Origin of the sequence: Nonomuraea sp. NPDC049758, assembly GCF_040674635.1 — a bacterium.
GTDB lineage: Bacteria > Actinomycetota > Actinomycetes > Streptosporangiales > Streptosporangiaceae > Nonomuraea.
Window position 1 is genome coordinate 389169 of sequence record NZ_JBFAMZ010000007.1, and the last position, 100973, is coordinate 490141.

At 74.1% G+C, this 100973-nt stretch carries 101 protein-coding genes and 1 pseudogene (1 of these 102 only partly in view); 56 read left to right on the forward strand and 46 right to left on the reverse strand.

Annotated features, from left to right (window positions below; genetic code table 11):
* Positions 1 to 368 carry the start of an NAD-dependent epimerase/dehydratase family protein gene (locus tag AB0J46_RS21360; RefSeq protein WP_364334375.1) on the reverse strand. It extends 589 nt beyond the left edge of the window, so the window shows 368 of its 957 coding nt (coding positions 1-368); its start codon is at positions 366 to 368; its stop codon lies beyond the left edge, outside the window.
* A gap of 184 nt (positions 369 to 552) precedes the next feature.
* Here AB0J46_RS21360 and AB0J46_RS21365 point away from each other — a divergent pair, with 184 nt between their 5' ends.
* Positions 553 to 1101: a hypothetical protein gene (locus AB0J46_RS21365; protein ID WP_364334378.1), complete on the forward strand. Its 549-nt coding sequence runs from the start codon at positions 553 to 555 to the stop codon at positions 1099 to 1101.
* A gap of 2 nt (positions 1102 to 1103) precedes the next feature.
* Positions 1104 to 3803, forward strand: coding sequence for a M48 family metalloprotease (locus tag AB0J46_RS21370; protein ID WP_364334381.1), 2700 nt, complete (start codon positions 1104 to 1106; stop codon positions 3801 to 3803).
* Here AB0J46_RS21370 and AB0J46_RS21375 read toward each other — a convergent pair whose 3' ends face one another.
* Both AB0J46_RS21375 and AB0J46_RS21380 read right to left on the reverse strand, forming a co-directional pair.
* Positions 3804 to 5855: a SpoIIE family protein phosphatase gene (locus AB0J46_RS21375; RefSeq protein ID WP_364334384.1), complete on the reverse strand. Its 2052-nt coding sequence runs from the start codon at positions 5853 to 5855 to the stop codon at positions 3804 to 3806. It abuts the gene before it with no gap.
* A gap of 80 nt (positions 5856 to 5935) precedes the next feature.
* On the reverse strand, positions 5936 to 6493 hold the full coding sequence (locus tag AB0J46_RS21380; protein WP_364334387.1) for a TIGR00730 family Rossman fold protein: 558 nt from the start codon (positions 6491 to 6493) through the stop codon (positions 5936 to 5938).
* Positions 6494 to 6600: 107 nt separating this feature from the next.
* Between AB0J46_RS21380 and AB0J46_RS21385 the strand changes: the two genes are divergently transcribed.
* Positions 6601 to 7506 carry a polysaccharide deacetylase gene (locus tag AB0J46_RS21385; protein WP_364334390.1) on the forward strand — a complete coding sequence of 302 codons (906 nt, stop codon included), beginning with the start codon at positions 6601 to 6603 and terminating at the stop codon, positions 7504 to 7506.
* Positions 7507 to 7547: 41 nt separating this feature from the next.
* Here the strand turns inward: AB0J46_RS21385 and AB0J46_RS21390 are convergent, their stop codons facing one another.
* Positions 7548 to 9065 (reverse strand): alpha-L-arabinofuranosidase B, encoded by a 1518-nt coding sequence (locus AB0J46_RS21390; RefSeq protein ID WP_364334393.1) that lies wholly within the window; start codon positions 9063 to 9065, stop codon positions 7548 to 7550.
* A gap of 274 nt (positions 9066 to 9339) precedes the next feature.
* The gene (locus AB0J46_RS21395; RefSeq protein ID WP_364334396.1) at positions 9340 to 9648 is read right to left on the reverse strand and encodes a hypothetical protein; all 309 of its coding nucleotides are present in this window, start codon (positions 9646 to 9648) and stop codon (positions 9340 to 9342) included.
* A gap of 125 nt (positions 9649 to 9773) precedes the next feature.
* Here AB0J46_RS21395 and AB0J46_RS21400 point away from each other — a divergent pair, with 125 nt between their 5' ends.
* The 8 genes from AB0J46_RS21400 to AB0J46_RS21435 all read left to right on the forward strand — a co-directional run bounded on the left by AB0J46_RS21400 (position 9774) and on the right by AB0J46_RS21435 (position 17100).
* Positions 9774 to 10070, forward strand: coding sequence for a phosphopantetheine-binding protein (locus AB0J46_RS21400; RefSeq protein WP_352353844.1), 297 nt, complete (start codon positions 9774 to 9776; stop codon positions 10068 to 10070).
* Positions 10063 to 11244 carry a cytochrome P450 gene (locus tag AB0J46_RS21405; protein WP_364334400.1) on the forward strand — a complete coding sequence of 394 codons (1182 nt, stop codon included), beginning with the start codon at positions 10063 to 10065 and terminating at the stop codon, positions 11242 to 11244. Before AB0J46_RS21400 ends, AB0J46_RS21405 begins: the two co-directional genes overlap by 8 nt.
* Positions 11241 to 12515, forward strand: a complete 1275-nt coding sequence (locus tag AB0J46_RS21410; protein ID WP_364334403.1) for a condensation domain-containing protein — start codon at positions 11241 to 11243, stop codon at positions 12513 to 12515. Before AB0J46_RS21405 ends, AB0J46_RS21410 begins: the two co-directional genes overlap by 4 nt.
* Positions 12508 to 13884, forward strand: a complete 1377-nt coding sequence (locus AB0J46_RS21415; RefSeq protein ID WP_364334406.1) for an amino acid adenylation domain-containing protein — start codon at positions 12508 to 12510, stop codon at positions 13882 to 13884. The genes AB0J46_RS21410 and AB0J46_RS21415 overlap by 8 nt, the downstream gene beginning before the upstream one ends.
* A 106-nt stretch (positions 13885 to 13990) precedes the next feature.
* Positions 13991 to 14590, forward strand: coding sequence for an RNA polymerase sigma factor (locus tag AB0J46_RS21420; protein ID WP_364334409.1), 600 nt, complete (start codon positions 13991 to 13993; stop codon positions 14588 to 14590).
* A complete protein-coding gene (locus AB0J46_RS21425) occupies positions 14583 to 15458 on the forward strand; it encodes a hypothetical protein (protein ID WP_364334412.1) in 876 nt (291 codons plus the stop codon). Before AB0J46_RS21420 ends, AB0J46_RS21425 begins: the two co-directional genes overlap by 8 nt.
* A 119-nt stretch (positions 15459 to 15577) precedes the next feature.
* On the forward strand, positions 15578 to 16138 hold the full coding sequence (locus AB0J46_RS21430) for an RNA polymerase sigma factor (RefSeq protein ID WP_352353836.1): 561 nt from the start codon (positions 15578 to 15580) through the stop codon (positions 16136 to 16138).
* On the forward strand, positions 16135 to 17100 hold the full coding sequence (locus AB0J46_RS21435; RefSeq protein WP_364334415.1) for a hypothetical protein: 966 nt from the start codon (positions 16135 to 16137) through the stop codon (positions 17098 to 17100). The genes AB0J46_RS21430 and AB0J46_RS21435 overlap by 4 nt, the downstream gene beginning before the upstream one ends.
* 41 nt (positions 17101 to 17141) lie before the next feature.
* On the opposite strand, the gene AB0J46_RS21440 is transcribed toward AB0J46_RS21435, so the two are convergent.
* The 4 genes from AB0J46_RS21440 to AB0J46_RS21455 all read right to left on the reverse strand — a co-directional run bounded on the left by AB0J46_RS21440 (position 17142) and on the right by AB0J46_RS21455 (position 20912).
* A complete protein-coding gene (locus AB0J46_RS21440; RefSeq protein ID WP_364334418.1) occupies positions 17142 to 17852 on the reverse strand; it encodes an SDR family NAD(P)-dependent oxidoreductase in 711 nt (236 codons plus the stop codon).
* Between the two features lie 350 nt (positions 17853 to 18202).
* Positions 18203 to 18847: a response regulator transcription factor gene (locus tag AB0J46_RS21445; RefSeq protein ID WP_364334421.1), complete on the reverse strand. Its 645-nt coding sequence runs from the start codon at positions 18845 to 18847 to the stop codon at positions 18203 to 18205.
* Entirely contained in the window at positions 18811 to 20067 is a 1257-nt protein-coding gene (locus AB0J46_RS21450; RefSeq protein WP_364334424.1) for a histidine kinase, read from the reverse strand. The genes AB0J46_RS21445 and AB0J46_RS21450 overlap by 37 nt, the downstream gene beginning before the upstream one ends.
* Positions 20064 to 20912 (reverse strand): CPBP family intramembrane glutamic endopeptidase, encoded by an 849-nt coding sequence (locus AB0J46_RS21455; RefSeq protein ID WP_364334427.1) that lies wholly within the window; start codon positions 20910 to 20912, stop codon positions 20064 to 20066. Before AB0J46_RS21455 ends, AB0J46_RS21450 begins: the two co-directional genes overlap by 4 nt.
* A gap of 141 nt (positions 20913 to 21053) precedes the next feature.
* Between AB0J46_RS21455 and AB0J46_RS21460 the strand changes: the two genes are divergently transcribed.
* A complete protein-coding gene (locus tag AB0J46_RS21460; RefSeq protein WP_364334430.1) occupies positions 21054 to 22907 on the forward strand; it encodes a serine hydrolase domain-containing protein in 1854 nt (617 codons plus the stop codon).
* Positions 22908 to 22964: 57 nt separating this feature from the next.
* The gene (locus tag AB0J46_RS21465) at positions 22965 to 24242 is read left to right on the forward strand and encodes an NAD(P)/FAD-dependent oxidoreductase (RefSeq protein WP_364334433.1); all 1278 of its coding nucleotides are present in this window, start codon (positions 22965 to 22967) and stop codon (positions 24240 to 24242) included.
* A gap of 10 nt (positions 24243 to 24252) precedes the next feature.
* On the opposite strand, the gene AB0J46_RS21470 is transcribed toward AB0J46_RS21465, so the two are convergent.
* The 4 genes from AB0J46_RS21470 to AB0J46_RS21485 form a co-directional block, all read right to left on the reverse strand.
* On the reverse strand, positions 24253 to 25236 hold the full coding sequence (locus AB0J46_RS21470) for a BtrH N-terminal domain-containing protein (protein ID WP_364334436.1): 984 nt from the start codon (positions 25234 to 25236) through the stop codon (positions 24253 to 24255).
* 62 nt (positions 25237 to 25298) lie between these two features.
* On the reverse strand, positions 25299 to 26288 hold the full coding sequence (locus tag AB0J46_RS21475) for an MFS transporter (protein ID WP_364334439.1): 990 nt from the start codon (positions 26286 to 26288) through the stop codon (positions 25299 to 25301).
* Positions 26195 to 26740 (reverse strand): hypothetical protein, encoded by a 546-nt coding sequence (locus AB0J46_RS21480; RefSeq protein WP_364334441.1) that lies wholly within the window; start codon positions 26738 to 26740, stop codon positions 26195 to 26197. The genes AB0J46_RS21475 and AB0J46_RS21480 overlap by 94 nt, the downstream gene beginning before the upstream one ends.
* 188 nt (positions 26741 to 26928) lie before the next feature.
* Positions 26929 to 27747: a serine protease gene (locus AB0J46_RS21485; protein WP_364334444.1), complete on the reverse strand. Its 819-nt coding sequence runs from the start codon at positions 27745 to 27747 to the stop codon at positions 26929 to 26931.
* Between the two features lie 192 nt (positions 27748 to 27939).
* Between AB0J46_RS21485 and AB0J46_RS21490 the strand changes: the two genes are divergently transcribed.
* Both AB0J46_RS21490 and AB0J46_RS21495 read left to right on the forward strand, forming a co-directional pair.
* A complete protein-coding gene (locus AB0J46_RS21490) occupies positions 27940 to 29004 on the forward strand; it encodes a serine hydrolase domain-containing protein (RefSeq protein ID WP_364334447.1) in 1065 nt (354 codons plus the stop codon).
* 59 nt (positions 29005 to 29063) lie between these two features.
* A pseudogene (locus tag AB0J46_RS21495) lies at positions 29064 to 29255 on the forward strand (protein tyrosine phosphatase); the annotation flags it as partial.
* Here the strand turns inward: AB0J46_RS21495 and AB0J46_RS21500 are convergent.
* The gene (locus AB0J46_RS21500) at positions 29252 to 30889 is read right to left on the reverse strand and encodes a RecQ family ATP-dependent DNA helicase (RefSeq protein ID WP_364334450.1); all 1638 of its coding nucleotides are present in this window, start codon (positions 30887 to 30889) and stop codon (positions 29252 to 29254) included. The pseudogene AB0J46_RS21495 and the gene AB0J46_RS21500 sit on opposite strands and share 4 nt — an antisense overlap.
* Before the next feature lie 123 nt (positions 30890 to 31012).
* On the opposite strand from AB0J46_RS21500, the gene AB0J46_RS21505 reads away from it, so the two are divergent.
* The gene (locus AB0J46_RS21505) at positions 31013 to 31462 is read left to right on the forward strand and encodes a DUF6789 family protein (RefSeq protein WP_364334453.1); all 450 of its coding nucleotides are present in this window, start codon (positions 31013 to 31015) and stop codon (positions 31460 to 31462) included.
* Between the two features lie 13 nt (positions 31463 to 31475).
* On the opposite strand, the gene AB0J46_RS21510 is transcribed toward AB0J46_RS21505, so the two are convergent.
* Positions 31476 to 31949 (reverse strand): GNAT family N-acetyltransferase, encoded by a 474-nt coding sequence (locus AB0J46_RS21510; protein WP_364334456.1) that lies wholly within the window; start codon positions 31947 to 31949, stop codon positions 31476 to 31478.
* A gap of 310 nt (positions 31950 to 32259) precedes the next feature.
* Here AB0J46_RS21510 and AB0J46_RS21515 point away from each other — a divergent pair, with 310 nt between their 5' ends.
* The 3 genes from AB0J46_RS21515 (at position 32260) to AB0J46_RS21525 (ending at position 37042) form a co-directional block, all read left to right on the forward strand.
* Entirely contained in the window at positions 32260 to 34668 is a 2409-nt protein-coding gene (locus tag AB0J46_RS21515) for a PQQ-dependent sugar dehydrogenase (RefSeq protein WP_364334459.1), read from the forward strand.
* Positions 34669 to 34686: 18 nt separating this feature from the next.
* Entirely contained in the window at positions 34687 to 36435 is a 1749-nt protein-coding gene (locus tag AB0J46_RS21520; RefSeq protein ID WP_364334462.1) for a CBM35 domain-containing protein, read from the forward strand.
* Between the two features lie 64 nt (positions 36436 to 36499).
* Positions 36500 to 37042, forward strand: a complete 543-nt coding sequence (locus AB0J46_RS21525) for an isochorismatase family cysteine hydrolase (protein ID WP_364334465.1) — start codon at positions 36500 to 36502, stop codon at positions 37040 to 37042.
* Here AB0J46_RS21525 and AB0J46_RS21530 read toward each other — a convergent pair.
* Positions 37032 to 37868 carry an alpha/beta hydrolase gene (locus AB0J46_RS21530; protein ID WP_364334468.1) on the reverse strand — a complete coding sequence of 279 codons (837 nt, stop codon included), beginning with the start codon at positions 37866 to 37868 and terminating at the stop codon, positions 37032 to 37034. The two genes, AB0J46_RS21525 and AB0J46_RS21530, sit on opposite strands and share 11 nt — an antisense overlap.
* A 72-nt stretch (positions 37869 to 37940) precedes the next feature.
* Between AB0J46_RS21530 and AB0J46_RS21535 the strand changes: the two genes are divergently transcribed.
* Entirely contained in the window at positions 37941 to 38492 is a 552-nt protein-coding gene (locus AB0J46_RS21535) for a helix-turn-helix domain-containing protein (RefSeq protein WP_364334471.1), read from the forward strand.
* A 12-nt stretch (positions 38493 to 38504) separates the two neighbouring features.
* Here AB0J46_RS21535 and AB0J46_RS21540 read toward each other — a convergent pair whose 3' ends face one another.
* The 3 genes from AB0J46_RS21540 to AB0J46_RS21550 are packed head-to-tail and all read right to left on the reverse strand — an operon-like array spanning position 38505 to position 39767.
* The gene (locus tag AB0J46_RS21540) at positions 38505 to 38642 is read right to left on the reverse strand and encodes a hypothetical protein (RefSeq protein ID WP_364334474.1); all 138 of its coding nucleotides are present in this window, start codon (positions 38640 to 38642) and stop codon (positions 38505 to 38507) included.
* Positions 38639 to 39109: a nitroreductase family deazaflavin-dependent oxidoreductase gene (locus AB0J46_RS21545; protein WP_364334477.1), complete on the reverse strand. Its 471-nt coding sequence runs from the start codon at positions 39107 to 39109 to the stop codon at positions 38639 to 38641. Before AB0J46_RS21545 ends, AB0J46_RS21540 begins: the two co-directional genes overlap by 4 nt.
* 58 nt (positions 39110 to 39167) lie before the next feature.
* Positions 39168 to 39767: a TetR/AcrR family transcriptional regulator gene (locus AB0J46_RS21550; RefSeq protein ID WP_364334480.1), complete on the reverse strand. Its 600-nt coding sequence runs from the start codon at positions 39765 to 39767 to the stop codon at positions 39168 to 39170.
* Between the two features lie 63 nt (positions 39768 to 39830).
* Between AB0J46_RS21550 and AB0J46_RS21555 the strand changes: the two genes are divergently transcribed.
* Entirely contained in the window at positions 39831 to 40430 is a 600-nt protein-coding gene (locus tag AB0J46_RS21555; RefSeq protein ID WP_364334483.1) for a hypothetical protein, read from the forward strand.
* A gap of 64 nt (positions 40431 to 40494) precedes the next feature.
* A complete protein-coding gene (locus AB0J46_RS21560) occupies positions 40495 to 41025 on the forward strand; it encodes a GNAT family N-acetyltransferase (protein WP_358293562.1) in 531 nt (176 codons plus the stop codon).
* On the opposite strand, the gene AB0J46_RS21565 is transcribed toward AB0J46_RS21560, so the two are convergent.
* Entirely contained in the window at positions 41000 to 42421 is a 1422-nt protein-coding gene (locus AB0J46_RS21565; RefSeq protein ID WP_364334486.1) for a hypothetical protein, read from the reverse strand. The genes AB0J46_RS21560 and AB0J46_RS21565 overlap by 26 nt on opposite strands.
* A 124-nt stretch (positions 42422 to 42545) precedes the next feature.
* On the reverse strand, positions 42546 to 43067 hold the full coding sequence (locus AB0J46_RS21570; protein ID WP_364334489.1) for a snapalysin family zinc-dependent metalloprotease: 522 nt from the start codon (positions 43065 to 43067) through the stop codon (positions 42546 to 42548).
* Positions 43068 to 43256: 189 nt separating this feature from the next.
* Here AB0J46_RS21570 and AB0J46_RS21575 point away from each other — a divergent pair, with 189 nt between their 5' ends.
* Positions 43257 to 44513, forward strand: coding sequence for a cation:proton antiporter (locus tag AB0J46_RS21575; protein ID WP_364334492.1), 1257 nt, complete (start codon positions 43257 to 43259; stop codon positions 44511 to 44513).
* Positions 44514 to 44560: 47 nt separating this feature from the next.
* Here AB0J46_RS21575 and AB0J46_RS21580 read toward each other — a convergent pair whose 3' ends face one another.
* The 3 genes from AB0J46_RS21580 to AB0J46_RS21590 all read right to left on the reverse strand — a co-directional run bounded on the left by AB0J46_RS21580 (position 44561) and on the right by AB0J46_RS21590 (position 47166).
* Positions 44561 to 46096 carry an alpha/beta fold hydrolase gene (locus AB0J46_RS21580; protein ID WP_364334494.1) on the reverse strand — a complete coding sequence of 512 codons (1536 nt, stop codon included), beginning with the start codon at positions 46094 to 46096 and terminating at the stop codon, positions 44561 to 44563.
* Between the two features lie 129 nt (positions 46097 to 46225).
* Positions 46226 to 46942: a DUF2071 domain-containing protein gene (locus AB0J46_RS21585; protein ID WP_364334496.1), complete on the reverse strand. Its 717-nt coding sequence runs from the start codon at positions 46940 to 46942 to the stop codon at positions 46226 to 46228.
* Complete coding sequence (locus AB0J46_RS21590; RefSeq protein WP_364334499.1) at positions 46939 to 47166, reverse strand: hypothetical protein; 228 nt, start codon at positions 47164 to 47166, stop codon at positions 46939 to 46941. The genes AB0J46_RS21585 and AB0J46_RS21590 overlap by 4 nt, the downstream gene beginning before the upstream one ends.
* A 159-nt stretch (positions 47167 to 47325) precedes the next feature.
* Between AB0J46_RS21590 and AB0J46_RS21595 the strand changes: the two genes are divergently transcribed.
* A complete protein-coding gene (locus AB0J46_RS21595; protein WP_364334502.1) occupies positions 47326 to 48081 on the forward strand; it encodes a ZIP family zinc transporter in 756 nt (251 codons plus the stop codon).
* Positions 48082 to 48094: 13 nt separating this feature from the next.
* Here the strand turns inward: AB0J46_RS21595 and AB0J46_RS21600 are convergent, their stop codons facing one another.
* Entirely contained in the window at positions 48095 to 48685 is a 591-nt protein-coding gene (locus AB0J46_RS21600; protein WP_364334505.1) for an XRE family transcriptional regulator, read from the reverse strand.
* Between the two features lie 118 nt (positions 48686 to 48803).
* On the opposite strand from AB0J46_RS21600, the gene AB0J46_RS21605 reads away from it, so the two are divergent.
* Entirely contained in the window at positions 48804 to 49640 is an 837-nt protein-coding gene (locus AB0J46_RS21605) for an EamA family transporter (protein WP_364334508.1), read from the forward strand.
* 62 nt (positions 49641 to 49702) lie between these two features.
* Here the strand turns inward: AB0J46_RS21605 and AB0J46_RS21610 are convergent, their stop codons facing one another.
* Together AB0J46_RS21610 and AB0J46_RS21615 are read right to left on the reverse strand one after the other, a co-directional pair.
* Complete coding sequence (locus AB0J46_RS21610; RefSeq protein WP_364334511.1) at positions 49703 to 50443, reverse strand: ABC transporter permease; 741 nt, start codon at positions 50441 to 50443, stop codon at positions 49703 to 49705.
* Entirely contained in the window at positions 50440 to 51144 is a 705-nt protein-coding gene (locus AB0J46_RS21615) for an ATP-binding cassette domain-containing protein (RefSeq protein ID WP_364334514.1), read from the reverse strand. Before AB0J46_RS21615 ends, AB0J46_RS21610 begins: the two co-directional genes overlap by 4 nt.
* An 87-nt stretch (positions 51145 to 51231) precedes the next feature.
* Between AB0J46_RS21615 and AB0J46_RS21620 the strand changes: the two genes are divergently transcribed.
* From AB0J46_RS21620 to AB0J46_RS21640, 5 genes are read left to right on the forward strand one after another with little or no spacing between them, the layout of a single operon-like run.
* Positions 51232 to 52335, forward strand: coding sequence for a histidine kinase (locus tag AB0J46_RS21620; protein ID WP_364334517.1), 1104 nt, complete (start codon positions 51232 to 51234; stop codon positions 52333 to 52335).
* Positions 52332 to 52961 carry a response regulator transcription factor gene (locus AB0J46_RS21625; protein WP_364334520.1) on the forward strand — a complete coding sequence of 210 codons (630 nt, stop codon included), beginning with the start codon at positions 52332 to 52334 and terminating at the stop codon, positions 52959 to 52961. The genes AB0J46_RS21620 and AB0J46_RS21625 overlap by 4 nt, the downstream gene beginning before the upstream one ends.
* 51 nt (positions 52962 to 53012) lie before the next feature.
* Positions 53013 to 53519, forward strand: coding sequence for a PadR family transcriptional regulator (locus AB0J46_RS21630; protein ID WP_364334523.1), 507 nt, complete (start codon positions 53013 to 53015; stop codon positions 53517 to 53519).
* The gene (locus tag AB0J46_RS21635) at positions 53512 to 54177 is read left to right on the forward strand and encodes an ABC transporter ATP-binding protein (RefSeq protein WP_364334526.1); all 666 of its coding nucleotides are present in this window, start codon (positions 53512 to 53514) and stop codon (positions 54175 to 54177) included. The genes AB0J46_RS21630 and AB0J46_RS21635 overlap by 8 nt, the downstream gene beginning before the upstream one ends.
* Positions 54174 to 55400, forward strand: a complete 1227-nt coding sequence (locus AB0J46_RS21640) for a hypothetical protein (protein WP_364334529.1) — start codon at positions 54174 to 54176, stop codon at positions 55398 to 55400. The genes AB0J46_RS21635 and AB0J46_RS21640 overlap by 4 nt, the downstream gene beginning before the upstream one ends.
* Positions 55401 to 55435: 35 nt before the next feature.
* Here AB0J46_RS21640 and AB0J46_RS21645 read toward each other — a convergent pair whose 3' ends face one another.
* Positions 55436 to 55972 carry a hypothetical protein gene (locus tag AB0J46_RS21645; protein ID WP_364334532.1) on the reverse strand — a complete coding sequence of 179 codons (537 nt, stop codon included), beginning with the start codon at positions 55970 to 55972 and terminating at the stop codon, positions 55436 to 55438.
* 50 nt (positions 55973 to 56022) lie between these two features.
* Here AB0J46_RS21645 and AB0J46_RS21650 point away from each other — a divergent pair, with 50 nt between their 5' ends.
* The 11 genes from AB0J46_RS21650 (at position 56023) to AB0J46_RS21700 (ending at position 67207) form a co-directional block, all read left to right on the forward strand.
* Entirely contained in the window at positions 56023 to 56496 is a 474-nt protein-coding gene (locus AB0J46_RS21650) for a hypothetical protein (protein WP_364334535.1), read from the forward strand.
* Positions 56497 to 56571: 75 nt separating this feature from the next.
* The gene (locus tag AB0J46_RS21655; RefSeq protein ID WP_364334538.1) at positions 56572 to 57165 is read left to right on the forward strand and encodes a hypothetical protein; all 594 of its coding nucleotides are present in this window, start codon (positions 56572 to 56574) and stop codon (positions 57163 to 57165) included.
* A 10-nt stretch (positions 57166 to 57175) separates the two neighbouring features.
* The gene (locus tag AB0J46_RS21660; protein ID WP_364334541.1) at positions 57176 to 57709 is read left to right on the forward strand and encodes a GNAT family protein; all 534 of its coding nucleotides are present in this window, start codon (positions 57176 to 57178) and stop codon (positions 57707 to 57709) included.
* A gap of 125 nt (positions 57710 to 57834) precedes the next feature.
* Positions 57835 to 58107, forward strand: coding sequence for a hypothetical protein (locus tag AB0J46_RS21665; protein ID WP_364334544.1), 273 nt, complete (start codon positions 57835 to 57837; stop codon positions 58105 to 58107).
* Between the two features lie 253 nt (positions 58108 to 58360).
* Positions 58361 to 59797 (forward strand): MFS transporter, encoded by a 1437-nt coding sequence (locus tag AB0J46_RS21670; RefSeq protein ID WP_364334547.1) that lies wholly within the window; start codon positions 58361 to 58363, stop codon positions 59795 to 59797.
* Positions 59794 to 61320: an FGGY family carbohydrate kinase gene (locus AB0J46_RS21675; protein WP_364334550.1), complete on the forward strand. Its 1527-nt coding sequence runs from the start codon at positions 59794 to 59796 to the stop codon at positions 61318 to 61320. Before AB0J46_RS21670 ends, AB0J46_RS21675 begins: the two co-directional genes overlap by 4 nt.
* The gene (locus tag AB0J46_RS21680; RefSeq protein WP_364334553.1) at positions 61317 to 62990 is read left to right on the forward strand and encodes a glycerol-3-phosphate dehydrogenase/oxidase; all 1674 of its coding nucleotides are present in this window, start codon (positions 61317 to 61319) and stop codon (positions 62988 to 62990) included. Before AB0J46_RS21675 ends, AB0J46_RS21680 begins: the two co-directional genes overlap by 4 nt.
* Entirely contained in the window at positions 62987 to 64540 is a 1554-nt protein-coding gene (locus AB0J46_RS21685) for an FAD-binding oxidoreductase (protein ID WP_364334556.1), read from the forward strand. Before AB0J46_RS21680 ends, AB0J46_RS21685 begins: the two co-directional genes overlap by 4 nt.
* 10 nt (positions 64541 to 64550) lie before the next feature.
* Positions 64551 to 65162, forward strand: coding sequence for a glycerol-3-phosphate responsive antiterminator (locus AB0J46_RS21690; RefSeq protein ID WP_364334559.1), 612 nt, complete (start codon positions 64551 to 64553; stop codon positions 65160 to 65162).
* 27 nt (positions 65163 to 65189) lie between these two features.
* On the forward strand, positions 65190 to 66107 hold the full coding sequence (locus tag AB0J46_RS21695) for a DMT family transporter (RefSeq protein ID WP_364334562.1): 918 nt from the start codon (positions 65190 to 65192) through the stop codon (positions 66105 to 66107).
* On the forward strand, positions 66107 to 67207 hold the full coding sequence (locus tag AB0J46_RS21700; RefSeq protein WP_364334565.1) for an alcohol dehydrogenase catalytic domain-containing protein: 1101 nt from the start codon (positions 66107 to 66109) through the stop codon (positions 67205 to 67207). Before AB0J46_RS21695 ends, AB0J46_RS21700 begins: the two co-directional genes overlap by 1 nt.
* Before the next feature lie 15 nt (positions 67208 to 67222).
* Here AB0J46_RS21700 and AB0J46_RS21705 read toward each other — a convergent pair whose 3' ends face one another.
* Together AB0J46_RS21705 and AB0J46_RS21710 are read right to left on the reverse strand one after the other, a co-directional pair.
* Positions 67223 to 67690, reverse strand: coding sequence for a hypothetical protein (locus AB0J46_RS21705; RefSeq protein ID WP_364334568.1), 468 nt, complete (start codon positions 67688 to 67690; stop codon positions 67223 to 67225).
* On the reverse strand, positions 67687 to 70017 hold the full coding sequence (locus AB0J46_RS21710; protein ID WP_364334571.1) for a molybdopterin oxidoreductase family protein: 2331 nt from the start codon (positions 70015 to 70017) through the stop codon (positions 67687 to 67689). Before AB0J46_RS21710 ends, AB0J46_RS21705 begins: the two co-directional genes overlap by 4 nt.
* Before the next feature lie 168 nt (positions 70018 to 70185).
* Here AB0J46_RS21710 and AB0J46_RS21715 point away from each other — a divergent pair, with 168 nt between their 5' ends.
* Entirely contained in the window at positions 70186 to 71682 is a 1497-nt protein-coding gene (locus tag AB0J46_RS21715; protein ID WP_364334574.1) for a carboxylesterase family protein, read from the forward strand.
* Between the two features lie 18 nt (positions 71683 to 71700).
* Here the strand turns inward: AB0J46_RS21715 and AB0J46_RS21720 are convergent, their stop codons facing one another.
* The 3 genes from AB0J46_RS21720 to AB0J46_RS21730 form a co-directional block, all read right to left on the reverse strand.
* Positions 71701 to 72891: a MarP family serine protease gene (locus AB0J46_RS21720; protein ID WP_364334577.1), complete on the reverse strand. Its 1191-nt coding sequence runs from the start codon at positions 72889 to 72891 to the stop codon at positions 71701 to 71703.
* A 99-nt stretch (positions 72892 to 72990) separates the two neighbouring features.
* Positions 72991 to 73785, reverse strand: coding sequence for a polyphosphate kinase 2 (gene ppk2, locus AB0J46_RS21725; RefSeq protein ID WP_364334580.1), 795 nt, complete (start codon positions 73783 to 73785; stop codon positions 72991 to 72993).
* 28 nt (positions 73786 to 73813) lie between these two features.
* Positions 73814 to 74788: a nitroreductase family protein gene (locus AB0J46_RS21730; RefSeq protein WP_364334583.1), complete on the reverse strand. Its 975-nt coding sequence runs from the start codon at positions 74786 to 74788 to the stop codon at positions 73814 to 73816.
* Positions 74789 to 75037: 249 nt separating this feature from the next.
* On the opposite strand from AB0J46_RS21730, the gene AB0J46_RS21735 reads away from it, so the two are divergent.
* Together AB0J46_RS21735 and AB0J46_RS21740 are read left to right on the forward strand one after the other, a co-directional pair.
* A complete protein-coding gene (locus AB0J46_RS21735; RefSeq protein WP_364334586.1) occupies positions 75038 to 75916 on the forward strand; it encodes a hypothetical protein in 879 nt (292 codons plus the stop codon).
* Positions 75917 to 76140: 224 nt separating this feature from the next.
* On the forward strand, positions 76141 to 76746 hold the full coding sequence (locus tag AB0J46_RS21740; RefSeq protein ID WP_364334589.1) for a hypothetical protein: 606 nt from the start codon (positions 76141 to 76143) through the stop codon (positions 76744 to 76746).
* Positions 76747 to 76801: 55 nt separating this feature from the next.
* Here the strand turns inward: AB0J46_RS21740 and AB0J46_RS21745 are convergent, their stop codons facing one another.
* Positions 76802 to 77677 carry a universal stress protein gene (locus AB0J46_RS21745; protein WP_364334592.1) on the reverse strand — a complete coding sequence of 292 codons (876 nt, stop codon included), beginning with the start codon at positions 77675 to 77677 and terminating at the stop codon, positions 76802 to 76804.
* A gap of 201 nt (positions 77678 to 77878) precedes the next feature.
* Here AB0J46_RS21745 and AB0J46_RS21750 point away from each other — a divergent pair, with 201 nt between their 5' ends.
* Both AB0J46_RS21750 and AB0J46_RS21755 read left to right on the forward strand, forming a co-directional pair.
* On the forward strand, positions 77879 to 78733 hold the full coding sequence (locus tag AB0J46_RS21750; protein WP_364334595.1) for a universal stress protein: 855 nt from the start codon (positions 77879 to 77881) through the stop codon (positions 78731 to 78733).
* Between the two features lie 107 nt (positions 78734 to 78840).
* Entirely contained in the window at positions 78841 to 79560 is a 720-nt protein-coding gene (locus tag AB0J46_RS21755; protein WP_364334598.1) for a CBS domain-containing protein, read from the forward strand.
* Here AB0J46_RS21755 and AB0J46_RS21760 read toward each other — a convergent pair.
* Both AB0J46_RS21760 and AB0J46_RS21765 read right to left on the reverse strand, forming a co-directional pair.
* On the reverse strand, positions 79524 to 80186 hold the full coding sequence (locus tag AB0J46_RS21760) for a response regulator transcription factor (protein WP_352353711.1): 663 nt from the start codon (positions 80184 to 80186) through the stop codon (positions 79524 to 79526). The two genes, AB0J46_RS21755 and AB0J46_RS21760, sit on opposite strands and share 37 nt — an antisense overlap.
* The gene (locus AB0J46_RS21765) at positions 80183 to 81307 is read right to left on the reverse strand and encodes a histidine kinase (protein ID WP_364334601.1); all 1125 of its coding nucleotides are present in this window, start codon (positions 81305 to 81307) and stop codon (positions 80183 to 80185) included. Before AB0J46_RS21765 ends, AB0J46_RS21760 begins: the two co-directional genes overlap by 4 nt.
* A 215-nt stretch (positions 81308 to 81522) precedes the next feature.
* Here AB0J46_RS21765 and AB0J46_RS21770 point away from each other — a divergent pair, with 215 nt between their 5' ends.
* Positions 81523 to 81966 (forward strand): DUF6223 family protein, encoded by a 444-nt coding sequence (locus AB0J46_RS21770; RefSeq protein ID WP_364334604.1) that lies wholly within the window; start codon positions 81523 to 81525, stop codon positions 81964 to 81966.
* 55 nt (positions 81967 to 82021) lie between these two features.
* A complete protein-coding gene (locus tag AB0J46_RS21775; RefSeq protein WP_364334607.1) occupies positions 82022 to 82270 on the forward strand; it encodes a hypothetical protein in 249 nt (82 codons plus the stop codon).
* Between the two features lie 72 nt (positions 82271 to 82342).
* Here the strand turns inward: AB0J46_RS21775 and AB0J46_RS21780 are convergent, their stop codons facing one another.
* Positions 82343 to 82966: a TetR/AcrR family transcriptional regulator gene (locus AB0J46_RS21780; RefSeq protein WP_364334610.1), complete on the reverse strand. Its 624-nt coding sequence runs from the start codon at positions 82964 to 82966 to the stop codon at positions 82343 to 82345.
* Between the two features lie 104 nt (positions 82967 to 83070).
* On the opposite strand from AB0J46_RS21780, the gene AB0J46_RS21785 reads away from it, so the two are divergent.
* From AB0J46_RS21785 to AB0J46_RS21795, 3 genes are all read left to right on the forward strand, one after another.
* Positions 83071 to 83565 carry a cupin domain-containing protein gene (locus AB0J46_RS21785; protein ID WP_364334613.1) on the forward strand — a complete coding sequence of 165 codons (495 nt, stop codon included), beginning with the start codon at positions 83071 to 83073 and terminating at the stop codon, positions 83563 to 83565.
* Entirely contained in the window at positions 83562 to 83981 is a 420-nt protein-coding gene (locus AB0J46_RS21790; protein ID WP_364334616.1) for a DUF6294 family protein, read from the forward strand. Before AB0J46_RS21785 ends, AB0J46_RS21790 begins: the two co-directional genes overlap by 4 nt.
* Before the next feature lie 67 nt (positions 83982 to 84048).
* Positions 84049 to 84651 carry a hypothetical protein gene (locus AB0J46_RS21795; protein WP_364334619.1) on the forward strand — a complete coding sequence of 201 codons (603 nt, stop codon included), beginning with the start codon at positions 84049 to 84051 and terminating at the stop codon, positions 84649 to 84651.
* Positions 84652 to 84903: 252 nt separating this feature from the next.
* On the opposite strand, the gene AB0J46_RS21800 is transcribed toward AB0J46_RS21795, so the two are convergent.
* The 4 genes from AB0J46_RS21800 to AB0J46_RS21815 all read right to left on the reverse strand — a co-directional run bounded on the left by AB0J46_RS21800 (position 84904) and on the right by AB0J46_RS21815 (position 88736).
* On the reverse strand, positions 84904 to 85473 hold the full coding sequence (locus AB0J46_RS21800; RefSeq protein WP_364334622.1) for a hypothetical protein: 570 nt from the start codon (positions 85471 to 85473) through the stop codon (positions 84904 to 84906).
* Positions 85470 to 86177 (reverse strand): RNA polymerase sigma factor, encoded by a 708-nt coding sequence (locus AB0J46_RS21805; RefSeq protein WP_364334625.1) that lies wholly within the window; start codon positions 86175 to 86177, stop codon positions 85470 to 85472. Before AB0J46_RS21805 ends, AB0J46_RS21800 begins: the two co-directional genes overlap by 4 nt.
* Positions 86178 to 86287: 110 nt before the next feature.
* Positions 86288 to 86614 (reverse strand): hypothetical protein, encoded by a 327-nt coding sequence (locus AB0J46_RS21810; protein ID WP_364334628.1) that lies wholly within the window; start codon positions 86612 to 86614, stop codon positions 86288 to 86290.
* A 124-nt stretch (positions 86615 to 86738) separates the two neighbouring features.
* The gene (locus AB0J46_RS21815; RefSeq protein WP_364334631.1) at positions 86739 to 88736 is read right to left on the reverse strand and encodes an acyltransferase domain-containing protein; all 1998 of its coding nucleotides are present in this window, start codon (positions 88734 to 88736) and stop codon (positions 86739 to 86741) included.
* 343 nt (positions 88737 to 89079) lie between these two features.
* On the opposite strand from AB0J46_RS21815, the gene AB0J46_RS21820 reads away from it, so the two are divergent.
* Positions 89080 to 89916 carry a helix-turn-helix domain-containing protein gene (locus AB0J46_RS21820; RefSeq protein WP_364334634.1) on the forward strand — a complete coding sequence of 279 codons (837 nt, stop codon included), beginning with the start codon at positions 89080 to 89082 and terminating at the stop codon, positions 89914 to 89916.
* A gap of 6 nt (positions 89917 to 89922) precedes the next feature.
* Here the strand turns inward: AB0J46_RS21820 and AB0J46_RS21825 are convergent, their stop codons facing one another.
* The 4 genes from AB0J46_RS21825 to AB0J46_RS21840 are packed head-to-tail and all read right to left on the reverse strand — an operon-like array spanning position 89923 to position 95511.
* Positions 89923 to 94173 (reverse strand): hypothetical protein, encoded by a 4251-nt coding sequence (locus AB0J46_RS21825; RefSeq protein WP_364334637.1) that lies wholly within the window; start codon positions 94171 to 94173, stop codon positions 89923 to 89925.
* Positions 94170 to 94451 (reverse strand): hypothetical protein, encoded by a 282-nt coding sequence (locus AB0J46_RS21830; protein WP_364334640.1) that lies wholly within the window; start codon positions 94449 to 94451, stop codon positions 94170 to 94172. The genes AB0J46_RS21825 and AB0J46_RS21830 overlap by 4 nt, the downstream gene beginning before the upstream one ends.
* Complete coding sequence (locus tag AB0J46_RS21835) at positions 94451 to 95032, reverse strand: hypothetical protein (RefSeq protein ID WP_364334643.1); 582 nt, start codon at positions 95030 to 95032, stop codon at positions 94451 to 94453. The genes AB0J46_RS21830 and AB0J46_RS21835 overlap by 1 nt, the downstream gene beginning before the upstream one ends.
* A gap of 20 nt (positions 95033 to 95052) precedes the next feature.
* On the reverse strand, positions 95053 to 95511 hold the full coding sequence (locus tag AB0J46_RS21840; protein ID WP_364334646.1) for a hypothetical protein: 459 nt from the start codon (positions 95509 to 95511) through the stop codon (positions 95053 to 95055).
* A 177-nt stretch (positions 95512 to 95688) separates the two neighbouring features.
* On the opposite strand from AB0J46_RS21840, the gene AB0J46_RS21845 reads away from it, so the two are divergent.
* Both AB0J46_RS21845 and AB0J46_RS21850 read left to right on the forward strand, forming a co-directional pair.
* Positions 95689 to 96441: a DNA-formamidopyrimidine glycosylase family protein gene (locus AB0J46_RS21845; protein WP_364334649.1), complete on the forward strand. Its 753-nt coding sequence runs from the start codon at positions 95689 to 95691 to the stop codon at positions 96439 to 96441.
* Complete coding sequence (locus AB0J46_RS21850; protein WP_364334652.1) at positions 96438 to 97496, forward strand: spore photoproduct lyase family protein; 1059 nt, start codon at positions 96438 to 96440, stop codon at positions 97494 to 97496. Before AB0J46_RS21845 ends, AB0J46_RS21850 begins: the two co-directional genes overlap by 4 nt.
* 3 nt (positions 97497 to 97499) lie before the next feature.
* On the opposite strand, the gene AB0J46_RS21855 is transcribed toward AB0J46_RS21850, so the two are convergent.
* Positions 97500 to 98498 carry a LysR family transcriptional regulator gene (locus AB0J46_RS21855; RefSeq protein WP_364334655.1) on the reverse strand — a complete coding sequence of 333 codons (999 nt, stop codon included), beginning with the start codon at positions 98496 to 98498 and terminating at the stop codon, positions 97500 to 97502.
* A gap of 92 nt (positions 98499 to 98590) precedes the next feature.
* Here AB0J46_RS21855 and AB0J46_RS21860 point away from each other — a divergent pair, with 92 nt between their 5' ends.
* Positions 98591 to 99925, forward strand: a complete 1335-nt coding sequence (locus tag AB0J46_RS21860) for an MFS transporter (RefSeq protein ID WP_364334658.1) — start codon at positions 98591 to 98593, stop codon at positions 99923 to 99925.
* Positions 99922 to 100761, forward strand: coding sequence for an alpha/beta hydrolase (locus tag AB0J46_RS21865; RefSeq protein ID WP_364334661.1), 840 nt, complete (start codon positions 99922 to 99924; stop codon positions 100759 to 100761). The genes AB0J46_RS21860 and AB0J46_RS21865 overlap by 4 nt, the downstream gene beginning before the upstream one ends.
* The last annotated feature ends 212 nt before the right edge of the window (positions 100762 to 100973 follow it).

The following is a 100973-nucleotide window of genomic DNA, read 5'->3' on the forward strand; positions in this document are numbered from 1 at the left end:
TTCTCCGGGTCGCTCTCGTCGGCGTCGGCGGGCAACGGGGCGTGCAGGACCTGGTTGACCCGGGTCGCGTCGGAGTAGACGCTGCACGACGAGACGAACGTGTAGTGACCGGCCCGGCCCGCCAGCTCCGTGACCGCGCGCCGCACCTGGCTGGGCAGCCGGGCGACGTCGACGACCAGATCGAACGCCCCCTTCAGCGGCGCGAGCCCGCCGTCTTCGGCCCGGTCGACCCGGACGAACTCCACGCCCGAGGGCGGTTCGCCGGCCACGCCGCGCGCCGCGCACACCACCTCGTGCCCGCGGTCGCGGGCCTGCCGCGCGATCTCCCTGGACAGAAACCTCGTGCCGCCGAGAACAAGTGTCCGCATGCCTGCCATCCTGGCCCACCCGGCCCGTCCGGACCCCCGCTCTTCACTTCCAGCGCAACACTCCCCCGGCGGCGGGACGTCCGCGAAAGGGGCCGATCGCCTTCAGCGGTCATGTATCCGCAGAGCGGCGGACATGCTCTCATAGGGGTGATTCGGGGACTCAGTTCAAGTCAGGCGAGGAGACATGCCCGAACCAGGCTCCCCAGAACCCGGCATTTCCGGCGGCGACTCCCGTCGTACGGCGCCGACCATCGAAGAGGCCGCCCGGACGATCCTGCTCGACGTGGCCCCCGAGGACGTGCGCTTCCTGCCCCTGGCCTGCGCGGACTTCTTCGGCAACCCGGCCGCCCGCAGACGCGCGGTCCGCGCCACGCTACGCGGACGCGAACGCGACCAGCCCACCGGCTTCGACGCGGGCGAGGGCATGCAGCTCGTGCTCGGCGTGGTCCTGACCCTGCTCAACGGCGTGGCCTGCGAGGTGCTGACGGGCATGACCACCGAACGGGTCGACCGGCTGCGGGCCCGGTGGCGGGCGCGCCGCCGTCGCAGGGCGCTGACCACGGCCGTCGCCCCGCAGGGCGAGCGCACGCCGTTGCCCAGGGTCAGCGCGGTGGAGGCGGCGGCGATCGGCGCGCAGGCGGCCGAGATCGTGCTGGCGGCGGGGATGCCCGAGGAGCTGGCCCAGCGCGTGAACACGCTGCTCGCCGCGGCCCTCATCGACCCGCGGCCCTGACCGTGGGCCCGCCCGCCGGCCCCTTCCGGCAGGCGACGGCGCGGGCCGGCACGCCCGCGACGCCGCCTCCTCCGCGGCTGGACCCGTTCGCGCTGCCGGCTGCGACAACGGCCCGCTTCCTGCTCATGATCGTCGTCGCGGTCACCAGCGCCGTGCACCTGTACCTGGTCCTGCTCGACCGGTACGCCGCCGGCAGCCCTGACCGCGGCTATCGTGCCTGCGCCCTGGCCGCGGGATCCGGCGCGGGAGCGATCCCCGACGGCGTCCTGGTCTCGGCCTACATCGACTGTGTCCAGCGGTATTCGGCGCGCACCGGGTGGGTGGTGATCGGCATGGTGGCCGGGCTGCTGGCCGTGGCCGTCGTGATCCACCTCCTGCACCCGCGCCTGGTCATGCTCTCCGGTCCCCGACCGCTGGCCCAGTTCGCGGTGGACGAGGGCATGGCCGCCGTGGTGCGGCGCGTCGAGGACACCGTACGGGCCCTTGCCCCAGGGACGGAGGTGTACGTCGCGACCCTGCGCGCGAGCGCGAGCGGCCGGGCCTTCGGCCGTCGTCCCCGGTACCGGATCATCCTCGACCTCGGGCTGCTGCGCGCGGCCGACGCCGACCCCGGGCAACTCGACACCGTCCTCGCCCACGAGCTGGCCCATCTGCGCAACAATGACGTCGGCCTGACCACGTTCGCCTTCGCGGTCTGGTGGGCGTACCTGCTGGTCGTCGCGCTGCCCCTGCTGCTGCTCGCGGCGGTCGAGCCGGGCCTGCTCACCGTCCTGCCGTGGCGGCTGGCGGCCGTGCTGGCCCTGCTGTGGTTCGCCCGCACCTCGGTGCTCAGGACCAGGGAGTACTACGCCGACCTGCGCGGCTGCGCCACACCGGACGGCGAGCGGCTGCTCCTGGACACCCTGGGCCCGTCACGGCCGCACAACCGGCGGCGCCGACGGGACCGGGGACCGTGGTCCTTCCACCCGGGCGACGAGGAGCGGGCGGGCGTCATCCGCGGCGCGCCCCGGCTGTTCCGGATCGGCGTGGTGGAGTCCGCGGCCGCCGGCGCGCTGCTCGGACTGGGGTACTCGCCGTGCGTCCAGCTCGTGGAGATGACCTTCACGGTGCCCGTGGCCTCCCCGTTCAGCCCGGCGCGCCTGGCCGTCGGGGTGCTGTTCGGGGCGCTGGCCACCGGGGCGGTCGCCGGCACCGTGTGGCGGGCCGGGCTGCTGGCGCAGGCCACGCACACGCGTCCGCCGTCCACGCTGCCCGCCGCGCTGGCGCTTACGGCGGGGATGGTGACCGGTCAGCTCGTCGCGCCGCCGCTGGCGACCGCGGCCGGCTCGTGGGCCGACGTCCTGGCCGGCTCCCCCGTGATCGCGGTCGTGCTGGCGGCGCTGCTCGCCGTCCTGTTCCAGCTCATGCTGAGGTGGGCGGTCCTGTGCGCGTCGGTGTGGCTGCCGCTGGCCCGGCGGGTCCGGACGGCCGCGCTGGCCGGCTCGGCGCTGTCGGCGGTGATCTTCGGGGCGTGGCTGAGCCACTGGTTCGACATGATCGCGTCGATGATCGACAGCGCGGCGAGCCGGGACATTCTCTGGTACGGCCTGTTCACCGCCGCTGTCAGCCCGGCGTTGCAGCTCTGCGTCGTGCTGGCCTGCGCCACCGCGTCGATCGGCTGGGCGGTGCGGCGCGGCCTGCCGCCCCGGCCCCTCGCGGCCGTCTGGCGGGACGCCCCGCCGAGCCGTCTGGCGGCCCCCCGCATGCCGCTGCCGGCGGTCAACGTCACCGCGCTGGCGATCTGCCTCGTCTACGCCGGGGTGATGATCCCCTTCTACGGATGGCTGCGCTCGACCTTCGGCGGCGTGCCGCTCACGGGGGCCGTGCCCATGGAGAGCGCCGCCACTCTCTTCGCCCCTCTGCTCGTCGTGGCGACCGCCGTGGCCCTGACCGGGGCGTTCTGCTTCGGTGTGGCGGCCGGAGGGCGGGGCGGCACCGCGCCGGTCGTGGCGGGCGCCGGGATCCTCATGCTGCTGACCGTGTTCGGCCTGGTGCCGCTCATCATGATCCACCTGGTCATCGCGGCGTGCGGCGCCGAGAATCTGTCGTCCTGCATGGCTCCTCTGCCGCGCCTCGTCGACCTGTCGCAGAGCGGGCCGTTCTTCTCGGTCGGGTTCGCCGGGCTGGTCGTCACGGGCACCGCCGCCGCGTGGCTGGGCAGCGCCCTGCGCGGCGCCGCGCAGGCGCTGTCCGCCGTGGGGCCCCGGCCTTGGGGAGCGCGTCCGTGGAACGGCGTCACCGGGCGGCCGGTCGGCGCCGTGTTGTCGCTCGTCCCCACCGCGCTCGCCACGGTGCTCTTCGGCTACCTGGCCGTCACCATGGTGGCCACCGCGAGCGACAAGCCGGTGGCCGTGGATCGCGCGGCCATGACCCGCGAGCTCAGCGCGGCTCCCCGGGGCCCGCTGCCGCCGGCCCGCGCCTGCTCGGCCGTCGGCGCGGTCAGCTCCGGACTGCTGTTCACCGACATCTTCGGCGACTTCTCCCGCGTCATCGCGGGCATGGCCAGGAGCGCCGGGTACGCCATGGCCGCGCGCGACCCGGCCGTCCAGGCCATGGGACGCGAGACCGCGGCCGCCCTGCTGGCCGGGGACTCCGCACGGGCGATCCTCGACCATAACGCTCTGCGCAACCTGTGCGTGGTCACGGGCGTGCTGCCCTCGTGATCACTCCTCCTGCGCGGGCGGCAGCCGCAGGGCGATGACGGCGATGTCGTCGAGGCCGGTGCTGGGCAGCCCGCTGAGCACCTGGTCGCAGAAGCTCTCCAGCGGCTCGGCGGCGAGCGACTCCGCCACCCGGCGCAGCCGTTCGAGACCGAGGTCCAGGTGCTCGCCCGACCGTTCGATGAGCCCGTCGGTGTAGAGCAGCAGCGTGCTGCCCGGCGGCAGCGGCTCGGTCCGGGAGGCTCGGGTCCCGTCGTCGGGGAAACCGAGCAGCGGGCTGACGGCTTCTTCCAGGAAACGTCCGTGGCCCTGGGCGGTGACCAGCAGGGGCGGCGGATGGCCGGCCACCGCGAACCGCAGCCGGTGTCCGCCGTTGCCCTCCTCCACGCGGGCGAACACGCACGTGGCCGTGACCTCGGAGGACAACGACTCCATCACGACGTTGAGCCGGGTCAGGATCTCGCCGGGCGGCTCGCAGCGGTCCATCGCCAGCGCCCGCAGCATGTTGCGCAACTGGCTCATCAGGACGGCCGCCGACAGGTCGTGCCCCGCCACGTCGCCGATGACCAGCGCCGGGACGCCGTCGGGCAGGACGAAGGAGTCGTACCAGTCGCCGCCCACCTCGGCGGCGCTGGGGCTGGCCCGGTAGCGGGCCACGATCCGCAGGCCGGGCAGGCGCGGCGGCTCGGCGAGCAGGCTGTACTGCAGGGCCAGCGCGACCTGCTGGGTGCGCTGGAAGCGGATGGCCCGGCTCAGGGCGTCGTGGGCGTGGCCGAACATGTTGCCCAGCAGCGTGATGTCGGCCCGGTTGATCGCCGGACGGTCCCCGCACGTCACCACCCCGACCACGGCGGGCACCGCGCCGTCGACCACGACCGGCAGGACCAGCATGCTGTTGGCGCCGCTGGCGGCCAGCCACGCGCGGGTGCCGGCCGGCGCCAGGTCGGGCGGCGGGCACCCGGCGGGGAACGTCTGGAGCACGGGCCGCCGCCGCCGGACGACCGCCACGAAGGCGTTGCCGTCGTCGAGCTGCTCCTCGCTGTACGGCGACAGCGGCACCAGGCCGCGACGTACCGCGGTGACCAGCCGCTCGACGACGAACGGCGTCCCGCCGTGCCGCTCGCCGGTGAGGTCGGTGATGAGGTAGACGCCGCAGCCGTCGGCCAGCTCGGGCACGATGACGTCGGACAGCGCGCCGAGCATCTCCTCCAGGCTGGTGAGCTGGGCCGTGGCCGCCGCGGCGCTGTCGAGCAGGCGCTGCCGCCGCTGCTCCTGCCAGTGCTCCTCGATGTCGGTGCACGACCCCACCCACTCCACGACCTGGCCGCTCTCGCAGATGGGCACGGCCCGCATCTGGAAGTGCCGGTAGGAGCCGTCGGCGGTGTGCAGCCGGTAGACGTGCTCCCAGGTCTCGGTGGCTCTGCTGACCGCCCCGGCCCACGACCTGATCGTGTCCTGGCGGTCGTCGGGATGGACCATCTTCAGCCAGCCCTGCCCGCGGTGCCTCTCCCACGGCTGCCCGGTGACCCGCTCCCAGCTCGGGCTGGGCTCCTTCACGTAGCCGTCGCGCGTGGTCACCCAGACGATCTGGGCGCTGACCTTCATCAGGCTCTCGTAGCGGCGCAGGATGCGGCGGCGTTCCTCGGCCAGGGCCTCGATCCGGCGGGCCGCGGTGACCTGGTCGGTCACGTCCATCACCACTTCGAGCACGCCGTAGTCGCCCGGCCCGAAGACCACGCGCGACAGGCTGGAGGTGAAGAACCGCCGCTCCTCGCACTGCGGCCCGACGACGTACTCCGGCTCCGCCGTGGTGACGAACGGCTCGCCGGTGGCGTAGACCCGGTCGAACTGCTCGCGGAAGTGCACCTCGACGAACTCCGCGAACGCCTCCTCGACCGGCAGGCCGGTGCGGGTGTCGGCGAACAGGGAGCGGTAGGCGGCGTTGGTGTAGACCAGGCGGTGGTCGGGGCCGCGCGCGACCGCCACGCCGACCGGCGCCGGTTCCAGCACCTCGAACGCCAGCCCGCTGCCCGCGGGCTCGCCGTCAGCCCCCATCGTGACCTCCCCCGACGGCCACACCCTCCCTCCCCCCTACCCGCGCACGATCCGCTCCGAACGCGCGCCGCGGGGGCCGGTCAGCCGCCGGCGCCCGGCGGGACCAGGCCCGACTGCTCCTCCAGGTAGGCGATCGCCCCGACGCCCTCCTCGGCGAAGAACACCAGCTCGGTGAGGGGCAACGGCAGGAAGCCCTCCGCCTCCATGCGCTGGAACTGCTGCTTGAGCCCGTCGTAGAAGCCCGCGGTGTTCAGCAGCACGACCGGCTTGCTGTGCAGGCCGTGCTTGCGCAGCTCCAGGATCTCGGTGGCCTCGTCGAGCGTGCCGCTGCCGCCCACCATGATGACGAAGCCGTCGGCGCGGGACAGGAGCTGCGCCTTGCGCTCGGCCAGGTCGCGGGTGATCATCATCTCGTCGGCGCCCGGCCGGGCCTTGTGCGCCAGGAACTCGACCGAGACGCCCACCAGGCGGCCGCCGGCCTCCTGCACGCCGTCGGCCATGACCTTCATCAGGCCACTGTCGGAGCCGCCCCACACCAGGGTGTGCCCGCCCTTGCCGATGAGCTCGGCGAACTCGCGGGCGGGGCGGGTGTAACGCTCGTCGAGGTCGGCGGCGGAGCAGAAGACGCAGATGTTCACGCCGTAACTGTAGGCGAACCTGTCCAGGCCAGGGCACCTGGGAAGGATCTGCCCAAGATCCGTCGAGTCCGGTGCCCGTCCGTCATGGTGAGGGTACGTCCTGGTCCATGAAGAAAGCCATCAACGTCTGCTTCGGCGTGGACGTGGACGCCGTGGCGGGCTGGATCGGCTCGTACGGCGGCCAGGACTCGCCCAACGACATCCAGCGGGGCGTGTTCGCCGCCGAGGTCGGGACCCCGAGGCTGCTACGCCTGTTCGCCCGGGAGGGGATCAGGACGAGCTGGTTCGTCCCCGGGCATTCGGCGGAGTCGTTCCCCGACCAGATGCGGCGGATCGTCGAGGCCGGGCACGACGTCGGCGCGCACGGCTACATGCACGAGAACCCGGTCGCGATGTCCGCCCAGCAGGAGGAGGACGTCCTGGCGCGCAGCCTGGAGGTGCTGGACAAGGTGCTCGGCGTCCGGCCCCGGGGCTATGTGGCGCCGTGGTGGGAGATGTCCGCGCGGACCGTCGAGCTGCTGCTTCGTTACGGCTTCGGCTACGACCACTCGCAGTCCTACCGCGACTTCCAGCCCTTCTACGCCCGCAGGGGCGAGCAATGGACGCACATCGACTACGAGCAGGCCGCCTCGTCCTGGATGAAGCCGCTCGTGCCGGGCCAGGAGGTGGATTTGGTGGAGTTCTCGGCCAACTGGTACCTCGACGACCTGCCGCCGTTGATGTTCATCAAGAGCTCGCCGAACAGCCACGGCTTCGTCAACCCGCGCGACCTCGAACAGCAGTGGCGCGACCAGTTCGACTGGGTCTACCGCGAGCTGGACTACGCGGTCTTCCCCGTCACGCTGCATCCCGACGTCAGCGGGCGTCCCCAGGTGCTGCTGATGCTGGAGCGGCTCATCGCGTACATGCGCGGGCACAAGGGGGTCACGTTCATGTCGATGGCCGAGGCCGAGATCGACTTCCGCGCCCGTTTCCCCTTCGACGGGCGGGCGCGCCCGGCCGACATGCACTGAGCCGTCCCCGGCCGCGGGCCGGGGACGGCTCGGGGCCCCGTCTACGCCAAGGGCGGGACGACGGCCCAGCTCACGTCCGCCGCCCAGGAGGCGGCGCTGTCGAAGGCGTGCGAGCCGCCGTTGCTCGCGACGTAGACGGTGTTGTCGTAGTGCCGCAGGAACCGGTCGGGGAAGTTCGCGGCGGCGAACGACGTGCCCTGGCCGCTCTTGCCGGCCTGCGGGCAGAAGGTGGCGTCGGCGGCGAACAGCGCGCTGCCGTCGTCGTGCTGCCGGTAGAGCTGGTAGTTGCGGTGCCGCAGGTAGTCGCCCGGGTAGTTCCGCGACTCGAACGACACGCACGAGGCCCCGGCCAGGCCGCTGCGGACGATCCACGTGGCGTCGCTCCTGTCCAGCGACGAGCTGCCGGCACCGATCACCGACGTGACCACCTGGTCGTTCTGGTGGCGCAGGTAGCGGGTGGTGCAGCAGGCCGTGGTCGCGCGCAGCGAGACGGACGCGCCGGGGGTGAGCGTCCCGTCCGCGCCGCCGGTCGTGGTGCTGTAGCCGGCGGCGACGATGTTCGCCTGCACGGCGTTCTCGGTGGCGTTCGAGGGGTAGCCGGCGGTCATCACGCCCTCGTAGAAGGTGCCCGCGGAGCCGTTGCTGTTGTCGCCGCCGATCCCGAGGATGATCGCGCCCTCCTTCTTCATGGGGTTGTAGCCCGGGGCGTTGGGACGGGGACCGTCGTAGTAGGTGGACAGGCCGCCGGACTGGGCGTTCCCGGCGCGGATCGCCCAGTGGTTCGGCTCGCCCTTGACGACGGCGGTCAGGTAGCGGTGGCTGACGCTGGGGTCACCCGGGTTGTAGCCCGGGTTCACGCCGGAGAACAGGCCGTTCTCCAGGTCGGCCATGACCCAGGGGCCGTTGCCGGTGCCGTAGCCCCAGACCTTGATGTCGCCGAAGTAGATGGCCTCCATGGTGCCGTTGCCGTTGTCGCGGCTGTTGGTCTCGGCGTTGCCGTAGTCGAAGCAGCAGCCGCCGTTGTGGTGGGTGCCGTCGAAGACGGCGTACATGCCTTCGGGCTGGTCGCCCTTGGCGATGCCGTTGGTGACGTTGTCGCGGTAGCCGGTGCCGGGGGTGACGCGCACGCCGTACGCCTTGTGGCCGTTGACCATGGTCGGGGCCGCGGTCGCGATCGCGAGGTTGTCGTACCCGCCGGGCGCCGGGCCGGGGAAGCCGCCGGGGGGCGCCTGGGTGAGGTGGTTGCCCCGTCCGGACTGGTCGTAGAGGACGGTGATGAGGCAGGTCGTGCCGGCGCAGAACGTGTCCTGGGCGGCGGCGTCGGCGTAACCGCCGGCGGCGAGCAGGCCGATGTCGCGGGTGGCGTTGTCGGAGGAGCGGCGGACCTGGTAGAGCGGGCCGTTGTAGGCGGCGTACAGGGCGCGGGTCGTGCTGTGGGCCGCCACGCAGGGGGTGCCGCCGGCGCCGTAGATGTCGCACGGCTGCTGGGCGGCGGCCCGCGCCGCCGAGGGGGCGCCGGCGAGCAGCCCGGCGACGAGCAGGACGGCGGCTCCCGCCATTTCGAGAATGCTTGATCGGGACCGGAACCTCATCAATGGACCTCCGCTTTCCGAGGAAATTCCAGGCATGAGTACGCACGCTCGCGCGCACCCCAGAAATGCCCACCCACCTGCTGCATCACCGAATGATTGGCAGCGATGTTATCGCTAACATAATTACCGGCAAGAACCTCCGGACATACGTGAGAGACTTGACCGGCCCACTATGAAACGAAATCCGGCAACCCGTCAAGCGCTGCCCTGCCCGTTTTCACCGGGCCCGGCTCACGCCGTTTCACACAGCCGCACCACGACGACCGCACCGGCCTTCAACCGACCGGCGTACGCGGTCGTGCGCCAGGCGCAGGGCCTGCTCGAAGGTGGCGGTGCCGAGGTCCAGCACCACGATGTCCTCGACCTGGGTCGTGCCGTCATAGGACAGCTCCGCCTGCTCCTGTCGCACCGTCCGGCCGATCTCCCGGACCTGCGCGAGGGCCGCCGGGTCGGCCTGGAGGCGATATGGGAACCACTGGGTTCCGCAGGCGGTGAGGGCGGCCGACAGGCAGAGGGCGAGCAGCGCGTTCCTCGTGCGCGGACCGTTCACGGTCACCTCCCGGCGGGAGTCTAGCCGGGCGGCGGCGGAGGTGATCAACGCATTCTCAACGGGGGCTCAACATCGGCGGGGGCAGGGTGGCCGGGTCTGCGCGTTCACCTCACCACGGAGCTGGGATGACCACTGTCACGTCACGGGACGACCTCGAACTGGAATCGGCGTACGAGGCTCCGCGCACCGACATCGAACGGCGGCTGGCCGGCCTGTGGTCGGCCAAGCTGGGCGTCGCGCCCGTCGGCATCGAGGACGACTTCTTCGAGCTGGGCGGCGACTCCCTGCTGGCGGCCGACGTGCAGTTCGCGATCGACCGGGAGTTCGGCTTCGAGGTGCCCGCCTGGACGCTGTTCCTGTCGCCGACCATCGCCGAGCTGGCCGAGGTGATCGGCTCGCCGGCCCCGCTCGACCATGCGTGACCTCGCCGACCCCGCCCTGTTCGAGGCGGGCGGGCAGCACGAGACCTGGCGGTGGTTGCGTGAGAACGACCCGGTGCACCGGCACGACCGGGGCTTCTGGTCGGTCACCCGGTACGCCGACGTGGACCGCGTCCTGCGCGACCACACGTGCTTCACCAGCGAGCGCGGGACCCTGCTCAACCTCCTGGGCCGCGACGACCCGGCCGCCGGACGGCAGCTCGCCGCCACCGACCCGCCCGAGCACGACCGGATGCGCGGCCCGCTGCAGAAGGTCATGGGCATGCGCTCGGCCGCGGCCTACGAGCCGTCCGTCATCGCGGCGATCACCGCCCTGCTCGCCCCCGGCCTGGACGGGCCGGAGTTCGACCTGGCCGCCGCCGTACGGGGGTTGCCGCTGGCGCTGGTCGGGCCGCTGCTGGAGCTGCCCCGCGACGACCGTCCGCGCCTGCTGACGCTGGTCATGGCGGCCAGCGCCGAGGACGACCCCGACTACCGGCTCGCCGGCGACGCGTCCGGGACGCTGCGCCGGGCGCACCGCGAGCTGTTCGCCTACTTCCTGCAGCTGGTGCGGGAGCGCGCCCGCAAACCGGGCGACGACCTGATCAGCCTGATGGTGTCGCAGGACGGCGGCCGGATGGACCCCGGCACGGCCGTCTCCAATTGCTACAGCCTGCTGCTCGGAGCGAGCGTCACCCTGCCGAACGTGGCCAGTTCGACGGTGTTCGAGCTGGCCGGGGGCGGCGGCTACCGCGCCTGGGCCGGCCGTCCGGACCTGCTGCGCGACGGGGTCGAGGAGGCGTTGCGCTGGGCGTCGCCCGGCAGTCACTTCATGCGGCACACGACCCGGCCGGTGCGGCTGTCGGGCGTGGAGCTCGCGGCGGGCGAGCCCGTGGTCGCCTGGATCGGCTCGGCCAACCGCGACCCCGCCGTCTTCGCCGACCCCGACACGTTCGACCCGGCCCGCACGCCCAACCGCCACCTCGCCTTCGGCAGCGGACACCACTACTGCATCGGATCCCACCTGGCCCGTCTGACGCTGCGGCTGTTCTTCGCGACGCTCTTCGCGACCTTCGCCGACGTCGAGGTGGCCGGCGACCCGGTCCGGGTGCGATCGACCTTCCTCACCGGTTTCAAGAAGCTGATCATCTCGGGGACGCCCAGGAGAGGCCAATGACGACAGAGATCCCGTTCACCTACGCCCAGCAGCTGCTGCTCGGGCTGGAGCAGGCCGTGCCGGGGAGCGTGGTCAACTCGACGTTCATCGTGCGGGCGGCCTACCGGGTGGCGCACGAGGTGGACGCCGGCGTGCTGCGCCTGGCCGTGGACGACGTCGTGGCCAGGCACGACGCGCTGCGCACGGCCGTGTCGCGCGACCCGGACGGCGAGGTCCGGGCGCGGGTGCACGAGAGCGCGCCGGGCCGCCTGCTGGTGCACGACGTGGACGACGAGGACGCCTTCCTCGCGATGGCCACCGGCTCGGCGTACCCGCCGGAGGAGCCGCCGTTGTTGTGGGTGCACCTGGGCCGGTGCGCGGACGGCACCAGCCTGCTGGTGATCGTCGCCCACCACCTCACCTCCGACGCCTGGTCGCTGCCGCTGCTGGCGCGCGACCTGTCGGACGCCTACACCGCCCGGCTGCGCGGCGGGCCGCCGCCGGGCTCCGCCGTCATGGGGTACGCCGAGGTCGCCGCCGACGACTTCTCGCCCGCCTGGGAGCGGACGATCACCGACGCGCTGCCGTACTGGAAGGAGCGGCTGGACGGCGTGGCGGAGCTCGCCATGCCGGTGCCGACGCCCGGCAGGCGCGGCGACCAGCGGACGTGCCGCTTCGCCGTGCCCGGCCCGCTGTGGCGGGACCTGGGCCGGGTGGCCCGCCGCCGCCGGACCACGCCGTTCACCCTGCTGCTGACGGCGTTCACCGCGTCGGTGTGGGCCGGGCGCCACGACGCGGTCGTGCCGGTCATCACCGCGGGGCGCAAGCCGTCGGAGTGGTACACGGCCGGGTTCATGCTCAACATGTTGTGGCTGCGGATCACCACCGGCGACCCCGCCGACCTGGACGAGCTGAGCCGCCGCGCCGACCAGGCGTGCCGGGCGGCCTACCGGCACGACGTGCCGCTGCTGCGGGTGCTGCCGCAGGCGCCGGAGCTGGCGGCCGTGATGTTCGACCCGTCGGAGGTCGTCGAGCGCACCTTCCCGGTGTTCCAGCTCATCCCCAGGACGCCGTTCGCCCCCACCGCCGAGGACCCGGCGCTGGTGCTGACGCCCGTGCCGGAGGAGCGGCAGCCCGCGCCCGTGATGCCGGTGCACCTGCTGTGGTCGATGCGGGTGGACGAGGAGGTGGTCGGCATCGTCTCCTACGAGGCCGCGATGTTCGGCCGGGACTGGGTGGAGGCGAAGGTCGCCGGGTTCCTGCGCGTGCTGGAGCGGCTGGCCGATGCTTGAGCTCATCGAGCCGCACCTGGGCGGCACGGCCACGGCGATCGCCGACCGCGAGGGCGAGCTGTCCTACCGGGACCTGGACCGGCGCAGCGCCGGGCTGGCCCGGGTGTTGCTGGACGCGGGCCTGCGCCCGGACGAGCCCGTGGTGATCCATGCGCATCTGTCCCGGTGGGCGGTGATCGGCATGCTCGCCGTCCTGCGGGCCGGTGGTCGTTACGTGGCCATCGACGCCGCCTTCCCCTTCCAGCGGCAGCAGGACGTCGCGCAGGCGTGCGGGGCCCGGATCGCGCTCATCGAGCCCGACATGATCGTCCCGCTGACCGGCCCGGCCCGTCGCGTCGAGATGTCCGGCACGGACCTGCCGGGCGGGCCGCTGCCCGCGACCTCGGGGCGGCTCGCCTACACCTGCTTCACCAGCGGCTCGACGGGCACGCCGAAGCCCGTCACCGTCTCGCGCGCCGCCCTGGCCTGGTCGACCGGGGCCCGGCTGGCCCACTACGCGGCGCCGGTCACCGGGTTCCTGCTCTGCTCGTCCATCTCGTTCGACAGCTCGGTCGCCGGTATCTACTGGACGCTGGCCTGCGGCGGCAGGCTGGTCATCCCGAGCCAGCGCCCGTCCGACCTGGCCGCCGTCGCGCGTTTCGCCGTCGCGCACCGGCCCTCGCACCTGCTCATGGTGCCGTCGTTCTACGGGCTGGCGCTCCGCAACGGCCTGGCCGACGCGTTCGGGTCGCTCGGCACGGTGATCGTCGCGGGCGAGACGTGCCCGCCCGCGCTGGTCGGGGAGCATTACGCGGCGCTGCCCGGCGCGGTGCTGCACAACGAGTACGGCCCCACCGAGTGCACCGTCTGGAGCACGGTCCACCGCTGCGTCCCCGAGGACGCGCGGGCGTCCCGGGTGCCGATCGGCCGCCCGGTCCCGGGGGCGCGGGTGTCCATCACCGATCCCGGCCCGGACGGCGTCGGGGAGCTGGTGATCTCCGGCCCCGGCCTGGCCGAGGGCATCGGGGACGCCTACCGTACCGGCGACCTGGTCTCCCTGCGCCCGGACGGCGAGCTGCTCTTCCACGGCCGCGCCGACCACCAGCTCAAGCTGGGCGGCGCGCGGCTGGAACGGGCGGAGATCGAGCACGCCATGGCGGGCTTCCCCGGCGTGCTGGCCGCCGCCGTCGGGGTCGCGCGGGCCGGTTCGGGACCGGCCCGGCTGAAGGGCTACCTCGTCACCGGGGAGGACCGGATCGACCGCCGGGCCCTGCGCGCCCACCTGCTGGACCGGCTGCCGATCGTGGCCGTCCCGACGGTGTTCCAGCGGCTGGACGCGCTGCCGCGGCTGCCCAACGGCAAGGTCGACTACACCGCCCTCGACGGCTGACCGCCTCCCGGGATGATGGGGGGCGTTCCGTACGCGGTCACCGGGAACCGCTCGCGGCCGGTCAGGCAACAACAGTTGTCCTGATTCATCGCCGAAAGGCCACGAAGTGAACGCCCCGAACCCTACGGAAGGTGATGACGCCTCCCATGTCCAACGCTCCCTGCACGAACCGGAAGCCTTCGCCGAGCTGTTCCGCCGGCACGCCTCCGGCATCACCCGGTACGTCACCAGAAGGCTGGGTGCCGACGCGGCGGACGACGTGGTGGCGGAGACGTTCCTGACGGCGTTCCGGCAGCGCGGCCGCTACGACCTGTCCCGCCCGCACGCCCGTCCCTGGCTGTACGGCATCGCCACCAACCTGATGGGCCGCCACGTGCGCACCGAGGTGCACCAGCTGCGCGTGCTCGAACGCACCGGCACCGACCCGGTCACGGCCTCCTTCACCGACCGCAGCGACGACCGGGTCAGCGCCGCCGCGGCCCGCCGCCGCCTGGCCGGGGCGCTGGCGACGCTGCCCCGGGGGCACCGGGACGCGCTGCTCCTGGTCGCCTGGGCCGGGCTGACGTACCCCGAGGTCGCCGAGGCGCTGGACGTACGCGTCGGAACCGTGCGGTCGCGGATCAACCGGGCCAGGGAGAAGTTGCGTGGGGAGCTCGGCGGAGTCAACCCCATGGCCATCGTCAGCGAGGAGCCCGTCCATGAATGAGATGACCGAGCTCGAACGCCTCCGCTCCGAGGTGCCCGCGCCCGCCGCGGACGCGCTGGCCGCGCAGGAGGGCCGCTTCCTGGCCGCGCTGGCCGCGGAGGGGGACCGCGTCCCGGCCGCGCCGCGCGTGCCCCGGCGCGCCCGCTTCCTGCTCGCGGGCCTGCCGGCGGCCGCCGTGCTGGCCGCCGTGGCCGTGCTGGGGCCGGTGGTGGCCGGCCGCGACGCCCGTCCCACCGCGTACGCCAACGCCGCCATCGACATCGAGCTGCGCGGCGACGAGTACGTGGCCACGATCAAGGACCCGTTCGCCGACCACGCTCTCTACAACGAGGCGTTCCGGGCGATGGGCCTGGACGTCGCCCTCGACCTGCGGCCCGCGTCCCCGACGGGGGTCGGCCGGGTCTTCCGGCTCGGCTTCGCCGGCACGACCGAGCGCGACCGCATCGGCGGCGCCCTCCGTCCGGAAGGCTGCACCCCCGGGCGGCCGGGCTGCGCGCTCACCGTCACCGTCTCCAAGGGGTTCGGCGGCAAGGGGACGCTCTACCTCGGCCGTCCGGCCAGGCCCGGGGAGCCGTACCAGAACAACGCCGACGCCGGCCGGAAGGGCGAGGCCCTGGAGGGGTACGTCGCGGACGGCCGCACGGTCGCCGAGGTCCTGGCCGAGACGCGCAGGCGGGGACTGGAGGTGACGTTCCAGATCATCGAACCCGCTCCCGACGGGAACGGCTTCTCGGTGAACCCGCGCGAGCAGTCGGCGAAGGTGGGCGGCCACTGGGTGGTGTGGGCCGCCGAGCCGCAGCGGCAGGGCGCGGTGCGGCTCCTGGTGTCGGAGAAGCGCGTGCCGAAGAACCCGGTGAGCGGCGAGTGACCTCGTGGCTCCTCTCGCACCTCGCCGCTTTTTCAGGCGAAATGATGGCCCATGAGCGCACATAGGCAGAGGTGTCCGAACAAATGATTCGATGAGGAGATCCGCCATGGGAACCGCCCGTGGATGACGAGCGGTCGGCCAAGTTCGAGGCCGCCTACGACCGGGCCTACGGCCAGATCACCGCCTACGCCGTACGCCGGTGCGACTCGCCTCAGGACGCCGCCGACGTGGTGGCCGAGACCTTCACCGTCGCCTGGCGGCGGGTGGACGAGCTGCCGGAGGGCCCGGAGGCCACCCTCTGGCTGTACGGGGTGGCGCGCAAGGTGCTGGCCAACCACTTCCGGGGCGACAACCGCCGCAGAGAGCGCACGGCCGAGCTCGACGCCGAACTGGCCGACCGGTACGGCCACTCGCCCGACACCCAGGTCGAGCTGGACGCCATCGGCCGGGCGTTCCGCAGCCTGCCCGACGACGACCGGGAGCTGCTGTCCCTGGTCGCCTGGGAGGGGCTGGAGCGCGAGGAGATCGCGAAGGCGCTGGGGCTGTCCCGCAACGCCGTGCGCATCAGGCTGCACCGCGCCCGCAAGCGCCTGTCGCGCGCTCTGACGTCGGCGGGCGTGCACGTCACCGCAGAGAGCCGGCTCGTTCCGGCGGAGAGGCCGCTGGGGGGAGCGCTGTGAAGGACACCGTGAAGAAGGTCGACGAGATCGCGGCGATCAGGGCGTTGGCCCGGGTCGCGCCGGGCGAGCGGGCAGGTGAGCCGTCCGGCGCGGGGGCGCGGGCGCTGCTGGCCGCGATCACCGCCGAAGAGCCGGGGCCGGAGCCGGGCACGGCCCCACGGGTGCGGCGGGGCGTCAGGCCGCGGCGGCTGGTGTTCGGGCTGGCCGCCGCGGTCGCGCTGGCCGCCGGTGTGGTGACGGTCCCGATCGCGCTGAAGGACGGCGCGCCTGCCTCGTGGGCCGTCAACCTGGACGACGGGATGGTGACGATCCAGATCCGCGACTTCGACGACGCCCCGGAGCTGGAGCGGCGGCTGAAGGAGCTGGGGGTGCCCGCGATGGTGGACCACGTCCCCACGGGCATGATGTGCCGCGAACCGCGCGGGAGGTTCGTGGAGAACATCCCACGCGGTCTCTACAGCGTGCCGGAGAACATCCCGGGCGAGACCGAGGGCTGGCAGATGCGCATCAACAGCAAGCTGTTCGGCCCGGGCCAGACGTTCGTCTGGACCATCAGCGGCAAGACCGGCACGACCACGACGTACCTGATGGAGGGCCCGGTGTCGCCCTGCGAGCCGGTGCCCGCGCCCACGCCGCGGCAGATCGAGCCGGAGTTCCGCGTCGCCACCGACAAGGGCCGCTCGCTGGAGGGCCTGCGGGTGGACGAGAAGACGGTCGGCGAGGTGCTGCCCGAGCTGCGGAGGCGCGGCAAGAAGGTGATCTTCGCCGTCATCAGCGTCCCGCCCGGCAACCCGGGAGGGTACGGCATCGACCGCACCCAGAGCACGCCCGTCGGCGACAGCTGGGTGGTCTGGGAGGCGGAGGAGAACGCCAAGGGGGTGATCCAGCTGCTCGTGACGGAGGAGCGTCTGGACAAGAACCCGGTCTACGGCGGCCCCCGCGACGCGGTCATCAAGGACTGACCGGCGGTCCCGCGCGCCTCCCGGAGAGGCGCGCGGGACGGTCACCAGGCGAGCGGCCCCTCGGCGTCGAAGTAGCCGCCGGTGGGGCCGTCCGGCCCCACCTGGGCCATGCGCACGATGATCTCGGCGCCCTGCTCGACGGTCTGCAGGCCGCTGTTGCCGTTCAGGTCGGTACGGGTGAAGCCGGGTTCGACCGCGTTGATCCGCATCTGCGGGAACGCCTTGGCGTACTGGACGGTGACCATGTTGACGGCCGCCTTCGAGGCCGGGTAGGCGACGCCCGGGTACGGATAGCCGACCATGCCGGGGTCGGTCATCCGGGACAGCGAGGCCAGGCCGCTGCTCACGTTGACGACGACCGGCGCGCCGGATCGCCGCAGCAGCGGCAGGAACGCGTGGAGCACGCGCACCATGCCGAACACGTTCGTCTCGAACGTGCGCCGCATCATCTCGGCGGTCACCTCCGCCGCCCCGGCCACCTCCTGGTCGTCCCCCATCTCCACCTGGATGCCGGCGTTGTTGACCAGCACGTCCAACCCTCCATCCGCCTCGACGGCCCGCGCCGCCGCCGCCACGGACGCGTCGTCGGTGACGTCCAGCGCCACCGCCCGCGCGCCCAGCCGCTCGGCGGCCAGCCGTCCACGTCCGGCGTCCCGGCTCGCGACGTAGACGGTGTGCCCCGCGCCGACGAGCCGCCGCGCGGTCTCGAACCCGAGCCCCTTGCTGGCCCCTGTGATCAGTGTCGTCGTCATGGACGCGACGCTAGGAATTCGAGCGCGCTCGAAGTCAATCCGCCCTGATGGTCCTTGGCACAGGCGCACCGGCGGCCCTCACCCCGCGCCGAACCCGATGACCTTCCAGGGAGCGTCGTCCGACTGCCGGCCCGTGAGAAACATGTACGGCCAGTGCCTGTCGCCGTTCGGCGGGTCCTCATCGCTCGTCACGGGCGGCGATGGCTGCCAGATACGCGCGCACCACCACATCGGCGGCCGCGTCCCGCTTCGGCATGGTGACCGGCGGCCCCTGTGCGACGGAGCAGGTGGAACACCCCGCACCACAGCACACCAGGAGCAGGGCGGCCAGCGCCGCGAGGTCGCGGGCGTCAGCGTTTGAGGTAGGCGAGGACGGCCAGGACGCGGCGGTTGTCGTCGGCCGAGGGGGCGATGCGGAGTTTGGTGAAGATGTTCGCGGTGTGCTTGGCCACCGCGCTCTCGCTGAAGTGCAGGGCGGCGGCGATGGCGACGTTGGACCGGCCCTCGGCCATCATCTCCAGCACGTCGAGCTCGCGCGCGGTCAAGCTGCCGATCATGCCGCGCGCCTGGCTGCGGGACAGCAGCTTGGTGATGACCTGGGGGTCCATCACCGTGCCGCCCGCCGCGACCCGGCGGACCGCGTCGACGAACTGGGCGGTGTTGGTGACCCGGTCCTTCAGCAGGTAGCCCACGGCGCCGTCGCCGGTGGCCAGCAGCTCGTTGGCGTAGAGCTGGTCGACGTACTGCGACAGCACCAGGACGGGCAGACCGGGACGGCGGCGGCGGGCCTCCAGCGCGGCCTGCAGTCCCTCGTCGGTGTACGTGGGCGGCAGCCGGACGTCCACCACGGCGACGTCCGGCTCGTCCTCCAGCAGCGCCCGCAGCAGGGACGGGCCGTTGTCCACCGACGCCACCACCTCGCAGCCGTGCTCGCGCAGGGTCCTGGTCAGCCCGTCCCTCAGCAGGAAGAGGTCTTCGGCGAGGACAACGCGCACGGGATCTCCAGGGTCGCAGTGGTCGGCCCGCCGGGCGGGCTGTGCAGGGTCAGGACGCCGTCGAAGGATCCCAGACGGCGCCGGAGCCCGCGCAGCCCGGTGCCCTTGGCCGGGTCGGCGCCGCCACGGCCGTCGTCGGTGACGGTGGCGCGCAGCCGCCGCCCGTCGTGGTCGAGGACGATGGCGACCTCCCGGGCGGCGGCGTGCTTGGCCGCGTTGGCGAGCAGCTCCCCGACCGCGAAGTAGGCCGCCGACTCGACCGGCGAGGGGAGCCGGCCGGTCAGCCGGGCCTCGACGTGGACGTCGAGGAAGCTGTCCAGCGCCAGCGACCTGACGGCGTCGCCGAGCCCCCGGTCGGCGAGGACCGGCGGCTGGATGCCGTGCACCAGGTTGCGCAGGTCCTCCAGGGCGCGGGCGGCGGTCTCGCCCACCTCCAGCAGCAGCGCGCGGGCGGCGGCCGGGTCGCTGTCGAGGAGCCGGGTGGCGCTGTCGAGGGTCAGGCCGAGGGAGACGAGCCGGGCCTGGGCGCCGTCGTGCAGGTCGCGCTCGATGCGCCGCAGCTCGGCCGCCTGCACGTCGAGCACCTGGGCGCGGGCGTCGGTCAGGTGGGCGATGCGCCGGGCCATCTCGGTGCGGCGCGGCACCGACAGCAGCAGCCGGGTCCAGCGCGCGTGCAGGCGCAGGACCGGCGGGGCCAGCAGCAGCCCGGCGGCCATGAAGGCGACCCCGAGCACGAGGGCCGCCAGCATCGTCGGAGTGTCGCTCACCGGGACGAACGCGTACCAGTTGCCGTCGCCGAGCAGCGGCCACACGAACGGCTGGACCAGCGCGCCGAACGCGCCGTACCACAGGAAGGCGAGCGGGACCGCGACGAGGGCGCCGCCGATCCACGGCTCCAGCCACGCCCAGACCAGGTCCCGCCAGAACCCCTCGGCGGCCAGGATCGCCCCGGCCCGCTTGTGCCTGCTCCAGGACGGGTCGCCGGCGAACGGCCCGGCCGGGGCGACGTGCGTGCCCGTCCACCGGGCGGCGCGGTCGCGGGCACGGTCGGACAGCGACCGCAGCGTCCTGGCCCCCGGCCCGAGCAGCCAGAAGCCGGCCCCGACCGGCAGCAGGACGATAGCCAGGACGACGAACGACCCCACCGCCGGCACCGCGACGGCGAGCAGCCCAGCGAGCTGGCAGCGCGCCACGGCGGCCAGCCTCCCCTTCCCCCTCATCGAACGTGGATTCTAGCCGGGGCCCTCCACACCCAGAGCAGGGCCGTCAGCAGGCACGCCACGCCGAACAGCGCGATCGGCGCGAGCGCGCCGGCCTCCTCGTCCATGAACAGCAGCAGGCCGAGGTTTACCAGGGTGTGGAAGCCGCCGGTCAGCAGCAGCCGGTGGCCGCGCACCCGTTCCAGGGCCAGCCCCATCACCACCGACATCGACACCGTCGCCAGCAGGAACGCGGCCGCGTACAGCGGCGGCCGGCCGAACACCGGCACGTGCCAGGCGCCCCACGTCAGGCCCACCACGACCGACGCCGCCAGCGGGCCGGTACGGCGGCGCAGCAGCGGCTGGAGCAGGCACCGCCAGCCGATCTCCTCGGCGCACGCCCCGATCAGCTGCGCGACCACGATCAGCGCGAACGGGCTGCCCAACGTCCCCGGGGCGGTGAAACGCGCGTCGCCGGTCAGCAGGCCGTACGCCCCGGCGCTCAGCCCGACGATCAGCAAGGCCGTCACCTGCAACGCCACCCCGACCCCACCCGCCCCGGGCAGCGCCGGCCCGCCGCCACGGCCCACGGCCCCGGTCAGCGCCTCGCGGGCGGTGCGCGGCCACAGCAGCGCGACGACCGCCACGGCCAGGGCCGGGCCGAACTGGGTCAGCTGGATGACCTCGGCCGGGATCGGCGTGCCCGCCTGCGCCGCGCCCAGAACGCCCGCCGCCACGAACGCGACGGCGACGAACACCCCGGCCGGCGCCACCACGCCACGGGCCGTCCTGCTTCCTGTCTGCACCATGTGCTCTTCCATCTCGTCGAACCGGTAGATCCAGGACGACGATGCCGCCCGCCGCACGCCCGGTCACTGCACCTGTCCCCCGGGCGAGGGTGGACCCAGGTACACCCCCGGCCCCCGCCGGAGCCGGTCGCGGTTGGCCCTGGCCGGACATCTCTGCCAAGATCACCGTGTTTCGCCCCGCCTTGACCGAGGAGCCCTGTGGACAGGAGACGTTTTCTCACCCTGACCGGTGTCGCCGGACTGGCGGCCGCCACAGTGCCCGCCACAGTGCCCGCCGCGCCCGCCTTCGCGGCGGCCTACCCGTCCGCGGACGCCGGGCTGACCGCCGAGGCGCACGCCAAGCTGGCCGAGCTGGCTCCCTACGGCGTCACGGCGCTCGCCTTCACGCCGTCCGGCGGCTGGGTCATGGTCACGCAGGACGGGCGGTACTTCGCCCGCGGCATCCCCGACGCCTGCTTCACGGAGCTGGGGGCGCTGGTCAAGGCCGGCCGGAAGGTCAACGCCATCGCCTTCCCGCCGGAGGGCGGCGACCGCTGGGTGATCACCACCGACAAGGGCGTGTCGTCCCGCGGGCTGCCCGCGGCGTGCCTCAGCCGGATCAAGGCGTACTACACCGCCGGGCAGCAGGTCGTGGACGTGGCCTTCCCGCCCGCCGGGGGCGACCGCTGGACGGTCGTCGCGTCCGGCGCCTTCCAGGCCAACGGCGTGGACGACGAGTGCTACCAGATGATGCGCAACCTGACCCAGGGCGGGCGCCGGCTGACCCGCGTCGCCTTCCCGAAGGCGGGCGGCTGGGCCCTGGTCGCGCAGGACGAGTTCCACGCCCGCGGCATCGACGACGCCTGCTTCGCGAAGATGAAGAGCCTGGCCGGCGGCGGCTGGCAGCTGCACAACGTGGCCTTCCGGCCGGGCGGCGGCTGGGCGCTGTGCTCCCGAGGCAAGGCGCCCGCGCTGCCCGCCGACCGGGTGCGCCAGTTCGAGAACGCGGTCGGCGGCTCGACCATCTGGCAGCGGATGAGCGCGTACAAGACGCCGGGCGTGGCGGTCGCGGTGGTCGTCGGCAACAAGATCGCCTGGTCCACCGGCTACGGGCGGCTCGCCGCCGGCGGCGCTCCCGCCGCGCATCCGGAGAGCGCGTTCCAGGCCGCCTCCATCAGCAAGGCCGTGGCCGCGGTGGGCGTGCTGCGGCTGCTCCAGACGCGCAAGATCGCGCTCTCCGCCGACGTCCGGCCGCATCTCGGCTGGACGCTGCCGGCCCGCTCGTGCGTGTCGCCGACGGCGGTGCCGACCGTCGAGCAGCTGCTGACGCACCGGGCCGGGGTCGTCGGGCGCGGCTCCACCTCGCCCGCCGGGGCCTGCTCCGGTTTCGACGCCGGCGGCGGCGGCTTCGCCGGGTACGGCGCCGCCGCCACGGTCCCCTCACTGCTCCAGGTCATGAACGGCGAGGGCAACTCCCCCAGGATCGAGCTGTCCACGGAGCCGGGCGCCGAGTACCACTACTCCGGCGCCGGGTACGTGCTGCTGCAGCGCATGGTGGAGGAGCTGACCGGCAGGTCGCTGGCCGACTACATGGGCCAGGAGGTGTTCGCCCCGCTGGGCATGGCGGGCAGCTCGTACGCCCTCTCCCCCGCCTTCGAGCTCGCCTCCGGCCACACCTCCACCGGGACGGTGATCCCGGGCGGCCACAACCGGTATCCCGAGTCCGCCGCCGCCGGCCTCTACACGAACGTGCTCGACCTGTGCCGCCTGGTGTCGTACCTCAACCGGGCCTGGACCGCCACCGGCGACATCGCCGGGCCGCTCACCCGCGCCTCGGTGCGCTCACTGCTCACCGAGGGCCCGCAGCCCGGGATGGGACGCGGCCTGTTCGTCGCCGGCTCCGGCACCCGGAACTTCTCCTACACCCACGACGGCTCCAACTACGGCTTCAGATCGGTGTTCAAGGGCTACCCGGAGCTCGGCGCGGGCTACGCCGTGCTGGCCAACGGCAACGACACGGCGCTGGTCAACGAGGTCGCCGCGGCCGTCAGGTCGGTCTACGGCTGGGCGTAGGGCCCAGCGGGGTCCTTGGCACGTCTGAGCTGCGAAGTCGCGGGTAGGGCCACTGGCATGGACAACGAGCGGAGAACGGCGGGGACCGTCATCGTCGTGGGGGCCGGGATGGCAGGGCTGGCCTGCGCGGTGCGGCTGCACGAGGCCGGTGTGCCGGTACGGGTGCTGGAGGCGTCCGACGGGGTGGGCGGCCGGGTGCGCACCGACGTCGTGGACGGGTTCCGGCTGGACCGCGGCTACCAGGTGTTCAACACCGCCTACCCCGAGGCCCGCCGGTTGCTCGACCTGGACGCGCTCGACCTGCGCCCGTTCGCCTCGGGCGTGATCGTCCAGGGGACGCGGGCCAGGGCCAGGGTGATGCTGCCGTGGCGGCATCCCCGGCACGCGCTGAGCGGGCTGCTGACCGGCCTGGGCACGCCGCGCGACGACGCCGTGCTCGCCGCCCTCACGGCCCGCGACCTGGTGCTGCCGGCGTCCCGGCTGCGCGGCGGCCCCGACCGGCGCACCGACGACGAGCTGCGCGCCTGGGGCATGTCGGAGAAGATGATCGACTGCCTGATGCGTCCCTTCCTGGCCGGGGTGCTCCTGGAACGCGACCTGGAGACCTCCAGCCGGATCTTCCACCTGTTCTGGCGGTCGTTCGCGCGCGGCACCATCGCGGTGCCCGCCCTGGGCATGGGCGAGATCCCGCGCCGGCTCGCCGACCGGCTGCCGCCGGGCACCGTCACGCTCGGCGCCCGCGTCACCGAGGTGAGCCCCGGCGGCGTGCGGCTCGCCGACGGCGCCACGGTCGGGGGCCGGGCCGTGGTGGTGGCCGCCGACCCGGGGGCCGCGGGCCGCCTGCTGAGCCAGATCGAGACGCCGGAGATGCGCGCGGTGACCACCTTCTACCACGCCGCGCCCCGCTCCCCCATGCGCGAGCCGATCCAGGTCGTGGACGCCACCGGAGCCGTCACCGACACCCTGGTGCTCACCGACGCGGCCCCCGGGTACTCCGCCGACGGGCGGGCGCTGGTGTCCACGTCGGTCCTGGGCCTGGCCGACGACGAACGCCCGGTCCGCCGCCGCCTGACCGAGATCTACGGCGACACCTCCGGCTGGGAGCACGTGGCGACGTACCAGGTGCCGGCGGCGCTGCCGGCGATGCGGCCGCCGTACCCGCTGCGCAGGCCCGTGCGGCTGCGGGCCGGCCTGTACGTGTGCGGCGACCACCGCGACACCGGCTCCCTGCAGGGGGCGCTGGTGTCCGGCCGGCGCGCGGCCGACGCCGTGCTCGGCGACCTTCGGTCACTGCGCGCCGAAAGCCTGGCCGCCCTCGACCGGGCGGCGCTCTAGCGGCCCGCGGTCACAGCTCGCGCAGGGCCTGCATGGCCTCGCGTTCGATGCGCGCGAGGTCGTGCAGGACGGCCCCGGCCTGTTCCAGGTACGCCGCCTCGCGCCCCTCGCCGGCCTTGGCGATCAGGGCGGCCACGTCCGTCCACAGGGCGGCCGCCTCGGCGTACAGGCGGTGGCCGGCGCGCAGGCGGTCGTCGTCGACGAATCCGGCGCACTCGCCGAGGAAGTCCCGGTAGAGGGCGCGGAACAGGCCGCCGCCGGTGCCGCCCCTCTCCATGAGGAGGGCGGCCAGCGACAGGTCACGCGCGGGCTCGGCCACGCGGTCCAGCCACTTGGGCACCAGGCGGGCGGCCTTGTCGATGCCGCGGTGGCCCAGGTTGGCGATGGGCGCGGCGAGGAACGCCTCGGCGCACGCCCTGATCGCCGGGACGGCCCGCTCCCGCCAGGCGGGCGGGCCGCCCGGCAGGGTGAGGGTGAAGGACCGGTTCCTGGCGGTCATCGGGCCGCGTTCGGACCGCGCCGCCGCCAGGCTGTCCCGGCTCGTCCGCACCGCGCCGCCCTGTTGCGCGGTGTCCACCAGGTACGCCTGCCGCTCGTCGTAGCCGTACATCGCGACGACGTGGCCGCCGAAGTGCACCTTCGAGCCGAAGTAGTCCAGGTGGTGGCTGTCGAGCTGGAGGCCGACCGGCAGGCCGCCGTCGATGCGGGCGGCCACGTTCTCCCAGGCCCTGCGGGCCGAGCCGGTCTCGGCCACGTCCAGGGTCAGCCCGAGCCTGGCGGCCAGGTTCCTGGTGAGCTCGAACGGCTTGACGCGGCCGCCCAGGAACGGGACGTCCATGCCCTTGGCGTCCCAATAGACGAAGGACAGGCCCGAGCCGAGCCCGAACAGCATGGGCTCGGACAGGTCGAGCCCCTGGTGGCGGAGCAGCACCCCCAGAGCCGTCGTCTCGCAGTGCTCCATGCCGCGAGCCTCGATGCCTTCCACGATGGTCATGCGTCGCTCTCCTCTGGCCGGTTCGATCATCGGGCGCGGGGCCGCCGGCCGGTCCGGCCCCGTCAGCCAGCCTGCGGCCTCCCACGGGGGGAGAGTCCATCGTCCCGCTCCCGCCGCGCGGCCCGGTGGGCGGTGAGGGCGCCGGTCGCGCAGAGGGCCGCGAAGCCGAACAGCACGTACCGGGCCGAGTCGAGCATGGAGGCGCCGCCGAGGTTGACCAGGATGCCGGCGACCGCCGTGCCGAACGCGACCGACAGGCTGGTCACGGTGGCGATCGCCGCGGCCGCCCGGCCGCCTTCGGCCGGGTCCGGCGTGCCGGTCAGCACGGCCACGGACAGGTGCGGGTAGGCCAGGCCGATCCCCGCGCCGGCCGCGAACAGCACCGGCACCCAGACCAGCACCAGCCATCCCGGCGGGTCCGTACGCTGCACCAGCCCCTGGACGAGCAGACCGGCCGCGAGCAGCAGCGGGCCGGCCACCCGCAGCCGCCGCACCGCGCGCCGCCCGCTCACGGACGAGCTGCCGATCTGGGTCGCCGACCAGCCGAACGAGACGGCCGCGGCGAAGAACCCGGCCACCAGCGGCGGCAGCCCGGCCAGCCGCTGCGCGAACAGCGGCAGGAACGACTCGACCGCGACGCCGAAGGTCAGCACCCCGATCGTCAGGTAGATCCATTTCAGCGGCGACCCCGGCCGGTAGGTCGCCGCCGGGAGGACCCTGTGCTCGCTGCGCCGCTCGTGGACGACGAACCCCACGGCCGCCAGCAGCGCCACTGCGAGGACGGCGGTCTTGGCGAGCGTGCCGGCGACGACCGCCGCCACGCTCACCGCCCCCGCGACCGCCGTCACCAGCATCGACGAGCCCACCGGCACCCGCACCCGGCCGGCACCGCCGTCGCGCGGCGCGTCGCCCCGCCCGCGCAGGGCCCGCGGGACGACCAGGCCGCAGCCGGCCCCGATCACCGCCATCGCCGCGAACGCCGGCCGCCACGCCCCGAACTGCGCGAACAGCCCGCCGAGCGCCGGTCCGGCGAAGTTGCCGACGCCGTACATCGCCGACATGAGCGCGGTGCCGCGCGTCCAGAGCGGGCCGGCAGGGCCGACCGGACGACGGCGAACCCGAGCCCCGACAGCAGCCCGGCGCCGAGCCCCTGCACCCCGCGCGAGACCAGCAGCACCGCCATCGCCGGGCTCACCGCGCAGGCCAGCGAGCCCGCGGTGAACGTGGCGAACCCGGAGAGGTAGGAGCCGACGGTCCCCCACGCCGACAGCGACCGGGCGGTGAGCATGGTGGCGATCACCATGGCGACCAGGTAGACGGTCATGTTCCAGGCGTAGAAGCTCGCCCCGCCGAGCTCGGCCACCGCGGTCGGCAGCAGCCCGGCCGCCAGGTAGATGTTGATCGCGCCGGCGAGCACTCCCCCGGCCGGCACGACGGCGGCCCCCAGATGTTCCCGTCCCAGCAGCTCCCGCCAGGTGGCGGGGACGTCCTGCGCGCGGCTCATCCGCGGGCCTGCGCCGTGCGGGCGTGCGGGGGCGGTGGCGGGACCGGCGTCCCGTGCGCGGGCTCGGTTTCGGTTCTCATGACTTCAAGGCTGTCGTTGAACCGCTCCCGGAAGCTTTGCGCCGGGTGCGGCGGGCGGCGCTGGGCCGCCGGGCGGGCGGCCCTCAACCGCCGGTGCAGCCCCGCCGGTCAGCTGTAGGCGCGCATCGTCCGGTCGAGCCACTCCGCGTACGCCGGCACGCTGGTGTACAGACCGGGGCCTTCCGCGCAGGACGGGCTCTTGGCGCCGGGCCCCGAGGTGACCCCGATGAGCTCCCATCGGCCGTTCCTGGCCCGCTGCAGCTGCGGGGAGCCGGAGTCGCCGTTGCACGCCATCGCCTTGGGCACCCGGCTGACCGTGCACAGGCGGGTGCCGCTCGCGTATCCGGGCCCGCACTCGGACGGGGCGCCTCGGCGCGTGTCGAGCTGGTTGAGCCGCGGGGACATCTTCCAGTCGGCCGGGTCGGGCTTGGACTCGGTGACGCCGAAGCCGATGATCCGGGTCGGGGTGCCGGGTTCTCCCGGCCGCGCGGCGATCGGCACGGGCTTGGAGGTGACGGGACGGTCCAGGCGGACCAGGGCGATGTCGTTCCTGTTGGGCGTGTTCTGGGAGTAGCGGGGGTGGAGCACGGCCTGGGCGATCTCACGCACCTCCCCGCCGGACCTGCGCTGGTCGCTGCCGACCCGGACGGTTCCCTTCGGGATCGACCCGATCTCCATGTCCAGGCAGTGGGCCGCGGTCACCACCCACTGCGGCGCGATGAGCGCCGCTCCGCACACGCCGTCCGTCAGCCCCAGGGCCGGGGCCTTGATCGGGATCGAGGCCATGAACGGGTACGCCTCCGTGGCCTTCCCGCCGTTGACGATCGCTCCGGCGCCGCCGGCGGTGACGGCGAGACAGGCCGCGCCCGCCACAGCGACGACGGCGGAACGGCCCAGGACACGACCCAGCGATTTACGACTAAACAACGGATTTATCCTTTTCAGTGCGTGATTACGATGAAAACACGCTATCTGCGAAGAATTGGCCCACATCAGTACGCCAGCACGCCAACCCGCGGTAGGGACAACCCCCCCTCACGACGAGCTGTGGTTTTCCGCAGCAGGACTGGGCGGAGCACCGCATTCCGCCGTACGGCCGATCTTCCTAACGTTGACCGCATGATGCAGACGATGATGAACGTGCTGGTGGCGGCGACGATGGCGGCGGGCGGCCCGGGCGCCGGAGTGGGCAAGGAGCTGGCCGGGATCGTGGCCGGACAGGGCGCGACGGCGGCCCTCGCCCGGGTCACCGACGAGCGCGGCACCTGGACGGGCTCGGCGGGCGTCCGCGACGTCGAGCGCGGCGGACGCCCCTCGCCGGGCGGCTACTTCCGGATCGGCAGCGTGACCAAGACCTTCGTGGCCACCGTGGTGCTCCAGCTCGTGGACGAGGGGAAGCTGAAGCTGGACGACCCGATCGGCGACCACCTGCCCGGCCTGGTCCCCGGCGGCGACCGGATCACGGTCCGCGGCCTCCTCGACCACACCAGCCACCTGTACGACTACATGAGCGAGCCCGGCTACTCCACCAACCGCTGGCGCGGCGAGGCCCGCTTCCGCTCCTACCGGCCGGGCGAGCTGCTCAAGGTGGCCTTCGCCAAGAAGCTGCCCGACGACGGCAAGTGGCACTACTCCAACACCAACTACGTGGTGCTCGGCCTGCTGGTGGAGAAGCTGACCGGCCGCACGTACGGCGAGGAGGTCGCCCGCCGGATCCTGCGCCCGCTGGGCCTGCGCCACACGCTGGTCCCCGGCGACCGGGCGGGCCTGCCGTCCCCCCACGCCAAGGGGTACGAGCCGATGCCCGGCCTCGTGGACGCCACCCGGATGAACCCCTCGCTGGACTGGGCCGCGGGAGAGATGATCTCGACCGCCGCGGACCTGGAGCGGTTCATGTCCGCCCTGCTGGGCGGCAGGCTCACCAGCGCCGCGTCCCTGAAGGCCATGCGGACGACCGTCGAGACGGGCGCCGGGTTCCGCTACGGCCTCGGGCTGCAGGCGTACGCGCTGCCGTGCGGCACGGTGTGGGGGCACAGCGGGGAGCTGATCGGCTACCTGACGTTCGCCTTCCGCTCGGACTCCGGCAAGTCGCTGACCCTGTCGCTCAACCCCTCGACCAGGAACCCGTCCACGGCGGAGATCATGGGCATGGCCGTCAAGGTATTCTGCGGGACCGCGGGCTGAGCAGGCCCCCGAGACCACGAGGAGCATCCGTGACGACTCCGACGGACGGCCCGACGGGCGAGGCGGTCGAGGTGGCGTGCGGGGGCGGCGTGGGCCGCACCGGCACGGTCGTCGCCTGCCTCGCCGTCCTGGCCGGCCTCGACCCGGCCGACGCCGTCGCCTGGACGCGCGAGCACCACCACCCCCGGGCGGTCGAGACCCCGTGGCAACGCCGCTGGATCCTGCGCTTCCCGGGCCCGGCGCGGCGCTAGGCCGGTCCGCGTGTCCCGCTGGTCCGGATCTCGGCGAGCAGACCCTCTTCGAGGACCACGTCGAGCTGGAGCTCGCGGTATCCGGCGTCCTCGAACAGGACCGTCAGGCGGTCCTCGCCGCGCTGGATGACCTGGCCGGGCCCCCACGCGCGGTGTTCCACCCGGGCGTGCAGCGGGAAGGGGCCGCTCTCCGGGGACGCCTGCCCGGCGGTCCCGGCGCGGCAGGTGTCGCAGTTGCCGCAGTTGTCGGCGAGCTCCTCGCCGAAGTAGCCGAGCAGGAAACGCCGGCGGCAGTCGGTGGTCTCGGCGTAGCGGCGCATCATCTCCAGGCGGCTGCGGTCGACGTCCCGGCGGCGCTCGGCCAGCTCCCTGGCGCGGCTCGCCGCCGCCCGGGGGTCGAGGCCGGGCACGGGGTCGACCTTGCGGGTGCCGAGCCGTACCGCGCCGGCTCTCTCCAGCAGGTCCAGCAGCGCCGTGAGGCGTCGCGCCGACAGTCCGGCGCGTTCGGCCAGGCCCTTGCGGTCGCTGCCGGGGCCGGATTCGGCGACCGCCTCGGCGACCCGCGCCAGCCGTTCCTCGTCGGGCGTCCCGCCGGTGAAGAACCGCTGCACCCCCAGGTCCTCGGGCCGGTAGAACAGCAGGGCGTCGGCGGGCTCGCCGTCCCGGCCCGCCCGGCCGATCTCCTGGTAGTACGCGTCCGGCGAACCGGGGATCTCGGCGTGCAGGACGAAACGCACGTCCGGTTTGTCGATGCCCATGCCGAAGGCGTTGGTCGCGACCACGACGTCCAGGTCACCGGCCATGAACCGGTCGTGCACCGCGTCCCGTTCGGCCCGGCGCAGCCCGGCGTGGTAGGCGGCGGCCCGTACGCCGGCCTCGGCCAGCAGTCCGCTCAGCCGGCCGGTCTGCCTGCGCGCGTTCGTGTAGACGATGCCGGGCTTCTTCGCCGCCACGACGGTCGTGACGATGTCGCCGGCGGGGTCGTCGAGCGCCCGGCGCACCTCCAGCGAGATGTTGGGCCGGTCGAACCCCTGGACGATCTCCACCGGCGTCCGCATGCCCAGCCGCTCGGCGATCTCCGCCCGTACCGGCGGGGCGGCGGTCGCCGTCAGCGCCGCGACGACCGGACGGCCGAGCGCGTCGGCCACCGCGCCGAGCCGCAGGTAGTCGGGGCGGAAGTCGTGCCCCCAGGCCGAGACGCAGTGGGCCTCGTCCACCACCATGAGCGAGGGGGCCGCGGCGGCCAGCTCGCGCAGGACGTCGGGACGGGCGAGCTGCTCGGGCGCGCAGAACAGGAACTCCGTCTCACCCGCCCGCAGCGCCTGGAACGTCTCGGCCCGCTCGGCGGCCCGCGTTCCCGCGTCCAGGCTGACGGCCTCCTCGTCGCGGTCGCGCAGGGCCTCGACCTGGTCGCGCTGCAGGGCGATGAGCGGCGAGACCACCAGGGTCGGGCCGCGCAGCAACAACGCCGGCACCTGGTAGATCGCCGACTTGCCGCTCCCGGTGGGCATCACCACCAGCGTGTCCCTGCCCTCGGCCAGGGCCGTCATCGCCCGGAGCTGGCCGGGCCGCAGGTCGGTCAGGCCGAGCGCCCGCCTGGCCACCCGCTCGCATTCCGCCGCCGTGTCGCCCATCCGGTCCTCTCTGGTCGGGAAGACCGTTCCTCCTGCCCCGCCGGCCGGCCGGCATGTCAGCCGCCGGCCGTGTTCTGGGTCATGGCCGGTTTCCGGCGTCCCGTCCCGGGCACCGGGCTTCGCATGCGCAACCTCATGAAGGGCGCCGCGGGCGGCGCCGTGGCGACCGCGGCGATGAGCGTGGTGATGCTCGCCGGCAGCCGGGCGGGCCTGATGGAGGACCAGCCGCCGAAACGCATCGCGCGGGCGTTGCTGCCCGGCCACCGGCACCGGCCCAAACCGGGCGAGGGGGTCGTGGGGGCACTGGCCCACCTGGGGTTCGGCGTCACCGCCGGAGCCCTGTACGGCCTGCTCACCCGCGGGCGCCGCACCCCGTCCGCGCTGGGCGTCGGATACGCGCTGACGATCTGGATCGCCAGCTACGAGGGCTGGATCCCGAACCTGGACATCCTGCCGCCGGTCTCCCGCGACCGGCCCGGCCGTCCCGCGGTGATGGCCCTCGGGCACGTCGTCTACGGATCGGCCCTCGCGACGACCCTGAACCGGCTCAACGCCCGTACGGAACCCCGATGAGCGGGCGCGGCCGTCAGCGTGGCGGGAGCCACAGCTCGAAGACGACGCGGTCGACGCCGGGGCCGTCGTAGTCCGGGACGGGCCCGGTGACCGTGAAGCCCATCGCGGCGTGGAAGGCGATGGACGGGCCGTTGACCGGGGAGGTGATCGCCCTGACCCGGTCGCGCCCGTCGGCCGTGGCGAGCGCGAAGAAGCGCCGGTAGAGGCGGCGGGCCAGGCCGCCGCCGCGCAGGCGCGGCGCGACGCCGACGAAGTGCACGTAGGCGAGGCCGGGCGTCGAGGGCGACAGGATGCCGACGAGGAACCCGGCCAGGCCGTCGTCGTCCTCGGCCACCAGGCTGGTGCGGTGGAAGTGGTCGAGGAACAGGCGCGGCAGCCCGGCGCTGATCGGCCGTCCCCACCAGTCGTCCAGCACGGCGACGATGCGGCCGTGGTCATCGGGCTCGGCCGGCCGCAGGCGCGGCTCCCCGGGGTCGTTCTGGTCCATGATCACGTATCGTCCCGGCAGCACCGCGTGGCTGTCCAGCCGCCGGGGGTGAGCGTTGACGTCGGTTTCCGGGCCGCATGGTGTCGGCCTCCCGCCCAGAGGTGACGATCACAGATCCGACCTCCCATCTGCTCCAGGCATACATCTCGCACGGATGTCTGTCCACGGCCGCCTGCACCTCCGATGTCTCTTCCGGGCCGAGTTAGTAAAGTTTCCTAAAGTTGGAGCGTTCCAAGATCGACAACTTGTTGACGGGTGTGACTCCCTGTGGGAACACGATGAAAAGCCGCTCACCCCCAGGAGCCACCCGATGAACTCGTGGAAGCCCCGGTTATGCGTCCTCGCGCTGGTCGCGGGCGCGCTGGCCGTGCCCGCCGGCCCCGCCGACGCCGCCCCCACCAGGTACGAGGCCGAGAACGCGACGCTCTCGCAGGGAGCCGTCGAGTCCAACCACACCGGCTATTCCGGCAGCGGCTTCGTGAACGGCGACAACGTCGCCGGCTCCTACACGGAGTGGACCGTCGACGCGCCCGGCGCCGGAACCGCCACGCTGGCCCTGCGCTACGCCAACGGCACCACCGGCGACCGGCCCGCCGACCTTTCCGTCAACGGCTCGGTCGTGGCCGCCTCCCGCGCCTTCGCCCCCACCGCGAACTGGGACACCTGGGCCACGGTCACGCTGACCGCCCAGGTCAAGGCGGGTTCCAACACGATCAGGGCCACCGCCGCCACGGCCGGAGGCAACCCCAACTGGGACTACCTCGACGCCGACGTCCAGGTCAGCGGCTTCACCGACTACCAGGCCGAGACCGCCACGATCGCGCGGGGCGTCGTGGAGTCCAACCACGCCGGCTACACCGGCTCCGGCTTCGTCAACTACGACAACGCGACCGGCTCGTACGTCGAGTTCCAGGTCAGCGCGGCGGCCACCGGCCCGCAGAGCCTGACCTTCCGCTACGCCAACGGCACCACGATCGACCGGCCGCTGAGCGTCTCGGTGAACGGCGCCGCGAGCACCCGTTCCTTCCCCGGCACCGGCGCGTGGACCACCTGGAACGAGGTCACGCTCAACGCCACCCTGAACGCGGGCGCCAACACCGTACGGGCCACCGCGACCACCGCGGACGGCGGCCCCAACCTCGACCGGCTGCGCGTCAGCGGACCGGCCGACACCCAGAAGCCGACCGCGCCCGGCCAGCCGGTGTGCGGCGAGATCACCCACAACAGCCTCAAGCTGGACTGGCCGCCCGCCACGGACGACATCGGCGTCGTGGCCTACGACATCTACCAGCAGGGCCAGCTCATCGCCACCGCCCCCGCGCCGCCGGCCACGCTGACCGGGCTGACCCCCGACTTCGGCTACCAGCTGTCGGTGTTCGCCCGGGACGCCTCCGGCAACGTCTCGCTGAGCAGCCCCGAGGCCGCCTGCCACACGCTGCCCGCGCCGCCGGACGACCCGCCCTCGCCGCCCGGCACGCCCGCGGTCAGCGGCGTCCAGCCCACGTCGGCGACCGTCACCTGGGCCGCCTCCACCGACGACGGCGGCGTGCGCGCCTACCTGGTCCGCGACCACGCCTCCGGCGCCGTGCTGGCCACCGTCACCGGCGCACCGCCGGCCACCAGCACGAGCGTGCCGCTGGAGTGCGCGCACACCTACCAGCTCGACGTCGTCGCCCGCGACACCGCCGGCCAGCTCTCCGCGCCGAGCGCGGCGTCGGCCGCGTTCACCACGGGCGGTTGCGGGACCGTGCCCCAGACGCCGACCTCCGTCGCGGGCGGCTGGGACGTGCCCTGGGACGCCTCCTGGACGCCGGACGGCTCGTTCGCGCTGGTCACCGAGCGGGACACGTTCAAGGTGTTCAAGGTGACACCGTCGGGCACGAAGACGCAGGTCGGGACCGTGCCGAACGTGCAGACCACCGACGGCGAGGGCGGCCTGATGGGCCTGGACCTCTCCCCCACCTGGAACGGCACGACCGACCAGGAGGTGTTCTTCATGCACACCGCCGCGGAGGGCAACCGCATCGCGAAGATGAACTTCAACGGCAGCACGCTCAGCGGCTACACCACGATCCTCCAGGGCATCGACAAGAACCGGTACCACAACGGCGGCCGCATCCGCTTCGGCCCCGACGGCTACCTGTACGCCACCACCGGCGACGCCCAGCAGTCGGCCAACGCGCCCAACCTGAACTCGCTCAACGGCAAGATCCTGCGCCTGACCAGGACCGGCGCCGCCGCGCCCGGCAACCCGTTCGGCACCCGCGTCTACAGCTACGGCCACCGCAACCCGCAGGGCCTGGCGTGGGACTCCGCAGGCCGGCTGTGGTCGTCGGAGCTGGGCAACTCCGCGCGTGACGAGCTCAACCTGATCCAGCCCGGCAAGAACTACGGCTGGCCCACCTGCGAGGGCACCTGCACCACCTCCGGCATGACCAACCCCAAGTACACCTGGGGCGTCGCCGAGGCCTCGCCGAGCGGCATCGCGATCGTCGGCAACACGGTCTTCATGGCGGCGCTGCGCGGGCAGCGGCTGTGGCGCATCGTCCTGAACGGCGAGAACGTCTCGACGGTCAACTCCTACTTCAACGGCACGTACGGCAGGCTGCGCGTGGTCGAGAAAGTGCCGGGCGCCGCCGCCATCTGGTTCGGCTCGACCAATTCCGACAACAACGGCGACGGCAGCGCCGACACGATCCGCCGCTCCGCCATCCAATAGCCCCCCGAGGGAGTGACCGTGCTCGCAACCCGCTTACGCACCCTCGTCCCGGTCGCCGCCGCGTGCCTGGCCGTCTCCGCGCTCGTGGCGCTGCCCGCGCGCGCGGCGACCGTGCGCTACGAGGCCGAGAACGCCGCCAACGTCCAGGGCGCCGTCGAGGCGAACCACGCCGGGTTCTCCGGCACCGGCTTCGTCAACAGCGTCAACGCGGCCGGCCCGTACACGGAGTGGACCGTCGACGCCCCGGCGGCCGGCACCGCCACCCTGGCCATCAGGTACGCCAACGGCACCGGCTCCGCCCGCGTCGCCGACGTCTCCGTCAACGGGACGGTCGTGTCCGCCGGGCGTTCGTTCGGCGCGACCGCGAACTGGGACACCTGGGCGACCTCCACCCTCACCGCCGCCCTGAACCGGGGCGACAACAAGATCCGGGTCACCGCCGCGTCCGCGGGCGGCAACCCCAACCTCGACTTCCTGGAGGCCACGACCGCCGACGTCCCGGCCACCGAGTACCAGGCCGAGGCCGCGACGCTGACGGGGGCGAGCGTGGCCACCAACCACACCGGCTACACCGGCGCCGGGTTCGTCGACTACGTCAACGCGCCCGGCGGCTCGGTCGAATGGTCGGTCAACGTGGCCGAGGCCGGCAGCCACACGCTGACCTTCCGATACGCCAACGGCACCGCCGCCGGCCGCCCGATGGACGTCGCCGTCAACGGCGTCACGGCGGTGACCGGCCTGGCCTTCCCCGGCACCGGCGGCTGGGACACCTGGGCCGACGTCCGCGCCACGGTGACGCTGAACGCCGGCGTCAACACCGTCCGCGCGACCGGGACCGGCGCCGAGGGCGGCCCGAACGTGGACAGGTTGTCGGTCAGCGGCGCCGGCGGCGCCGACGGCCAGGCGCCCACCGTGCCGGCGAGCCCGCGGGTGACCGGCGTCTCGGCCACCGGCATCTCCCTGGCCTGGACGGACTCCACCGACAACGTGGGCGTCACCGGCTACCGCGTCCACGAGGGCACGACCGTGGTGGCCACCTCGCCCACCGCGAGCGCCACGGTGGCGGGGCTGGCCGCCGGGTCCACGCACACGTACACGATCACGGCGGTGGACGCCGCGGGCAACGAGTCCGGGCACAGCGCCGCGGTCACCGGCACCACGACCGGCGGCGCCGGCGGGCCCACCGCCGACCAGCTCCTCGCCAAGGTCACCACGTGCTCCCAGATCTCCAACGGCAAGTACAAGACCGACTCCGACGTCTCCTCCGGGACCGTCGCGGTGTGCGGCAAGACCGGCGGCGTGTTCTGGAAGGGCGACCTGGACATCGACTGCGACGGCGTCCGGACCGCGCAGTGCAACGAGAGCACCGACTGCTGCTTCCAGGCCGAGACGTTCTGCCACACCACCTCGGACACGCCGCTCAACGCCGCGCAGCTCCCGTACGTGGTGGTGCCGAGCCCCAGCTCGATCTGGGACTACCGGACCAAGGGCATCGGCTGCGGGACGGTGGTGGCGGTCATCTACAACGGCCAGGTCGAGTACGCGGTCACGGGCGACACGGGCCCGTCGGGGATCATCGGCGAGGCCTCCTACCGCACCGCCGCCGACCTCGGCATCAACCCCGACCCGAGCAACGGCGGCACCGACTCCGGCGTCACGTACATCGTGTTCACCGGCTCGGGGACGAAGGTGGCGGCCATCGAGAACCACGACCAGGCCGTGACGCTGGGCCGGACCCTCGCCCAGCGGTTCATCGACGACAACTGACCGACCGCGCCATGCCCTGATTTGTCCTGGATAAAACAGCAGGTAGCTGGACAGGACAGGGTTTATGGCAAGATCTGCGCTGGTCGTCATCGACATGCTGAACCCGTACGAGCACCAGGACGCCGAGCGGCTCGCCCGGCAGGTGGAGCCGATCGTCGAGCCGCTCGCGGACCTGGTGGCGCGGGCCCGCGAGCGGGACGACGTCGAGCTGGTCTACGTCAACGACAACTACGGCGACTTCGCCGCCGACCGGCGGGAGATCGAGGAGCGGGCGATGAAGGGCCGGCGGCCGGACCTGGTCCAGCCGGTCCTGCCGCCGCCGGGGTGCGCGTTCCTGCCCAAGGTGCGGCACAGCGCGTTCTTCGGCACGTCGCTGGAGTACCTGCTGTCGCACAGCGGGGTCGAGCGGGTCGTCCTGGCCGGGCAGGTGACGGAGCAGTGCGTGTTGTACAGCGCGCTGGACGCGTACGTGCGGCACTACGAGCTGACCGTGCCGCCCGACTGCGTGGCGGCCATCCACCACGATCTCGGGCAGGCGGCGCTGAACATGATGGAACGCAACATGTCCGCCCGGCTCACCCCGTCCGGCGACTGCTTCACCCGATGAGCCGCACCGTGCGGTCGGCGACGAGGTGCGGCTGCTCGGCCTGGACCAGATGGCCCGAGAGGACGTCCTCGTGGCGTCCGTCGGGCAGGCTGTCGGCGTAGCGGCGCTGGTGCTCGCGGTTGGCGGCGTGCCGGCGCTCCCGCCCTCGGGCGGCGCGGGTCACCGACAACACGATCGTCGGGCAGCGCGGCAGCCGAGGAGGTCGCGCCCGGAACTCCGGGATGGCGGCGGCCACGGCCCGGATCTCCTGGCGCGTCCGGGCGACCCCGGCGGGGGTGAAGTCCTCGGCGAGCATGGTCCGGTAGGTGTCGGCGGGGAACAGCCGCCGGACGTTCCCGCTGAACAGCCGCGCCGGCAGACGGAACCGGCTGAGCGCCTGCGTCACCGCCATCACGCGGTCGACCTGCGCGGCGGTCCGGTCCCAGGTGTCGTACACCGGCGAGGTCTCCGGCAGGACGTCGGCCAGCAGCAGCCCGCGCAGCCGGGGCCCCAGCAGCTCGGCGGCACGGCGGGCGACCAGCCCGCCCATGCTGTGCGCGACCAGCACGAACTCCCCCGGCACGACGGCCTCGGTCATCGCGACCAGGTCGGCCGCCAGGTCGTCGATGCCGAGCGGCCCGGCGGCGGGGCCGCTGCGCCCGCGCCCGGCCCGGTCGTAGGTCACCAGCCTCGCCCTGCTCGCCAGCAGCGGCGTCACCGCGTCCCAGCAGGTGCGCCCGCAGCCCCCGCCGGCCTCGAACACCACCGGTAAGTGCCCTTCACCGGTCTCCTCGACATAGACGTGCCGGCCGTTCACCGGCACCGTCCGCCCTGGGACGTCCCGCATGCCGCCTCCTCCGCTCCGCGAACCGAACGTTTTCATTTTGGATAACGGTATCTCATATGAAATCGTTAGGCCATGGACCCTGTCGAGCAGCTGCTGCACCCCGTACGGCTGCGCATCGTGCACGCCGTGGCCGCCGCGGGCACGATGACGATCGCGCAGCTCTGCGCCCGCATGCCCGAGGTTCCCAAGATCACCGTCTATCGCCAGGTCGCGCACCTGACCGAGGGCGGGTTCCTGGAGGTCGAGGGCGAGCAGCGCGTACGCGGGGCCACCGAGCGCCGCTACCGGCTGCGCCAGGACCGTCCCGCGATCGACGCGGGGGCCGCCGCGTCGATGTCGCTCGACGACCACCGCAGGGGGTTCGCCGCCGCCATGGCCGTCCTGATCGCCGAGTTCGACGCCTACCTGCGCCGCGAGGGCGCCGATCCGGTCGCCGACTCGGTCTCCTACCGGCAGGGCACCGTGTGGCTCAGCCCCGGCGAGCTCGCCGCGATGCTGACCGACCTGCTGGCGGTGCTGGGCGACCGGCTGGGCAACACTCCGGCCCCCGGCCGCGCCCCCTACCTGCTCAGCGCGATCCTGTTCCCCTCCGGCGAGCCGCCCGCGCACGGAACCGGCGGGTAGCCCGCCGGGACGTCACGCCGCCTGGGCGGGCAGGACCTCGATGGCGGCGAGCCGGTCGATCTTCAGCAGGGACAGCCGGGTGACCTGGCCGGCGGTGGCGCGGATGGTCAGCGGCCGGGGATGGGCGCCGGCGGTCGCGGCGCCGATCACCCCGATACGAACCGGACGAACGGGATGCGGCTGCCCACCTCGCGGTAGTCGTCCACGCCGCCGTCGACGGCGAAGCCCATGATCCGGCAGAGCCGGCGGGCGGCGGCCGGGTGGCGGGGGGCGTACCGGGCCATGATGTCCGCGCCCTCGCCGGGCTCCAGCGGCACCGCCGTGGCGCGGAAGCGGTGCCCGCCGACCTGCAGGCTCACCTGCGGGGTGGCCATGACATTGCGGTACCAGTCGGCCTTGGGGCCGAAGCCGGAGGCGGCCACGTAGCCCTGCCCGTCGCGCTGGACGACCTCGATGACGGCCCGGCGGGGCAGGCCCGAGACGCGTCCGGTGTGGGTGAGCAGCATGACGCGGCCGCCGAGCAGCGGCCCGAGGCCGAGACGGTACAGCAGGATGGGCAGCCGCCACAGCCGGCGGCGCAGCCCGGTCGGCGGGTCCGGTCTCCTGACGATCTCCATGGTCGGTCTCCCTCCGTGGTGGGCGGGCCCCGGACGGCCCGGTCGAGGACCGTCTCCCTCAGCCGGGCGGCGACGCGGCCAGCAGGTCCTCCACCGCCGACAGCGCCGCGCCCACGGGGAGGGCGGGGTCGATCATGTGGTGCAGCATCAGCCCGTCGATCGCGGCGGTGACGAGCGTGGCGACGCCGTCGAGGCGGTCGGCCGGCCAGCCGGGGCGCAGGCGGCCGAGGCGGGCGGCGATGCGGCCGCGGGCCCGGCGGAGCTCGTCGCGCAGCAGGGCGCCCAGGGCCGGATCGCGGGTGGCGCCCACGATCAGCTCGGCGGCCAGCCGGGTCGTCGGCCCGTCGGCCGCCGCCCGGGCCGGCAGGCCGCGCAGCAGGGCCAGCGCGGCGCGCTCGTCGTCGGCGGCCAGCAGCTCGGTGACCAGCGGGCCGACGACGAGGTCGGTGGCGCGGCGGAAGATCGCCTCGCGCAGGCCGGGCAGCCCGCCGAAGTGGTAGTGGATCAGCCCGGGGTTGGTGCCGGCCCGCTCGGCCACGGCCCGCGTGGTGACGCCGGGCCATCCGTGCTCGCCCAGCAGCGCGACCCCGGTCTCCACCAGTTGCTCGCGACGGCGGTCGCCGCGCGGCGAATTTGGCCGCTCGGCCAAGTTGGTCATACGGCCAAGTTAGCACGGGGAAATTCGCGTGCGCCACGGCGGCGGCCGGTGTTGCATGTCCGGATGATCGACGAACCGCTGGACCGCCTCCGCGCCGCCGCACGACGTACCCGCGAACTGGCCCTGGACCGGGGGGCCACCGGCGTGGGCCACGAGGACGCCGACGACGACGCCGGCACGATCGGCACCGACGGCGCCCTCGGCTTCGACCCGTTCCCCCTGCTCGAAGCCCTGCACCGGCATCGCGTCCGGGCCGTGGTGATCGGGCAGGTCGCCGGCATCATGCACGGCTCCGCCGAGCTGACCGGCGACCTCGACCTGCTCTGGGACGGCCGCCCCGCCCACGCCCCGGCCCTGGCCGGCGCCTTCGCCTCCGTCGGCGCCCGGCTCGCCGACGAGACGGGCGGCCCGCTGCCCCTGCACCCGGACTCCCTGCTGCGCCCGAAGACGCACTTCACCTCGCCGGGGGCCGGCGGCGACTGCTGCACCCCGGCGCTCCCCTGGGGCGGGCTTCGGGTCGGCGAGTGCCTGGACCGCGCGCTGACCGCGACCGGCCCCGGCGGCCTGGAGGTCCACTACGTCTCGCGGGAGGACCTGATCCGGATGCGCCGCGCCCTGGGCCGGCCCAAGGACCTGCGCCGGGCGGCCGAACTGGAGGCGTGACCTGCGGCGCTCCGGCGGAAAATGAGTCGTCGGGGCGCGCGGCGTTCGAGTAGGTTCGCCGTTCATGACCCCTACTCTGCGCACCGAGCGGCTGCTGCTGGAGCCGTACGTCCCCGCCGACGAGGACGCGTTCGTCGCCATGTTCCAGGATCCACGGGTCACGCGGTGGATGGGGGACGGCACCGCCACCGAGGCCGAGGACCGCGCGCTGTTCGGCCGCATCTTCAGCAAGGTCTACGCCCAGGACCTGTTCGCCGTCTGGGCCGTACGCCGGGACGGCGAGCTGGTCGGGCACGCCGAGATCAAGCCGACCGACACCGTGTCGGGCCACGAGCTCATCTACGCGCTGGTCCCGGCGGTGTGGGGGGCGGGCCTGGGCCGGGAGCTGGCCGAGGCGATCGTCGGCCACGGCTTCGACGCCCTCGGCCTCACCGAGGTGCACGCCACCGTCGCGCCGGACAACCTCGCCTCGCTGGCCGTGCTGCGCAAGCTCGGCTTCGAGCACGTGCGCGACATCACCGAGGACGACGGCGGCACCACCCGCGTGCTGACCCGCCGCCGTCCGCCGGTCACTCCACCGCGCCCGTCCGCGTGAGCAGGTCCTGGTACCAGGCGTCGTACGGATGGTTGGTGGCCGGGTAGTTCGCCGGCGGATCGGTCGCCTGGCCCGCCGAGTCGAAGTCCCAGCCGCGGACGAGCCGGCCCGCCCGCCGCGCGTCGGTGATGAACGACGCCTGCCCGGCGGGCGCGGCGTAGAACAGCGCGTCCTGCCGCAGCTCCGCGCTGTCGCCCTGCTGGAACTCGGCGAAGGCGACCTGGCGGTGGCGGATGCGGTCGCCGGTGAACGCGTCGGTGTCCACCCGCAGGGTCCGCGACGGGGTCGGGCCGTCGGCGCCGGTCCACACGTGCACGCGCGGCGCGCCGCCGTAGGAGGTGGTCTTGTCGTGGCGGGCGTCGGAGGTCCTGGCGTTGCCGCTCCACGCGACGCTCGCCGCGCCGGCGTCGAGCACGCCCGACCACTCCCAGTTCTGGCTGCTGCTCTGGCTGCGGTGGATCTCCCGGAGCCGGGTCCCGCCCGCGTCGGTGAAGCGGACGGTCGGCAGGACGCCGTTGTCGTACTGGCGGCTGGCGGACCAGGTGATCTCGCCGGCGGCGTCCAGGCGTCCCACGCGGTACCAGAGCGTGGTGGCGTTCTGCGACTGGTGGACCTCGACAAGGTCGCCGTTGTCGTTGAGGGCGACGGCGGGGGTGACGCCGCTGTCGTACCTGCCGTGGCGCAGCCAGGTCACCCGGCCGTCGGCGCCGTACGCGCCGGTCCAGTGCCACAGCGCTCCGGCGCCCGAGTCGTGCACCTCCACGACCTGGCCGCGGGCGTTGGCCGCGACGGCCGGGTTCGAGCCGAGGTCGCGCTTGTACAGCGTGCGGGTCGTGCCGTCGCCGGAGATCACCGGGAGCACGCGGCCGCGCAGCGCGTCCACGGCAGGCGGGGCGGCCGGGTAGTCCTCGGCCCGCAGCAGCCGCGGCCCGAAGGCGGCGACGAGCTCGTCGTTCAGCGCGGCCGGGTTGCCCGCGGCGTGGGACGGGTTGTCGGTCAGGTCGTCCTTGAGGTCGAGGGCGACGACGATCGGCGCGGCCGTGGGATGGGCCGCCGACCAGCCGGCGATCACCGCGAGCCAGTCGCCGAGGAGGTTGGAGGCCGGGTTGCCCGCGTGGTCCACCTCGTCGCCGGGGGCGTCGTGGCCGACGGAGTAGTCGCGGGCGGTGGCGTACCCGTTGTCGTGCACGTCGAGCTCGACGAAGCGGACGCCGTGGTCGAGCTGGTAGGCGATCGAGTTCCTGGCGCCGGCGATGTTGCCCGAGTAGCTGTTGTGCGTGGCGCGGAAGACCGCCGAGGGTAACGGCACGTCCGCCGCCGCCTCGGCCGATCCGCCCGCCGCCAGGACCGAGGCCGCGGCGGCGAGGGCTGACAGGACGGCTCTCGAACGGGGCATGCGCTGATCCTCACGTCGGGGGGCGATTGCTCCCAGACAATACGATCACGGCCCTCCGGCCAACCCCGCCGGACGAACCGGCGGGGCGGCGCGGAGTGAGACAGCCTGACGGGTGCGTTGGAGGTCAGCGGTCCTCGTGGACGCGGCCGAACTCGACCGCGGGCGCGCTGCCGGCGAAGTTGCGGTCCACCTCGGCCCGCTCGGCCACGCTGGGGGTGGCGTTCGTGCAGCTCACGGGGGCGCTGGAGCCGGACATCAGGTCGCCGCAGAGCCCGGTGCGCCGGTCCGGCAGGCCGAGGATGTGGCCGATCTCGTGGGTGGCGATCCGCAGCGGGTAGTAGCCCTGGTTGACCGCCTGGCGGCCCATCCAGATCGTGCCGCGGCCGAGGCTGGTGGGCAGCGTCCTGGGCCAGTTGTTGTCGGCCAGGACGACGAAGCTGGCGGGCGTGCCCTGCATGAGCCGGACGTTCACCACGTTGGCGTTCCAGACCTGGGCGGCCTGGTCGATCACGGTGACGAACTCCGCCGACCGGGAGGCGTCGTACCGCAGCACCCGGACCAGCACGGCGGCCTGGGCCGGGGAGGTGACCAGCAGGAAGGAGAGGGCGAGGACGACGGAGAGCGTGACACGGAGAGACCTTGACACGGATCCTCCTCCAGAAGTTGGGGGGTCCTGTCACGGTAGGCGCGCAGTCAGGGGTGCGAAAAGTAGCTATTAGTGCATATTGCCGCGATATGCCGACGACGGCCTCGGCTTGTCGATCCGAGCGATACTGAGCGGTTTGCGCGCATAAAAGGAAGATTGCCCTGAGTTGATCAGGGCAGTGGGGCCGGGATGTCCACCCCCGATCTCGTCCTGGCCCTCGGCGGCGCCGCCGCGCTGCTCGCCGCCGTCCTGCCCGGCCTGCTCGCCCGCCGGGCCTTCTCCCCTCCCCTGGTCTACCTGCTCGGCGGCATGGTGCTGTACCTGCTGCCGATCGGGCTGCCCGAGCCCGATCCCGTCGCCCACCGGGCGGCCGTCGAGCACATCACCGAGATCTGCGTGCTGGTCTCGCTCATGGGCGCGGGGCTGGCGCTCAACCGGCGGATCGGGTTACGGAGCTGGTCGACGACCTGGCGGCTGCTCGGCTGGGCGATGCCGCTGACCGTCGCCGGGGTCACGGCGGCAGCGTCCGGCGTGCTGGGCTGGCCCGTCGCCGCCGCGCTGCTGCTGGGGGCCGTGCTCGCGCCGACCGACCCGGTGCTCGCCTCCGACGTCAGCGTGGGCGAGCCCGCCGACGCCGAGAACGCCGACGACGAGGTCCGCTTCGCGCTCACCTCGGAGGCCGGCCTGAACGACGGCCTGGCCTTCCCCATCGTGTACGCCGCCATCGCCCTGGCCACCGCCGGCGGCCTGGGCTGGACGGGCGAGTGGGCACTGACGGACGTGCTCTACCGGATCGTCGCCGGGGTCGTCTGCGGCCTGCTGATCGGCCGCCTGCTCGGCCGGCTGTTCTTCCACTCCCCCGCCGAGGAGCTGCGCCTGGCCGAGCGCCGCGACGGCTTCGTGGCCCTGGGCGCCACCCTGCTCGCCTACGGGGTCACCGAGCTGGTCAGCGGCTACGGCTTCATCGCCGTGTTCGTCGCCGCCTGCGCCATCCGCCGGGTCGAGCACGGACACGGCTACAACAACGTCCTGCACGGCTTCGTCGAACAGCTGGAACGGCTCTTCACCTCCTGGCTGCTGCTCCTGCTCGGCGGATTCGTCGCCGCCGGCGGCCTGGCCCCGCTCACCTGGCGCGGCGTCCTCGTCGGGGCGCTGCTGATCCTGGTCATCCGCCCGCTGGCGGGCTGGCTCTCCCAGGTCCGGGGCCCGGCCGGCCCCCGCGAGCGCCGGGTCATCTCGCTGTTCGGGATCCGGGGGGTGGGGTCGCTGTTCTACCTGGCGTACGCGCTGGGTCACGCCGACTTCGGCGTGCCGCCCGAGGAGCTGTGGGCGGTGACGGCCTTCACCGTGGTGCTCTCGGTCGTCCTGCACGGCATCACCGCCACCCCGGCCATGGCCCGCCTCGACGCCCTCCGCGAGCGCCTGACCACGGGCGCCCGGGAGTAGGACGCGGCCTCGCGGAGAGGGGGCCGCGAGGCCGCGTCACCATCCGGCTACCGCAGGACGGACGTCCACCCGGGGCGGCCGGGCAGCGGGCTCGGGCCCGGGACCCGCCTGAGCGACGTCTCGTCCGGCGGGACGGCCGGGCAGCGGGCGCCCTGGGCGGGCAGGTCACGGGAGAGCAGGTAGCGGTCGAAGGCGGCCGTCGTGCACTCGCCGCGCCCGTAGATGCCGTGCCCCCAACCTTCGTAGGTCAGCAGCCGGGCCTGCCGGCCGGCCTGCAACGCCGTGGAGGCCGCCCACACGTACGGCGTGGCCGGGTCGTGCAGGGCGTTGCCGAGCAGGAGCGCCGGCGAGCCGTCCACCCTGAGCCGGTGCTGCCGGTTGGGCGTGGCCGTGCCCTGGCAGGCCAGCGCGAGCGGGTGCGCCGCGGCGCTGACCAGCATGTCCGGCGCTAGGGCCGCCGACCGGCGGAGCAGCCGGTCCCAGTCGCGGTAGCCGCGGACGGGCAGCGCGTAGTCCTGGCAGAAGACGAAGCTCGCGTCGTTGACGGTCTCCCCGGCGGCCCGGACGGGCGGCGCGAAGAGCGGGCTGACCTGGCCGGCGCCGCTCTCCATGGCGGCCAGCAGCTGGGCGAGCTGGCTCCAGGCCGGCCCGTAGAACGCGCCGAAGGCCAGGCCGATGAGGTCGAGCCTGCGCAGCTTGACGTCCGGCTGCCCGGGGAAGGTCAGCTCGCCCCGCTCTGCCCTGGCCAGCAGCTCGTGCCACACCGCGCGGACGTCCCTGCCGTGCAGCGCGCACGAGTCGGTCCGGCCGCACCAGGCGACGAACTCGTTGAAGGAGTCCTGGGAGGTCCAGGCCTCGGTGTCCAGGAACGCCTGGGTGCCGAGACTGTGGTCCATGTTGCTGTCCAGCGCGAGGGCGCGGACGCGGCGCGGGTAGCGCTCGGCGTAGAGCTGGCCGATCAGGGTGCCGTACGAGACGCCGTAGTAGGTCAGCTTGTCGTCGCCGAGGGCGGCGCGCAGGGCGTCGAGGTCGCGGATCACGTACCCGGTGTGGACGTTGTCGAACAGCGGGCCGGTGCGCCGGCGGCAGTCCTCGCCGTAGCGCCGGTTGAAGGCGAGCAGGGCGTCCCAGCCGGCCTGGTCCTTGATCGACAGCGGGTCGGGCGCCTGCTGGGCGAGCTCCAGCGAGCAGGTGACGGGATGGCTGCGGCCCACGCCGCGCGGGTCGAAGCCGACCACGTCGAAGCGGCTGGTGATCTCGGGGGTGAAGCCGAGCCAGTTGTTCACCACGGCGTCCACGCCGGAGCCGCCGGGGCCGCCGGGGTTGATCACCAGCGACCCGATGCGGGCGGCCGGGTCGCTCGCCCGGCGCCGGGCGAGGGCCAGCTCGAAGGTCCCGGCGCGCGGGTCGTTCCAGTCGACCGGCACGGTCAGCGTCCCGCAGTCGACCGCGGCATCCTCCGCGCACGGCGCCCACCGCACGGCCGGGGCGGCTGTGCCACCGGTGGCGGCGGCCGCGGGGACCGGCGCCAGCGGCGCCGCGAGGGCCGATAAGAGGGTGAGGATCAGGACTGGTCTTCGCATCGCGACTCCAATCGTTCGGGGACCTGATCATCGATCAGTTCCTCCGACAAGACCATCCGACTGGAGGAGGAGACCGGAGTCATCCCTGAGTACCTTCCGCTCGGCCGCCCTTCCCGCCACCGCGTCAGGTCACCACGACCACATGCCGACGCGTACGTCCACGCCCGGGGAGGCGTGCAGGAGGGGCGGGCCGGCCGGGTCGGGCAGGCCGGCGGCCCGCAGCAGGTCCTGGTCGAGGCCGGTCAGCTCGACGTGCTGCAGCGGCCACGGCGGGTGCTCGACCTCGGCCGCGGCCAGCCGGCCCGCCACCTGGGTGAACAGCCGGTGGCGGGCGGTCAGGAAGTGCGCGAGCTCGTCCTGCTCCTCCTCCCGCAGGACGCCGCCCACCTCCGCCTCGGCGTCGCACCGCACGCCCCGCGTCCCCGGCCACCGCCGGCGGCAGCGGTAGCGGCGGCCCTGCCGGTCGATCCGGACCGACATGTCGGACCAGTGGTAGGGCAGCCGGTAGCCGGAGCGCCCGCCGAGCGCGGCCAGCAGCCGTCCCGCGTCCAGGGACAGGAACCAGACGCCGGAACGGCCGCGCGCGTCCCGCACGTACGTGCGGCAGTTGGTCTCCGGGAACGCCGACAACCACGGCACGGCGGGCAGGCCGGGCACCCGTACGTCCTCCATGAGGAACGGCGTCACCCCCACCCACGCCGACCCGTCCATGGTCTCGACGGCGAGCTCGTCCGGCACCAGCTCACGGACCACTTCGACGGGGTAGCGCCAGTGCAGGAACGTGATGTGCGCCCACCGGTGGCACATCACCGGCAGCGCCACGCGCGGCGACGGCGGCGCCTTCACGCGGTGCGGCGGTGCTCGGCGAGGACCCGGCCGTCGCGCCGGATCCGGGCGGCCCGGTAGGGCGGCACCGGCCGGGTGACGCACGCCCGCGCGGCCGACTCGGCCTCCGCCTGGTCGATCCCCCAGCCGATGGTGTGCCAGCGGTCGGCCGCCGCGTCCAGGGCGGTGATCTCGTAGAGCTGTCGCGCCGGACGCGGCGTGCAAGGGGTGTGGCGGCGCTCCATCCAAGTCTCCTCACGACGGGGGCGGACCGCCGCCTGCCCTACCCGGGGCGTTCCACCCCAATCCCCACCTCCGGCGCGGCTGCGCGAACGGGTGACGGGAAGGGCGTGGGCGAGAGAACCTGAGGGCGGGGACAGAGGACGCGAGAGGGATCGGTGCACATGCCTGAGTGGCTGGAGGCGGGGACATGGGGGCTGGTCGCCGGAGGCGCGCTGGTCCTCGGCGCGGCCGTGGCGATGCTGGTGCGGGTCCCGGCGCGGGCGATCGCCGCCGTCATGGCCTTCGGCGCCGGGGTGCTGATCTCGGCGCTCTCCTTCGAACTGCTGGACGAGGCCGAACGGTCGGGCGGGTTGCTGCCCACCTCCGTCGGCTTCCTGGCGGGAGCCTGCGCGTACGTGGCGGCCAACGCGATCCTGGCGCGGCACGGCGCCCGGCACCGCAAACGCTCCGGCGACCAGCAGCCCAGCGAGGCCGACGCGCAGGGCAGCGGCGCCGCCATCGCCGTCGGCGCGCTGCTCGACGGCATCCCCGAGTCGGTGGTGCTCGGGCTGTCCCTGCTGCACGGCGGCGAGATCGGCCTCGCCGTCGTGGCGGCGGTGTTCGTCTCCAACGTCCCCGAGGGCCTGTCCAGCGCCGCCGGCATGCGACGGGCCGGGCGCAGCCCCGCGTACGTGTTCGGCGTCTGGGGCGGCATCGCCGTGATCAGCGGGGTGGCGGCCATGATCGGCTACCTGACCCTCCGGTCGGCCTCCCCCGAGGCGATCGCGCTGATCACCGCGATCGCGGCCGGCGCCATCCTGGCCATGGTGGCCGACACCATGATCCCGGAGGCGTTCGAGCAGGCGCACGTCCTCACCGGGCTGATCACCACCGTGGGCTTCCTGTCCGCCTTCGCCATCGAGCGCCTGGCCTCCTGACGGCGAGCGGACCTCACGGCCGGCCGGCGGTCCAGGGGCCCGGAGGGAGGTGGACCGTCATGATCATGTTGCAGGCGCCGTCGCCCTCGCCCCGGTAGCCGTGCGGGGCGTCGCCGTCGAAGGTGGCGGTCTGGCCCGCCTCGACGGGGTGCTCGGCGCCGTCGAGGACGAGCGTCATCCGTCCGGAGACGACGCTGAGGGTCTCCACCACCCCGGCCTGGTGGGGCTGGCTGGGGTACTCCTCGCCGGGTTCCAGCCGCCAGCGCCATACCTCGACGGGGGCCGGGCCCGTGGTGGTCAGCATGAGCCGGGCCTGGCCGCCGCGCGGCCCGGTCCACAAGGGGGCCACCGCGTCGGCGGCCACCACGCGCAGCCGGCCCTCCGGCGGCCCCTGCATCAGGGCCGAGACCGAGATGCCCAGGGTGTCGGCCAGCCGGACCAGCGTGGCCAGGTTGGGGTTGCCCTGCGCCTTCTCCAGCGCCACCAGCGCGCCCTTGCTGACCTGGGCGCGCCGGCCGAGCTCCTCCAGGGACAGGCCGGCGCGGGTGCGGGCCGTCTTGACGTTGTGGGCGACCGTGCGCAGGGCGCGGGCCGGCTCGGCCATCTGGTTCACCTTCCTCGCGGGGCGGACCGGTGGAATGTACTGCGCGGTCGGTCCGTTGTGCTCCTGCGGTCATTCTAATGTACTCTTTGGTCGTTCCGCTGACTGTCCGGGAGGTGTCGTGATCGCTCTGCTGCTGGCTCTGGGCAGCTCGCTCGCCTACGGCTGCGCCGACTTCCTCGGCGGCCTCGGCGCCCGCAGGGCCCATGTGCTGCGTACCGTGATGGTCGCGGCCCCGGCCAGCCTCGTGGTCGAGCTGCTGCTGTGGCCGATGCTCGGCGCGTCGTTCAGCCCCGCCGCGCTCGGCTGGGGCGCGGCCTCGGGCGTCGCGTCGGCGGCCGTGTTCGCCCTGCTCTACCGCACGCTGGCGATCGGCCCGATGAACGTGCTGTCGCCGGTGACCGCGCTGGTGTCGGCCGCGCTGCCCGTCGCCGTGGGGCTGCTCCAGGGCGAGCACCTGTCGGCCGCCGGGCTGGTGGGGCTGCCGCTCGCGCTGGTGGCGGTCGTCCTGGTCAGCGCGGGGCACGGCGCGGGGTCGGCGCGTCCGTCGCGGACGGCGCTGCTGCTGGCCTTCGGCGCCGGGTCGGCGATCGCCCTCCAGCTCGTCTTCCTGCACCAGGCGCCGTCCGACAGCGGGGTGGCGCCGTTGATCGTGGGACGGGCGGTCTCCTCGGTCGTCACCCTGACCGCGGCCGGGCTGCTGCGCCGCCGGCTGGGCCCCGAGCGGCCCGCGTACGCGCTGTCGGCGACCGCGGGCGTGCTCGACTCGGTGGCGAACCTGCTGTTCCTGCTCGCGGCCCGCAGCGGCGACCTGGCCGTGGTGGCCGTGGTCACCGCCCTCTACCCGGCCGGCACGGTGCTGCTCGCCCGCGGCGTGCTCGCCGAGCGCATCCACCGCGGCCAGCTCGTCGGCCTGGGCGCCGCGGCCCTCGCCGTCAGCCTCCTCGCCCTCCCCTGAGCCCTCCCCTGAGCCCGGCCCTGAGCCCGGCCCTGACCCCTGCCCGGCCGGCCCGCCCGGCGTCAGGAACGCGCGGCGGCGACCACGGCGACGGACAGCGGGACCACCGCCCACGCGCCGAGCACGGCGAACGCCGCCCAGGTCGGCATGACGTCCGGCACCTGCTCGATGAGCTGGAGGGCCGGGTACCCGGGCAGGACCCGGTTGACCACGTCGCCGCCCGGCAGCACGCGGGCGGCGAACGGCGCCACCAGGACGATCACCACCAGCGCCGCCGTCGCCACCGCGCCGTTGCGCAGGACCGTGCCGAGCGCCAGCCCGAGCAGGGTGGCCACGACGATCATGAGCGTGCCGCCGGCGACGACCGTCCAGGCCCCCGCGGGCAGCCACGACGGGTGGAACTCCGCGGCGACGAACCGCCCGTAGAGGTAACCGGGCACCGCGATGAGCAGCGAGCCGCCCACCGCGACGCCGCCCAGGACGACCGCCTTGGCCACCAGCACGCGCGCCCTCGACGGCATCGCCACGAACGTCACGTCGATCATGCCGGACGTGTGCTCGCCGCTGGCGGTCATCGCGCCCAGCATGCCGAGCGGGAGCTGGGCCAGGACCACCCCCACGTACACGGCGACCACGACCCCCATGGCCGCCTGGTCCCCCGTGCGGCCCGGGTCCCAGCGCGAGATGACGGTGGCGGCGCCGAGCACGGTGAGCGCGAGCGACACCAGCACCCCGACGCCGAGCGCCCACCAGGTGGAACGCAGGGTCCGCAACTTGATCCACTCGGCCGCGAGCGCGTTCACCGCTCCCCCCTTCCGACGAGCTCCATGAACGTCTCCTCCAGCGAGCCGCCCGGCCCGACCAGCTCGCCGAGCGCGGCGTCGGCGCGCAGCCTGCCCCCCGCCAGGACGACGAGATGGTCGGCCGTGACCGCCATCTCGCCGATGAGGTGGCTGGACACCAGCACGGTGCGGCCCTCGGCGGCCAGCGACCTGAGCAGGCCGCGCATCCAGCGGATGCCCTCGGGGTCGAGCCCGTTGGCCGGCTCGTCGAGCACCAGCACCTCGGGGTCGCCGAGCAGCGCCGCGGCGAGGCCGAGCCGCTGCTTCATGCCCAGCGAGAACCCGCCGACGCGGCGGCCCGCCGCCCCGCCGAGCCCCACGAGGTCCAGCAGCGGGCCGATGCGGGCCCGGTCGAGGCCGTTGGAGCGGGCCAGCCACCACAGGTGCTGTTCCGCGCGCCGCCCGCCCTGCACGGCGGAGGCGTCCAGCAGCGCGCCGACGTGGGTGAGGGGCCGGTCCAGCGCGCGGTAGGGCAGGCCGTTCACGGTGGCCCGTCCGGCGGTGGGCCGTTCGAGGCCGAGGAGCACGCGCATGGTGGTGGTCTTGCCCGCGCCGTTCGGGCCGAGGAAGCCGGTGATCCGGCCGGGCCGGACCGTGAAGGTGAGGTCCTGCACGGCCGGGGCCCGGCCGAAGCGTTTGGTGAGTCCGGTGACTTCGATCATGTTCCTCACCCTCCACGGCCTCCGGCCCGGCGTGCATCGGTCCTGGGACCGATACGGCCGGCGTGGCCGCCGGGTTAGGTTCGCACCGTGCGCCAACAGATCCGTCCGCCGCTGCTGAACCGGGTGCCCGCCTGGGGCTGGATTTCCCTCGACGCCGTCGTCGCGCTGGTCGTCGCGCTCGGCTACGCCGGGCTCACCTACTCGCGGAACCCGGCCGAGCCCGGTGCGCTGGACTTCGCGGCGGCGCTGGCGGCCGGGCTGCCCGTGGCGGTCAGGCGGTTGTGGCCGGGGCCGGTGTTCGTGGTCGTCCTGCTGGGCGGGCTCGGCACGCGGGAGTTCCTGCTTCCCCACGCCGAGCTGCTCTGCCTGCCGCTCGTGCTGTACACGCTGGCCACGCGGAGCAGGGCCGTGCTGCCGCTGCTGGTGGCGGGCGCGGTGGCCGCGCAGGGCGTGGCCGAGGTCCCCCTGACGGCCGCGGTCCGCGACCGGCTCGGGCTGACGCTGGCGATCCTGCTCGCCGCGTGGGCCGCCGGCACGGCCGTACGCCAGCGCGGGCTCTACACCGGGCAGCTGGCCGCGCAGGCGGAGGAGCGGGCCCGTGCGGAGGCCGTCGCCGAGCGGCTGCGGATCGCCCGGGAGCTGCACGACGTCATCGGCCACAGCCTCAGCACGATCGCGGTGCAGGCGGGCGTGGCGGGCCACGTGGGCGGGGCGGAGGAGATGAGCCGCACGCTCGCCTCGATCGAGGAGACCAGCAGGTCGGCCCTGCGGGAGACCAGGCAGCTGCTCGGCGTGCTGCGCGAGGACGACGCGGCCGAGCTCGCCCCGGCCCCCGGCCTGGCCGATCTCGACGCGCTCGTCGCGCGCACCAGGGCGGCGGGCCTGGAGGTGGAGCTGTCGATCGACGGGACCGTGGACGGCGAGCTGGGGCCGACGGTCTACCGGATCGTCCAGGAGGCGCTGACCAACGTGCTCAAGCACGCCGGCGCCCGGCAGGCCCTCGTCCGCATCGAACGCCTCCCGGACGCGCTGACCGTGGAGGTCACCGACGACGGCACGCGCGGCCGGGCGCGGCCGTACGGGCACGGCCTGACCGGGTTGCGCGAGCGCGTGCGCGTCTTCGGGGGCGAGTTCGAGGCGGGCGTCCGTCCCGTGCGCGGTTTCCAGGTGAGGGCGAGGCTGCCGCTGTGATCAGGGTGCTGGTGGCCGACGACCAGGCGCTCATCAGGGCGAGCTTCCGGCGGCTGATCGACTCCACGCCGGGGTTCCAGGCGGTCGGCGAGGCCGCCACGGGCGCGCAGGCGGTGACGGCGGCCGGACGCGACCGTCCCGACCTGGTGCTGATGGACGTGCGCATGCCGGAGATGGACGGCATCGAGGCCACCCGCCTCATCTGTGCGGATCGGCCGGAGACGCGCGTGCTCATCGTGACCACCTTCGACCTCGACGACTACGTCTACGGGGCGCTCCGGGCGGGCGCGGCGGGCTTCCTGCTCAAGGACACGCCGCCGGCCGAGCTGATCAGGAGCATGGCCGTGGTCGCGTCCGGCGAGTCGCTGCTGGCGCCGACCGCGACGCGGCGGCTGGTCGAGCGCTACGTGCGTCCCCCGTCCGGGGACGGCGGCCTGGACATCACCGAACGCGAGCGCGAAGTGCTCGTCCTGGTCGCCAGGGGCCTGTCGAACGCGGAGATCGCCGGCACCCTGTTCGTCAGCATGAGCACGGTCAAGACGCACGTCAGCAGCCTGCTGACCAAACTCGGCGCCCGCACCCGCGTGCACCTGGTCATCGCCGCCTACGAGGCCCGCCTCGTGTGAGGCCCGCCGGTTCCGCTTGCGTGACTATTCATTGAATGTATAGTCGTGATCATGTCAACCGGACACGTGCTGCTCGGCTTCCTCGCCGAGCGGCCGAAGCACGGCTACGAGCTCAAGAAAGAGCATGATCACCGTCTCGCCGGCGCCAAGCCCCTGGCGTACGGGCAGGTCTACGCCACGCTGCAACGCCTGGAACGCGACGGCCTGGCGGAGGTGGCCGAGACGCAGCAGGAGGGCGGTCCCGAGCGCACCCTGTTCGCGATCACCGAGGCCGGCCGGGCGGAGCTGGAGCGGTGGCTCAACGCCGTCGAGCCGTCGGCGCCGTACGTCGCCAGCCCCCTGTTCGCCCGGGTCGCCGTCGCGGGGAAGGCCGCCGACGGCCACCTCCTGCGGCAACGCGAGGCCCACCTGGCCCGCATGCGGGAGCTGACCGCCGAGAAGGCGACCGGCTCGCCCGCCCAGGTGCTGGCGGCCGACTACGCGCTCCAGCACCTCGACGCCGACCTGCGCTGGATCGAGACCGCGCTCGCGCGGATGAAGGAGGACACCGATGCTTGAGGCCAGGGGCCTGGGCAAGTCGTTCGGCGGCACCAGGGCGCTGAACGGCGTCTCGCTCGCGATCGCGGAGGGCGAGATCGTCGCGATCACCGGTCCGAGCGGCGCGGGCAAGTCGACGTTGCTGCACTGCCTGGCCGGGGTCGTCCGGCCGGAGTCCGGCGAGGTCGTCCTCGACGGCACGCGCATCGACACGCTGCCCGAGGACGACCTGACCCGGCTGCGACGCCAGAGCTTCGGGGTCGTCTTCCAGTTCGGCGAGCTGGTGCCCGAGCTGACCGCGGCGGAGAACGTCGCGCTGCCGCTGCTGTTCGACCGGCACGGCAGGCAGAAGGCGATGACCGCCGCGGCCGAGTGGCTGGCCCGGCTGGAGGTGTCCGGCTGCGCCGGGCGGCGCACCGGCGAGCTGTCCGGCGGGCAGCGGCAGCGGGTCGCCATCGCGCGGGCGCTGGTGACCGGCCCGCGCGTGGTGTTCGCCGACGAGCCCACCGGAGCCCTGGACACGCTCGGCGGCGAACAGGTGATGGGCGCGCTGCTCGGCGCGGCCCGCGCCGGCCGGGCGGCCGTCGTCCTGGTCACCCACGACAACCGGGTGGCCGCCTACGCCGACCGCGAGATCCCGCTGCGCGACGGCGCCGTCCTGGTGGGGGCGGAACGATGATCACCGTACTCGGCATGCTGCACAGGGGCCGCTCGCGGGCCGAACGCGTGCGCGCCCGGCTGGTCGCCGCCGGGGCGGCGGTGGCCACGTTCCTGGTCTGCACGGCCGTCGGCATGGCCGACTTCCAGGACGAGGACGGCTCCCTGACCGGGCTCGGCCTGGCGCTGCTGGCCGTGCCGGTCGCCGGCCTGGTCCACCAGGCCAACCGGCTGGCCTCGGCCACCAGGGAACGGCGGCTGGCCGCCCTGCGGCTGGCGGGCGCGACGCCGGGCAACGTACGGCGGCTGGGCGCGCTGGAGGGCGGCCTGCTGGCGCTGGCCGGTTCGCTGACCGGCGGCGCGCTCTACGTCGTCACCCACCTCGGCGGGCCGCTGCCGCAGATCCCCGTGGTCGTCGCGCTGGTGACGCTCGGCGGGGTCCTGTCGGGGGCCCGCGCCGGCCGGCACGTCGTCACCTCGCCGCTGGGCGTGACCCGCCGCGCACGCGTGCGGGGGCCGCGTGTGCTGGACCTGGTCCTGTTCGCGGCGGGCGTGGGCCTGCTCGTCGTCGGGCTGTCGGTCAAGGGCCGCTTCCCCGTCGTCGGCAAGTACGGGACGGTGACCGCCATGGCGGCCGGGCTGGTCCTGCTGCTGATCGGCGCGACCCTGGCCACGACCTGGCTGATCAGGGCGTACGCCCGCAGGGCCGGGCGGCGGGCCCGGTCGCCGGAGACGCTGCTGGCCGCGCGGCTGGTCGAGGCCGACCCCCGGGCGTGGGCCAGGGCCCTGTCCGTGGTGAGCCTGACCGTCTTCTTCGGCGCGGGGGCCGGGGCCCAGCAGGCCGCCGTGGGCTACTCCCAGGGCCACGCGCTGGTGGACGTCGCGCTCCTGCTGGCCCTGGCGACCTCGTCGATCGCGCTGGTGGTGCACCAGGCGGAGGAGCTGATCGACCATCGCCGCTCGTTCGCCGCGCTGGCCGCCGCCGGGGTGCCGGAACGGGCGCTGGGCGGGGTGCTCGTGCGGCAGGCGGTCGTCGCGGCGCTGCCGGTCTGCGTGGTGGCGGCCGTGTCGGGGGTCGCCGTGGTGGTGCTCCCCCTGGTGAGCGTCTACCGCGTCGAGTCGCTGCCGTGGGCGCTGACCAGGGCCGTCCTCATGGCGGGCGCCGGGGTGCTGGCCGCCGTGGTCGTCGCCCTGGCGGCCCGCCCCCTGCTGCGGGGCGCGCTGCGGTCCGGCACGCGGACGTGACCGGCGTCCGCTGACACCGCCTGCCCTCTGGCCGTCTACCGGTGAGCCGCCGCCTCCGGCCGGGGGGCGACCGGCTGCCTGAGCAGCGTCTTCGGGTCGGGGTCGGTGAACTCGGTCAGGTAGATCTCGTGGTGCAGCCCGTTGGGCACCAGCCCGTGCTCGGCCATGAACGCCTCCATCACCTCCAGCGACCTCTTCTCCTCGCTGTAGGGCCCCTCGTGCAGCAGCTCCACGCACTCGCCCTCGGTGAAGGTGACGACCTGGACCCGGTCCACGGCGGCCCCCGACGGGCGGGCCCGCTCACGCGCCGCCTCGGCCGCCCCCGGCTCGGGCATCCCGGGCAACGGCAGCAGCAGGTGCCACCGCCACTGGTCGCGCGGGGTCTCCAGCGGCGGCAGCGAAGTGTCCTCCACCCACCACCGCCCCTCCAGCGGCCCGGCGGCGCCGCCCATGGCGGAGGCCACGGCGTGCAGGGCGCCGATGGCCGACAGGTGCTCGGCGCCGCCGGGCTCTCCCATGCCCGTGACGTTGAGACAGGTGACGGGATGACAGTGGACCAGTCGCGGGGTCATGGATCCTCCGGGTAGATCTGGGTGGAATCCCCATAGCGTGGGGTCTCCCCGTGGGGGAGAGTCCAATCAGCGTCGGCCTGCACACGGCCGAGACCCCGCTTCCGCCCCGCCCGCCGGCTGACCCGCGCGGCGCGGTCCTGCCGGCGGAGACGACGCTCCCGGAGGCCGGGACGTCCCGGCCGTTCCTGTTCCTGGGCAAGCCCGCCACGTACACGCCGGGCACGGGCGAGCCGGCCGCCACGTGGGAGCGCGTCTGGGCGCGGCTGACCGGATGGAAGCGCTGGCTGCTGCTGACGGGGGCCGCGCACACGTCCTTCACCGACCTGGGCGTCCTGATGGACCAGGTCGGCACCGAGGACGGCGCCACCGTGCCCGGCGCCCGCGCACTCGGCGTCACCCGCGCCTACGTCACGGCCTTCCTCGACCGGCACCTGCGCGGTCAGCCCCGGCCTCCGCTGGACGAACCGTCGGCCGACGTCCCCGAGGTCAGGTTCTGCAGCCCGGAGGACAAGACCTGCGAGTGACCCTGGGCCGTCTGTACGCGGGGCCGTTCCGGCGGGCATGATGAACAACCATCGGTCCGTCTCCTTGGAGCGTCCATGGATCGTCTGTTCGTGCGGCTGGCCCTCTACGTGGTCAGGTTCGCCGGGGCCGTCGCGGGGGTGTGGGGGGTCGCCTACGCCGTCAACGGCGCCACGCAGGCCGGCGGGGGAATGGTCGTTCGCGTCGTCCCCCGCCTGGAGGCCGCCGACCGGCTCGGGCTGAGCAGGGTGAAGCTGCCCCGCGGCCTCTCCCTGGGAGACGGGGAGCTGCCGCTGCGGGTCTGGGACTCGACGGCGGCCGAGCAGGTGCTCTTCCGGGCGGACGTGCTGGTGGGCGGCCTGTGCGCGCTCGTCGCCGCCCTCCTGGTCGGAGGGCTGCTGACGTCGGTGTTCGAGGGCGAGCCGTACCGCCGCGGCAACGCGGCGCGGGTCGCCTGGCTCGCCGTCCTCGCGCTCGTCTCGGGAGCGGCCCAGGCGCTGCCCGCGCTCGCGGTGGCCGCGGTGCTCGACCGCATGGGGGCGGGTGGGACGTTCGGGCCGCCGTCCGGGCTGTCGTGGCCGCCGTTCGTGGGCGCGGCGCTGCTGGCGGCGCTGGCCCTGGCGCTGCGGGCCGGACACCGGGCCCGCGCCGACGTCACGTCCGTCACATAGTGTCGCGATCATGACGATCGAACTGCGCGCCGTCCGGGAGGACGACCTGGCGTTCCTGACCCGGCTGATCGGCGACCCGGACAGCAGCGGCGAGTACCAGTGGTACGGCTGGCAGGACCCCCACCGCCTGCGCCGCCTCTGGGACGAGAACGGGATGCTCGGCGAGGACGGCGGCATGCTCGTGATCGCCTCCGGCGAGGACCGGGCGGGCCTCGTGTCGTGGCGCAGGCAGCTCACCTCCCGGGTGTCGTACTGCTGGGAGATGGGCCTCATCGTGGCACCCGGCTTCCGCGGCAAGGGGCACGGGACGCGGGCGCAGCGGCTGCTGGCGCGCTACCTGTTCGACCACTCGCCGGTCAACCGGGTGCAGGCGACCACCGAGCTCGGCAACGTGGCCGAGCAGCGGGCGCTGGAGAAGGCCGGTTTCGTCCGGGAGGGCGTGCTGCGCGGCGGCGGCTTCCGCGCCGGCGAGTGGCGTGACGGCGTGATGTACGGCATCGTCCGCGCCGACCTGGACCGGACCCCGGCGCCTCCGGGCGCCTGACCAGCGGCGGCGCGGACCCCGGCGGAGGTCGACACGGGCTCAACGGATCCTCGGCACCGGCGCCCCTACGTTGCGATCACACGATTCCGCAGCAAGGCGGCGCGCGGCTGCGGGTGAGCCGGGACGTGCCCAGGAACACCTGGCACCGCACCAGGAAGGCGAAGGGCCGCCGCGGCATGGTCTACCTGTACGAGGCCGGCGGCGTCTACCGCGGCCGGGACGTGTGGTGGGCGTGGGGCACCAGCCTGCGCTCCGGCGACCGCGTCTCCATCGACTGGACCGACGACGGGGGCGCACCTACCACGCCTGCCACGCGGTGGTCAGAGGCGGCGGACGCCGCAGCGTCACGTCGTACGCGGTGGACGCCCCGGCGGGCCGCAAGTTCCGCGCGTGCGTGAAAGCCGCGGGCAAGTGGTCGTGCACCCGCGGCTGCTGGGAGATCAGGTTCTCCTGACCGGCCGGTCCGCCGGGCAGGGCGTGCGAGCTGCGGCGATACGACCGCGACCGCTTGACATACCGGACAACCGGCACATAGTGTCCCGTCAATCGGCAGGCACAGACGAAGAGATCCCTGTCAGTGGTCTTCGTCTGTGCCTTTGTCGTATCCAGACCGCTGGCAAGGGATCACACCCCCCTGAAAGGCGGCTGGGCATGAGCGACGCCCCCGTGCAGAACACCTCGGTCACGCTGATCCGCAACGCCGGAGACGCGGCCGACGTCATCAACACCCTGACGAGGCTGGCCGGCCGGGCCAACTGGATCTGGTTCCTCGCCCTGGCGGGCCTGTTCCTGGACGCCTACTCCAACGCGGCCCTGGGCGCCGGCCTGTCCCCCATGGTCAAGCAGCTCGGCCTGTCGCCGGGCCAGGTGGGCGTGCTCACCGCCATGGCGCCGGCCATCGCCATCATCTCCAACCCGTTCGGCGGCTGGCTGGCCGCCCGGATCGGCCGGGTCAAGCCGCTGCTGCTGACCAAGGTGGTGTTCGCGCTCGGCGCGCTGCTGACCGCCGCCGGCTCCGACTTCCAGACCGTCTTCGCCGGCCGCGGCCTGGTCGGCATCGCGTACGGCATCGACTTCGCGGTGGCCATGGCGCTGCTGGCCGAGTACACGCCGTCCGCGCTCAAGGGCAGGCTCAACTTCTGGCAAGGCGTCTGGTACACCGCCACCACCACGAACCTGCTGCTCACGCTGGTGTTCTACCGTTTCGACGTGGGCGCGGACATCTGGCGCTGGTCGGTGGGCTCCTCGGCCGTCTTCGCCGTCGTGCTGCTGGTCCTGCAACTCGCTTTCCTGGTGGAGAGCCCGACGTGGCTGGCCGCCAAGGGCCGGCTGCGCGACTCCGCCGCGGCCCTGCGCCGCATGTACGGCTTCGCCGTCCAGGAGGACGCCGGGCGGGACGGCGGCCCGGCCGAGCAGGGGCGGCAGGTGGGGTTCGGTGACGCGGGCGTGCTGTTCCGCAGGCCGTACCTGCCGCGCACGGTGTTGTCCACGGTCATCTCGCTCACCCAGGCCATGCAGTACTTCGCGGTCGGCTGGTACCTGCCGGTGATCAGCCTGGAGCTGTTCGGCAAGGAGTTCGAGAAGGCCACGATCGGGTCGATGGCGTTCAACGCGGTCGGCATCGTCGGCGGCTGCCTCGCGGCCTACACGGGCCGCCGCCTCGGCCTGCGGGTCAGCTCGATGGCCGGGTACGCGGTGGTGTTCGTGGCGCTGCTGGTGATGGGCGCGACGTTCAAGGAGCTGCCGGTCGCGCTGGCCGCGCTGCTGCCCGTGCTGTTCATCTTCTTCCACTCCGCCGGGCCCGGCCCGAACGGCAAGTCGATCGCCGCACTGTCCTACCGCAGCGACATCCGCACCCTGGGCACCGGCGTGACCGGCATGCTCGGCAGCCTCGGCTCGGTCGCCGGCCTGTACCTGTTCCCGCAGTTGCAGGCGGGCATCGGGGTCGGCGCCAGCCTCATGGTGCTGTCGGTGGTGCCGCTGGTCGGCCTGGTCACCTGCCTGCTGATCAAGTGGGACCCCACCCGCGTGGCGGTCAACCTGGAGGAGGAGGAGATCGCGCTGCGGAAGAGGGACGAGCGCCGATGACCGGCCCCACCCGACGGGGGATCCTCAGCGTCGACGAGGGCACCACGGGCACGCGCGCCGCGGTCGTCCTGGACGACGGCTCGGCGGCCCCGCCCGCCTACCGGCCCATCTCGGTCCACTCCCCCGACCATCTGCGGGTCGAGCAGGACGCCATGGAGATCTGGGCGAAGACCGCCGAGGTCTGCGCGCAGGCCCTGGAGTGGGCGCGGGCGCACGACGTCGAGGTCACCGGCGTGTCGATCGCCACCCAGCGCGCCACCGTGCTGCTGTGGGACACCGTCACCGGCGAGCCGCTCACCCCCGCCGTGGTCTGGCAGGACCGCCGCTACGCCGCCCGGCTGCGCCAATGGGAGCCCGGCTGGGACACCCGCCTGGTCGAGCACACCGGCCGGCCGGTCGGCTCGCGCGCGCCGCTGCTGTGGGCCGCCGACGTGCTGCGCGACGACCCGGCCGTACGCCGGGCGCACGAGGCGGGACGGGTGGCCTTCGGATCGGTCGACACCTGGCTGGTCTGGCGGCTGACCGGCGGCGCGCGGCACGTCATGTCCGCCACCAACGCGGTCGCCGCCGGCGCCTACGACCTGCGCACCGGCGACTGGTACGAGCCGTGGCGGGACTTCCTCGGCTGCCCCCGCGACGTGCTGCCGCAGATCCTGGATGAGGACGGCGACTACGGCCACACCGACCCGTCGGTGCTGGGCGTGCGGCTGCCGGTGTTGTCGGTGATGGGCGACCAGCACGCCGCGATGATCGCGCTCGGCGCGCACCGGCCGGGCCAGGCGATGTGCGTGCACGGCACGGGAACGTTCCTGGACGCCGTGGCCGGCGACCGGCCGCCCGCGCATCGCCGGGCGGTGCCGGGGGTGCTGACGCTGGTCGGCTGGCGTTCGCGCGGCGCGGCGGTGTTCAGCCTGGAGGGCTACGCCGCCACGACCGGCTCGGCGGTGCGCTGGTTGTGCGAGGAGATCGGGCTGTTCGACTCCCCCGCCCAGCTGACCGCGCTGGCCCGCGAGCATCCCGGGCCGAGCCGGGTGCGTTTCCTGCCCGCGCTGGCCGGGATGCGCACCCCGGTCTGGTCGCCCGAGGCCACCGGCGTCCTGACCGGGCTCAGCCTGTCCACCACCCGGGCCGAGCTGGCCCGGGGCGTCCTGGAGGGCATCGCGCACTCGGTGTGCGACCTGCTGGACGGGGTGGAGCAGGCGCTCGGCGCGCCGGTCACCGATCTGTTCTGCGGCGGCGGCCTGGCCAGCAGCGACGTGCTGATGGCGAGCCAGGCCGACCTCGTCGGGCGGCCGGTCCGCCGCGCCCGCGCCAACGAGACGGCCAGCCTGCGCGGCGCCGCCTACCTCGGGGGCGTGCGTGCGGGGCTCTGGCCCGACCTGCCCGCCGCCCTCGCCGGGCTCGGCGACGTCCCCGTCTTCGAGCCCACGTTGCCCGACGCCGCCCGCGAGGAGGCCCGCGCCGCCTGGCGTGACCTGCTCTCCCGGCACATCTCGTACCAACAGGAGGAATCCCCCTCGTGATCCGGCTTCCAGAACGCAAGCCCAGATCGGAGACCAGGAGCGCCATCCGGCGCACCCCGCTGCGGCTGGACCGTCAGGCGCAGATCGAGCGGCTGACCGCGCGGCCGGTGGACGTGCTCGTCGTCGGCGGCGGCGTGACCGGCTGCTACGCCGCGCTGGACGCCGCCACCCGCGGCCTCAGCGTGGCGCTGGTGGAACGCGACGACTTCGCCTCGGGCACCTCCTCCAAGTCCTCCAAGATGGTCCACGGCGGCCTGCGCTACATCGAGCAGGGCAACCTGCCGCTGGTGCGCCGCTCGCTGCTGGAGCGCCAGCGGTTCCGCCGCAACGCGCCCCACCTGGTGCGGCGGCTGCCGTTCGTGCTGCCGATCCTCGCCCAGGACGGCGTCTTCGACGCCCGCATCGCCAAGGCCTTCGAGGGCCTGCTGTGGACCTACGACCTGGCGGGCGGCTGGCGCATCGGCCGGCTGCACCAGCGGCTCAGTGTGGCCGAGGTGCTGGCCAGGGCGCCGCGGCTGCGCGCCGACCGGCTCAAGGGCGGCCTGCTCTACTACGACAGCCGCACCGACGACGCCCGCCTGACCCTGACCATCGCCAGGACCGCCGCCCACTTCGGCGCCACCGTGCTGAACGGCGCCACCTGCCGCGAGCTGGTCAAGGAGGGCGGCCGGGTGCGCGGCGCCCGCGTCGAGGTGGACGGCCGCACGGTCGAGGTGCGCGCCGGGGTCGTCGTCAACGCCACCGGTGTGTGGACCGACACCCTGGACGCGCTGTCCGACCCGGGACACCGGCCGCGGGTGCGTCCGGCCAAGGGCGTGCACATCGTGGTGCCATGGACGCGGCTGCCGGTGGACGGCACGGTGACCGTCCCGGTGCCCGGCCGGGCCCGCCGCGCCACCTGCACCCGCTGGGGCGACGTGGTCGTGGTCGGCACCACCGACACCGACTACGACGGCTCGCCCGACGAGGTGCTGTGCACCCGCGAGGAGATGCAGTACCTGCTCGACGGCGCCAACACCGCCTTCGACGCCGACCTCACCCCGGACGACGTGATCGGCTCGATCGCCGGGCTGCGCCCGCTGGTCGGCGAGAAGGAGGGCGCCACGCTCGACATGAGCCGCGACCACCGGATCATCACCGACGGCTTCGGCCTGGTCACGGTCACCGGCGGCAAGCTGACCACCAGCAGGCACATGGGCGAGCTGGCCGTGGACGAGGCGCTGAAGGTGCTCGGCCGCAAGGCCCGCTGCCGCACCGCGCGGCTGCCGCTGCTCGGCGGCGCGGGCTACGACGCCGAGGCGACCACCGCGACCGGCGGGCTCGGCGCCCACCTGGGCGAGCGGTACGGCACCGAGGCCAGGTTCGTCGCCGACCTGATCACCGAGGACCCGTCGCTGGCCGGGCCGGTCGTCGAGGGCAGCGAGTACCTGCGGGCCGAGGTGGTCTACGCGGCCCGCTGCGAGCTGGCCAGGAACGTGGACGACGTGCTGTCGCGGCGCACCCGGATGCGGGTCTTCGCCCGCGACCTGTCGGTCGAGGCGGCTCCGGAGGTTGGCCGGCTGCTCCAGCGCGAGCTCGGCCTCTCCGACGACGAGGTGGCCCGGCAGGTCGAGGACTACGTGCGCGGCGTGGACCGCGAGAAGAGCGTTCTGATGGAGGGACTTTCATGATCAGCAGGCAGACCGTCACCCACCCGTTCAACCGCGGCGACTACGTCGTGGGCGCGCCCACGCCGCCGCGCTGGGCCGCCGACTGCCCGCCGGGGAAGGGCCCGGCCAGCCTGCAGGGCCAGGTCGTGCCGGTCCCCGAGAGCGTGGTGGCGGAGCTGCGCGCGCTCGGCGCCGCCGTGCACACCGACCGGGACGAGGTGATCCTGCGCACCCGCGACTGGTGGGCGGGCACCTCCATCGGCGAGACCGACGGCCGTCCGGCCACCCCGGAGGCGGTCGTCGTCGAGGTGGACGCGGAGGAGCAGGTGGCCGCCGTGGTGCGGATCTGCCACGAGCACCGCATCCCGCTGACCGTCTCGGCCGGGCGCAGCAACGTGCTGGGCGCCGCGCTGCCCGTGCACGGCGGCGTCGTGCTGGACGTGTGCCGGCTCAACCGCATCCTGTCCTTCGACGCCGAGTCCATGATCGTCGAGGTGCAGGCGGGCATGTTCGGCGACCTGTTCGAGAAGGAGCTGCAGGAGACGCACGGCGCCACCACCGGCCACTGGCCGTCGGCGTTCGCCATCTCCACCGTCGGCGGCTGGGCCGCCTGCCGCGGCGCGGGCCAGCTCTCCACCCGCTACGGCAAGATCGAGGACATGGTGGTCGGGCTGGACGTGGTGCTGCCCGACGGCACCACCGCCAGCTACGGCACCTACCCGCGCGCCGCGGTGGGCCCCGACCTGCGGCAGCTGTTCATCGGCTCGGAGGGCACGCTCGGCGTCATCACCCGGCTGCGGCTGCGTACGCACCGGCTGCCCGACTACGCGGTGGGCATCGCCTACGGCTTCGACACCTTCGCCGCCGGGCTCGACGCGTGCCGGGAGATCCTGCAGCGCGGCGCCACCCCGGCCGCGCTGCGCCTGTACGACGCGCACGAGAGCGGCACCCACTTCGGCGAGCCCGGCACCAACCTGCTGCTCGTCGCCGACGAGGGCGACCCGGTGCTGGTCGACGCCGTCATGAAGATCGCCGACGAGGTCTGCGCCGAGCGCGCGTCGGTGAAGCTGGACGGCGCGGCCGTCTTCGCCCGCTGGCTGGACGAGCGCATGATCGTCGGCAAGGCCGCCGACGGTTTCGTCCGGGGGCCGGGGTTCGTCTCCGACACCTGCGAGATCGCCGGGCCGTGGGCCGCGCTGCCCGCCCTGTACGACGAGGTCGTGGCCGCCATCGAGGCCGTCCCCGGCACCCTGCGCGCCTCGGCCCACCAGTCGCACGCCTACACCGACGGCGCGTGCCTGTACTTCTCGCTGCGCGGCGACGTCGAACGCGACCAGCGGCGCGCCTGGTACCGGGCCGCCTGGGACGCCGCCGCCGAGGTGCTCGTCAGGCACGGCGCGGCGATCAGCCACCACCACGGCGTCGGCCTGCTGCGCTCGCCGTACATGCGGGACGCGCTGGGCAGCGGCTACCCCACGCTGGTGGCGGTCAAGCAGGCGCTGGACCCGCGGGGCATCATGAACCCCGGCAAGCTGGGGCTGCCCGCGTCCTTCGAAAACACGGCGCACTAAGGTGGATGCGGTGAACTCTCGACACAAGGGTCCGCTGGATCAGCGCCTGCTCGCCGCCCTCGCCGAGCATCCCGTCGCCGCGTCGCTGGTGGGGGTGGAGATGGTCGAGCGGTTCACCTCCTCCGCCACGCCGATCGGCATCCTGGCCTCGATCCCGCTCGGCGACCTGGCGGCCACGGTCCAGCGCACGGTGGCCGCCCGGAAGATCGCATTCGTCAACATCGACTCGACCCCCGGCCTGGGGCACGATCCCGGGGCGCTGGCGTACCTGCAGGGCATCGGCGCGGTCGGGGTCGTCTCCACGCGGCAGGCGATGATCGAGCGGGCCACCGGGCTCGGGCTGCTGACCATGCAGAAGGTGTTCGTCACCGACCGGTCGAACCTGCGGCGCAGCCTGCAGTCCATCACCCGGTCGCGGCCCGACCTGGTGCAGCTCATGCCGGCCATGGTGTTGCGGCACGTCGAGCGGCAGGTGCGGGCGGTCGGCGTGCCGTGCCTGGCCGCGGGGTTCGTGCAGAGCGCGGACGACGTGGTGGAGGCGCTGCGGCACGGGGCCGTCGGCGTGTGCACCTCCGACGAGGAGCTGTGGGGGCTGCGCCGCTCGGCCCTGCGCGCCTCCTGATCCGTCTTCATCCGGAAGGACCTTGCGATGACGCCTGCCCGCGTGCGGGAGACCGCCGCCGCCACGGCGCCCGTCCGGCGCGCCGGGAGGCGGTGGCCGGTGGCGCCCGGGGTGTTCGTCGTCCTGTGGAGCAGCGCGTTCATCGCGGGCATCCCGGGGGTCAGGGCGGCGCCGCCGTTGTTGCTGATGTTCGGCAGGTTCGCCGTCGCCGGGGTGTTGCTGGGGGCGTACGCGCTGGTCAGGCGGGTGCCGTGGCCCCGGGGGCGGGACCTGGCGCACGTGGCCGTGGCCGGGCTGCTGATCCAGGCCGTGCAGTTCGGCGCCTTCTACAGCGCGCTCGGCGCGGGCCTGCCGGCCGCGGTCGTGTCCCTGGTGCAGGGGCTGAACCCGGTGGTCATCCTGCTGGTCGGCCGGGTGCTGGGCGAGCGGGTCGGCGCCGGGCAGTGGGCCGGGTTCGCGCTCGGCCTGGCCGGGGTGGTCCTGGCGGTGGCCGACCGGGTCAGCCTGTCCGCGTCCGGGGTGGCGCTGTGCCTGCTGGGGCTGGCCGGGCTCAGCGCGGGCACCCTCTACCAGCAGCGGTACGCCCCCCGCATGGACGCGCTGAGCGGCACCGCGGTGCAGCTGCTGGTCAGTGCCCCCGCCGCCGGGCTGGCCTGCCTGGCGCTCGGCCCGGTCCGGGTGTCGGACTGGACGGCGTTCGGGCTGTCGGTCGGCTGGATGGCGCTGGTCAACTCCATCGCGGCGTTCATCCTGCTCAACCGGATGTTGCTGCGCTCCCCGGCCAGCCGGGTGAGCACGGTGTTCTTCCTGACCCCGGCCGTGACCGCCGTCCTGGCCTGGTCGCTGGCCGGGCAGCCGCTGCCCCCGCTCGCCGTGACCGGGCTCGTCCTGGGCGGCTGCGGGGTGCTGCTGGCCAACCTCTCGACACGAAGAAGGGCGAACTGATGCGCATTCGCGGCGCGGTCCTGGAGGAGATCGGCCGGTCCCGGCCCTACGCGGAGTCGCGGCCCCTGACGGTCTGCGACCTCGAACTCGATCCGCCGGGGCCGGGCGAGCTGCTGGTGCGGGTGGAGGTGGCCGGCGTGTGCCACTCCGACCTGTCGGTGGTGGACGGCAACCGGGTGCGTCCCGTGCCCATGCTGCTCGGCCACGAGGCGGCGGGCGTGGTGGAGCGGACCGGGCCGGGCGTCGACGACCTCGCCCCCGGGCGGCGCGTCGTGATGACCTTCCTGCCCAGGTGCGGCGGCTGCGCCGGCTGCGCCACCGAGGGCCTGACGCCCTGCCTGCCGGGCAGCGCCGCCAACAACGACGGCACCCTGCTGAGCGGCGCGGTCCGCCAGCACAGGGACGGCGCCGCGGTGCTGCACCACCTCGGCGTGTCGGCGTTCGCCACGCACGTGGTGGTCGACCGGCGCTCGGTCGTCCCGGTCGATCCCGACGTGCCGGCCGAGGTCGCCGCCCTGCTCGGCTGCGCCGTGCTGACCGGCGGCGGCGCCGTGCTCAACGCCGGCCGGCCGCGCCCCGGGCAGACGGTCACGGTCGTCGGGCTGGGCGGCGTGGGCATGGCGGCGCTGCTCACCGCGCTGGCCCTCGACGACGTCCGGGTGATCGGCGTGGACGCCAACCCGGCCAAGCTCGCCACCGCCCGCGAGCTGGGCGCGCACGAGGTGTACGGCCCGGACGAGCTGCCCGGCGAGGCGGACGTCGTGGTGGAGGCGGCGGGCAGCGCGCGGGCGTTCGAGACCGCGGTGACCGCGACGGCCCCCGGCGGCCGCACCGTCAGCGTGGGCCTGCCCGCGCCCGGCGCCCGCGCCTCGATCTCGCCGCTGGCGCTGGTGGCCGGCGGGCGCAGCATCATCGGCAGCTACCTGGGCTCGGCGCTGCCCGCCCGCGACATCCCGGTGTTCGCCCGGATGTGGCGCGAGGGCCGGCTGCCGGTGGAGCGGCTGGTCTCGGCGCGGATCGGCCTGGCGGCCGTCAACGAGGCGATGGACCAGCTCGCCGACGGCGCCGCCCTGCGCCAGCTGATCGTCTTCGACGGCTGATCGCCGGGCCGGGCGCTACGCCGAGGCGACGACCAGCGTCTGGGGGGCCGCCTGCTTCATCCGGCCGCGAGCCCAGGTCATCTGGGTGGCGGTCTCGTCCTCGCAGTCGCGGACCGCCGCCAGCAGCGGCTCGTCGCGGGCGCCCTGCGCGGCCTGGCCGATCAGCGTCCAGCAGACGTCGCACTCGGCGGCCATGAGGTAGAGGTCGTGCAGGTCGCGCAGCAGGCCGAGGCCGCCGCCGCGGGAGCCGGAGAAGAGCGTCGAGTGCAGCCGCTCCGGCTCGTCGGGGGCGTCCTCGGAGTAGCGTTCCACGAACGGCCGCAGCCGCCGTACGTGCTCGTCGCACTGCTCGGCGAGCCGCCGGCAGATGTGCACCACGTCCGGCTCGTCGCCGTGGGCCGCGGCGACCTCGCGGTAGGCCGACGCCAGCTCCTCCTCCGATCGGTGCAGCAGCCCCAGGTAGTGCGCCAGCAGCACGGTCATCCTCCCGCTCCGGTCACCCGGACCGCGGTGACCTTGTAGATCGGTTGCTTGGAGACGGGGTCCCAGGTCGTGTTCGTGACCTCGTTGGCCGCCCGGGGGGCCGCTCCCGGCTCCAGGTCCCAGTAGCCGTAGTGGAACGGCACGAACACCACGCCCCGCCGGATGCCGGTGATCCGGGCCGGGGCCTCCAGCCGGCCGCGCGGTGACTCCACCCGCACCAGGTCTCCATCGCCGATGCCGAGCCCGGCGGCGTCGGCCGCGTTGAGCTCCACCCACGGCTCGGGGGCGGCGGCGTCGAGCCGCGGGACGCGGCCGGTCTTGGTCCGGGTGTGGAACTGGTGCACGGTGCGGCCGGTGGTCAGCAGCAGCGGCAGGTCGTCGCCGGTCACCTCGGGCGAGGGGTGGTAGGCCGCGGCCCGCAGGAAGGCCCGTCCGCCGGGCTCCTGGGCCAGGTACTGCTCGCGGGTGTGCTCGGCGCCGGTGACGAGGTCCTGGCCGTAGGTCTCGCAGTAGTCCGGGTCGGTGTTGAAGCGGCCGCCGCCGTACAGGCGCTCGGTGCCGCCCGAGCCCGGCGGGCACGGCCACTGGACGCCGCTGCCGCCGCGCAGGCTCTCGTACGTGATGCCGGTGTAGTCGCAGGGACGCCCGGCCGAGCACGCCTTCCACGCCTCGAACGCCGACTCCGCGTCGTGCCAGCCGATCAGCGGCTTGCCGTCGCGGTCGCGGAAGTCCATGCGGCGGGCGTAGTCGAGGAAGATGTCCAGGTCGGCCCGCGCCTCGCCGGGCGGTTCCACGGCCTTCTCCGACAGGTGCACGGTCCGGTCGGCGTTGGTGAAGGTGCCCGGCTTCTCCCCCCACGTCGCCGCCGGCAGCACCACGTCGGCCAGCTCCGCGGTCTCGGTGCGGAACAGGTCCTGCACCACGACGAACAGCTCGTCCCGGCCCAGGATGCGGCGGACGCGGCCGAGGTCGGGCAGCGAGACCGCCGGGTTCGTGCCCGAGATCCACAGCAGCTTGACCGACCCCTGCTCGGCGTACCGGAAGACCTGCATGGCGTGGGTCGGCGGCGCCCAGTGCGGGATGACGGCCGGATCGACGTTCCACAGCTCGGCCAGCTCGCGGATGTGCGAGGGGTTGTCCCAGTTGCGCAGGCCGGGCAGGTCGCCGTCGGCGCCGGTCTCGCGGGTGTTCTGGGCGGTGGGCTGGCCGTTCATCTGCAGCACCCCGGCCCCCGGACGGCCCAGCATGCCGCGCAGCAGGTGGATGTTGTTGACCTGGCAGGCGGCGGCCGTCGCCTGGTTGGACTGGTAGAAGCCCTGCAGGACGGTGGAGACCAGCCGCTCGCTGGTGCCGAGGATCTCGGCGGCCTGTTCGATCAGGGCCACGGGCACGTCGCAGATCTCCGCCGCCCGTTCCGGCGGGCACTGCTCGACCACCCGGCACAGCCGCTCGAAGCCGATCGTGTGCTCCTCGACGTAACGACGGTCGTGCCAGCCGCGCTCGATCAGCCGGTGGATCAGGGCGTTCATCAGGGCCAGGTTCGTGCCGGAGCGCACCGGCAGGTGCACGTCGGCCTCGCGGGCGACGGGCGTGGCCCGGGGATCGACGGCGATCATCGCGGGCGGGCGCGGGCCGCGGCGGCGGTCGAGCATCCGGTCCCACAACACCACCTGGGTCTCGGCGACGTTGTGCCCCCACAACGCGATGGCGTCGCAGTGGTCGATGTCGGTGTACGAACCGGGCTGCCCGTCGGTGCCGAAGCTGGCCTTGAGCGCGGCGGCGGCCGTGGCCGTGCACAGCCGGGTGTTGCCGTCCATGTGCGGGGTGCCGAGGCCGGCCTTGCCGAGCACGGCGAGCGTGTAGTACTCCTCCAGGAAGAGCTGCCCGCTGGTGTGGAAGCCGAAGTGCCCCCATCCGCCGGGGCCCCGCAGCAGCTCCTTCGACCGGGCCACGATCCGGCTCATCGCCGTCTCCCAGTCGCTCTCCACCAGCGTGCCGCCCTCGCGGACGAGCGGGCGCAGCAGCCGGTCGGGGCTGTTGTTGGCCTGCCAGCCGTACAGGTCCTTGGGGTCGAGCCGGCCGTGGTTGACCCGGTCCACGGCGCGGCCGCGCACGCCGACGATGCGTCCGCCCTTGACCGCGATGTCCATCGCGTCGCCGTTGGAGTGCAGCACGGACGCCGACTGGGCCCACGACTCGACGTCCTGCTCGGTCAGCCCCTCCGCCAGGCAGGCGTCCACCCGGACCGGCCAGTCTTCGGCGCTGCCGTCCTCGCGCGGCCCGTACGGCGTGCGCGAACCCCACGGATCGGCGATGCGGTCAGACATTCCGGCGGCTCCTTCCGGGGTGGGAGATCCGGACCGCATACCCTCACCTGGCCGTCCCATGCCTGCGCCGTGGCCCGGCCGTCGAAAACGGGATGCGGCCGCCCCGCGTCCGGGGTGAGGATGGCCGCGCACGGCCGTCGGAGCCGTCCCCCGGACGAGGAGCGTGCCATGAGCGCCGCAGGAACCGCTCACCCGCAGGTCACCGTGCGCACGGGCCGGCTGCGCGGCCGGATCGAGGGCGGCGTGGCCGTCTTCCGCGGCGTGCCGTACGCGCGCCCACCGGTGGGCGGCCTGCGGCTGGCCGCCCCGGCGCCGCCCGAGGCATGGGACGGCGTGCGCGAGGCCGCCGCATTCGGCCCGCCGCCGCCGCAGTCCAGGCTGCTGGGCGCCGCCGGCGACGCCGGCACCGACGGGAACTGGCTGACCGCCAACGTGTGGACCCCCGACCTGGGCGCGACCCGGCTGCCGGTGATGGTGTGGATCCACGGCGGCGGCTACATGTACGGCTGGTCCGGCGACCCGCTCTTCGACGGCGGCGTGCTCGCCCGGGACGGCGTCGTCGTGGTCACCGTCAACTACCGGGTCTCCGCCGAGGGCTTCGGGCACTTCCGCGGCGCGCCCGCCAACCGCGGCCTGCTGGACCAGGTGGCCGCCCTGCGCTGGGTGCGCGAGAACGCGGCGGCCTTCGGCGGCGACCCCGACCGGGTCACCGTCTTCGGCGAGTCCGCCGGAGCCGGGAGCATCGCGGCGCTGATGACGATGCCCGGCGCGGCCGGCCTGTTCCGCCGGGCGATCGCGCAGAGCGTGCCGGGCCTGTTCTTCACCCCCGAGCTGGCCGCCGATCTCGCCGCCGCGGTGGCCGCCGAGCTGGGAGCGGCCCCGCACGCGGGCGAGCTGGCGTGCCTGCCGCCGGAACGGCTCATCGAGGCCGGTGACGCGGTGGCGTCCAGGATGGCCGGCAGCCCGCGGTGGGGTCTGGCCGCGCACGTCCGCACGCCGTTCGCGCCGGTCGTGGACGGCGAGGTGCTGCCCGCGACGCCCTGGCGGTCGCCGGCAGGCGGGGTGGAGCTGCTCGTGGGGCACAACCGCGACGAGTACCGGCTGTTCATGGCGCTCGGCGGCGAGCTCGGCCAGGTCACCGCCGGGCAGGCGGCCGCCGCGCTGCGGGCGCTGGCCCCCGACCCGGCGGCCTACCGGGCCGCCCACCCGGAGGCCGGCGACGAGCGGCTGTACGAGCTGGTCCACTCCGACTGGCTGTTCCGGATGCCGTCCGTACGGCTGGCCGAGGCCCACGGCGGGCGCGGCCGGGCCCACCTGTACGAGCTGACCTGGCCGGCCCCCGGCATGGGCGGGATGCTCGGCGCGTGCCACGGGCTGGGCCTGCCGCTGACGTTCGGCAACCTGACCGCGGGCGCGGCCGGGCTGCTGCTCGGCCAGGAGCCGCCGCCGGAGGCCGCCGAGCTGTCGGCCCGGGTGCGGGCGGCCTGGACCGCCTTCGCCGCGACCGGAGACCCGGGCTGGCCGGCGTACGAGCCGCGCGAGCGGCTGACCTGGATCATCGACACCGAGCCGGGCACGGCGGCGTACCCGGAGGAGGCGTCGCGCCGGTTGTGGGCCGGGCACGCCTTCGACCCGCTCCCGCTGCTGCCGTCCGGGCCGGGGTGAGCGCGGGCGGGCCCGGGGTCAGTCGCAGTTCTGGGTGCTGACGGGGTTCGTGGCCGTGGCGGCCTGGCGGGCGTCGGGCGCGACCTCGCCGGCGGTCAGCGCGTAGCCGGTCTCCACCTGGCCGGCGACGGCGGCGAAGATCACGCCCAGCACGCGGCCGTCCACGGCGAGCAGCGGGCCGCCGGAGTTGCCCTGCTGGATCTTGCCCCGGACCAGGTAGACGTCCCTGGTCACCTGCGAGGCGTGGTAGATGTCGGGGCTGCCGGCCCGCTGCCGCGCGGCGACGCGGGCGGGCTCCGGCGTGAAGCCGCCGCCGTTCGGGTAGCCGGCGACCAGCGCGTCCTGGCCCTCCCTGGCCCGGGTGTCGAAGGAGAGCGGGGGCAGCCCGAGGCCGGGGACGTACAGGACCGCGACGTCCCGCCGGGGGTTGTACCAGACGACCTGCGCCGGGTGCGGCCGCTGCTGGTGGTCGACCACCTGCAGGTCCGTGTCCACCCCGGCCACGACGTGCGCGTTGGTCATGATGTGGTCGGGCGCGTACGTGAAGCCGGTGCCGGTGATGCGCTTGCCACAGGAGGAGGCGGTCCCCTGGACCTGCAGGATGCCCGTCCTGGCCTGCCGCAGCGCCGGGCTGCGCAGCACGGCCACGTCCGGCGGCGGCACCCGGACGGGGCTCATCCCGGCGATGGTGTCGAGCACCGGCGGGAAGTCGGACCGGTCGATGAACCGCTTGAAGGGCCGCTGCCAGTTCCGCGCCGCCTCGGGCGCCGCCGCGTCGAGCGTGGACAGCAGCGCCGAGCCGCGGATCTGCTCCACCACCAGCGTCCACGGGCCGGACACCAGCAGGCTGCCCACGAGCCAGGCGACCAGCAGCACGAACGTGGCGTTGACCAGCCCGCCGCCCAGGGAGTCCAGGATCCGGGCCGGTTCGCCGCGCAGGTACGTGCGTAACCGCACCCCCAGCGTGGACGCGGCGAACTGGCCGGCCAGCGCGATCAGGAACACGATGACGACCGCGAAGGCCGTCTGCGCGATGTCGCCCGTCACGAGCGCGTTGGTCACGGCGGGGGCGACGGCGATGCCCAGCACGCATCCGGCGACGAACCCGATCGAGCTCGTCACCCCGACGACGAACCCCTGCCGGAACCCCGCCACGCCGAACCCGACCACCAGAACGACCAGGACGACGTCGAGCAGATCACCGGACACAAGCAAACCCAATCATCTTTTCCCCCACAAGGGAGGATCAAGTCCGGTACGCCGGATTTCCTTGATCGGCGGAGTATCCCCCCGGCGGGCGGCCCGAGCTCAGAGGCCGGCCGTGACGTCGGGGACGTACCCTCCGGGGCGGCGCGGCGGGCGGCGGTAGCCGGTGGCGGGTGGTCGCGGCGGGATCTCCAGCGGCGCCCGCTCGACCCGCCGGTAGGGGATCGTGGACAGCAGGTGCGCGATCATGTTGATCCTGGCCCGCCGCTTGTCCTCACTCTCCACCTCGTACCAGGGCGCCTCGGGGATGTCGGTGTGCACCAGCATCTCGTCCTTGGCCCGGGAGTACTCCTCCCACCTGGTGATCGACTCCAGGTCCATCGCCGACAACTTCCACCGGCGCATCGGGTCCGCCAGCCGCTCGCGGAAGCGCCGCTCCTGCTCGGCGTCGCTCACCGAGAACCAGTACTTGCGCAGCAGGATCCCGTCCTCGACCAGCAGCCTCTCGAAGATCGGACATTGGTGCAGGAAGCGCGTGTACTCCTCCTGCGTGCAGAACCCCATCACCCGCTCGACCCCGGCCCGGTTGTACCAGCTCCGGTCGAACAGCACGATCTCCCCCGCGGCCGGCAGGTGCTCGACGTACCGCTGGAAGTACCACTGCGACCGCTGCCGGTCGGTCGGCACGGGCAGCGCGGCGATCCTGGCCACCCGCGGGTTCAGGTACTCGGTGACCCGCTTGATCGTGCTGCCCTTGCCCGCGGCGTCGCGCCCCTCGAAGATCACCACGACGCGCCGCCCCTCGGCCCGCACCCACTCCTGCAACTCCACCAGCTCTTCCTGGAGGCGGAGGAGTTCCTTCTCGTACGGCTTGCGGCGCAGCCTGTCAGTCCCCATGCCTGCGGATTCTAGAAGGGCGCCGCGCTCACTCCAGGACGTCGGAGAGCGGACGCCGGGGCGTGCCCTTCTCCTCGAAGGTGACCCCCAGCCGCATGATCATCTGCGGGTGCTCCCCGGAGAACAGCTCCAGCCGCAGGAACTCCCGCAACAGCTCCAGCTCCAGGGCCTGCGTGTGGAAGGCGGCGCTGACCCCGTGCGCCGACGCCTGCAGCAGCACCCGCTGCAGCGCCTGGCCCGTGGCCAGCCAGTCCCGCCGATCGTCCGCCCGTGTGGTCAGCACGGCGACCACCCCGACGGCCGTCTCGTCCTGGCCGCCCGGCGCGCCCCAGCCCTGCCGCCACGCGTAGTGACGCTGGGGGAAGACCGCCTCCGTCGGCGCGCCCTCGCGCGGGTAGCTCCCGGCCGGCACACCGTCGGCCCGCGTGCTCCCCGGCGGCCTGGCCCACCGCACGACCTCCAGGCCGAACCGCTGATCCTGCTCCTGCACGCCCTGCGCCGCCCGGGTCAGCGCGGCCAGCACCTCCACCGCCTCCGCCGACCGGACGGGCGTCAACCTGACCCCCTCACCCATCGCCGCCCTCACCAGCGACTCCACGAACCGGTCGGGGACCGGGACGTCGGCGAAACCCGCTCGATGCGTGTGACGCCGCTCGATCTCGCCCGCGAGCACCCGCGTCACCTCGTCCGGCTCGCTCTCCCGGCCCGGCCGGACCGTCGCCAGCAACCCGGGCCGATCGGGATCCGGCAGGACCCGGACGACCGGCTCGAACCCCGCGCACCGCATCGCGACGCACATCGTGAACAGCGCCGCCCCACAACTGATCACCAGCTCCCGCCCGGTCACGTCACCGGCCTTGAGCTGCCGGCCGGTGTCGGCCTTCAACCCGATCTCCACGTCGGAGACCGAGAAGGTCCACGGCTGGGTGTTGTGCACGGAAGGGGCCCATCGACCGGCCTCGACCGCCGCGTCCATGGCCTGTCTCGGCGAGCACGTGCTCATGGTCCACCTCCAGAAGACGACCGCACCGAAATGTTCGGTCTTCTCTGTCCGGCCTACCCCGCCAGGATGAGACCTCCCAGGACGCCCGCCACAGGGCCGGAGGACCCGCGCCACGAGGGTCCAAGGACACTTCCGGGGCCGGCGCGAGTGCCGGAAGGCCACGGGGTTCAGGACGTCCGGCGGTGTCGCCCCGCGGTCGCGCGCGTCAGTCTGGGACCAGGATCGTTCACGGGAGAGAAGATGATGATCATGGTCCCGATCCGTTCCCTCCTCGCCGTCGCCCTGGCGGTGACCGTCACCGGCGTGCCGGCCTTACCCGCGCGGGCCGCGCGGCAGGCCGCCGTCCCCGTCCTGGTCGGCATCCGGGCCGCGCACCTGCCCGGCCTGGACCGGCTGGTCTTCGAGTTCCGCGGCCCGGTCCCGGCCCGGCACGACGTGCGCTACGTGTCCCGGCTGGTCGCCGACGGCTCCGGGCGGACGGTCGGCGCGGCCGGCGACGCCCTCCTCCAGGTCCGCTTCGACCAGGCCGACGGCCACGACCGCCGGGGCCGGGTCACCTACGGCCCCACCCGCCGCACCTACGCGCTGCCCGGCGTCGTCCAGGTCGTCAACACCGGCGACTTCGAGGCCACGCTCACCTTCGGCGTCGGGCTGGCCAGGCGCGTGCCCTACCAGGTCCGCACGCTCACCCGGCCGAGCCGGGTCGTCGTCGACCTCACCACGTCCTACCGGACCGTGTCCGTACGCGACCACTTCCTCGACACCACCGCCAGGAGCCCGCGCACGGCGGCCGTGACCCGCCCGGTGGCTCCGCCGGCGACCGCCTACGGCGCGCTGCAACGGCTGTTCGCCGGCCCGACCGAGGCCGAACGGGCGCGCGGCCTGCGCTTCGTCAACTCCAAGGCCACCGGCTTCGGCAGGCTGACCGTCGCGGACGGGATCGCCAGGGTCCACCTGACCGGCCCGGTCGACGGCGGCGGATCGGTCTTCACCATCGCCGACCAGATCAGGCCGACGCTCAAGCAGTTCCCGGCCATCCGGTGGGTCAAGATCTATGACGCGGCGGGGCGTACCGGGCATCCCGCCGGGCCGTCGGACTCGATCCCCCGTTCGCTGGAGCCCGGCTGAGGCCGGCCGGGGCGGCTCTTGGCACGTCTTCCCAGGAGAACGGCCATGTTGATCTCCTTGGTTCGTTCATGATGGCGGGGTGACCACGCCTTGTCCTCCGTGATCCGTACGCGGGGCCGCCCCGTCCGTCCTGACGGACTCGGGACGAAGGCCCTCCCGTCAAGAGCCGCCCGCCCCTGCCGTCCCCGCCGGGGCGCCCGCACAGTGCTTCAAGGAGGTGTCCGTTGAAAGCGTTGATCGACCTTCTGGTCCGGCGCGTACGCCTGTACCGTCCCGACGGCAATCCCCTGCGCCGCCGTTCCGACCGGCTGGAGGCGCTCGCGGTGCTGGTGACCGGGCTCGTGGTGCTGGCGGGCGTCTGGCCCGCCGTCCTCGTGGGCCGGCTGGCCTACGAGGGCGCGCTCCACGAGGAGAGCGCGCACGCCGTGGGGCGGCACCAGGTCAGGGCGACGCTGCTGGCCGACGCGCCGGCCGCCCGCGTCGCCCTCACCGAGATGCCGGTGGGCGAGCAGCGGGCGATGGCGAGCTGGACGACGTCCTCGGGCGCCGCGCGCAGCGGCCCGGTGCCGGTCCCCGGGGTGGCCAGGGCCGGTTCGACGGTCCCGTTGTGGATCGACGCCGCCGGCCGGCCCGTGCCGGCCCCCACCGCCCGTACCGTCCTGCGGACGAGGGGCGTGGTGACCGGCCTCCTGCTCATGTCCGTGATCGCCCTGGCCGCCGCGGGCGGGTTCGCGGCGTTCCGGTGGTGGACGGATCGGCGGCGGTACCGGGAGTGGGAGGTCCAGTGGGCGCGGGCCGGCGAGGACTGGGGACGGCGGCGCAGCCCCTGACCGCGCCGCCCTCCCGTCACCACGGCTCACGGGCCCTGATCGCGCCGCCCTCCCGTCACCGCGGCTCGCCGCCCTCGGCGTCGTCGGCGGGACGGATCACCGCGACCGGGCAGTGCGCGTGGTGCAGCACCCCTCTGCTGACCGAGCCGAGCAGCAGCGAGCCGAACGCGCCCCGGCCGCGGGAGCCGACCACCAGCAGGTCGCAGGGCGCGCCGGTGAGCGCCTCGACCGGATGGGCGCTCTGCACGTCCTCCACGATCGTCACCTCGGGATGCCTCTCCCGCCATCCGGCCGTCCTGGTCCGGATCACCTCGCGCTGAGCGGCCCGGACCTCGTCCACGTCGTAGGCGATCTCCGGCGCGAAGGCGTGCACGGGGATCTGCCAGGCGTGGATCAGGCGCAGCCGGGCACCGCGCAGCCTGGCCTGCTCGAAGGCGTAGCCGATGGCCGGCTCGCAGACGCCGGAGTCGTCGATCCCGACGCCGACCTCGCCGACCCGCTCCGGCGGGTCCGCGCGCACCACCACCACGGGACACCGCACCTGACCGGCCACCTGCGTGGTCACCGATCCGAGCAGCGCGCCGGCGAACCCGCCCAGCCCCCGGTTGCCGATGACCAGCTCGTCCGCCCGCCGCGCCTGATCCTGCAGGACGGCCGCGGGCGTCCCCTCCACGATCTCGGCGTGCACCGGCACGGACGGCTGCCGCGCCCGGACGGCCGCCTCGGCCCGCTCCAGCACCCTGGACGCCGCCAGCAGCAGGTTGTTCCACTGCCCGAAGTCGGGGAACCTGCCGACGCTGTACGGCTGCCGGTCCAGGGCGTGCACGATGTGCAACTCCGCGCCCGTACGCGCCGCGTCGTCGGCGGCCCAGCCCAACGCGGCGTCCGACGGCGCGGACCCGTCCACGCCGACCGTGATCCGTCCCGGCATGCTGCCTCCCGGCCGTGGATCTTCCTCGGTCCCCGCCTGCCCAAAGTCAGGAGCGGGCGAAGAAACCCCAAGTTCGCGGGCCGGCAGCCGTCCGGAGCCGCCCCGGGTCGCCTCCGCCGCCAGATTTCTCCAAGTTTTGGGGCTGGCGATCCTGTCCGCTCACCTCCCGGACGGCTGAATGAGTAGGGGAGGTATTGAGCGATGTCTGAGCTGGTCGTGGTGGGTGTCGACGGATCGCCGTCCGGATTCGACGCCGTGGCGTGGGCTGCCGACGACGCCTTCAGGGCGGGGGCCGCGCTGCGGATCGTGTCCGTGGTGGAGACCTGGCCGTACCAGGTTCCGCAGATCGCCGCCGTCGAGTGGGAGAGCTCGATGACCGAGCGCGCGCGGGAGATCCTGGCCAAGGCGCAGGAGATCGTCGGCGAACGCCGGCCCACGGTCGAGGTGAGCACCCGGGTCATGACCGGGAAGGCGTCGGTCGCCCTCCGGGAGCAGGCGGCCGAGGCCGCCGAGCTGGTGGTGGGGCGCAGGGGGGCGGGCGGCTTCGCCGGTGCCGTGCTCGGCTCGGTCAGCATGAGCGTGGCCGGTCAGGCGCCCGGCCCGGTGGTCGTGGTCCGCGACGGGGACGCCGCCTCCCACGACGAGGTCGTCGTCGGCGTGGACGGCTCCCCCGCCTGCGAACCGGCCCTCGACTACGCCTTCCGGCAGGCCGAACTGCGCGGCGGCGGCCTGCGGGCGGTGCACGCCTGGCCGCTGCCGTTCGCGCTGGCGCCCGACTTCTCCTGCGACATCGAGGCGCTGCGGGAGAGCCACCTGCGCGTCACCAGGGAGCAGCTCACCCCGTGGCAGGAACGGCATCCCGACGTCAGGGTGATCGCGGACGTCCAGTGCGGCCATCCCGTCAAGACGCTCGTCGCCGCGGGCGACCGGGCCGAACTGCTGGTGCTCGGCTCGCAGGGCAGGAGCGGGCTGGGCTCGTTCGTGCTCGGCTCGGTGATGCGCGGCGTCCTGCACCACGCGCGCTGCACCGTCGCGGTGGTGCGCGAGCGATCCTGAAGCGGCGGCGGGGACTCCCGGCCCGCCGTCCAGGGACCAACGCCCCTACGGCCGGGCCGCGTCGCCGGATGGGATGGAGTCAGGACCGAGAAGCCCCGAGGTGAACGATGAACCTGACCGTCGAGGACGTGATGACCCGCGAGGTCGTCTCCGCCGGCGCCGCCACCCCGTTCAAAGAGATCGCCGAGGCGCTGGCCGGCCGCGGGATCGGCGCCGTGCCGGTGCTCGACGACGACCGGCACGTCATCGGCGTCGTCTCCGAGTCCGACCTGCTGTGCAAGGAGGAGTTCCGCGAGCAGTTCCCCGGCGAGGACTACCGGCCGCCGCTGCTGTCCCGGGTGCGCCACCGGCCCGGCAGCAGGAAGGCCATCGGCGTCACGGCCGCGGACCTGATGACGAGCCCGCCGGTCACGATCACCGCCGAGAGGTCGGCGGTCACCGCCGCCCGGCTGATGAACGCCCGCGACGTGCGCCGGATCCCCGTGGTCGACCACAACGGCCGTCTGGTGGGCATCCTCAGCCGCGGCGACCTGGTCAGGATGTTCCTGCGCGGCGACGAGGAGATCGCCGCCGTCGTCCGCGACGACGTCCTGCACCGGGCGTTGTGGATGGACACCGGGAACGTGCGGGTCTCGGTGCGGCAGGGCGTGGTCACGCTGTCGGGCCGGATGGACCGCCGGTCCGACGCCGCGCACGCCGTCCGCCGGACCCGCGGCGTCAACGGCGTCGTCGGCGTGGTGGACGAGCTGTGCTGGCGGCTGGACGACGTGCCCGCCTGCCTTGGGGCGCGTCACGCCGTGCGCGGCGTCACCAGGCCCGACTCGTAGGCCAGGACCACGAGCTGGGCGCGGTCGCGCACGCGCAGCTTGGCCATCGCCCGGTTGACGTGGGTCTTGGCGGTCATCGAGCTGATCGCCATATGGGCGGCGATCTCGTCGTTGGACATCCCCCGCGCGACCAGGGCGACGGCCTCGCGCTCGCGGTTGGTCAGCTCCCGCAGCTCCTCGCCGGCGGTGGCGGCGGGCGGCCGGGTGACGTACCGGTCGATCAGCATGCGGGTGATCGACGGCGCGAGCAGCGCGTCGCCGCGGGCCGCGACGCGCACGGCGTGCAGGAAGTCCTCCGGCACGACGTCCTTGACGAGGAACCCGGCCGCGCCGGCGCGCAGCGCGTTGAAGACGTACTCGTCCAGGCCGTAGTTGGTCAGGATGACCACGCGCACGCCGGCCAGGGCCGGGTCGGCGGCGATGCGGCGGGTCGCCTCGATGCCGTCCACGACCGGCATCTGGATGTCGATGAGCGCGACGTCCGGCAGGTGCTCCCTGGCCAGGGCCAGGCCCTGCGCCCCGTCGGCGGCCTCGGCGACCACCTCGATGTCGTCCTCCAGGTCGAGCAGCGCGCGGAACCCGCCGCGCAGCAGCGGCTGGTCGTCCACCAGCAGGACCCGGATCACGGCGTGCGGTCCATCGGCAGCTCGGCCTGGACGGTGAAGCCGCCCGCGCCGCGCGGGGCCGCCCGCAGGCTGCCGCCGAGCGCGGTGACGCGTTCCCGCATGCCGATCAGGCCGACGCCGGGCACGGGGGCGGCGTCCGGCGTGGCCGTGCCGTCGTCGTCCACGCGGATGGCCAGCGCGTCGGGACGGTAGTCGATGCGGACCTCCGCGGTCGCGGCGGCGGCGTGCCGGGCGATGTTGGTCAGGGACTCCTGGACGATCCGGTACGCGGTCCGGTCCACCGCGGCCGGCACGTCCCGTCGTTGCCCCTCGATCGTCAGCGTCGCGTCGAGGCCGGTGGTCCGGGCCCGTTCCAGCAGCTCGGGGACCCGGTCCAGGCCGTGCGGCGGAGTCGTGTCGTCGCGCAGCGCCTCCAGGGTCGCGCGCAGCTCCCTGGTCGCCTCGCGTCCGGCCTCCTGGATCACCAGCAGGGCCTGCGGCACCTGCTCCCCCTTCCTGCGGGCCACGTGCACGGCCACCTCGGCCTGCACCTTGATGACCGAGATCTGGTGGGTGAGCGAATCGTGCAGGTCCCGCGCGATGCGCAGCCGCTCCTCGTCGGCACGCCGCCGCGCGGTCTCCTCCCGGGTGCGCTCGGCCTCCTCCGCCCGTCCCTCCGCCTGCCGCAACGCCTCTCCCGCGGCGCCGGCCGCGACCAGCCAGGCCAGCTCCAGCGCGCCCCTGGCCTGCGCGAACGCCTCGCCCGTGTCGTGCAGGCCCGAGGCCAGCGCGGCCAGGGGCAGCAGGGCCAGCACGATCACGCTCGCGGCCACGGTGACCAGCCGCCGTCCGGCCCGCATCGCCGCGTACACCGCGAACAGGTACGCCACCGCCGGCACGTCGAACCCGGCCGCCTGGTACCCCACCGCGCACAACCCCGTCATGGCCAGGACGGGCACCGGCGCCCGGCGGCGCGCGACCAGCGCCAGCCCGCCGGCCGCCAGCAGCGCGTAGCCGAGCGGCGCGAGGTAGGTGCCGGAAGGCTGCCCGGACAACCCGGTGACCACCAGCGCCGCCGCCACGCCGGCCGCGATCAGCCAGTCGATCACCCCGGCTCCGACGCCGAGCCGCCTTGTGCTCATACGCGCACCATAGCCGCATGTCCGGCCGTACGACTCCGGCAGCAGGATCACCCGCCGCCTACCGCGGACGCGGTACGTCCGCGCCTGCCTGCCGCCCCTGCGGTAGCCGGCTGCGGCGCCGGCGTCACCCCGACAAGCCCGCTCCCGCCGGACGTCCGGCGGCGGGCCCGGCGGTCATGCTTTCCACGTCAACGTCCAGCCGGAAGGAACCCGCCATGTTCATCGACCACCTGCTCGCGGCCCAGGCCGACCCCGTCGCCGCGTACGCCATGACCACCGGCCGGATGTGGTCCCTGATCGGCGCCGGGCTGGGCCTGGCCGGCGTCGCCGTCGGCGGCCTCGGCCTGGCCCGTGCCACCGGCCGCCTCCGCCGCCGCGCCACCCCCGGCACCGGGACAGGCACCGGGACCGGCACCGGGACCGGCACCGGGACCGGGACCGGCACCGCGACCGTGGCCGCGACCGGGAAGCGCGGGGCCGTCGTCGCCCTGGCCGCGGGGGTGACCAGCATCGTCATCGGCGGCTGGGTCATCGGCGCCGCCAAGGGCGGTCCGGGCACCGGCTACGGCATCGTCGGCGGCTACCTGGACCTGATCCTCGGCCTGGCCGCCGTCGTCCTCGGCGTCCTCGTCCTGAACCGCGCCCGCCGCACGACCTGACCGCCGAACAGGTCGATCTTCGTTCAAGAGGTCAAGGTCAGGGCAGTTGCGGGTCATGGACGAACAGGACAAGCTGCCCGAGGACATGCCGCCCGCGGTCGGACGGGTCAACGGGGAGAGCGACACCACCGCCGCGCGGGCGGGAGTCGAGGTGAGGGACACTCCCCGGCCGATCCCCGCCGAGCCGGTCGAGCCACCGCCCGATCCGGAGGAGAAGGTCGCGCAGGAGCGGCGCGAGGTGGCCGAGGAGTCCGGCAAGGACGAGGAACCGGACGTGGAACCGGACGTGGAGCCGACCGACTGACCACCCGCCCACCATCCGCCCGCGACGCCCGCCCATCAGGACGCCGGCCCGCCAGAACGATCCGCCGGGGCGTCAGGAGGGCAGGAGGGCGTGGGAGAGCTGGTCGGCGCTCCAGCACTCCCACTGCGCCGGCGTCCAGCCGCACTCGCGGGTCATCACCAGGAACAGGTCCGGTGACAGCAGCCCGACGGTGATGTCGGTGGCCCGCTCGGCGGTGAGCCCGGGCCGCAGGGCGTGCAGGCGGTCGAGGATGGCGACGACCTGCCCATGCGCGGTGTGCCGCTGCTCGCTGTTGACGGCCCACTGGGCGGCCATGTCGGCGTCCGCGGCCGCCGCGTCGCGGACCACGGCCAGGACGGGGGCGACGCGGCCGAGGATGACGCCGCTCTGGTGCACCCACCCCCTCACGACCTCCACCGGGTCCCGCGACGCCTGCAAGGCCGCGAACCACGGACGTTCCAGCAGCGGCACGGGCTCGTCGTCACCGGCCGAGGCGACGTCGACCACGTGCTTGAGCAGCCCGCTCTTGGTCCCGTAGTGGAAGTACACCGTCTGCACCGAGACCTCGGCCGCGTCGGCGACCTGCTGGAAGGTCGTGCCGGCGTAGCCCCGCACGACGAACAGCCCCTGGGCGGCATTCACGATCCGGCTTCTGGTCTGGGCCGAGCGCCGCTTGGGGCTCTTGACGTCATCCATCGATTTAGAGTACCACTTTAGAGTAGCACTTTAGAGTGAGGCTACAAGGAGTGGTGAGGCATGACGTCCATCGCGATCCGGCTCCGCACGCTGCGGAGACGGCCATGAGCGCGCTCCATCTGCCGGCCGGCGGCGGCGCCGTCCACCCGTTCCTCGGCACCACCATGACCGTGAAGGCGGGCGGGCCGGAGACCGGCGACCGGCTGACCGTCATCGAGCAGGAATGCCCGCCGGGCTTCGCCACGCCCCTGCACGTGCACCGGGACGACGACGAGGCGTTCTACGTGCTGTCGGGGACGGCGCGGATGCACTGCGGCGAGCGGTCCTGGCAGGTCGCCGCCGGTGCCTTCGTCCTGCTCCCCCGCCGGGTGCCGCACGCCTTCGCCAACGACCAGGACGCTCCCCTGCGCCTGCTCCAGCTCACCTGGCCGGCCGGCTTCGAACACTTCGCCGCCGAGGTCGCGGCCGGGGACGTCGATCCCGGCCGCCTGGCCGAGGTCGCCGCCCGCCACGGCTACCAGGTCATCGGCCCGCCCCCGGACGCCGCCGTCCGACCCCCGGCACACCTCCCTCCCCCATGCCCCGAGGAGTCCTCATGAATGGCGTCCGCAAGACCGCCGGCGTGCTCGTGTCCGCCGTCGTCCTGGCGTCGTCCGTCACTTCGACGGCCGGCGCGTCCGCCCTGGAGCAGAAGACGTACGTCTGGCGCGGCTACCTCTCGGCGGGCCACTGCACGATCGAGCCCGGCGCCACCTGGACCCTGTACTCCAACGGCACGGCGCGCCTGGACGCCACCGTCTCCAGCCTCGGCGACGAGGACGCCTGGCTGATGTGGGCGCACCTGAAGGACGGCGCCGGCGCCCTGCTCGGCGACATCCGCGTGTACGGCAGCACCAGCACGAAGTTCGTCAAGAACCTGCACGACCGCCGGACCTATCGCTGGATCGCCAAGGGCCAGTTCGACCCCGACCTGTTCGACCTGGTCAAGCGCATGTCACTCAGCAAGCACTGCTGAGCCGCCCGAACGCTCTCGCAGCAGGCCCCACCGCACGCGCGCCGACACCTTCGACGAGAGGACGCCCATGAGCCGCGCAGCCCCACCCTCCCGAACCGGCACGGCCGCCGCCGCCTTGCTCGCGGCGACCTTCTGCCTCACCACACCGGCGCCCGCCGCGGCGACCGGCAGCACGTGCGACCCGTCGCTGGTGGCGCCGTCCGGCAGTCTCATCGGCGGCCTGTGGCGCTCCAACGGCGGCGAGCGCAGCGTGTACGGCTGCCCCACCACCAAGGAGTACGGATACCCGGACAAGAAGGGCTCCTGGCAACGCTTCACCAACGGCAAGATCGTCTGGTCGCCGAACCTCGGGGACGGCACCCTGGTCCGCGTCTACCAGAAGGGCCAGAACCTCGTCTTCAAGTGGAGCGGCCTCGGCCGTGACTGGGACTTCTTCAACGTCCGCTGGAGCAAGGACGGCGGCAAGGCCACCCAGGTCCGGACGGGGCGGCTGACCGCCTGGAGCGGCCAGTACGTGATGGCCCCCTACGTACGGGACGGCGTCGGCACCACGACCAACGGCCACGAGGTCAACACGTTCGCCTTCGTCGTCCAGGGCTGCGACAGGGCGACCTTCGGCTCCGACTGCGGCCCCTGGAGCATCCCCACCTCCATCGGCCTCGCCCACTGACCAGCCTCGCCGCGGGGACGGCCGGAAGTGTCGTCCCCGCCCTCCACGATGCCCTGATGATCGATTTCGACGCCCTGCGTGCCGACGGCTCCTCGCAGCTCGTCCGGTCCGGCGACCGGCTCGACGAGGCCGTGTTCCGCCTGGCGACGGCGTCCGGTCGCCGTGCGCTGGTGGAGCGGCTCGGCGCCGACACGACCGACCCGGAGCAGCGGGCGGCCGCGCCGATCGAGGCGCTGCCCGCCGACCCGGCCGCTAGTGCGACAGCGGCGCGTCCGTGGTGCCGACCAGCTCGCAGTCGGCCACCGGCCCCTCGGCGACGCGCGCCCAGATCCCGGCGACCTTCCTCTCCTCACTGACGCTGAACTCCAGCACGCCGGTCTGCCCCTCCTTGATCACCTTGGGGTCGATGACGAAGCCGGCCTCATGCCCCTCGGGCGGCGGGAACACCGACAGCGGCGCCTCCTCCTTGCTCAGGAACCGGGCCGCGCGCGGCTCCGGGCCGCACTTCTTGCCGTCGGGCACGTAGCTGACCACCACGTTCGCCCCCAGGCCCCGCAGCTCGGCCTGCAGCCCCTCGGGGTCCTGCGCCTCGCTGATGCTGATGTCGATCAACCCGTCGGACGCCCTGGACACCGCGTACGCCGGCCCCCCGAACAGCAGCGGGACGGCGACGGCCACGGCGGCCGCCAGCGCGCCGACGGGAGCCAGCAGCCTGACCCGGGACGGACGAGTACGGTGCGCCTTCTCGATCTCGGTCATCACGAACTCCTTGAGCAGTTGGCGACGGCCCTCGGAAAGATCACGCTCAACCGGCACGTTCATCGGATCTCCTCCTTGGCGGGGCCTCGGTCACCAGTTACCTGTCGGCTCGTCCCGGCGAGTTCCCCGAATCCTGCGATTTCTCCGCGTTCCCCAGGTTCCCCGTGTCCCGTGAGTCCTTCGCGTTCCGCGAACTCGGCGAGCTTCTTGCGGGCCCGCGACAGGCGGGACCTCACGGTGCCCACCGGCACGCCCAGCGCCTCGGCCGCCTGGGCGTAGTCCAGCGCGGCCCAGACGCACAGCGCGAACACGTCCTGCTCCTGCTTGCGGAGCCTGCCGAACGCCCGCCTGACCGCGGCCAGCCGTTCGGCGTCGTCGATGCGCCCGACCACGTCCTCGGCGAAGTCCGGCACCGACTCGCCCTTGGGGATCCTGGCCAGGGCGTCGTCATGGCGGCGGGCGGCCCTGCGGACGTTACGGGAGACGTTGGTCGCGATGCCGAGCAGCCACGGCCGCAGCGAGCCGCCCTCGGGATCGATCTTCGCCCGTAACCGCCAGGCTTCCAGGAACGTCAGCGCCACGACGTCCTCCGCCTCACTCCAGTTGGCCGTCAGGCGGAAGGCATGGTTGTACGCCCCTGCCACATCCTCGGCCGCGTGGTCCTGACCGCCACCGCCGAGCCCCTGCCGCCCCGCGCCTCCGATCGACGCCGTTTGACGCCGTTCGACGGCCACCTGGAGGAACGGACCGATGCCCGCACGCCGCACGGAGAGGGCATCGGCCGATCCTGACGGTCGCCGTCGACGGCCGGCTCCACCGGTGAAGGGCTCGGCGACCATGACCGAGGGCCTTCACCGGCGTTCTGTCGTCTTCCGGGTCAGACGCGGCGCTCGTCGACGCCCACGGCGCCGACGCCCGTGCCGAGCCGGCCGCAGACGCCCTGCGACTGGCCCGAACGACCCGGCGGGAGGTCGACCCAGTCGCCGACGACGTCGGGCGCCCAGCCGCAGGTGACCACGGCCCGGAACCGCCAGGTCTGGCCCGTCGGGTTGCTGCACATCGCGATGCCGAGGTAGTTGTCGTTGTTGTGGACGAAGGTATCGCAGTCGAGGACCGTGGCGGCCGACGCGGGCGTGGTGAACCCCAGCGACAGCAGGGCGACGGATCCGGCGACGACCGCCGCGACATGCCTTGTCTTGCGCAATGCCCCTCCTGAACGAATGCTTGCCTGTCACTTACCGTCATGCAGCGTACGCAAAGAGTGGCGACGGCGGAAGGCGCGGTCTCGTCAGGAGTCGCTTCCCCAGGATGGCGGCGAGGTGGGGCGTTCATGCCGTGTTGGTCGGCGAGGGCCACGAGCGTCCGTTCCCCTGCCACGGCTGGTCGCCGAAGGCCGGGGTGAGCTCGTACAGGAGCCGTTGCGGGCCCTGGTAGAAGGCGGCCAGCAGCGGGGGCGCCGCCTCCAGCTCGGCGGCCAGGACGTCGAGCGCGGCGGGCAGGTCGACGTCCGCGGTCGCCACCGCGACGCAGGCACAACCGGCCAGTTCGGCGGCCAGCGGCTGGATCGCCCCCGTGAACAGGCCGGCGACCGGGTGGGGCACCACCTCCTGGCGCAGTGCGTCCATGACGAGGGCGGCGATGCTGTGGAGGTGCGGGAAGCGGGCCGCGGTGGCGATCATCGCCTCGTGCACCGGTCCGGCGTCGGGGCCGGGGCGGGCGACCACCCGCAGGTGCCGGGGCGTCAGGGGGAGCCAGGTCCAGTCGATGGTGTCGGCGTCGGCCACCACCACGTCGTCACGATCGTCGGTCAACGCCCGCAACGCCAGGACGTCGGCCCCACCGCACAGCAGAAGCGTCGCCGGAGGCAACATCCGGCCGACGGACGGGAAGAGCGGCGGCGCGAGTGGCGGCGCAGGCGCGAGCCGCGGACGCGCCACCTCCCCGAGCCCCGCGCCACCAGCCACCCCCAACCGCCCCGCCTCCCGCCCAAGATCCGCACCACCGAGCACCGACCAGCCCGTCTCCCGCCCAACAGCCGCGCCACCGGCCACCGACCGGCCCGTCTCCTGACCGAGAGCCGCACCACCGGCCGTCCCCGATCGGCCCGTCTCCTGATCGGCGTCCCCCGGACGGGCCGGGGCGGGCACGAGCCCGGCACCGGCCTGCGGCAACGCGCCCCGTTCCGCCGCTTCGCCACGCCGGCCAAGCTCTGCGGGCCTGTAGCGCGGGGCCGGCTCTGGGGGGCCGTCGCGCTGGGCGAGTTCTGGGGGTTCGTCGTGCCACGGCGGTTCTACCTGGTCGGCGAGCAGGGCAGGGCTGCCGTGCGCGACCGGAGCTGGTGTGGGGGTGGAGCCGTTCGGTGTCGGTGTGGGGGCGTTCAGGGCGGCGGCGGGGCGGACGGGCTCGCCCGGCCGCCAGGGGCCGTCGGCGGCGAGCGGGGAGACGGCGGTGGCGGCGGGGACGATGGCGCGGACCAGCGCGACCGCGTCCTCACCCGCCCCGCACTCCAGGAAGACCTCCGCGCCACGGGCGGCCAGCCCTCGGACGGCCTGGTGGAAGTGCACGGCGACGACCATGGCGTCGGCGGTGACGGCGACGGGATCGTCGTCGGGGGTGAGCAGGCGTCCCATCGTCGGCGAGAACACCGGCCAGCGCGCCGGAGCCGTCCTGACGCCGGGCAGGCGGCCTCTCAGTTCGGCGGCCGCGGCGGCGACCGCGGGCGTGTGGGCGGGGTGCGGGACCTGGAGTGCGGCGCTCGTCCAGCCCAGGTGTCCGGCGATCCGGGCCGCCTGCGGCATCAGCTCGCGCGGCCCCGACAGGACGCACCGCCGCGGCGTGTCGTCGCAGCCGACCACGAGATGTGGATGGTCCAGCAGCGCGACCAGGTGCCGGGCCTGCACGGCGGAGACGTCGAGGGACATCATCGCGCCCGGCCAGCCCAGGCCGGTCAGTGCGCGGCTGCGCGCGCAGGCCAGGCGCGCGCCGTCGCCCGCGCTCAGCACCCCGGCGGCGACCAGGGCCCACAGCTCCCCGAGGCCGTGGCCCACCAGCGCGTACGGCTGGAGCCCCTCCCGCACGAGGGCGTCGAAGGTGGCTAACGACACCGCCATCAGGGCCAGGTAGTGGCTCTCGGGGCCGGGCGGGCGGGGGGCGTCCGGGGTGAGGAGGTAGGCGCTGAGCGGTGGCGAGCCGTACTCGGCGGCGACGGCGTCGATCTCCGGCAGGAGCTCCGGGACGGCCGGTGTACGGGCGGCCAGGGGCGCCAGCACCCCGGCGGCGGGCATGGCTACGCTGCCCGGGAAGACCGCGACGACTTTGCTGCGCATGTAGTCCCTTCCTGGAGGCGGGGCTTTGCGGCGCACGGGAAAGGACCGGCGAAGGGCGCGTCTTGGCGAACTGCTCGCGCCCGTCGCCGGTGTCCGTCCGGCCGAACGACTGATACCGCTCGCACACGATAAGTAGTCGTGTCATTGCGACACGTCACCCTATCGACGGAGAAACTCGCCTATAGCCGTCCGCACCTCTTGCGACTCGGCCCCCGAAGTGTGCACTCGCCTCGCGGGATCACTTCGAGTGATTGGTTAGTCACTTATGGCGGCCGGGATTCTGGGGGGCGCGTCCGTCCCGGTGATACGAACGGGTGGGTCAGTGCGACCCGGGGGGTGCGCGATGGAATTCTGCCCGGAAGAGCTCGGCGGCGGCCACGGTGACGACGGACGAGCCGGGCCCGCCGCCGGGCGCGGGGTGCTGCACGGCGCGTTCGCGGTGCTGGAGGAGCTCGCGCGGGTGGAGGAGGCCGGGCTGACGCAGCTCGCCGTGGCCACCGGCCTGCCCAAGGCGACCGCCCACCGGCTGTTGTGCCGGCTCACCGACCTCGGCCTGGTCCACCGCGAGGACGGCGGCCGCTACCGCATCGGCACGCGGATGTTCCGCTGGGGTCAGCGCTGGTCACCGGCCCAGGTGCTGAGCACGGCCGCCGTGCGGCCGCTGCGCCGGCTGGCCGCCGCCGGATGCGCGGTGACCATCGCGGTCAGGGACGGCGACGACGTCATCGTCGTCTCGGGGATCGGCGACCCGGCCGTGGACGAGGTCTTCCGCATGCGTCCCGGCCTGGTGCTGCCGGTGGCCAGCGCCGCCGAGGTCGTGCTGGCGGTGGGGAACCCGATGTCGGGCCGCCGTCCCGATCCCGGCTGGAGCCTGCCGGAGGGGCATTCCCCGGCCGAGTGGGCGCGGCGGGTCGGCGACGCCCGCGAACGGCGCGTGGCGTTCGACTTCGAGGCGGCCCTGCCGCCCCTGGGATGTGTGGCCGCCCCCGTGCGCGCGCCGACGGGGGCCGTGGTGGCCGCGGCGGCCGTCGTGGTGGTCGGCACGAACCGGCTGCCCCTGCTGGCCGACGCCGTACGCGAGACCGCGGCGTGCATCAGCGCCAATCTGGCCCGGGTGCCGGGAGCGGGCCGCGCCCTGAGCCTGCTGGCCGCCCCGGAAGGCCCGCCACCCGGCCGGTAGGTCGGGCTAGGCGTCGAAGTCGATGACCAGCCGCCCCAGCCGGGCGCGCAGCGGGACGCTGTCCGCGTGCGCGAGCCGCTCGCCCACCGGGATTCGCTCCGGCGCACCACCCCCGGCCGCGTCGATGACGACCGTCTCGTCGGCCGTGCCGGGGTCGGTGCGGTAGCGTTCGCGCTCCTCCACCAGGAGGCGGTACTGCCAGACGATGTCCAGCACCGCCGGCGGGATCACGGCCGACCACTGGTAGCCGGTCCGGGCCGTGCCGCAGGTCAGTTCGGCCTTGATCGGCGTGTCCGTCCAGTCGAGATCCTCCGCGCTGGTGAAGGGCCGCCGCTGGACCGTCGCGGTGACGCGGTGGCTCGCCGCGACCCCGGGCAGCCCGGCACCGGCCGACGCGCCGAGCTCGGTGGCGGCGGCGGGCCCGGCGAGGACGACGCGCAGCCCCCCGCCGGACACCTCCTCGACCGTCAGCGTCCGGCGCGGCACGAGCTGCGCGAACTCCGCCTGCACCACCGGCGACAGCTCCAGCCCGGTCAGCGCGTGCGGCTGGTAGCGGGCCAGGGCGAGGCGCAGGTACGGGAAGCAGGCCGACGCCTGCCCGGCGGCGCCCAGGTCCACGTCCACGTCGGCGAACCACAGGCGCTTGGCCGCGTCGTACGACGGCTCGTACGCCACGACGGCCCCGGTCAGCTCGCGGCCCTCCCCCGACTCGGCCAGCCGCAGCCCGACGGCGGTGACGGGGCCGGGGAAGTTGCCGGGAGCGGGCGGCGGCAGCACGGTCGCGTCCGACCAGACGGGATCGGTGCCCCACCGGGTCGCCAGGCGGCCGGGCAGCGCGTCGGCCCCGGGCGGGTCGAGGACGACCGCCAGCAACTCGTCGTCACCGGAGGAGAACCACGGCCGGTCCAGGTGAACCCGGACGCCGGCCCCGTCGCGTACCGACACCAGACGCCGCTCGCGGCGGTCCTGCTGCCGGCTCCACCGGAAGGTGGGCAGCAGGTACGACGGTTTCGGCGGCTCCGACCGCCTGCTCGCGGGCACCGGCCAGCCCCGCCCGGACGGCCCGGCGCTCGGCTCGCCGGCGCTGGTGACGAGGCCGGGATCGGCGGTGATCGACGGGTGGAAGTACTCGCGGAACCGGGTGGTGGCGGTCGGCCGGTAGGCGACGTTGCGGTGCAGCGTGTCGCCGAAGTCGTGGCGGACCGGGGTGGCCGAGTGCGGCAGGCGCACCTCTTCGCGGTCGGAGTGGTCCAGCTCCACCCGGCCGACGTGGGCGTGCTCCCTGATCCGGCGGGGGGCCGGTTCGGCGACGTCGTCGATCCAGCGCGTCCAGGTGGCGTCGATGTCGACGTGCCCGGTGCTGCGGGGGTGTGCGCGCAGGGTGCCCCGCAGGTCGGCGAAGGTCTGTCCGGGGTCGCGGGCGAAGTCCAGCCCGGCGAGCGCGGGCGGCGACAGCGGGCGTTCGACGGCGTGCACGAGGCGCAGCTCCGTGTACGGGGTGAGCAGCCAGTTCAGCCCGGCCACGGTCTCCTCGGCGATCAGCTCCCGCTCGGCGTCGGTCAGGTCGCGCCAGAAGTCCGAGACGAGCAGGCGCTGCCAGACCGGCAGCAGGGCGAGGTCGGCCGCGGTGAGCCGGCAGCTGAGCCGTACGGTCGCCGTCTCGGCCTTGGGCAGGTGGACGGTGAGCCGGCGCGGGACGTCCTGCCATCGCGGCGGCCCGTCCCCCTCCTCGATCCGCAGGGTGAACGGCGCCGCGTCCGGCCAGACGTCGTGGAAGCCGTCGTAGAAGGAGACGGGATACATGGGCGGCGCGCCCGGCAGGCCGTACAGCGTGACGCCCCTGGCCAGGACGTCGGGCAGGTACGGCAGGATCAGCTCGGCGGCGGTGTGGACGACGAACTCGCCGCGCTTCAGCCCGGCGCCGCGCGTCACGGGCAGCTGGGTGACCGGCTCGGGGTCGGCGGGGTCGTGCTTGGCGACCGCGATCTCGCCGAGGAACAGCAGGTCGCGGGTACGGCGCGGGTCGTCGGCGTAGCTGACCACGGTGTCGAGGAACGTGCCGGACTCGCGCGCGGCGGCCGTGAAGAACCGTCTGCGCACCTCCTGCGGCCGGTCGCCGCCGATGGCGTCGTCGAACCGGCCGTGCCGCTCGGCCATCTGCAGCGACGTCTTGGGCGGAGCGACGAACCGCTCGTCGTAGTAGACGTACCGGCGGCTCAGGCCGTCGGCGGCGGGCGGGTGGTCGGTGTGGCCGGGGACGTCCTGGCGGTCCAGGGCCCACTCCCAGGCGGGCACGTCCCGTCCGGCGGCCGTGACGGTGCTCCGGATGACCAGGCACTGGCTCGACTCGCCCTCGTTGAACGGCTTGCGCTCGACGATGACGGGCGGCGGCACCGGCTCCCACCGCGAGTACGTGATCGCCCGCGACAGCGCGGACGCGGGCGCCTGCGCCTCCGGGTCCAGGGCGTTGCCCGCCAGGTCCACGACGCGGGCCCGCAGCCGGTAGGTGCGCCCGTACCGGAGCGCCGGCAGCGAGCCCGGCACCGGCGTGAACTTGGTGTCGAGCGGGAAGTTCGCGTCCACCTCCGGATCGGCGACGACCGGCCGGCCGAACCTGTCCAGCGTGCGGCCGGGCAGCGGGGCGGCCAGGCTCCAGCCGTCCCAGCCGAACAGCGCCTGGTGCACGTACAGCTCGTCGGTCCTGGTGGCGTCGCGGGTGACGGCGCTCGCCCGGACCGTGCCCTCGTCGTCGGCGATCCCCTCGATCCAGTACGGCGGCCGCCCGCCGCGGCGGATGAGGTAGGAGCCCCGGCGGCGGCACAGGGAGAGCCAGCCGGTGACGGCGCCGCCCGGGCCGACGATCCCGGCGTCCACGCGGAACCCGCGGACCAGATGGCCGGCGTGCAGCTCGGGCACCGCGTCGTCCGATCCCCGCTGGTGGGCGGCGTCGTCGCCGATCTGGGCGGCCAGCCAGGCGTCCCGTCCGCGGTGGAAGACGGTGAGCCCGGCGCCCTGGAGCGCCGTGGTGCCGGTGCCCAGGTGCTGGGCGCTCGGCTGGCCGCTCGGCCCGCTCAGGCCGTGCATGCGCTCGATCAGCGCGGTGAAGTCGGCCGCCTTGATGGCCGCGCCGTCGACGTCGGCGTCGGTGACCGTCCAGTCGTCGCCGCCGAGGCCGAGCCAGCCGCCCTGGACGGGGTGCCCGGGCGGCGACGCGGCGGTGAAGCGCTCCTCCGGCGCGAAGTCGTAGAGCGTCCACGGCCGCAGCCGGTCGGTGTCGAACGGCGGGGGCACGTCCTCGAACGCCACCCGGAGCCGTCCGGCGGCGAGCCCCGCAGGCACGGGGACGACGAGGTCGAGGACGAGCCCGAGCCGGCGGCACAGCTCCGGATAGTCGGCCAGGAAGCCGCAGACGCCGTGGAACTCCACGTCGGGCGGCTCCGGCCGGGGCCGCCCGGCCTCCGCGCCCGCCGGGCCGCCGCCGTTGCCGGGAGGCTTGGGCCGGTCGTAGAACCTGACGGCCTCGGCCGGCGCGAACCTCGTCTCGTCGCCCCGGTAGGCCGCGCTCGTCCGGTCGAGGGTGGCCGGGCCGAGCTCGGCGGCGGAGCCCGGGCCCCCGCCGATCATGCCGTCGATGGCCCGGTAGGCGGCCTGGGGGTCGCCGCTGGACCTGCTCATCTCGCCGGCCACCGGGAGTTCGCGGACCAGACCGGTGTACGGCTGACGCCAGGGCCGACGCGGGCGGCCGTCCCCGAGGGCGGCCTCGCCGCTTCCCGGAGGCGTCAGGCGGTCGCTGATCACGGCCTGGCCGATCTGGTCGTACAGCGTGGCGATGCGCTCGTGGACCAGCGCCGCGGGGAACGACCGCAACACCCGCACGCCCGGCGAGCCCCCCGCGACCGCCGCGCCGAGGGCGCCGGCCAGGGAGCGCGACCGCACCGGCGAGGCGGCCGGGAAGAGTCTGCCCCACAGGTCGGAGTCGGGGGCGGGGGATCTCGGGTCGGGGTGTGGGACGACCGGGGCCGCGTGGCCGTCCCACACGATCCGCAGGGCCGGCAGGACCGTCTCGCGCAACGTCCTCGGCCAGTCGGTGAACTCCGCGACGTCGTCGAGCCGGCCGCGCGGCGCCTGCAGCCGGGGCCCGACGGCGACCGACAGCCGCACCTCGCCCGGCCCGGCCGGCCCGGCCGGCAACGCCGTCCACAGAACCTTGAACGTGCCCATGCGCTCCCCCGTACTCTGTCCGGTCCGTTCGCTCATGTCAGGCCACCGCCGCGAAGGCGCCGCAGTACTCGGCGACCGGGGTCCAGGGCGTTGTACGCCGCTGCCGCCGCCACCAGGTCGGCGCCCTTGTTGAAGTTCTCGGTGAGGAACAGCAGCGGGGTGCTGAACTCGGTCTCCCGCCCGGCCAGGTCGGTCGCGCGCACCTTGAACAGGTACGGGTCCTGGTCGCGGACGGCGGGGAAGAAGGCGTGCTGCGCTTCGCGCACCGGCAGGACGTCGGCGGGCCACGCGAGGTCGGGGGTGACCAGGGTCATCAGCTCGACCCGCCGGAACGGGAACAGGGCGTCGAGCCGTTCGCCGTCGTCGTCGCGGCGGGCGGGAAGTCCCGGACCGGCTCGCGGCAGGTGATGAAGATGCGCTGGGCCAGGTAGGCGGGATGTTCCGGGCGATCTGGGTCGAACTTTCGCTCGGTCACCTTCACCAGGTCCGCGCGGTGCCCGAAGGGGCACAGGTAGCCCGAGTAGAGCACCCGCACGTAGTGGTCGCGGCCCACGGCCGCGCGGTGCCGCCACTGGCTGACGTCGGTGATCGCCGGGCGGGGGTCCCAGCTGCCCAGGGCGTCGAGCCAGCCGCCCAGGGCGGACAGGATCAGGTGGCCGACCTCGACGGGATCGGGCAGCCCGGCCCCTGCCGATTCGAAGAACGCCTGCTCCACGATGTGCTGCGCGGCGAACGTGACGACGATCAGCCCCTCGCGCTCCGGCACGGTCCTGACCAGGATCCGGCCGGCCGCCGGGCGCCTGAACGACAGGCCGGGAAAACCGAAGCGCAGATCCGCCGGATCGGCGGTGCGGACCAGGCGGACCTGCTCCGGCTCCTCCACGGGACCGGTCAAGGCTTCACCACCCTTTCCGCTCAGCCGACGAAGGGGGACGCGAAGGCGAACTGTTCCCGGTGGACCAGGTCGGTGACCTGGACGGAGCCCACGGCGCGGTCGAACTGGAAGGGGTTGTTGTCGGGGACGCTCCGCGTGCCGCAGAACGCGGTCTGCCCGTTCTGGAGGTGGATGGCGGTGCACCGGGCGTTGCCCGGGAGCGGGTCGAGCGTGGCGGTCAGGGTCTCGACCTCCACCGCGAAACCCGCGCCGTTGAAGACCTCGGTCTGGGCCTGCTTCCAGGAGGCGCCGGTGCCCCAGATGCAGGCCCGGGCCGACAGGCCGGGGAAGACGGCGCTGGAGACCCAGCTCCCGCACGTCGGTTCGGCCGCGGCCCGGACGCTGCTCGCATGGGCCGCGCCGGGCGCCGTCACCGCCGCCCCCGCCACCACCGTCGCGATGAGGGCCCGGGACAGGGCTCTCGACGTTCTGTCTTTCATCGTGCTCGTCCTTCCGTGGGACGGTCCGATCACCCGAGCGGTCGTCGCTCTCCGTGAGCGATCACTTACGTCGCGTCCATGCTGTTGGGACGGAAGGGCGGCGGGCAACGTTCGGTCCACTCAGCGGACCGGCCGCGCGCGGCGCGTCGGCGCAGCTCACGGGGTATGGCCCCGGGCATGCCCGAAGGACATCTCATCCACCGGCACGCCGCCGGGCAGCACGCGGACCTGGCCGGGCGGACGGTGCTCGCCGCCGGGCCACAGGGGCGGTTCGACGCGCGGCCGTGGGACGGGCGGGTGCTGACGGAGGTGGAGGCGGTCGGCAAGCACCTGCTGTACCACTTCGCGGACGCGCCCACCGTGCACGTCCACCTGGGCATGCGGGGCGTCTTCCTGCGGTACGACGATCCGGGGACGTCGCCGCGGCCCGGCACGCGGTTGCGGCTGGCGACCGGCGAGGTGGCCTACGACCTGATCGCGCCTTCGCGGTGCGAGGCGCTGACCCGCGGGCAGATGGCGGCGTTGCGGGACTCGCTCGGGCCCGATCCGCTGCGCGCGGACGCCGTGCCGGAGCAGGCCGTGGCCCGGCTGACCGCGTTCGGCGGGCCGGTGGGCGCGGCCGTGCTGGACCAGAAGGTGTGGTCGGGCATCGGGAACGCGTGGCGGGCCGAGCTGCTGTTCCTCGTCGGCCTGCATCCGAACGCCCGCGGCGTCTGCGCCGAAACCGCCGGGCGGCTGTGGGACACGGCGGTCCGGTATCTCGCTCTCGGCCGGGACGCCGGGCAGGTGGTGAGCGACCCGGACGCCCCCTCCGAGCGCTGGGTGTACCGGCGCGAGGACTGCCGAAGCTGCGGCGCACCCGTGCTGACCTGGCAACTCGCGTCCCGGACCGCATATTCTTGCCCCATGGAACAGCCGGAGCGGCCGTGACCGGCCTCCTCGACGTCCGGCGCATCTACGCCGAGCCCGCGGCCGCCGCGCTGCCGCGCGGGCGCGAGATCCTCGCCAGGTTCCCCGGCGCCGAGATCGTCGAGGTCGAGAGCCACCACCGCATCCCCGAGCTGTACGGCGACGAGGCGAACGTGGCCCGCTGGGTGCGGATCAAGACCGAGGCGCTCGTGCTCGGCGTCAAGAAGTCGCTGACCGCCCGGCCCAACGGCCGCTCAGCCGACTTCATCGCGCCCTCCACGGCCAACGGCTGCGCGATGGCGTGCGCCTACTGCTACGTGCCCCGCCGCAAGGGTTACAGCAACCCGATCACGGTGTTCGCCAACATCGACCAGATCACCGGCTACCTGCGGCGGCACGCCGGCCGCCAGGGCGTCAAACCCCGGCCCGACCAGGTCGATCCCCGCCTGTGGGTGTACGACATCGGCGAGAACTCCGACTGCTCGCTCGACGCCACGATCTGCGACAACGTCCGGGACCTGGTCGAGCTCTTCCGCGACCTGCCCAACGCCAAGGCCAGCTTCGCCACCAAGTACGTCAACCGCGACCTGCTCGGCTGGGACCCGCGCGGGCGTACGCGGGTGCGGTTCAGCCTCATGCCCGCCGCCGACTCCAAGCTGCTGGACATCCGCACCTCGCCGGTCGCCGAGCGCATCGACGCGATCAACGACTTCGTCGCGGCCGGTTACGAGGTGCACGTCAACCTGAGCCCGGTGGTGGTCCGGGACGGCTGGCTGGAGGACTGGGCCGAGCTGCTGGAGCGGCTCGACGACGCGCTGTCGCCCGAGGCCCGCGCCCAGCTCGCCGCCGAGGTGATCTTCCTGACCCACAACGACCGGCTCCACCAGGTCAACCTGGGCTGGCATCCGAAGGCCGAGGAGGTGTTGTGGCGGCCCGAGCTGCAGCAGGCCAAACGGTCGGAGACGGGCGGCTGGAACGTCCGCTACCGCAACGGACACAAGGGCCGCTACGTCGCCGCCCTGACCGGGCTGATCGCCGCCAGGCTCCCCTACTGCCGCATCCGCTACGCCTTCTGACGGCTACGCCTTCTGACGGGCTGACCCGGCCTCGGGTCCGGGGAACCACGCGCCGTCCGGGACGCCGAGCCAGTCGTGGGCGGCGGCCAGCTCGTCCACGGCCTGGTGGAGGGCGCGCAGGCCGGGATGGTCGTCGTCGGCGCGCCAGATCATCGTCCAGGGGAACATCGCGACCGGGTCCACGAGCGGGCGCAGGACCGCCCCGGGGATGCCGGGTTGCGTGGTGAGTGTGAGGATGGGCGCGTCGCGGTCGCGGAGGTGCTGGGCCAGTTCGTCGCCGCCGCGCACGTGCGGGTGGGCCAGGGCGGCGTCGACGCCGAAGGGGGCCAGCAACTGCAGGACGGCGTGCTCCCAGCCGGGCGTGGCGTGGTCGCCGGCGCGGATGCACGGGCTCGCGCCGCGCAACGACTCCAGGGGGATCGCGGGCAGCCGGGCCAGCGGGTGACGCTCGGGCAGCAGCACCGCGATGCGCTCGTGGCGTACCGGCCGCCACCGCACGCGGCCGGACGCTCCTGAGCCGAGTGCTTCGGAGCTGAGCGTTCCGGGGCCGGGCGGTTCGGGGCTGCGGCCGAAGGTGACGTCCAGGCGGCCGTCGGCGAGCAGGGGCGGGGCCGCCTCGGTGCCGCTGTGGAAGCGGGCGAAGAACTCCACCCCCGGCGCGTGGGCGCGGGCCGCGGCCAGCACCAGGGCAGGGGTCAGACCGACGCCGACGACGTCGACCGTCAGCGACCTGGGCCGGCCGCGCAGGTCCAGCATGGTGGCGTCGTACAGGGCGAGGATCTCCCGTGCGCGGGTCAGCAGCAGGCGTCCCTCAGGGGTGAGGGCGACCTTGCGGGTGGTGCGCTCCAGGAGCCGGCGGCCCACCCGGTCCTCCAGCTTGCGGACGTCGCGGCTGAGCGCCTGCTGCGCCACGTACAGGCGCTGGGCGGCCCTGCTGAAGTGCAACTCCTCGGCGACGGCCACGTAGTGGCGCAGCAGGCGGATCTCGACGTCGTCCGGCATGCCACCTTCCTACCTGATTCACACAGCTGGCGCGTGAATCGCGTTCGAACAGGTGTTGGACCCGGACGCCGCGCCACCGCAAGGATCAGGACATGGCCGGACGAGGAACGATCACGCTCTGCTACGGGCTGACGGGCGTCACGAACGCGGTGTGGGCCGCCACGCTGCCCGCCACCGACGCGCGCCTCGGGCTCGGGCCCGGCGGGCTCGGCGCGCTGCTCATGGTGCTGGCCGCCGGCTCCCTCGTGGCCATGCCGGTGGCCGGACGGCTGTGCGACCGCTGGTCCGGGGGCGGGCTGCTGCGGGTCTGCGCCCCGGCGGCGGCGCTGGCGCTGGCCGGCCCGGCGCTGGCGGCCGGTCCCGGGCCGCTGATGGTCTCGGCCGCTCTGCTCGGGGTGCTCTTCGGTCTGCTGAACGTGGCCCTGAGCGTCCAGGCGGTGGCCGTCGAGCGGGGGCTCGGGCGGCCGATCATGGCCACGGTGCACGGCACGTGGACGCTCGGCGCGGTGGCGGGCGGCGCGCTCGTCACGGCGGCCCTGCGTGCGGGGGCCGACGTGCGGGTGCTGATGCTGGTGGGCGCGACGGCACTGACCGCCGCCATGGCCGCCGTCGGGGGCGCCGCCATGGCCGCCACCCGGGCCACCACCGGGACCACGGGTGGGACCACCGTCGAGGCCACCGTCGGGGGCGCTGCCAGGACCACCGTCGGGGCCGCCCGCGGGGGTGCGGGCGGGGCCGTCGGCGACGGTGCGGGCGGGGTGCGGGGGGCGGAGGGGCGGGGGGTGGCTCGGCTGGGGCCGGGGGTGCTGGCCATGCTGGGTGTGGTCGGCGCCGCCGCGTTCGTCGCCGAGGGCGCCGCCACCGACTGGGCCGGGGTGCACGCGACCCGCGTCCTGGGCGCCGACCCGGCCACCGGGTCGCTCGTCTACACCGTCTTCTTCGTGGCGATGACGCTCGTCCGGTTCGCCGGGGACGCCGTCAGGACGCGGCTCGGCGTCCGCGTCACGATCCGGCTGGCCGGCGCGACCGCCGCCGCCGGTTACGGGCTCGTCCTGCTCGCGGGCGTCCTGCCCGTGGGGGCGGCCGTCCGTCTGGGCTGCGCCATGGCCGGTTGGGCGCTGTCCGGCGCGGGCGTGGCCGTGGTCTGGCCGGTCGTGGCCAGCCTGCTCGGAACCGTGGGCGGGGCCGCGCGCGGCCTGTCCGCGGTGACCACCGTCAGCTACGGCGGCGGCCTCGTCGGCCCCGCCCTCATCGGGTATGTCGCCACGACGGCGTCGCTGCCCCTCGCCCTGGTGATCCCGGCAGCCCTGGCGCTGCTCGTGGCCGTCGCCGCACCACCGCTGCTGGCCGCGGTCGTCACGACCGCGACCGCGGCCGACCATCCGTCGGCCCACGTCAGGGCCGTCGCTTCCAGGAGGACATCATGACCGCGACCGTCTCCACGACCGTCTCCACGACCGTCTCCACGCTCGACGTCCCGGGCGCCCGCCTGCACTTCGAGGTACGCGGCCAGGGCCCGCTCGTCGCGCTCGTCGGCGCGCCGATGGACGCCGGCTCCTTCGCCGCGCTGGCCGACCTGATCGCGGGCGACCACACGGTGCTGACCACCGACCCGCGCGGCATCAGGCACAGCCCGCTGGACGACCCCGCCCAGGACTCCACCCCGCAGCTGCGCGCCGACGACCTGTCCCGCCTGCTGGCGCACGTGGAGGCCGGTCCGGCCGTCGTCTTCGGCTCCAGCGGCGGGGCCGTCACCGCGCTGGCCCTGGCGCAGGCCCGTCCCGATCAGGTGCGCGGCGTCGTCGCCCACGAACCGCCGCTGATCGAGCTGCTGCCGGACCGCGACAAGCTGCACCGCCAGACCGACGAGCTCATCGCCGCCTACCTGAGCGGCGACGTCGTCGGGGCCTGGGCAGGGGTCATGGGCCAGGCCGGCATCACGGTGCCGGACGGCGCGCTGGAGATGATGTTCGGCGGCCCGCGCGACCCGCGGGACGTCGCCGACGAGCGCCGCTGGTTCGCCCACGAGCTGCACGCCACCACGCACTGGGCGCCCGACCTGGACCGGCTGCGCGCGACGCCCGGCCTGGTGATCGGCATCGGCGAGGAGTCGGCCGGGCAGCTGTGCGACCGCGCCTCCCGGGCCCTGGGGCAGGCGCTCGGGCTCGACCCCGTCCCGTTCCCCGGCGACCACACGGGCTTCGCCGACGACCCCGGCGCGTTCGCCCCCGTGCTGCGGGCGGTGCTGAACCGGCTGCGCTGAATCCCGGCGACGACACGGCAGCCCGCCCGCCCCCGGCGCGGCGGCGTCACGCCCGCACGCCAACCGCCTCCCGGCCCGGCGGCGGCGTCACGCCGGCGAACCGACCTGAGGCGCGGGGGGGGGGGGGGGGCGGCGCGGGGCCGGCGGCGGCGCCGCCCGACCCACCACCCCCCCCCCCCCCCCCCCCCCCCCCGCGCCGGGGGCGGCCGCCC

Bases quoted from the DNA above. Each gene is read 5' to 3' on its own strand.
- AB0J46_RS21840 (WP_364334646.1), bottom strand. From the start codon at position 95,511: ATGAAAGACAGAACGTCGAGAGCCCTGTCCCGGGCCCTCATCGCGACG.
- AB0J46_RS21560 (WP_358293562.1), top strand. From the start codon at position 40,495: ATGACCCCTACTCTGCGCACCGAGCGGCTGCTGCTGGAGCCGTACGTC.
- AB0J46_RS21415 (WP_364334406.1), top strand. From the start codon at position 12,508: ATGCTTGAGCTCATCGAGCCGCACCTGGGCGGCACGGCCACGGCGATC.
- AB0J46_RS21735 (WP_364334586.1), top strand. From the start codon at position 75,038: ATGGTCCCGATCCGTTCCCTCCTCGCCGTCGCCCTGGCGGTGACCGTC.
- AB0J46_RS21715 (WP_364334574.1), top strand. From the start codon at position 70,186: ATGAGCGCCGCAGGAACCGCTCACCCGCAGGTCACCGTGCGCACGGGC.
- AB0J46_RS21855 (WP_364334655.1), bottom strand. From the start codon at position 98,498: ATGCCGGACGACGTCGAGATCCGCCTGCTGCGCCACTACGTGGCCGTC.
- AB0J46_RS21825 (WP_364334637.1), bottom strand. From the start codon at position 94,173: ATGAGCGAACGGACCGGACAGAGTACGGGGGAGCGCATGGGCACGTTC.
- AB0J46_RS21600 (WP_364334505.1), bottom strand. From the start codon at position 48,685: ATGGCCGAGCCGGCCCGCGCCCTGCGCACGGTCGCCCACAACGTCAAG.
- AB0J46_RS21470 (WP_364334436.1), bottom strand. From the start codon at position 25,236: ATGACCATCGTGGAAGGCATCGAGGCTCGCGGCATGGAGCACTGCGAG.
- AB0J46_RS21450 (WP_364334424.1), bottom strand. From the start codon at position 20,067: ATGAGGGGGAAGGGGAGGCTGGCCGCCGTGGCGCGCTGCCAGCTCGCT.
- AB0J46_RS21775 (WP_364334607.1), top strand. From the start codon at position 82,022: ATGGACGAACAGGACAAGCTGCCCGAGGACATGCCGCCCGCGGTCGGA.
- AB0J46_RS21700 (WP_364334565.1), top strand. From the start codon at position 66,107: ATGCGCATTCGCGGCGCGGTCCTGGAGGAGATCGGCCGGTCCCGGCCC.
- AB0J46_RS21515 (WP_364334459.1), top strand. From the start codon at position 32,260: ATGAACTCGTGGAAGCCCCGGTTATGCGTCCTCGCGCTGGTCGCGGGC.
- AB0J46_RS21595 (WP_364334502.1), top strand. From the start codon at position 47,326: ATGCCTGAGTGGCTGGAGGCGGGGACATGGGGGCTGGTCGCCGGAGGC.
- AB0J46_RS21745 (WP_364334592.1), bottom strand. From the start codon at position 77,677: ATGCCGGGACGGATCACGGTCGGCGTGGACGGGTCCGCGCCGTCGGAC.
- AB0J46_RS21685 (WP_364334556.1), top strand. From the start codon at position 62,987: ATGATCAGCAGGCAGACCGTCACCCACCCGTTCAACCGCGGCGACTAC.
- AB0J46_RS21510 (WP_364334456.1), bottom strand. From the start codon at position 31,949: ATGGACCAGAACGACCCCGGGGAGCCGCGCCTGCGGCCGGCCGAGCCC.
- AB0J46_RS21425 (WP_364334412.1), top strand. From the start codon at position 14,583: ATGAATGAGATGACCGAGCTCGAACGCCTCCGCTCCGAGGTGCCCGCG.
- AB0J46_RS21780 (WP_364334610.1), bottom strand. From the start codon at position 82,966: ATGGATGACGTCAAGAGCCCCAAGCGGCGCTCGGCCCAGACCAGAAGC.
- AB0J46_RS21475 (WP_364334439.1), bottom strand. From the start codon at position 26,288: ATGTACGGCGTCGGCAACTTCGCCGGACCGGCGCTCGGCGGGCTGTTC.
- AB0J46_RS21500 (WP_364334450.1), bottom strand. From the start codon at position 30,889: ATGGGCGACACGGCGGCGGAATGCGAGCGGGTGGCCAGGCGGGCGCTC.
- AB0J46_RS21630 (WP_364334523.1), top strand. From the start codon at position 53,013: ATGTCAACCGGACACGTGCTGCTCGGCTTCCTCGCCGAGCGGCCGAAG.
- AB0J46_RS21505 (WP_364334453.1), top strand. From the start codon at position 31,013: ATGCGCAACCTCATGAAGGGCGCCGCGGGCGGCGCCGTGGCGACCGCG.
- AB0J46_RS21550 (WP_364334480.1), bottom strand. From the start codon at position 39,767: ATGACCAACTTGGCCGAGCGGCCAAATTCGCCGCGCGGCGACCGCCGT.
- ppk2 (WP_364334580.1), bottom strand. From the start codon at position 73,785: ATGGGGACTGACAGGCTGCGCCGCAAGCCGTACGAGAAGGAACTCCTC.
- AB0J46_RS21410 (WP_364334403.1), top strand. From the start codon at position 11,241: ATGACGACAGAGATCCCGTTCACCTACGCCCAGCAGCTGCTGCTCGGG.
- AB0J46_RS21545 (WP_364334477.1), bottom strand. From the start codon at position 39,109: ATGGAGATCGTCAGGAGACCGGACCCGCCGACCGGGCTGCGCCGCCGG.
- AB0J46_RS21490 (WP_364334447.1), top strand. From the start codon at position 27,940: ATGATGCAGACGATGATGAACGTGCTGGTGGCGGCGACGATGGCGGCG.
- AB0J46_RS21575 (WP_364334492.1), top strand. From the start codon at position 43,257: ATGTCCACCCCCGATCTCGTCCTGGCCCTCGGCGGCGCCGCCGCGCTG.
- AB0J46_RS21645 (WP_364334532.1), bottom strand. From the start codon at position 55,972: ATGACCCCGCGACTGGTCCACTGTCATCCCGTCACCTGTCTCAACGTC.
- AB0J46_RS21400 (WP_352353844.1), top strand. From the start codon at position 9,774: ATGACCACTGTCACGTCACGGGACGACCTCGAACTGGAATCGGCGTAC.
- AB0J46_RS21820 (WP_364334634.1), top strand. From the start codon at position 89,080: ATGGAATTCTGCCCGGAAGAGCTCGGCGGCGGCCACGGTGACGACGGA.
- AB0J46_RS21845 (WP_364334649.1), top strand. From the start codon at position 95,689: ATGCCCGAAGGACATCTCATCCACCGGCACGCCGCCGGGCAGCACGCG.
- AB0J46_RS21365 (WP_364334378.1), top strand. From the start codon at position 553: ATGCCCGAACCAGGCTCCCCAGAACCCGGCATTTCCGGCGGCGACTCC.
- AB0J46_RS21555 (WP_364334483.1), top strand. From the start codon at position 39,831: ATGATCGACGAACCGCTGGACCGCCTCCGCGCCGCCGCACGACGTACC.
- AB0J46_RS21705 (WP_364334568.1), bottom strand. From the start codon at position 67,690: ATGACCGTGCTGCTGGCGCACTACCTGGGGCTGCTGCACCGATCGGAG.
- AB0J46_RS21375 (WP_364334384.1), bottom strand. From the start codon at position 5,855: ATGGGGGCTGACGGCGAGCCCGCGGGCAGCGGGCTGGCGTTCGAGGTG.
- AB0J46_RS21860 (WP_364334658.1), top strand. From the start codon at position 98,591: ATGGCCGGACGAGGAACGATCACGCTCTGCTACGGGCTGACGGGCGTC.
- AB0J46_RS21465 (WP_364334433.1), top strand. From the start codon at position 22,965: ATGGACAACGAGCGGAGAACGGCGGGGACCGTCATCGTCGTGGGGGCC.
- AB0J46_RS21710 (WP_364334571.1), bottom strand. From the start codon at position 70,017: ATGTCTGACCGCATCGCCGATCCGTGGGGTTCGCGCACGCCGTACGGG.
- AB0J46_RS21795 (WP_364334619.1), top strand. From the start codon at position 84,049: ATGAGCCGCGCAGCCCCACCCTCCCGAACCGGCACGGCCGCCGCCGCC.
- AB0J46_RS21675 (WP_364334550.1), top strand. From the start codon at position 59,794: ATGACCGGCCCCACCCGACGGGGGATCCTCAGCGTCGACGAGGGCACC.
- AB0J46_RS21695 (WP_364334562.1), top strand. From the start codon at position 65,190: ATGACGCCTGCCCGCGTGCGGGAGACCGCCGCCGCCACGGCGCCCGTC.
- AB0J46_RS21635 (WP_364334526.1), top strand. From the start codon at position 53,512: ATGCTTGAGGCCAGGGGCCTGGGCAAGTCGTTCGGCGGCACCAGGGCG.
- AB0J46_RS21390 (WP_364334393.1), bottom strand. From the start codon at position 9,065: ATGGCGGGAGCCGCCGTCCTGCTCGTCGCCGGGCTGCTCGCCGGCGCC.
- AB0J46_RS21800 (WP_364334622.1), bottom strand. From the start codon at position 85,473: ATGAACGTGCCGGTTGAGCGTGATCTTTCCGAGGGCCGTCGCCAACTG.
- AB0J46_RS21565 (WP_364334486.1), bottom strand. From the start codon at position 42,421: ATGCCCCGTTCGAGAGCCGTCCTGTCAGCCCTCGCCGCCGCGGCCTCG.
- AB0J46_RS21480 (WP_364334441.1), bottom strand. From the start codon at position 26,740: ATGAGCCGCGCGCAGGACGTCCCCGCCACCTGGCGGGAGCTGCTGGGA.
- AB0J46_RS21750 (WP_364334595.1), top strand. From the start codon at position 77,879: ATGTCTGAGCTGGTCGTGGTGGGTGTCGACGGATCGCCGTCCGGATTC.
- AB0J46_RS21440 (WP_364334418.1), bottom strand. From the start codon at position 17,852: ATGACGACGACACTGATCACAGGGGCCAGCAAGGGGCTCGGGTTCGAG.
- AB0J46_RS21385 (WP_364334390.1), top strand. From the start codon at position 6,601: ATGAAGAAAGCCATCAACGTCTGCTTCGGCGTGGACGTGGACGCCGTG.
- AB0J46_RS21865 (WP_364334661.1), top strand. From the start codon at position 99,922: ATGACCGCGACCGTCTCCACGACCGTCTCCACGACCGTCTCCACGCTC.
- AB0J46_RS21580 (WP_364334494.1), bottom strand. From the start codon at position 46,096: ATGCGAAGACCAGTCCTGATCCTCACCCTCTTATCGGCCCTCGCGGCG.
- AB0J46_RS21815 (WP_364334631.1), bottom strand. From the start codon at position 88,736: ATGCGCAGCAAAGTCGTCGCGGTCTTCCCGGGCAGCGTAGCCATGCCC.
- AB0J46_RS21790 (WP_364334616.1), top strand. From the start codon at position 83,562: ATGAATGGCGTCCGCAAGACCGCCGGCGTGCTCGTGTCCGCCGTCGTC.
- AB0J46_RS21655 (WP_364334538.1), top strand. From the start codon at position 56,572: ATGGATCGTCTGTTCGTGCGGCTGGCCCTCTACGTGGTCAGGTTCGCC.
- AB0J46_RS21530 (WP_364334468.1), bottom strand. From the start codon at position 37,868: ATGCGGGACGTCCCAGGGCGGACGGTGCCGGTGAACGGCCGGCACGTC.
- AB0J46_RS21785 (WP_364334613.1), top strand. From the start codon at position 83,071: ATGAGCGCGCTCCATCTGCCGGCCGGCGGCGGCGCCGTCCACCCGTTC.
- AB0J46_RS21640 (WP_364334529.1), top strand. From the start codon at position 54,174: ATGATCACCGTACTCGGCATGCTGCACAGGGGCCGCTCGCGGGCCGAA.
- AB0J46_RS21770 (WP_364334604.1), top strand. From the start codon at position 81,523: ATGTTCATCGACCACCTGCTCGCGGCCCAGGCCGACCCCGTCGCCGCG.
- AB0J46_RS21525 (WP_364334465.1), top strand. From the start codon at position 36,500: ATGGCAAGATCTGCGCTGGTCGTCATCGACATGCTGAACCCGTACGAG.
- AB0J46_RS21590 (WP_364334499.1), bottom strand. From the start codon at position 47,166: ATGGAGCGCCGCCACACCCCTTGCACGCCGCGTCCGGCGCGACAGCTC.
- AB0J46_RS21755 (WP_364334598.1), top strand. From the start codon at position 78,841: ATGAACCTGACCGTCGAGGACGTGATGACCCGCGAGGTCGTCTCCGCC.
- AB0J46_RS21830 (WP_364334640.1), bottom strand. From the start codon at position 94,451: ATGACCCTGGTCACCCCCGACCTCGCGTGGCCCGCCGACGTCCTGCCG.
- AB0J46_RS21535 (WP_364334471.1), top strand. From the start codon at position 37,941: ATGGACCCTGTCGAGCAGCTGCTGCACCCCGTACGGCTGCGCATCGTG.
- AB0J46_RS21670 (WP_364334547.1), top strand. From the start codon at position 58,361: ATGAGCGACGCCCCCGTGCAGAACACCTCGGTCACGCTGATCCGCAAC.
- AB0J46_RS21615 (WP_364334514.1), bottom strand. From the start codon at position 51,144: ATGATCGAAGTCACCGGACTCACCAAACGCTTCGGCCGGGCCCCGGCC.
- AB0J46_RS21405 (WP_364334400.1), top strand. From the start codon at position 10,063: ATGCGTGACCTCGCCGACCCCGCCCTGTTCGAGGCGGGCGGGCAGCAC.
- AB0J46_RS21730 (WP_364334583.1), bottom strand. From the start codon at position 74,788: ATGAGCACGTGCTCGCCGAGACAGGCCATGGACGCGGCGGTCGAGGCC.
- AB0J46_RS21660 (WP_364334541.1), top strand. From the start codon at position 57,176: ATGACGATCGAACTGCGCGCCGTCCGGGAGGACGACCTGGCGTTCCTG.
- AB0J46_RS21765 (WP_364334601.1), bottom strand. From the start codon at position 81,307: ATGAGCACAAGGCGGCTCGGCGTCGGAGCCGGGGTGATCGACTGGCTG.